Here is a 115,343-nt window from a genome sequence, read left to right as displayed (position 1 = left end):
TGATGTAGGCGGCCTTTTTTTCCGTGGGAATAAATTCCTTCCATCCCTGCATGGCGTCGCGGGGACATTCAACCAGTTGAACGGGCGGGGCGGGTGTGGGATGCAGCATGGAACAGCGAAAGGGGTTTGGGTCTGTTCCAAATGTACCATTATTTCCGGGAAGCCCCGGACGGGCAGCGGGGCTTGACAATACGTCGGATTCGACTTATTTTACAGGAAATGAAATACCTGATCCTGCTCCTGATTTCCCTGGCAGGTACCGGGGTATGGGCCCAGGACACCAGCCTGCACTTCCGGAAAGTCACCTACCAGGTCAAGCTGATCACTACCTCGGACAGCGTTATTTCGGGCTACCTGCGCCTGGTCGGCGACAGTAGTGTCCGAATCTGCTTTATACCGGTGCGCTATGGCGCGCCCTGCGGGTATACTAAGGACATCGCTTACCAACAAATACGGAGCCTACGGATCCGGCGGGACGGAAGGATCCGCCGGGGCGCCCTGCTAGGCATTGTTGGCGGCTCCCTTCTTGGCGCCCTGATCGGGTGGATCGCTTATCAACCCCCGGATTGCAACGGGAGCTATTTCTGCATCGATTTCGGCCCCGGCCTCTCCGCACTGGCGGGTTTGGCAACGGGCACCCTGGCCGGGGCGGGCCTGGGAGTCGCCCTCGGAGCGGCTTCGGGAATGGAGTTCCTGACCGCCGGAACCTACGAAGGTTTTTCCCAAATGAAAGCCGCGATCACCAAAAGAGTCAGCACAGGAGCAACGAAAACGCCCGAATGACCGGCCCGTAACTCCTGCGCCTCCCTGTTTTATACATGATTCTTTATTCCGCCGTAAACATCCGCTGCTTCATCGCCTCGTACAGGATCATGCCGGTGGCCACCGACACGTTCAGCGATTCGAAGCTGCCGGCCATGGGGATCTTAAATACTTCATCGCAGGTTTTCATCAGCGCAGGGTAAACGCCTTTGTCCTCGCTGCCCATCACCACGGCCACGGGCTCGCGGAAGTCGGCTTCATGCAGCACTTTTTGCGCCTTCATTTCGGAGGCCAGCACGCGGATGCCGTTGAGGTGCAGGTCGTCCACGGCCTTCATCAGGCTGTTCACCCGGCACACGTGGAGTTTTTCCAGGGCGCCGGCCGAGGATTTCAGCGCCTCTTCATTCAAGGCGCCTACGCCCTTGTCGGGGATGATCAGCGCCTGGGCACCGCAGCAGACCGCCGTGCGGGCAATGCCGCCGATGTTGCGCACGTCGGTCACCCCGTCAAGGATCACGAACAGCGGTGTTTCTCCGTTGCCCACCACGTGGTCGATCACCTGCTGCAGGTCGAGGTACTGGACGAGCGCGGCAAAGGCGATCACGCCTTGGTGGTTGGCCCGGCTAATGGAATTGAGCTTTTCAATGGGCACTACCTGCACCGGGATATTGTACTTGCGGGCCAGCTCGCGGATGCCGGCAACGGCTTCGCCCCCGGCATTTTTCTGCAGCAATATTTTGTCGATGGCCCTGCCAGCGTTGATCGATTCGATCAGGGGCTGACGGCCGATGATGATGTTTGATTTTTTCAAGAGCGGTTATTTTATTTTGCCTTCCAGCAGTAAGATCTTCACTTTCAAAATGGCGGCCACGGCCAGCGCGTCGGTGATCACGCCTTCTTCCACCATGCGGTACGCTTCCGCAAAGGGCAGTTTCCGCACCTGCAGCTGCTCCGTTTCCTCGGGCATCGCTTCTTCCTGCCGTAACCGACGCGCCAGGAACAGGTGGCAGTGCTCGTCGGTAACGGAGTTGGACAAGTGCAGTTGCTGCAGCGGGATCCATTCTTCGGCCACCAGCCCGGTTTCTTCCTTCAGCTCGCGCCGGGCCGAATGCAGGATGTCGTCCACCAACGGCCCGCCGCCTTCGGGAATTTCCCAGCTGTACTGGTCCAGCGTAAAGCGGTATTGTCCCACCAGGTAGGTATTGAGGTCTTCGTCCAGGGGAAGGATGCCGATAGCGAGGTTCTTAAAATGCACTTTCCCGTAAATGCCTTTCCCGCCCGAGGGGTTGAGCACATCGTACTCTGTTACCTTGATCCACGGATTGTCGTACACTTCCGTTGCTCCCAGGACCGTCCAGGGATTATGTTGTTCGTCCATTGTCCAAAAATAAAAAACCTCCCGGAGGGAGGATTAGTTCCTGAGTTTCTTAGTTCCTAAGTTCCTGAGTTTCGTGTTGTTTAAAGGCAACTTTTTAAAAGCATCAACCAAAAACAACGTAGGAACCCAGGAACTCAGAAACTTAGGAACTTATAAATTAAATGCCTCTTTCACGCGTTCCACGTAATCCAGCTTTTCCCAGGTGAACAGCTCCACTTCGCGTTGGAAGGTGGTGCCGCCGGGGGCGAAGAATTCCTTGGTCACCACTTCCGGCTTGCGGCCCATGTGGCCATAGGCGGCCGTTTCGCTGTAAATGGGGTTGCGCAGCTTCAGGCGCTGTTCGATGAAGTAGGGACGCATGTCGAAGATGCCTTCCACTTTTTTGGCGATCTCGCCGTCGGTCAGCTGTACCTTGGCGGTGCCGTAGGTATTGACGTAGATGCCCATGGGCTCGGCCACGCCGATGGCGTAGGAAACCTGCACCAGCACTTCGTCGCAGACGCCGGCGGCTACCAGGTTCTTGGCAATGTGGCGGGTGGCGTACGCAGCCGAACGGTCTACCTTGGAAGGATCTTTACCGCTGAAGGCGCCGCCGCCATGGGCTCCCTTGCCGCCGTAGGTATCCACGATGATCTTGCGGCCGGTGAGGCCGGTATCGCCGTGGGGACCGCCGATTACGAACTTGCCCGTGGGGTTGATATGGTATTTGATGTGGTCGTTGAACAGGCCGGCATAGGTCTGGTATTTGGCCTTGATGCGCGGGATGAGGATGTTGATGATGTCGGTCTTGATCTTTTCCTGCATGGCCGCTTCGGTATCGAAATCGTCGTGCTGGGTGGAGACTACGATGGCATCGATGCGCACGGGACGGTTGTTATCGTCGTACTCCAGGGTCACCTGGCTCTTGGCATCGGGACGCAGGTACTTGATCTCGTTGTTCTCGCGGCGCAGCTGGGCCAGCTCCTGCAGCAGCTTGTGTGCCAGGTCGAGCGCCAGCGGCATGTAATCCTCCGTTTCGTTGGTGGCATAGCCGAACATCATGCCCTGGTCGCCGGCACCCTGCAGTTCCTTTTCCTTCCGGTCCACGCCCTGGTTGATATCGGAAGACTGCTCGTGGATGGCCGATAAAACGCCGCAGGAGTTGGCCTCGAACATATACTCGCTCTTGGTATAGCCGATCTTGCGGATCACCTGGCGGGCGATATCCTGCACGTCCAGGTAGGCTTTGGATTTCACCTCTCCGGCCAGCACTACCTGTCCAGTGGTCACTAGCGTTTCGCAGGCTACCTTGGATTCGGGATCAAAGGCAAGGAAGTTATCGATCAGGGCATCAGATATCTGGTCCGCGACTTTATCGGGGTGTCCTTCCGATACGCTTTCCGATGTAAATAAATAAGGCATGACTCGGGTATTTAGAATAGAGTGAAAAATTGTAGTTACACGCCCTTCAGGACCGGCAAATATACAGCCCGTCAGGGAACAACGAGATTTAAAGTTTTGAGTATACGACACGGAGCCGCAGTTGCAGCCTGGGGTCGGCGTAATTGCCGCCGGCCAGGGTCACCCGGCCCCTGGCGGGCTGGTCGATCACATAATACGACACTTTATTTCCCTGCACCTTGTCAAAAAGGGTGGTATAATAAGGAGCCGACAGCCGCAGGATGTTCGTCCGGGGCAGCTTGCCGGAAACCACGTCCTGTACGTACTTCGTGATATTGAACCGGTAGGTGCTGTCGGAGCGCAGGGTGCCGCCGAAGGAGGTAAAGTTGAGCGTTCCTCCCGAGATCAGCGGAAAGTCCCGTTCCATATTGAACAGGGTATCGCCGGCCGTATTCACCCGGTCGAGGAACAGGCGCGAAGGCGGCGCGAACAGGGCGTCGGCAGCCGAGGGTACCCGGTGGATGATCAGTTCGGCCAGGTGTATGAGCCTGGAGGAGTTGGCGAGGGTGTCCAGGCCGGGTACTTTTACCGTGGCATAGGAACCGGGCTGGCTCTGGATATATACTTTGCTGTCCTGGGCGGTGCCGTTCTGCAGCAGGCGGTCCCATTCGCCTCCGGGCGTGCGGCGGATGATATTGGCCTGGCCGCCGAAGGCAAACGGGGCATTGGTACTATCCCCACGCAGGCGGGTATTATGGGTAAAACTGACGGCCGTGGTATCGATGGCGCCGCTGCGCTTGACGCGGAAATAAAAGGTCAGGAAGGTTTTAGAGCTGTTGGCCAGGTCGAAGAGCCCGAGGCCGTTGCCCGTGTTGTCGGCCTTTACGGCCAGCCCGCGGAAAGCGGTCTTGAAGTTCAGGTCGCTGGCATAGGGTCCGGAGGCATTGAAACCGGCAAAGCGGTCGGCCAGTGTGTTGTTGAGGCGGATCCGCAGCACGTTGGCCACCTGTTGGGTGTCACTCTTCCGTACCAGCAGGATCGAGTCCTTCAGCGACTGGAAGGCGAAGGTGCGGGAACCCAGTTCGGAAGTGGTAGCAATATCGGCTTCGTTATAGGTATAAAGCGTGGTATCGTTGAAGTTGGAGGACGGGGCGATCTCGTACACCCGCAGGGTCTGGGGCGTAGCGGTGTCGCCGTGGGCGCCGCTAAAGGCCAGGGACAGCACCACCGAGTCCATGCCCACGATCGAATCGCGGGAAACAAAGGGGTTGCTGCCGTAGGTAGCCAGGCCCAGGTTAAAATAAGCCGCGGCATTGGTGGTGCCGAACTCGGGATCGTTGCCGATGTTGCCGATGGCTACCGCCAGCGGGTTGGCATACAGCAGCTTCGTGGTATCGTTCAGCCGGAAGTTGTCGGTTTCCGTGGAAAGGGAAGATTCGAAAGTAGTGATATTGTCCACCGCGGGGATCAGGTCACCGCCCAGTTCGGTAGCTTCGTTTATTTTTTTGCAGGAAGGAAAAAAGATCAGCGAGCAGGAGATCAGCGCCAGTAAGAAAATGCCCAGGCTTTGTTTCTTCACAAATAAGTATTGATCTGTTAAAAAAAATAGGAAAAATTTATGGTTTTCAGCGGGTGGTCCGAAGCCCCGCGAAACCGGAAAACCGGGGTTCCACCTGCTCCAAAGCTACCATCCGCCAAAAACCATAAACAAAAAATAAGGAACCACTTACTTCCCGGCAAGGTCGGTATACAACTGTAAATAGTCTGTTAAATCAGACTCGAGGTTGAACGGGAGGGTCTTTTTGCCCCGCACTTTCGAGAATTCTTCCACCAGTTTGGCCTCCACCTCTTCGGATCCGAAGGTGATGGCATCGGCAAAGGTAGCCCCGCCGCGCAGCAGTGCCGTGTTGTCGGCCGGCTTGAACACTTCCAAGTCCTTTTCCTTCAGGGAGGCGTGGATCATGGCTTTTTCAATGAAATCGGCGCCCAGGTTGTCGGGGAAAGTATGCTGCCCGATCGTGTAAATGACCTTGCTGTGCGAGAACACCGGCTCGCGCTTGTACACGCTCTTTAAATAAAAGGGGATCAGGCCGGTCATCCAGCCGCTGCAATGGATGAGGTCGGGCGGCCATCCGAATTTTTTCACCGTTTCCAGGGCACCCTTACAAAAGAAGACGGTGCGTAAGCCGTTGTCATCAAACCATTTATCATTGTCGTCGGTAAAAACGTGCTTCCGTTTGAACAGGTCTTCGTTGTCCAGGAAATACACCTGCAGGCGGGCATTGGGCAGGGAAGCTACCTTGATCTGCAGGGGAAAATCTTCATTATCTATGGAAACATTGATTCCGGACAGGCGTACAACTTCGTGAAGGCGGTGGCGACGTTCGTTGATGGTACCAAAACGGGGCATAATGCAGCGCACTTCAAATCCATTATCGTTTGCTTTTATTGCCAGTTTGTTAACAATTTCTGAAAATTCTGTCAACTCCAGGTACGGGGACATTTCATTGGCAATAAATAAAATTCTTTTCTTTGCTGACATTGTTACCGTTTTAAACTTTTTCCAAAAGGTTTGCAAAGGTAACCAATTATTGGAAATAGGCGTTAACACTACCACCTTCTATCTGTTAAAGGATGATCATATATAAAAAAGCATCAGATGTCACTTTGTTCCTGGAGCGGGCAAAGAACCAGGGAAAAACCACCGGCTTTGTACCTACCATGGGCGCCCTGCACCATGGCCACCTCTCCCTGATCGGGCTTTCGCAGGAACAAAACGACCTGACCTGCTGCAGTATTTTCGTCAATCCCACCCAGTTCAACAACCCCGAGGATTTTACCCACTACCCTATCACCATTGAAAAAGATATCGAACAGCTGGCGGCTGCCGGCTGCGACCTGCTGTTTCTGCCTGCGGTAAAAGAAATTTATCCACAGGGCTTTCCGCAACAACAGTATGACCTCGGCCCTATTGAAACGGTGCTGGAAGGCCATTACCGGCCGGGCCACTTCCAGGGCGTGTGCCAGGTGGTGGACCGCCTGCTGCGGATCGTGCAGCCCGACCGCCTGTACCTGGGCCAAAAAGACTACCAGCAGAGCATGGTGGTGAAAAAGCTCATCCAGCTTATGGGAAAGGAGCACCAGATCGAGCTGGTGGTCTGCCCCACCATCCGCGAGGCCGACGGCCTGGCCATGAGCAGCCGCAACCTCCGCCTCGACCCCGAAGAGCGCCGGCTGGCCCTGGGCATTTATAAGACCCTGTCGTACCTGAAGGAGCAATTGGGCAGCCACCCGCTGGCCGGCCTGAAACAGGAAGGGAAAAAACGCCTGGAAAGCGAGGGCTTTGCCGTGGATTACGTGGAGATCGCCGATGCCGACACCCTGCAGGCAGCTACGGCCTTCGACGGGCAAAAGCTGGTGGCCCTGGTGGCCGCCACCCTGCACCGGGTACGCCTGATCGATAATATGACCCTGAATTAAACCGCTCATCGCTTTCAAGCCTTACCTTTGCGCCGCTATGACTATCTCCGTGCTTAAATCAAAAGTGCACCGTGCCGTTATTACGGAAGCCAACCTGAATTATGTGGGCAGCCTGACGCTGGACGAAGACCTGATGGATGCGGCCAACATGATCGAGAACGAAAAAGTGCAGATCGTAAACGTCAACAACGGCGAGCGCATAGAAACCTACCTCATCAAGGGTAAGCGCGGCTCGGGCGTCTGCTGCATGAACGGCCCCGCCGCCCGCAAGGGCATGGTGGGCGACGTGGTGGTGATCATCTCCTATGCCAGCATGCCGTTCGAAGAAGCCAAAACCTTCAAACCCTGGATCGTTTTTCCCAGAGAAGGCAACCTGCTGTAAGCTGTTTACGCGTTTACTTGTTTACTGGCTTACGACTTACAGGTCCGGACCAATGACCATTGTCTATTGACCATTGACGATTCACCAAACAATGGTTATTTTCGGCGGGCATGAAGAAATCGATTCTGACCATACTTCAATACCTGTTTTTCCTGGGGCTGGGCATTTTGTTCGTCTGGCTGACGGTGAAAAACATCGATGCGGAGCAGTGGGAACACATCAAGTCTTCTATCCGGAATGCCCGGTTGTGGCTGATCCTGCCCGTAGCGGCCCTGCTGCTGCTGAGTCACTACAGCAGGGCCCTGCGCTGGAAGATCCTCATGGAGCCGCTGGGCTATAACCCTTCCACCTTCAATACCTTCGCCGCCGTGATGATCGGATACCTCGTCAATGCCGGCGTACCCCGCCTGGGCGAGGTGGTGAAGTGCACCCTCCTCTCCCGCTACGAAAAGGTGCGGGCCGACAAGCTGGTGGGCACCATCGTGGTGGAACGGGCGGTGGACGTGGTGGGCCTGGTGGTGATCTTTTTCCTGGCCCTTATCCTGCAGGGCCACGTGATCGGGGAATTTACGTCCAACCTCTTCGGCAACTTTTTCCGCGACCAGTCCGGCCACTTCTCCCCCGTCCGCATCAGCATCGCCGTAGCGGTGGTGGTGGGCGTTGGCTTGCTGGTGTATTTCCTGCTCAAACGCTTCGGGCATATCGATGCCGTTTCGCGGGTGAAAAACGTGCTTTCGGGCATTGCCCACGGCCTGGGCAGCATCCGGCTGATCAAACACAAAAAACTCTTTCTGTTTCATACCGTCCTCATCTGGGTACTGTATCTTTCAAGTACCACCCTGGGCCTGATGGCCCTGCGGGAAACCGCCCATCTGGGCGTGCTGGGCGGGCTGACGACCCTGGCCATCGGCAGCGTGGGCATGATCATCACCCCCGGTGGCATCGGCGCCTATCCCCTGCTGGTGGCCACGCTGATGGGCCTGTACGGGCTGGACGAAAACACCATCGGCAACGCCCTGGGGTGGCTGCTGTGGTCGGTACAGACCCTTATCATCATCCTGGGCGGGGTCGCATTTGCAGCCTTATTTTCTTATTACAATAAAAAACGAAAAGAACGTGAAAACGGGGAATAGCATTGACGAAAAGATCGTAACGCCGGAAGAATTACAACGCAGACTGGCACGCTGGCGCGTGCTGGGCAAAAAGATCGCCTTTACCAACGGCTGCTTCGACCTGCTGCATGCCGGCCACATCGCCTCGCTGCGCCAGGCGGCCCAAACTGCCGATGTGCTTATCGTGGGACTCAACGCCGACGTATCGGTCAAAAAACTGAAGGGCGACAGCCGGCCCCTGAACAGTGAGCACGCCCGGGCCCTGGTGCTGGCGGCGCTGAGCATGGTGGATGCCGTGGTGCTCTTTTCCGAAGACACCCCCCGCGAGCTGATCAAATCCATCCTGCCCGACTTTTTGGTAAAAGGCGGCGACTACAAGGTAGAGGACATTGCCGGGGCCGAAGAGGTGATCGCCGCCGGCGGCCAGGTAATCATCAATCCCATCCTGGAAGGGTTTTCCACCACTTCCCTGGTGGACCGGATGAAAAACGGGGTATAGATGTTGTATTTTGTTCCAACAAAATGATTTCGTCTCGCCTCAGGCGAGACGAAATCCCCAATACCGACCTCCTCAATCTTAAACGGTACTATGGCCCATTCCAAAAGCAAGACCATTCCGAGAGACATCAGCTGGCTGGCGTTCAATGGCCGGGTATTGCAGGAAGCGGCGGACCCCTCCGTGCCCCTGCGGCAACGCATCCGCTTCCTGGGAATCTTTTCCAACAACCTGGATGAGTTTTTCCGGGTGCGGGTAGCCGCCCTCAAGCGCATGATCCATTACGGCCACAAGGCCAAGATGCACCTGGAAGAAAATCCCGAACAGATCCTGCAGTCCATCCAGATGATCGTGCTGAACCAGCAAAGCGAATTCAACCGCATCTGGGAAAATATCCTGGAAGAGCTGAAAAAGGAAAAAATCTTCCTGGTCACCGAAAAGGACCTGACGCCCGAGCAGGCCGTCTTCGTGCGCAATTATTACGACGGGGAAGTCAGCTCCAACGTCATCCCCCTGATGATCGAAAGCATTCCCGACTTTCCCAACCTGCGCGACAAATCACTCTACCTGGGCGTGGTGATGTCGATGCAGGACAGCGCCCTGAAAAAGAAATACGCCCTCATCGAAGTGCCCTCAAGGGTGCTGGGACGCTTCGTGATCCTGCCCGCCCCCGCCGGCGAGCACCATATCATCCTGCTGGAAGACATCATCCGCTTCAACCTGCCGGAGATCTTTTCCTACTTCGGCTACAACCGCTACGTGGCCCACGTGTTCAAGGTGACCCGCGACGCGGAGCTCGACCTCGACACCGACCTGTCCACCACCCTCATCCAAAAACTCCAGAAGGGACTCAAAAACCGGCGCAAGGGCAAGCCCGTGCGCTTCGTGTACGACCGGGAAATGGACCCCGGCCTGCTGGAATACCTCTTCCAGCGGCTGAACCTCACCAAGCGCGACAACCTCATCCCCGGCGGCCGCATCCACAACTTCCGCCACTTTATGGACTTCCCCCAGCAGGTATTCAACAGTGAAAGCCACCGCCGCAAGCCCTTCGACCACCCCCTGCTGCTCGAACGCCGGGTGACCGACGTGGTGATGGAACGCGACATCATGCTGCACTTCCCCTACCACGACTTCTACCCCGTGATCGACCTGCTGCGCGAAGCCGCCATCGACCCCGAGGTGACATCCATCAAGGTGACCTGCTACCGCCTGGCCACCCAGTCGAAGGTGGTCAACGCCCTGGTCAATGCCGTGCGCAACGGCAAGCAGGTAACGGTGATGCTGGAGCTGCGGGCCCGCTTCGACGAGGAAGCCAACCTGGCCTGGAAGGAACGGCTGGAAGACGAAGGCGTAAAAGTGTTCATCGGCATTCCCAACATGAAGGTGCATGCGAAGATCTGCGTGATCCGCAAGCGCTTCCAGGACCGCATCCTGCATTACGGTTTTGTAAGCACCGGCAACCTCAACGAGAGTACGTCAAGGGTATATGCCGACCACTGCCTGCTGACCTCCAACGGGGCCATCATGGCCGATGTGAACCGCATTTTCAACTACATCGAACACTACAAGACCGGCACCCATTTCCTAAAGGCCTGCAGCACCATCATTCCCAGCCCCGAGTTTACCCGCCGCGAGCTGATGAAACTGATCCGCATCGAAACCCGCAATGCCCTCAAGGGCCGGGAGGCCCGCATCATCGCCAAGATGAACTCCCTGTCGGACGACCAGCTGATCGAAGCCCTGTACGATGCCGCCCGGGCCGGCGTGGAAATAAAGCTGATCATCCGCGGCATTTTCTGCATGTATTCGCAGGACCAGAAGTTTGCCCGCCCGGTAACGGCCATCAGCATCGTGGACGAATACCTGGAACATGCCCGGGTTTGGTTTTTCCACAGCTGCGGCAAAGAAAAAGTGTATATTTCCTCGGCCGACTGGATGGTGCGCAACCTCGACCACCGCGTGGAAGCTACCTGCCCGATCCTGGACCCGGACATCCGCGAGGAACTGAAGCAGATCCTCGACATCCAGTTGCAGGACAATGTGAAGGCCCGTTGGCTGGACAATGACCTGAACAATGAGTACGTGCGGACAAATGACGAAAAACCGGTACGTTCGCAGGTGGAGACATACAAATACTTATACCAAAAAACCCTTTCAGCCATTGAGACTGTCAGCGATTGATATCGGCAGCAATGCCTGCAGGCTGTTGATCAGCGATGTGATCAAGGACCCTATGGGTCGCCCGGAATTTTTAAAGGAAGCCCTGGTGCGGGTGCCCCTGCGACTGGGCTTCGACGTGTTCGAGCGGGGCGAGATCTCGCCCCGGAAACGCGACCAGGTCATCAAAACCATCCAATCGTACAAGCTGCTGCTCGACGTATACGATGTCAAACACCTGAAGGCCTGCGCCACTTCGGCCATGCGGGATGCCGCCAATGCGGCGGAGATCCTGCAGCAGGTGAAGGAGGAAACGGGCATCACCATCCGCGTGATCAGCGGACAGGAAGAGGCCACCTACATTTACGAGAACCACATTGCCGAAAACCTCAGTTCCGAAGAATCGTACCTGTACATCGACGTGGGCGGCGGCAGCACCGAGCTGACGTTCTTCAGCGACGGCCGCCTGGTAGCCAAGGAGTCGTTCAATATCGGCACCATCCGCCTGCTGAAAAACCAGGTCGGCGACAAGGAGTGGAACAGCATGAAAGAGTTCATCAAGGCCAAAACCAGCGGCTACCACCATATTACGGCCATCGGCTCGGGCGGCAACATCAACAAGGTGTTTTCGCTGTCGAAGCGAAAGGAAGGCAAGCCCCTGAGCCTGGAGCTGCTGCGCAGCTACCACAAGGACTTCAGCAACCTCACCGTGCCGCAACGCATCCTGCAGTACAAAATGCGCGAAGACCGGGCCGACGTGATCGTGCCGGCCCTGCAAATTTATATCAACGTCATGCGCTGGTCCGATGCCGAAGACATCTTCGTGCCCAAGATCGGCCTGGCCGACGGCCTTATCCACACGCTTTACGAAGAAGTGATGGCCAGCGGCATCGTGCATTAGTTCATTGGTTCATTGGTTCATTGGGAATTAGGCGGGAATGCCGGTATCGTTAAATACAGTCCCGGGTAGTAAATGATCCCTGCAAATAATGAACTTACAGTCATTAAGGTTCCCTTGAAAAAGACACTTCAACCTTATTCCTAATATCCCAATGAACCAATTAACCAATTAACCCAAATTCCTTTGTATTTTGCCCCCCCAAATTTGTGCAAATGAGTGTTTCCAAGGAAGTAAAACGGATAACGACCAACACCCTGCAGAAAATGAAAGCTGCAGGAAAAAAGATATCGATGCTCACCGCCTATGATTACTCCTTTGCGCGGCTCTTCGACGAAGCCGGGATGGATGTGATTTTGGTAGGCGACTCCGCTTCCAACGTGATGGCCGGCCACGAAACCACCCTGCCCATTACCCTCGACCAGATGATCTACCATGCCTCCTCGGTGATCCGCGGGGTCAAAAGGTGCCTGGTGGTGGTGGACATCCCCTTTGGCTTTTACCAGTCCAACGGCGACATTGCCCTGGCCTCCGCCATCCGCATCATGAAGGAAACGGGCGCCCACGCCATTAAGATCGAAGGCGGCGAAGAGATCATCGATTCGGTCAAACGGATCCTGTCGGCCGGCATCCCGGTAATGGCCCACCTGGGCCTGACGCCCCAGTCGATCTACAAGTTCGGCACCTACAGCGTACGGGCCCGCGAAGAGGACGAAGCCAATAAACTGAAGCGCGACGCCAAGCTGCTGGAAGAAGCCGGCTGCTTTGCCGTGGTGCTGGAAAAGATCCCCGCCGCCCTGGCCAAGGAAGTAACCGAAAGCCTGGAAATCCCCACCATCGGCATCGGCGCCGGCAAGCACTGCGACGGGCAGGTGCTGGTAATGCACGACATGCTGGGCATCAACGTCGAATTCAAACCGAGGTTCCTGCGCCAATACCTCAACCTCCACGAACTCATCACCGGCGCGGTTCAGCAATACATTTCGGATGTCCGGGAGAATACCTTTCCTACGGACGAGGAATCGTACTGAGTACAGGGCATTGGTTCATTGGGAATTAGGACGTTAGACAGAAACAGCTTTCCAGCAGGGAATAAACCTGCAACATATAGGGTTCGGAACTTTTTAATAGTTCCGAACCCTTTTTTATAATACTGCCCCCCTCCCTAATTCCCAATGAACCAATGAACCAATGAACCAATTCCCCCGCCGCAGGCCTACTTTTGCGGCCTTAAATTGAAATAACATGCTGCGTTTACGAAACGTACTTTTAAGTGCGTCCGCCTGTGCCGCCCTTTCTGCAGGGGCACAGGATGCCCCGGTGGAACTGGACCCGGTGACGGTTTCCTCTTCCCTGAGCCCGGTGGCCGCCTCCAAAACCGGCCGGAATATCCTGGTGATCCGGGGCGAGGAAATCTCCAAGCTGCCCGTTCATTCCCTCGACGAACTGCTGCGGTACGTACCCGGCCTGGAAGTGCAGGCCCGCGGGCCCATGGGCGCCCAGAGCGACCTGGTGCTGCGGGGCAGCACCTTTCAGCAGGTACTGGTGGTGCTCGACGGCCTGCGGCTGAACGATCCCAATACCGGCCACTTCAGCTCCTATATCCCCGTGGCCCCTTCCGAGATCGAGCGCATCGAAGTGCTGAAGGGCGCCTCCTCGGCCATTTACGGGTCCGATGCGGTGGGCGGCGTCATCCACATCATCACCAAAACCTTTGCCCGGAAAACCGCCCGTAAAGAGCTGTCGATTCAGCAAACAACCGGAGAATACGGCCTGCAGAATATTTCGGCCGGCGGCTTTTACAGCAACGGCAAAACGGCCGTCAGCGCGGGCGTGCTGAGCAACAACACCAATGGGCAGCCCCAGCGCGGTACCCGGGGATTTCTGAACAACCATACGGCTTCCGTCGCTGCCAGCCACCAGCTCAGCGACAGCTGGCAACTGGCCTGGCGCAGCGCGTACGACCACCGGAACTTCAGCGCCCAGAACTTTTATACCCTTTCCGCAGCGGATACGGCCACCGAAAAAGTGCAGTCGCTCTGGAACCAGCTGCGGGCCGCCTACCAGAAGGGCCGCAACAGCTTTTCGCTCCAGGCCGGCTACAAAAAAGTGGACGACCGCTACCAGTTCAACCGGGTGACCGCTGCCAACCGGAACCGCTCGGAACTCTGGCAGGCCCTGGCGGTGTATAGCCACCAGTTTGGCGAGCAAACGACCCTGACGGGTGGCGCCCAGTTCCTCGACCGGGCGATCCGCTCCAACGACCGGGGCGACCACAGCGATCAAACCGCCGGCGCCTTTGTCCAACTGCACCAGCGCATCGGCAGCGCGCTGAACATCAGCCCGGCCCTGCGGCTCGACGGCCACGAAGGCACCGGCGCCCAGCTGGTGCCCCAGCTGAACGCCTCCTACCAGCTGGCAAAAGTGCTGTTCCGCGCCAGCGCCGGCCGGACCATCCGGTATGCCGACTTCACCGAACAGTATAACAACTACAACAAGCCGCCCTACCTGGCCCCCGGCACCCGCGTCGGCAACCCCGGCCTGGAAGCGGAACGCTCCACCAGCTACGAGGCCGGGGCCGACTGGACGCCCCTGGAGGGCCTGAAGGTGGCCACTACGGTTTTCCGCAGGGAGAATGACGGGCTGATCGACTACGTACTGACGCGCTATGCCCAGATGCCCCGCAAGGAGAACCTTCGGGATACCACCTACCTGCTGGCCAAAAACGTGTACGAGCTGACCGTAACCGGCTGGGAAACGGACGTGCACTACCACCGGAACTATGCCAACGGCCGGCAGTTGTTTGCCTCCTGTGGGTTGGTATGGATGGATGCCCAAACCACCGAAACCAACCCCTCGCTCTATATCCTGTCCGCGGCAAAGTTCCTGACCAATTTTACCGTGCGTTATTCCCTGCCTTGCGGCAGCCTGAGCGTGAACGGACTGTACAAGAAACGAGCCCGGATAGCCGGCGCAACGTTCCTGACGCCGCTTTCGGGCGACTATTTTGTCCTGAACCTGAAGGCCGAAACCTTTTTGCTGAAAGACAAGGTGAGCCTGTTCGGCGAGGCCGACAACCTGCTGGACCGCCACTATACCGACCTGCTGGGCGCCCGTATGCCCGGCCGTTGGCTGATGGGCGGACTAAAGGTATCGCTCTGATTTATTGCCCCCTTACCGCTTATCCGCAAACAAGAGCACCCGTACGGTAAGGGGTGCTTTTCTTTTGCAGGAAACCGTTACCTTTCAAGAGGAACCCTTTCACCTTCTAACCCTAAACGCTTCATCCCTATGCACGATGTGTTGAAAGAACTGCGGATACCGGCCAACAGCCACGGCGCCTCCACCGGCTTCGTTTGGCTGCCCACGAAGGGCCGGCAGCTCGCCTCCCGCTCTCCCGTCGACGGGCAGACCATCGCCACGGCCTCGCTCTGCGACGAAGAAAGTTATGATACCATCATCTCCTCGGCCCAGCAGGGCTTTCTCGAGTGGCGCACCTGGCCCTCGCCCAAACGCGGCGACGTGGTGCGGCAGATCGGCGACGCGCTGCGGCGGCACAAGGCGGCCCTGGGCCGGCTGGTGTCGTACGAAATGGGCAAAAGCCTGCAGGAAGGCCTGGGCGAGGTGCAGGAAATGATCGACATCAGCGACTTTGCCGTAGGGCTTTCACGGCAGCTGCACGGCCTTACCATGCACAGCGAGCGGCCGGGCCACCGCATGTACGAGCAGTGGCACCCGCTGGGCGTCGTGGGCATTATTTCGGCCTTCAACTTCCCCGTGGCGGTATGGAGCTGGAACGCCCTGCTGGCCCTGGTGTGCGGCGACGTCTGCGTCTGGAAGCCCTCGGAAAAAACGCCCCTCAGCGCCATCGCCTGCCAGAACCTGGTATCAGAAGTATTTCGAAAGAACGACGTGCCCGAAGGCGTCTGCAGCCTGGTGGTCGGCGAACGCGACCTGGGCGAGCGCATCGCCCACGACCGCCGCATTCCCCTGGTGTCGGCCACGGGTTCCACCCGTATGGGCAAAGCCGTAGGAGCCGCCGTGGGCGCCCGCCTCGGCCGCTCGCTGCTGGAGCTGGGCGGCAACAACGCCATCATCATCACGCCCGAGGCCGACCTGGACATTGCCGTCATCGGCTCGGTATTCGGGGCGGTAGGCACCGCCGGCCAGCGCTGCACCACCACCCGCCGCCTGATCGTTCACGAAAGCATTTACGACACCCTAAAAGAGCGGCTGGTAGCGGCCTACGGCCAGCTGCGCATCGGCAACCCGCTGGACGAAGCCAACCACGTGGGCCCGCTGATCGACAAGGAGGCCGTGGAGCACTACCTGCAGGCCCTGGACAAGTGCCGGGAAGAAGGCGGCCGCTTTGCCGTGGAAGGCGGACGGCTGCAGGGCGCCGGCTTTGACAGCGGCTGCTACGTGAAGCCGTGTATTGTAGAGGTTGAACCCCATTTGGGCATCGTGCAGCAGGAAACCTTTGCCCCTATCCTGTACCTGCTGAAATACAAAACCCTCGACGAGGCCATTGCCATCCAGAACAACGTGCCCCAGGGCCTTTCCTCCGCCATCATGACGCTGAACCTGCGGGAAGCGGAGCAGTTCCTGTCCGTGGCGGGATCCGACTGCGGCATTGCCAACGTAAACATCGGAACATCAGGGGCCGAGATCGGCGGCGCCTTCGGCGGCGAGAAGGAATCCGGCGGCGGCAGGGAAAGCGGCAGCGACGCCTGGAAGGTGTACATGCGCCGCCAGACCAACACCCTGAACTACAGCACCAAACTGCCGCTGGCACAAGGCATCAGGTTCGACCTGTAAGCCGGCCCTGGCCCGCTTTTTTTCACAAAACCCTATGATGGGTTTCGACTACTTTTACAAGAATCGGGATATCTTATTAACATAACCCAGCAATTACTCTTAACCAAATGAAGAATATGAAGCCTGCACTGAAATCCTCCCTGCTCACCCTGGCCCTTGGTTTTACCCTGGCCGCATCGGCCCAGGACGCCCAGGACGACGTACCCCGGGGATGGCACCTGAAAGACTTCCAGAAGGATGGCTACTACGGCATCAGCCTGGATAAAGCCTACGAGTTCCTGAAAAATAAGAAGAACAATACGGTGATCGTGGCGGTGATCGATTCCGGCATCGACACGACGCATGAAGACCTGAAAACCGTTCTGTGGACCAACGCCAAAGAAATCCCCGGCAACGGCGTGGACGACGACAAGAACGGCTACATCGACGACGTGCACGGCTGGAACTTCCTGGGCGGCAAGGACGGCCGCAACGTGGAAGAGGATTCGTACGAAGCGGCAAGGGTGTACCACCAGTACAAGCTGCGCTTTGGAAAAATCACCGACCCCACCGCCCTGAGCGCCGAGGACCGCAAGTCCTATAACATGTGGAAAAAGGCCGAACAGCAGGTAGTGGGCGAAGGCAAGACCAACGGCCTCGAGCTGCTGGTGATGCGCCGCAGCTACATGGCCATGACTGCCAGCGACAGCCTCCTGCGCAAGGCCATCGGCAAGGAAACCTTTACCGGCAAAGAGCTGGAAGCCTACACCCCTGCCACCGAAGAGCTGAAGCGGGCCAAATCCACCTTCCTCTACTTCTTTACGGTCAACAACATCATGGATGTAACCAACACTTCCTTCCTGGGCGACTTCAAAACCTACCTGGACAGCGAAGAGAAAAAGGCCGAGGCCGCCGAAAAGGCGCCCCGCGACTACCGTGGCGAGATCGTGAAGGACAACTACCATGACCTGAACGACCGCTACTACGGAAACAACGATATCATGGCGGGTACGCCCCTGCACGGCACCCATGTGTCGGGCATCATTGCGGCCGTTCGCAACAACGGCAAGGGCGTGGACGGCATTGCCAACAACGTCCGCATCATGTCGCTGCGGGCCGTTCCCGACGGCGATGAGCACGACAAGGACATTGCCCTGGCCATCCGCTATGCCGTGGACAACGGCGCCAAGGTAATCAACATGAGCTTTGGCAAGGGCTTTTCACCCGAGAAGAACTGGGTGGACGATGCGGTACAGTATGCCGAGGAAAAAGGCGTGCTGCTGGTGCATGCCGCCGGCAACAATTCCGACAACAGCGACAGCACCGATAACTTCCCCAACCCGAGCAATATCAATAACGGTAAACGAGCCTCCAACTGGCTGACCGTAGGCGCCAGCGGCGATCCGAAAGCCGGGGGCCTGGTGGCGTATTTCTCCAACTTCGGCAAGAACGAAGTGGATGTGTTTGCTCCCGGCGTGAAGATCTATTCAACCGTGCCCACGAAGAACCAGTACCTCAACGAGGACGGCACGTCCATGGCCTCTCCCGTGGTAGCCGGCGTAGCGGCGCTGATCCTCTCCTACTACCCCGACCTGACCCCTCACCAGGTGAAGACCATTATCGAGAACAGCTCGGTAAAGCCTACGGTGCAATTTAAAGGTCCGGGCGAAGAAGGCACCAACGTAAAGCTGTCCGATATCAGCCGGTCCGGCGGTATTGTGAACGCGTTTGAAGCCATCAAGCTGGCCGATTCCATCAGTAAGGCCAACGGCAAAAAACCCCAAAAGCGATAATCTTTTAAACAACCAGTTTTCAACAATTTTCACTAGCAAACCCCGGTTACCAGCCGGGGTTTTTTGTTAGACCTTACCCCGGCCGCGCCAAGGCGCGTCCCACCTTCTCCAAATGGATAGGGAATGCGCAGCTCCGCGGAAGCACCTGCTTTAATAAGCCAGGTGACGGCCAATTGAGCTGTCATGCCGAACGCAGTGAGGCATCCCGTCGGTAACGCAAGGCTGATTCAGTATAAGGAGTTGTGTCCTTTTCTTGCAGAAGGCTTTTCAGGCATCCACGGGATGCCTCACTGCGTTCGGCATGACCGCTTGAAAATCGCAGGTTTCCCTATGGTCATGGATAACAGAATAACTTATTGAATACATTTCCGATCATTTGGAGAGGGGTGGTTTCGTCTCGCCCCAGGCGAGACGAAACCGGGGTGAGGTCTTCCGTCAACTCATAAAAAAACCAGGCGTAGCGCCTGGTCTTTTTGTATGAAAATATCCTTTGCAATTATTAATAACCCTGGACGGCGGTTGCCTCTTTCTTGGGCTGGCCCTTGGCCAGGGCGATCTGGGTTTCGATATCGCTGACCACTTTTACGGCCTGGTCGAGGTAGATATCGGTGCTCAGGTTCTTCAGCCACTGGTTGTAGCGCTCGGCCTTGTCCTTGTCGGCGGTATACCGCTCTTTATCGGTTTCCATGAACGACACGGACAACGGGCTCTTCAGCTTCATCAGGGTGTCGAGCTGTTTTACGGTATTCCGCAGCACCACCTGCTCCTTGCGGAACTTGTCGATCTGCAGGGAATATTCCTTGTCGTTCAGCTTCGACAGGGCTTCGGTGCTCTGCCGGATAGACTGGAAGATCGGGTTGGTGGCGATCCGCTTGGTGCTGATGTTCTTGACTGTCTGCATGTCGTAGCCACCGTTCCAGGTTTTGTAGGGAGCCTTGGAGATCTCATCCCAGGGCAGTGCCGCCGGGTTATCCTTCTCGCGGAACTTCAGGTACTCGTACTGGTCGGGGATCACTACGTCGGGGATTACGCCCTTCAGCTGGGTGGAACCGCCGTTGATGCGATAGAATTTTTGAAGGGTCAGCTTCAGCGAGCCCATTTCCGAGTTGGTCGACATAAAATTCTCGGGATCCAGGCCGATGCTGCGCTGCACGGTACCCTTGCCGTAGGTGCTGGTGCTGCCGATGACCACGCCCCTGCCATAATCCTGGATGGCGGCGGCAAAGATCTCGGAGGCGGAGGCGCTGAACTCGTTGACCATAACGGCCAGCGGTCCGTCGTAGAGCACGCTTCCGTCTTTATCCCGCATCACGGTGGGTTTGCCCTGGCGGTCTTTTACCTGTACGATCGGGCCTTCGTCAATGAACAGGCCGGCAATCTGCACTACGTCGTAGAGCGAGCCGCCGCCGTTGTTGCGCAGGTCGATCACGATGCCGTCTACTTTTTCCTGTTTCAGCTTGATCACTTCCTTGGCCACATCCACGCCGCTGCGGCTGCCGGAGGGGTCGTCGAAGTTGGCGTAGAACTCGGGCAGGAAGATATAGCCAATACGGCTGTTGCCCTGCTGCACTACGGCGCTGCGGGCAAAGGTTTCGTCCTGCACGATCTTATCGCGGATGAGCGAAATGGTCTTCAGCGTACCGTCTTTCTTTTTCAGCGTCAGGCGCACTTCGGTGCCTTTTTTACCACGGATCAGTTTTACGGCATCCTCCACGGTATAGCCGGTCAGCTCCACGGGAGTTTCGGCGCCCTGGGCCACTTTCATGATGAGGTCGCCTACTTCCAGCTGGCCGGACTTCCAGGCCGGGCTGCCGGTGAGCAGGGTATTGATCTTGATGTTGCCGTCGTCATTGGTCAGCGAAGCGCCGATACCATAGAACTGGCCGCTCAGCTGCTCGTCGAAATAACGCTTATCTGCCGGCGGGAAGAATTCGGTATACGGGTCCATCAGGTTGGTAATGGTATTGACAAAAACCGCGAACTTCTCGTCGTCGTTGAATTTAAAGCGGTAGCGGTCGAAGGTGCGGTTCATAATTTTGAGCACCTTGTCGCGGGCTTCCTTTTCCAGGGCCGCGTCGGTCTTAACCACGAAGCTGTCCTTGCCCTTGTTCTTTTCGCGGATATCCTGCAGCTCCACGTAGCGGTCCAGCGTCAGGTATTTCAGGCGCTTGCGCCAGGTTTCGCGGTATTGCTGCTGGTTGGAAGCAAAATCCTGTTTCTTGGAATCGGCGGCGAAGGATTCGTCCACCGTAAAGTCGAAGGGTTTGGCCAGGATGTCTTTGTAAATAAGGCTGGCGTCTTCCACTCTTTTATTAAACAGCTTCCCGGCTTCCATGAAGAATTCCACGGGTGCCCCTTTGATCTCGTCGTCGATCTTCGTCTCGAATTTTTTCAGCGCCTGCACATCCTGTTGCATCAGGATATCCTTATCGGGATTGAGTTCTTCAAGATATTTCGAAAAAACGGTCTTGGAGAAATTGTCGTTGAAATCTTTGGGACTGTAGTGGCCCTGCATCAACATTTCGCCGACACTTTGCAGGATGCGCTCGTATTTGGTGGGGGGTGGAACTTTGCCGGTAGTGCCCAGGGTACGGAACGTCACAAAAATTCCGGCCGTGAGCATTAACAGCAACAAGGGAAGTCTTTTCATACTAAACAGGTATTTAATAATTGCCATAGGCTTATCTATCAAAAATAGGGCAAAAAAAGGGGGATTTCCGTCATGAAGGTCATTATAACAAACGTTTTTGTGCAGCGGCAGAAGGAAAGGGATAACCGGCAGGATACAAGGAGCGATGCCGGGGCAGGCAGCACCCAAACTGCGGCTGTCCAAACAATGTTGGTGGCCGGGCGAAACCGGCGCCCTGAAATGCAAAATTGCGTGCGTAAAAAAAAATAAAAAAGTTTTTGGAGGTTTCAACCCTGCCCCCTACTTTTGCATCCTGTTCGACACACAGTAAGAATAACACGGTGATTGTAGCTCAGCTGGTTAGAGCACCAGATTGTGGTTCTGGGGGTCGCCGGTTCGAACCCGGTCAGTCACCCGAAAAAGCCTGGAGAAATCCAGGCTTTTTCTTTTACCCCCCTCCTAGTCAAATCTACCTAACTGCCTGTTATTCATTGTTAATTATGGTTAACGGTCCCCAACCAAGCAGGGCAATGTGCGTACCTTGCACCGGTACTTATTTCTAATTGGAAATAAACCTGTCAGACAAACATTGTGTATGAGAAAATTCTTCGCTTTTTGTGTTCTTTTTTTGCTGTGTACGGCTTCCTTTGCCCAGCAGCCCGGTGGTAACCGCGGCGGGCGGGCCGGCGGACAAATGCCCCAGGGGCGCTTGTATGGAAAAGTAGTGGATGCCTCCAATAAAGGTATCGAAGCCGTTTCGGTCACCCTGGTCCGCAAGCAAATGGATTCGGTTACCAAGCAAACCAAGGATGCAGTGGTCGGCGGCATGCTCACCACCTCGAAAGGCGATTTCAGCGTGGAAAACGTTCCGGTGATGGGCAGGTACTTCCTAAAAATTTCCGGTATCGGCTATAAAACATACGAACAGCCCGTAGGCTTCCAGCTGCCCAACCGCAACGGCGGCGGCGACCCTGGCGCCCTGATGGGTGCCCTGGACAAAGACCTGGGCAACATCAAACTCGAAATCGACGGCAAGCTCCTGGGCAACGTTACCGTTACCGCCTCCAAGCCGAGTATGACCATGGGCATCGACCGCAAAGTGTTTAACGTAGAGCAGAACCTGGTTTCGGCCGGCGGCTCCGCCGTGGACGTGCTGAAGAACGTGCCCTCCGTAGCCGTGGACATCGACGGCAACGTGAGCCTGCGCAACTCCTCGCCTACGGTGTTCGTAGACGGTCGCCCCACCAACCTCACCCTCGACCAGATCCCCTCCGACGCCATCGAAAGCATCGAAGTGATCACCAACCCCTCGGCCAAGTACGACGCCAGCGGCGGCACTGCCGGCATCCTCAATATCGTGCTGAAGAAGAACAAGCGCGTGGGCTATAGCGGCAACCTCCGCACCAACCTCGACTCCCGCGGACGCGTGGGCGGCGGCATCAACCTGAACGTGCGCCAGAACAAGGTGAACTTCTTTGCCATGGGCAACTACAACCAGCGCAAGTCGAAAGGCTCCGGCACCACCGACCGTACCACCATCTTCAATGATACCACCACGAAGATCAACCAGCAGGACCGCAGCACCATGACCGGCGGCTTCGGCTTCGGCCGGGCAGGCTTCGACTATTTCATCGACAACCGCAATACCCTGACCATCAGCGGATCGATGATGCGCGGCGAAATGAAACCCGAGAACAGCAGCGACATTTACACCGATGCCTTCAAGACGTTCTCCACGAAAGACGACTCCCTGCTGTGGCAGCAGACCGACAACCGCCTCACCAACGGGCATAACATCTTCCGCAACATGGGCGCACAGGCAGGCTTCAAGCACAACTTCCCGAAAACCGGCCACGAGTGGACGGCGGACCTTACCTACCAAAAAGGGAAAAACGAAAACAACAGCCTGATTAGGACCCTCACCAATAATACCAACGGCAAGAACGGCCTCTCCTCCCTGCAACAGGAAGGCGCCGGCGACAACGACAACATCATCGTTCAAACCGACTACACCAACCCCCTGACCGAGAATGCAAAACTGGAAATGGGCGCCCGCGCTTCGGTGCGTACCGTCAACAGCGCCACCAATTATTTCAACGTAGATCAGGCGGGCAACCGGTTTCCCCGGGCGAATCAGAATATCGACTACAACAGCCGTGACCGCGTGTATGCGGCCTATGCCAACTTTGCCAACCGCATCAAGAACTTCGGCTACCAGTTAGGCCTGCGGGCGGAAAGCTCGAACTACGAAGGCGAAGTGGTGAGCCGGAAAAGCGAGTTCAAGATCGACTTCCCCCTCAGCCTCTTCCCCAGCCTGTTCCTGTCGCAAAAGCTGAATGAAAGCGGCGACGAGATGCAGTTCAACTACAGCCGGCGCATCAACCGCCCGGGTTTTTGGCAACTGTTTCCCTTTTATGACCTGACCGACTCGCTGAACATCAGCCGCGGTAACGAGGCCCTGCGTCCCGAATTCACCAACTCCTTCGAATTGTCGTATGCCAAGACCTTCAAGAACCGCGACAACCTGCTGGCATCGCTTTACTTCAAGAACACTACCGACCTGATCACCCGCATCCAGACCAAGGAGTTCGTGGAAGCGATCGATACCTCGGCTTACGTGCTGACCTACACCAACGCCAACAGCAGCTATGTGACCGGCCTGGAACTGACCTCCCGCAACAAGGTGACCAAGTGGTGGGAAGTGACCACCAACGCCAACTTCTTCACCTCGAAGATCGACCTGGAAGAAGAACAGGACCCCGACCAGTTCCTGAGCTACTTCGTGCGCCTGAACAACAACATCAAGCTGCCCAAGAATTTTTCCGTACAGCTCTCCGGCAACTACAACTCGAAAAGACAGGTAGTGGGCGGCAGCAACTTCGGCGGCGGCGGCGGTGGCCGTATGGGCGGCGGCGGCTTCGGCGGCGGTTCTTCCGCCCGTGGCTTTATCCGTCCGCAGTACGACGTGGATGCAGCCCTTCGCTTCGACTTCCTGAAAGAAAAGGCCGCATCCATCACCTTAAGCGTGAACGACCTGTTCAAGACCCGCAAGTTCGACTCCTTCTCCGAAGGCATCGGCTTCACCCAGAACTCCCTGCGCATCCGCGACCAGCAGATCTTCCGACTGAACTTCAACTGGCGCTTCGGCAAGTTCGACGCCAGCCTGTTCAAACGCAAGAACAACAAGGCCGACAACGGCGACGGCGGCATGGAAGGCGCAGGATTCTAACAGACAATAAACAATAGGCAAAGAAGGAAGAGGAGCCTGTTGTTTTAATAGAAGTTCCACCAGAGCTTCACCCCACCAACCAGAAAACCCGAAACCAGGGTATTACCAAAGGAAGTCAATTGAAAAAATTGGCTTCCTTTTTTTATGACCTTTCCCTTGCTTATTGCCTATTGCCCATTGCCAATTGCTGATTGCCTATTGCCAATTGCCGTACTTTTGGCGCCGCTATGTATACGTTTGCGCTTATTGGCTGTGGCAGGATTGCCCGAAGACATGCGGAGAACATCCGGAAGGTGGGAAAGCTGCAGGCGGTCTGTGATACCGACCCGCAAAAGGCCGGTGAATTCGCCCGCCTGTACGGCGCCAACGCCTACAGCTCTTTAGAAGATCTATTAAGCCATGAAACGACCATTGACATCGTCAGCATCTGCACGCCCAACGGCCTGCATGCCGAACACAGCATAGCCGCACTGCGCGCCGGCAGGCACGTGCTCTGCGAAAAGCCGCTTTGCCTGTCCACCGCCTCGGCCCGGCAAATGATCGATGCGGCGGCAGCAGCGGACTGCAAGCTTTATGTGGTGAAACAAAACCGCTACAACCCCGCCGTTCGCTACGTAAAAGAACTGCTGGAGCAAAATGGGCTGGGCACTATCCTGAGCTTTGAAGTGAACTGCTTCTGGAACCGCCCGCAGGCCTATTACCCCGGCGACTGGCGCGGCACCAGGGACCTCGACGGCGGCCTGCTGTTTACCCAGTTCAGCCACTTCATCGACATCCTGTACTGGTTCCTGGGCGACGTGGCCGCCGCCACGGGTTACCGCAAGAACTTCCACCTGCGCCAGCACCTGCAGTTTGAAGACACGGGCGTGGCCCTGCTGCACCTGGAAAACGGCGCCATCGGCACGCTCCACTACACCATCAACGCCTTTGAAAAAAACCTGGAAGGTTCCCTCACCCTCATCGGTGAAAAAGGCTCCGTCAAGATCGGCGGCCAGTACCTGAACACCCTCGAATGGGACACTACCGGCAGGGGCGGATCGATCCTGGAAGGACAGCCCTCCAAAGCCGCCAACGACTACGGCTTTTATACCGGCTCCATGAGCAACCACGACAAGGTGTACGAAGACCTGGTGCGGGCACTGAACCACCACGACCATAACCTGCTGGAAGCCACCGAAGGGGCTAAAACGGTAGAAATCATCGAAAAGATCTATGGCGCCACCCTTGAATGCTCCTGACATGAAACGCATCGTCTGTACCGTTACCAACGACCTCCATTACGACCAGCGCATGATCCGCATCTGCAGCTCGCTGGCCGTCGCCGGCTACGACGTGCTGCTGGTGGGCCGCAAGCTGAAAAGCTCTCCCCCGCTTTCCAATAAGCCGTTCCGGCAAAAACGGTTGTCGTGCTTTTTTGAAAAGGGCTTTCTCTTTTATGCCGAATACAACCTTCGGTTGTTGGTTTACCTGTTGTTCCGCAAATGGGATCTTATTTGCGCCATCGACCTCGATACCATCACCCCCTGCCTGCTGGCTTCCGCCCTCAAGGGTACGCGCCGCCTGTACGACGCCCACGAACTTTTTTGTGAGATGAAGGAAGTGGTGAGCCGCCCCCTGGTGCACCGGTTCTGGAAGGCTATCGAACGGAAGACCGTTCCGCGCTTCCGCAACGGCTATACGGTGAACACGCCCATCCGCGACATTTTTCAAAAAGATTACGGCGTGCGGTACGAAGTGATCCGCAACATCCCGCCGCTCCGCCCCGGCCCGCAGGCAATGACGGAACCGGAAAACTTTATCATCTACCAGGGAGCCGTAAACGAAGGCCGCAGCTTTGAAACGCTGATACCGGCCTTTCAATGGATCGACGTGCCCCTGCACATTTACGGCGACGGCAATTTTATGGAAGAAGCAAGGCGGCTGGTAGCCCTCCACGGCCTGCAGCAGAAAGTAATTTTTAAAGGAAAAAGAAGCCCGGACGAACTCAGGACCATCACGCCCAAAGCGCTGATGGGCGTGACGCTGTTTGAGAACCGGGGTCTGAATAATTACCTGTCGCTGGGCAACCGTTTTTTCGACTACCTGCATGCCGGCATTCCCCAAATTTGCGTGGATTACCCCGCCTACCGGGAGCTCAACCAAACCTACCGCATGGCCGTGCTGGTCCACGACCTTTCGCCCCGGGCGCTGGCCGGCAGCATCAACGCCCTCCTGGGCGACAAAGCCCTCCAAAAAGAAATCCGGCAAAACTGCATCGCCGCCCGGAAAGAGCTGAACTGGCAGGCCGAGGAAAAAAGGCTGCTGGCCCTGTACGCCCAAATCTTTGCGTCATGAGCCGGACCGTGCACGTGGTCTGCCTCGATGCCCCCGCCCCGCCCGACTACGGCGGCGCCCAAGACATGTACCACAAGGTAGTGGCACTGGCAGAAGCGGGCTGCGCCGTGCACCTGCACTATTTTGCCTACCGGCCCGGCCGGGATGCCGCCCCCCTGGCACCTTATTGCCGGCAAATCACCGCCTACCCGCGCCGTACCGGTCCCGGCGGCCTTTCGCCCCGCCTGCCCTATATCGTTTCCTCCCGCATCAACGCCCAGCTGGTCCAAAACCTGAACCGTGACGACCATCCCCTCCTGCTCGAAGGGCTGCACTGCACCGGCCTCCTGCCCTTCCTGGAAAACCGGCAGCGCCCCATCGTGGTACGGATGCACAACGACGAGGAACGGTACTACCATTTCCTGGCAAAAGCCGAACAAAACCCGTTGAAAAAGTTGTACTACAGTTGGGAAAGCCGGCGGCTGAAAGCGTACCAGCAGCGGCTGGACCCGGCGCTGACCTATGCCTGCCTGTCGCAGCGGGATGTTCAGACCTTCCGTGAAACATATGGATTGCCGCATACGGTGTTCCTTCCGAGCTTCCTGCCCTGGCAAACCGTCAGCGGTCCCGAAGGCCGGGGCGCCTACTGCCTGTACCACGGCAACCTGGAGGTGGCCGAAAACGAAAAGGCCGCGGCCTGGCTGGTGGAAGAAGTATTTTCGAAGATGGAGCTGCCCCTGGTCATCGCCGGCAAAGGGGCAGGCCATCGCCTGCAGCGGCTGGTGCGGCCGCACCGCCACCTCCGCCTGGTGCGGGATCCTTCGGACAGCGAGCTGGAAACGCTGCTTCGCGACGCCCACCTCCACGTGCTGCCCTCGTTCAACGAAACGGGAGTAAAGCTAAAGCTGCTGCACGCCCTGTATTCGGGAAAGTTCTGCCTGACCAACGAGGCCGGGGCCGCCGGCAGCGGGCTGGAGGGCGGCCTGGACATTTTCCGGGACGCCCCCTCCTGCATCGAACAGGTGCAGCAGTTGTGGGCCCGTCCCTTTACGGGCACGGAAAAAGCCCAAAGGGCCACCTTGCTGGCCCTGTACCACAACGGGACAAATGCCGGAAAGCTTATTGGATTATGGTAGCGTTGTCGAGCAGGCGGCCTCTTTCGGTCCGCACCATGCGGGCGGGGAATTTCTGGATCACGATATAGTCGTGGGTGGCCATGACCACGGTGGTGCCGTAGTCGCGGGAGATCTGGAACAGCAGCTGCATGATCTCGTCGGAGGTTTCGGGGTCGAGGTTGCCGGTAGGTTCGTCGGCAAGGATCAGCTTGGGAGAGTTCAGCAGGGCGCGGGCAATGTCCACCCGCTGTTGTTCGCCGCCGCTCAGCTCGAAGGGCATTTTAAAGCCTTTGGACTTGAGGCCCACCTTATCCAGCACGTCGGCGATCTTTTCGTTCATCAGCTTTTCGTCCTTCCAGCCGGTGGCCTTCAGCACGAACTTGAGGTTGTTGTTCACATTGCGGTCGGTCAGCAATTGGAAATCCTGGAACACCACGCCCAGCGTGCGGCGCAGGTAAGGAACGGTTTTCCAGGTCAGTTTCTTCAGGTCAAAGCCGGCAACGGTGGCCTCGCCATCCTTCAGGGGCAGCTCGCCGTACAGGGTTTTCAGCAGGCTGGATTTGCCGGTACCGGTTTTTCCCACCAGGTAAACAAATTCGCCCCTGTTCACCGTCAGCTCCACATCCTGCAACACGAGGTTGTCGCCCTGGTAAATATTCGCTTGCTTAATATCAATGATTGCTTCAGCCATGCCCTGTAACATTTTGTGCAAAATAAAACAAGAAACGAAAAGCCGGCCGTTTTATTTGCCGAAAACGAAAAGCCAACTGCCGATTAATGAATACTTTTAACCCCTCGTTCCGGCTGCCCGCAAACAAAAGCGGCCGGAACCCGAATGAAAATGAAACAGCCGCCGCTCCCCTTTTTCCAGGGGTTTTCCAATAAAGCTCCTATGTGTAAACAACCCACCAGACGTTCCCCTGTTTTCCGGGGCCTTTCCGCCCTGCTGCTCCCCGCCCTTTCCGCCCTGGCGCTGACCGCCCGGGCAGCCGGCCCTGCACCGGCCCCCGCCCTGCCCCTGCATCAAATGCACCAGGCAGCGCCCGATACGTCGGGCAAAAACTTTTTGCTGGTGATCGACGGGGTGGTCAAGGGAAGGCAGCAGGACCTGAAAGCGGTGGACAGCCTGGTCAAGCCCGAAGAGATCAAGGCCATTAACGTGCTGAAGGGAGCGGCCGCCCTGGAAAAATACGGCGAGCAGGGCCGAGAGGGTGTTTTGGAGATCACCACCAAACATGCCCCCCCGACGGCAGCTGCCGATGCGGGCGGTGAGGCCCCGGATCCCCTCATTTTTGAAAAGGTGGAACAGCAGGCCCAGTTCCCCGGCGGACAGAAAGCCTGGTCCTCCTTTTTACAAAATCACCTGAAGGCCGCCACCCCGGCGCTGCAGGGAGCCCCTGCCGGCATTTATACCGTAGCGGTCCGCTTCGTGGTGCACCGCGACGGCGCCCTGTCGGGCTTCGAAACCCTTACAAAGCCCGGCTTTGGCGCCGAAGAAGAGGCGCTGCGGGTGATGAAGCTCTCCCCCTCCTGGCGGCCCGCCGTCCAGAACGGCCGCCGGGTATCCTCCTTCCAGACCCAGTCCATCACCTTCGTGGTCGGCAGCAAGAAGCCTGTAAAAAAGACGGCACGGCATTAAGGCGGGCAAAAAAATGGCCTCCAGTTTCCTGAAGGCCATTTGCTGTTTAAATCCTATTCGTATTTTATTTCCGCGCCATTTACTTTCAGCACCAGCTCCTGGCGGTCGCTTTCCTCCACCCTTCCGATCACCTGGGCGTCGATGCCGAAATTTTTGGCAATGCTTACCAGGCTGTCGGCAGCCTTTTCATGGGTATACAGCTCCAGGCGGCAGCCCATGTTGAACACCTGGTACATTTCGCGGTCGTCGGCGCCGCTGTTCCGCTGCATCAGGTGGAAGATCTCGGGGGCGGCAAAGAGGTTGTCCTTCACGATCCGTACATTCTCCGGCACGTACTTCATGCACTTGGTCTGGCCGCCGCCGCTGCAGTGGATCATGCCGTAGATATCGTCGAAATGTTCGGTCAGCACCTTTTTGGCCACCGGCAGGAAGGTGCGGGTGGGCGACAGCAGCAGCTTGCCCACGGTGGTCTGGAACGACTGGTTGCGGAAATTCACCGCTATCGGGTCGGTCAGGTCGTTTTTGCCAATGTACACCACTTCGTCCGCCAGCGAGGGGTCGAAGGACTCGGGAAATTCGTTCTTGTATTTCTTTGCCAGGGAGTCGTGGCGGGCGCTGGTCAGGCCGTTGGAGGCGATACCGCTGTTGTATTCGCTTTCATAGATGGACTGCCCGAAGGAGGCCAGTCCCACGATCACGTTGCCGGCTTTGATCTTTTCGTTGGTAATGAGCTTTTCTTTTGGCCAGCGGGCGGTCATGGTGCCGTTCACCGCCACGGTGCGTACCACGTCGCCCACGTCGGCGGTCTCGCCGCCCATGAAGGTGAGCTGCACGCCTTGCTGCGCCACGTTATCGAAAAACTCCTGGGTGCCTTCGATCAGGGCCTGCAGCACCTCGCCGGGGATCAGGCTTTTGTTGCGGTCGATGGAGGAGGAAAACAGCAGCTTGTCGTGGATGCCCACGCAGATCATATCATCCGTATTCATGACGATGGCGTCCTGGGCAATGCCCTTCCAGACCGAAACGTCGCCGGTCTGCTTCCAGTACAGGTAGGCCAGGATGCTCTTGGTGCCGGCGCCATCGGCATGCATTACGTTCACCCATGCCTCGTCCTCGCCCAGCACATCTGGATAAATCTTACAAAATGCTTTTGGATACAAGCCTTTGTCAATGTTTTTGGTGGCGGCATGCACTTCTTCCTTCTGAGCCGACACTCCCCGTTTTGCATAAAGAGACATGAGTGTAACGATTTTAAGGCTGCAAAGCTAAGTTTTAGTTTGTAGTTTCAAACTACAAACCATAAACTACAAACTCCCTTATCTTAGCGGCAGTATGCAAGTCCATCGCAGTTTAGCGTCGTTACCTTCTTTCCGGAACGCGGTCATTACCATCGGCACCTTCGACGGGGTCCACCTGGGCCACCAGAAGATCATTGCGGCCCTCCTGGAGGAGGCCCGCCGGGTACAGGGCGAATCGGTGATCATTACCTTTCATCCCCACCCCCGCAAAGTAGTGCACCCCGACCAGAGCCTGCAACTGATCAATTCTCTGGAGGAGCGGATCGAGCTGCTGCAGCAAAAGGGCCTCGACCACCTGGTGATCGTTCCCTTTACCAAGGAATATTCGGAGCAGAGTGCTGAAACCTATATTGAAAAGTTCCTGATCGCCCATTTCCGCCCCCATACCATCATCATCGGCTACGACCACCACTTCGGAAAAAACCGGACGGGGAACTTCCGGCTGCTGGAAGAAAAGGCGCCCACCTTCGGCTACCACCTCCAGGAAGTGCCCAAGCACATCCTGGACGAGATCGGCATCAGCTCCACCAAGATCCGGGCGGCCCTGCACCACAGCCAGGTGGAAACGGCCGGCAAGCTGCTGGGCTACGACTTTTTCTTTGAAGGCCGCGTCGTACCCGGCGACAAGCTGGGCCGCCAGCTGGGCTACCCCACCGCCAACCTCGAATATACCGATGCCGATAAGATCCGCCTGGGCGAAGGGGTTTATGCCGTTTACGTCACCCTTGGAGGCACCCAATACAAGGGCATGATGAGCATTGGCAAACGCCCCACGCTGAATGATACGGTGGAAAAAGTGGAAGTCAACCTCTTCGACTTCGAAGGCGACCTCTACGGCCAAATCCTCCGGGTAACGGTAAAAAAATACCTCCGCGGCCAGGAAAAATACCACTCCCTCGAAGCCCTTACCGCGCAAATTTCTCAGGACAAGCTTGATAGTCTGGCTGTGCTTTAAAAAGTTTACGAGTTTACGGGTTTACGAGTTCCTGACGGGCGCCAGCAACTCGTAAACTTGTAGACTCGTAAACTCTAAATCCCGCTCATCATCTTCACCACCATCTCCTTCAACAGTAAGTGATCGTCCGTGCCGGCGTCGTTGATGCCGAGGCTTTTCAGGTTGTACTGGTGTAAGAGCAGCAGGTTGCGCTCCACGCCCTGGGGGCCGTAGCGCTGTGCTGCCTGCAGGTAATCTTTCATAAAGAAGGGATGTACACCGATGGCCTGGGCAATGCTCTTTTCGTCGCGGGCCGGAACGCCAAACGTCATCAGTACTTTACTGAAATACGTATACAGGGAAGGAAAGATCAGTTGCAAGGGACCCGCCTTGGGATTGCTGCCGAAATACTGCACGATGCGCATGGCCTTGTACAGGTCGCGGGCGCCCATGGCCTGCTGCAGTTCAAAAACGTTAAATTCCTTGCTGATGCCCACGTAGCGCTCGATATCATCTTCGGTAATGTTCTTGCGGTCGGCCAGGTTCAGGGCCAGCTTATCGATCTCGTTGTTCAGGCGGCTCAGGTCGTTGCCGATATGGTCGATCAGCAGGAAGAGGGCCTTGCTGGTGAGGGTAAAGCCTTTGGAGGCCGCCAGCTGCTGGGTGAAGTCGGGCAACTCGTTCTCGTACAGCTTTTTGGTGGTCAGCACCACGCCTTTTTCTTTCAGGTACTTGCCCAGCTTGGTGCGGCCGTCCAGCTTCTTGCCCTTGTAGGCGATAAACAGCAGGGTCGAGGAAAGGGGTTTATCCACATACACCTCCAGCTTTTCAATATTCCGCATGGCCTGGGCTTCCTTCAGGATCACCACCTGGCGTTCGGAAAACATAGGGTAGCGCCGGCAGGCATTGACCACTTCGGTCCATTCGGCATCCTTCCCGTAAAAGACGGTCAGGTTAAAGCCGGCTTCCGCTTCGCTCAGAATTTCGTTCTCGGCATACTGCACCACCTTATCGATGTAGTACTCCTCCTCTCCTTCCAGCAAATACACCGGTTTGTATATTTTCTTCTTTAACTCGGCGAGAATTTTTTCTGCAGACATAGATTTTTATAAAATTGACGAAATAGACGATTACCTTTCTGGCACGGTTTTCGGTTAACGTAGCGCGAATTCAGCAAGGAAAGAAAAAAAATTTACTCTAACTAACTAAATCATCTGATAATGGCAAACACAAACTACCCGTCTGCAAATCCGCAGAGCTCTGAACCCCGGAACAACAACACCAAAAATATCCTCATTGGTGTTTTAGCGGCAGGTCTTTTAGGTACATGGGGCTATGTTCTGTATGACAAAAACCAGACTGGCGAACAGATCCAGCTGTCGCAGACACAGGCCAACACTGCCATGTCCTCCCGTGACTCCGTACAATTACTGTACAACGACGCCCTTACCCGCCTGGATTCCATCACCGGCAACAACAACAACCTGCAGGGACAGTTAAGCGACCGGCAATCAGAAATCGGAAAACTGAAAAGCGAAATTAACAGCATTCTCCGGAAGAAAAACGCCTCCCAGGCCGAACTGGCAAGAGCCAAATCGCTGATCGCCGAAATGAACGGCAAGATCGAAAACCTGGAAATGGAAGTTGCCCGCCTGACCGGTGAAAACCAGCAGCTGGCCAGCGCCAACACCCAGCTTGCCTCCGAGAAAACCGTGCTCGAATCGAACCTCCAAACCACTACTTCTGAAAAAGAAGAACTGGCTTCCACCGTGGACGTAGCCTCCACCTTCTCCGCTTCCAACTTCGCCATCAAACCGATCGACGAAAGAAGAAGAGGCAAGGAAAGAGAAACCACCAAGGCCAAACGTGTGGACAAGCTGCTGATCTCTTTTGACGTGGAAAACCGTATTGCCCGCAGCGGTCCCGCCGACATGTACGTGATCGTAACCGCTCCCAACGGACAGGTGATCTCCGACCCCTCCCTGGGTTCCGGCACCCTGACCACCCGCCAGGAAGGCGACAAGCCCTTTACTTTTAAAACTACCCTGAACTACGAACAAGGTACCCGCAAAACCGTGCAGGTTCCCCTGAAACAGGATGACTTCCAGACCGGCGACTACAAGATCGAAATCTATCAAAACGGTTTCAAGATCGGTGAAGGCGTTCGCGCTCTGAGAAAAGGCGGCATCTTCGGCTAATAGCTTTTAACGCAGAGTACCCAATAAAAAAAAGTCCCGGTTCTGATGAACCGGGACTTTTTTTTGTTTACGAGTTTACAAGTTTACGAGTTGGCGTAACTCCGGAGGGGAAAGCCTGAAGGAGGGCCAAACTACAAAAGTCTTGAAGACTTTTGTAGTTTCTTCGATCTTCCATGGAACTCGCAAACCCGTAAACTTCTTCAAAAAACATTATAACCTACAGAGGCATAATACAACCCTCCGACATAGGGCGAGCCGAAGCCGGTGCGCTGGTAGTTGTTCAGGAGGTTGGTGCCGCCCAGGCGGAAGAGGACTTTGGATTGGGGCAGCTTGAAGGATACCTGGGCGTCCAGCCAGCCGAAGGAGGGCAGGGTGCCGGAAACGAAGGTGCCTTCATACTGGTTTTCATCCTGCCATTTGTACACCAGGTTCACGCCAATGTTTTTATAAATGTTCTCGTTGCGCAGGCCCGCGTTGAAGCGGTATTTGGGCGCATTGAAGAAGGTGGCGTAGCCGGCCGGCACATCGCGCAGCCTGTCGGAGTAGACGTTGCCCGACAGGATAAATTGCTGCGGCAGCTGGTACTCGAGGCTGGCGCCCCAGCCATAGGTTTTCACATTCTGCTCGCTGTTTTGCGGATAGGCAAAGTTGTTGGTGGTGGCCGGGTTGAGCAGGGCGGCAGGCTGGCCGGTCTGGGCCTGGCCTACGGCGATCACGCCGATAAAGTCCACGTTCACGCTGTAATAACCATAAGCGTCCAGCAGCAGCTTGTCGCCGATCAGGCCCTTGTAACCGGCTTCATAGGTGGTCACGGTTTCGGGCTTCATCTCCTTATAGGTATACTGCTTCAGGGCGGCGGCGTTGCCAGTGCGGCGGAAGGTATCGATGCTTTCCGCGGTGTAGCCCTTGTTGGTGTTCAGGTTGTAGTAGTCCTGGAATTCGGGCAGCCCGCCGATCAGCGTTACCGAGCTGGTGGCCAGGTTGATGTACTGGTCGCGGTTGGTGGGGAAGCGGTAGCCTACCTGGTAGGAGAAGCGGAGGTTGTTGTCCTTCGCCACCTTCACCACGGCGGTCAGGCGGGGGGTAAAGCGGCCCTTGAAATTGGTATGCTTGTCGTAGCGGCCGGCGGCGGTCAGGGTCAGCACGTCGCTGAACAGCTTTTTGCGCAGCTGCAGGTAGCCGCCGTATTCGTGGATACCGATCTTGCCGGCGGTATCGGCGAACAGGGTGCCTTGCGAATTCAGCACGTAGTTCTTCCATTGCACGCCCCCCAGCACATCGAGGAGGGACGAAAAGTTAAAGGCTTCCGAAAAGTTCAGCTGCGCCTCGGCGGCCCACAGGTCCGACTTGTCCAGGAAGCGGGCGCCATTGGGAATGGGCACTTTTTTCAGGGAGTCGGCGATCTGGTTGAAGCGGTCGGTTCCCGGCGTTACCCGGCCCTGGTCGGCATAGGTGCGGGCGGCGGCATGGGCCTGCGCCTCGGTCTGGCCGGCAGCACGGGCGGCAACGAAAGCGCCTGTGTATTGCGGGTACCAGGCGGTGCTTCCCTTCCAGGCTTCATTGACCAGGCGGCCCAGGGCGGTGGCGTTGTACGAGTCGCCGGCATTTTCCTGGGTGGTGTAGCCGCGGACAAACCAGTTGGTCGCCTTCAGCTCCAGCTTGTGCTGGGATATTCTGAAATTATTCAGCGAATAGCGGTCGGTACCGGTATACACGGTGGTGCCGGTGCCCAGGTAGGAGTTGAAGGAAGCTTCGAGGTTGGGATTGATCTTGTAAAAGATGCCGGCGGTGCCCTTGACGTTCAGGGTGCCGTAGTCCACCAGGTCCCTTTCGGCATAGCCGGTGCGGGAAACGTTCTGGTTGGGAATGATGCCGTTGCGCAGCCCGAAATAAAAAGGAACCAGGTTGGTGACGGCGGGGCGCAGCGGGGCCGGCAGCGAGTTGATGAACGCGCCTACCTGGGCCGGGGTGGCGTTGGCGGGCAGCTGGCCGTTCATCAGGGCCACGATGTCGGGACCGCCCTGGGCCAGGATCCCCTGCCTCGTCTGCTCCCGTACCGCCATGGCTACGGCGGACATGTTGGCGGAGGTTTCATCGCCGTAGATATTCACGCCATCGAAGTTGGGGTCGGTCTGGCGGTTGCCGTCCTTGATGTTGCTGATGATGTTGGCGCGGCGTACGTTGCTGCTGTCGTAGGCCTGCCAGTCGTCGGCCTTGACGAATTCACCGGCGATCTTGAAGGCGAACTTGTCCTTGAAGGCCCGGGCGTAGCGGATGGAGGCGTTATAAAAAGGCGTGGCGCCCTTGCCCGAGGGGTCGTTCAGGTGCATGACGCCCTGTTTCACCTGGGCGCTCAGGCCCTGGTATTTAAAGGGGTTTTTACTGTTGATAAGCAGGGTGCCGTTCATGCCGCCCGACCCGTAGAGGGCGGAGGAGGCGCCTGCCAGCAGTTCCACGTTGTCGGCGTCCAGCTCGGTCAGGCCGGCAATGTTGCCTACGGCAAAGTTCAGCCCCGGCGCCTGGTTGTCCATGCCGTCCACCAGTTGGTTCAGGCGGTTGTTGCCGCTGACGATAAAGCCGCGGGTGGTAACGGTGCGGAAGGTAAGGCTGGCGGTATGCATGTCCACCCCTTTGAGGTTGGCGATGCCTTCGTAATAGGTGGGGGCCGGCAGGTTGCGCAGGGCGGGACCGCTCATGCGTTCCACCGTTACCGGCGATTCCAGGGCCCGCTCCATGCTGCGGCTGGCGGCCACGATCACTTCCTGGCCCAGCGAAAAGCCCGGCTCCAGCTCCACGGACAGGGAGGCGTCGGAAGTCACCACCACTTCCTTGGTTTCGTAGCCCACGGAGGAAAACACCAGCGTTACCGGCAGGGCGGACGCCTGAACGGAGAAGGCGCCTTTTTCATTGGAAAAGGTGCCGTTGCTGCCGCCTTTGACGACAATGGAAATGGCCGGAACGGATTCATGCGTGGAACGGTTGGTGACCGTGCCGGTTATGCGGACCGCCTGTGCATGCGCGCTAACAGAAATAAGCGAGCCGACAAGCAGGGTCGCCAGGGTGCGTAGATTTTTTCCCATGGAATTCGGTTTAATGAATAAGTCGATTAATGTAAAAGTTAATTCCAAAAGCAATGTTAAAATAATTGAATAAATCCAACAGAAAAATTTCACCTGTTCGCTATGACGCCCAAATCCCCCATGAACCCATGCACCAATTGCCGAATTGCCGGTTCCTCCCCACGGTTTTCTTATTTTATCCTACTTTCGGGCATGTCTTCATTTCAATTTCCCGGTCAACTCAATTTTTACCAGGGTAAGGTACGCGACGTGTACACCCTGCCCAACGACCTGTTGGTGATGGTTGCCTCCAACCGCATTTCCGCTTTCGACGTGATCCTTCCGCGGCCGATCCCCTACAAGGGACAGGTGCTGAACCAGATCGCCGCCTACATGCTGCACCACACCCGGGACATTTGTCCCAACTGGCTGCTCGACGTGCCGGCGCCCAATGCCTCCATCGGCTACAGGTGCGAACCCTTCAAAGTGGAAGTGGTGGTACGCGGCAGCCTCTGCGGCCATGCCTGGCGTACCTACAGCAGCGGCCAGCGCTTCCTTTGCGGCGAGCTGATGCCCGACGGCCTGAAAGAAAACGACTTCTTCCCCCAGCCCATCATCACCCCTACCACCAAAGCCTCTGAAGGCCACGACGAAGACATCAGCGTGGCGCAGATCCTCGAACAGGGACTGGTGAGCGAAGCCGAATGGAAGCAGATCGAAAGCTATGCCCTGGCCCTGTTTGCCAAAGGGCGCGAAATGGCGGCCCGCCAGGGCCTGATCCTCGCCGATACCAAGTACGAATTCGGCAAGCGCTACGACGCCATCGTGCTGATGGACGAGATCCATACCCCCGACTCCTCGCGTTATTTCTATGCCGACGGCTTCGAAGAGCGCCAGCAAACGGGCGAAAAGCAAAAGCAGCTGAGCAAGGAGTTCGTACGGGAATGGCTGATCGAAAATGAATTCATGGGCAAGGAAGGACAAGTCGTTCCGGAAATGACCGACGAATGGGTGAACACCATTTCGAAACGCTACATCGAGCTGTACGAGCGCGTAGTGGGCGAACCGTTCCGCCCCGAAGACCTGGACGACCAGGAAACCGTGGCACGGATCAATGCCGCAGTTGATAAATATTTAAAGTGAGGATTTAACACATATGTGCGATCTTCGCCGGCCTGACTGATGACCTCAACCAAATGGATGATCATGAACCAACAGACCGGCGTACTGCTTCTTCTCTCCTTCTTATTATTTTTTAGTAACCGCTCCCTGCAGGCACAGCAAAGCCAGACCGTAAAAGGGCTGGTGCTGGACCGGGCTTCCGAAAAGCCCCTGCAGGGAGCTACTGTTTCCCTGCAGGGAACCGCTCTTGCCACCCTTACCAATGCCGAAGGCCGCTTTGCCCTGGCGGGCGTGCCCCTGGGCCGCCAGCGCCTGGCCGTGAACTTTTCGGGCTACCGCGAAGCCGTGATCCCCGAGATCCTCGTAACGGCAGGCAAGGAAGTCGTCCTCGAGATCGGCCTGGACCAGAAAGTCACCGGCCTGCAGGAAGTGACCATTACGGCTGCCCGTCCCCGTAAGGGTGCCGCCGCAAATGAATATGCCGTGGCCAGCAGCCGCTCCTTCAACATGGACGAAGTGCTGCGCTTCTCCGGCGGCCGCAACGATCCCAGCAAGATGGTGAGCAACTTTGCCGGCGTCGTTTCCAGCGACGACTCGCGCAACGATATCGTGGTGCGGGGCAACTCTCCCTCCGGCGTGCTGTGGCGGGTGGAAGGTATCCCTTCGGCTAACCCCAACCACTATGCGCTGCTGGGCACCACCGGCGGCCCCGTCACCGCCCTGAACACCAACGCCCTGAAGACCTCCGACTTCCTGACCGGCGCCTTCCCCGCCGAATTCGGCAACGCCACCGCCGCCGTCTTCGACATCCAGTTCCGCAACGGCAACAGCGACCGCCACGAACGCACCCTGCAGCTGCAGGCCTTCAGCGGCCTGGAAGCCCTGCTGGAAGGCCCCCTGCCGGGCAAAAAGAAAGGCGGCAGCTACCTCGCGGGCTACCGCTACTCCTTTGCCCAGCTGGCCCAGAAGGCCGGCATCAACATCGGCACCAAGGCCGTTCCCAAATACCAGGACTGGGTGTACAACCTGTCCTTTGCCAAAGGCGGCTGGGGCAAATGGAACCTCTACGGCATGGGCGGGTTCAGCACCGTCAACTTTATCGGCAGCGAGCTGGACTCCACCGACTTCTACTCCCGTCCCGACCAGGATGCCTACAACCGCAACAACTTTTCGGTGTTCGGCGCCAAACATATCCTGGACATCAGCGGCAAGGCCTATGTGAAGACGGTGGCTTCGTACAGCCAGGAAAACAGCCGCTACAATGCCTACCAGTACCCCCTGCCGGTGCCGCCCTACCACGACCGCTGGGAAATGATCACGGCAGATAACAGCACCCGCACCCTGCGCCTGGCGTCCTATATCAATTCGAAGGAAAGCGCCCGGCTGTCGTGGCGGGCCGGCGGTACGGCCGAACGCTACGGCCTGGCCAGCACGGTGCGCGACCGCGAAGGCCAGACCGCTGCCGCCCCTTTCCGCACCCTCCGCGACTACGACAACGGCTTTACCCTGCTGCAGGGCTTCGGCCAGGCCAAATACAACCACAGCGACCGGCTGTCGCTGACCGCCGGCCTGCACGGCATGTGGCTGACCTTCAACGGGTCCACCTCCGTGGAGCCCCGGGCCTCGGCCGCCTACCAGCTCAACCCCCGCAACAGCCTTTATGCCAGCTACGGCCTCCACGCCCAGATGCAGCCGATACCGGTGTACCTGTACCAGCAAACCGACGCCTGGGGCGCCGTCAACCGCTCCAACCGCGACCTGGGCTTTACCCGGGCCCACCACTTCGTGCTGGGCTATGAAAAACGGTTCGGCACCGACTGGCGGCTGAAGACCGAAGCCTACCACCAGCAGCTCTTCCGCGTGCCGGTGGAACGGACGCCCAGCGGCTTCAGTATGCTCAACGCCGGCAACAACTTTACCTTCCCCGACAAGACGAACCTGGTCAACAGCGGCACGGGCACCAATACCGGCCTGGAGTTCACGCTGGAGAAATTCCTGAGCCGCGGCTACTACCTGCTGGTGACGGCCTCGCTGTTCGACTCGCGCTACAAGGGCAGCGACGGGGTGGAGCGCAACACGGCCTTCAACTACGGCCGCGTGCTGAACGTGCTGGCGGGCAAGGAATGGAAGATCGGGCAGAACAACGCCCTCACCTTCGACACCCGCCTGAGCACCGTGGGCGGCCGCTACGAAACGCCGGTGGATGCCGCCGCCTCCCGCGCCGCCGGCAAGGAGATCTTTGACGAAAGCCGCTACAACAGCCAGCAGCTGGAAGGCTACTTCCGCTGGGACACAAAGGCCGGCTGGCGCACCAACAGCAAAAAGCGCCGCCTCACCCAAACCTTCTACCTCGACATCCAGAACGTAACCAACCGCAAGAACATCTTCCTGCGCCGCTACAACGCCGCCAAGGGAACGGTGGGCAATGTGTACCAGCTGGGCTTTTTCCCCGATGTCCTGTACCGGGTGCAGTGGTGATGGGGAATTGGTTAATTTGTTAATTGGTTAATTGGGAATTAGGGGGACCGCCCTTCAAAAACAAAGGCGCCTAATCGGCGCCTTTGTTCAGTTCGGTCAGTTTGGGCCGCAGGCGGGCCCGGGATTTATTGAAGATATTGCGTTCTTTCTCCACTCCTTTTCGCCGCTCTTTCTGCTCGTCCTCGGGCAGGTGGATAAAGTCCTGGCACGCCTTGCTGCAGCAGTTTTCATGCTTTTCGCGGCAGGCGTCGCACTGGATAAACAGCAGGTGGCAGGCCTCGTTGATGCAGTTCACATGCGTATCGGCAGGCTGGCCGCACTGGTGGCATTTGGAAATGATCTCATCGGTAATGCGCTCGCCCAGGCGGTTGTCAAAGACGAAGTTCTTGCCCCGGAATTTATTGGGCAGGCCCTTTTCCCTTGCCTGGTTGGCGTAATGGATGATGCCGCCTTCCAGGTGGTATACGTTCTTAAAGCCCTGGTGCAGCATGTAGGCGCTGGCCTTTTCGCAGCGGATGCCGCCGGTGCAATACATAATAATGTTCTTGTCCTTGTCGCCCTCCAGCATGCCGGCGGCCATGGGCAGCTGGTCGCGGAAGGTATCGGACGGCACTTCAATGGCCTTATCAAAATGCCCTACCTCGAACTCATAATGGTTGCGCATGTCCACCACGATGGTCTCGGGGTCTTCGGTCAGCTGGTTGAACTGCTCGGCGGAGACATACTTGCCCTTGCGGCTCATGTCAAAGGAAGGGTCGTCGATGCCGTCGGCAACGATCTTATCCCGCACCTTGATCTTCAGCACCCAGAAGGATTTGCCGTCGTCGTCCACCGCCACATTCAGGCGCAGGCCATTCAGCGGCTCCACAGAATACAGGAAGCTTTTCAGGGCCTCGAAATTCCCCGAGGGCACGCTTACCTGGGCATTGATGCCTTCCGCCGCCACGTAGATGCGGCCGAATACCTTCAGCTCGAATAAGTGTTGAAATAAAAAGTCCCGGAAAGCTTTCGGGTCATTGATGGGAAAATACTGGTAAAAAGAGATCGTTGTGCGGGGCTCGGTTTCCTCCAGCAAACGCTGTTTCAGCTCCTTTTGAGAGATACGGTTGTGTAATAATGCCATAATTGAAATTTTAAGATCGCCGCGCCCCCGGCGCGACGGCTGTGCAATTTGCCCGGCCACTTACAGTGTGAACAAAATTTCGAACGGCAAAGGTAAGCTGAGTTGGGGAAAGGAATTGTGAATGTTGGGAATTGGTCAATTGGTTAATTGGTTAATTGGGACAGGCAGAACACCCTAAATAAGCGGAAACAATCCGCTGGGGAAGCCCAATTAACCAATTAACCAATTAACTACTTTCTATAGGTTACCGGTCAGCAGCAGCACCAGGGCTACGATGGCCAGGATCAGGGCGGCAATGGGATAATAAATGACCAGGATCAGCAGGGCGATGCCCAGCAGGATATAGATCAGCACCTTGCGTTCGGAAGCCCGCGCGGCGCCGGAAAAGGCGGAACGGACTTTCTCTTTGACCAGCATCCAGGTCATTTTGCGCTGGAGCTGGCGCAGTTGGCGGCGGCTGGCGGTGCCGGCCATCATCGATAACATCAGGAGACCTAAAATGGAAGCGGCCAGGCCGTTGCCGCCGGAGGCGGCGGGTTGCGACGCTGGTGCGGGCGCCACGGGCTGAAGGGTTGAAGCACTCAAAGCCATACAATAATATTTGGTTAGGGAACCACGAAGATAACGAGTTTGACCTTTTCGTTTACCCTTACCTGTTATGCATCAGCTTTTTGGGCGGTGCGCAGCCTCAGGCGTTTCTTTTCCCGGGCGGGCGCCGGCGGGCGGGGCAACAGCAGGCTGCCCGTAAGGGCGGCAAAGCCGCCGACCAGTCCGCCCACCAGGGCGGTGACCAGGATCAGCAGGAGGGACGAAGGCCCGAGTGAAAACAGCTGGGCCACCTTCCGCGACAACAGGCTGTCGTTCTGGGCGTCGATCCACCCCGCCAGGATGCTCCACAGCAGGAACACGCCGGCAAAGCCCGAAACAAAGGCCCACAGGGGCGCAGGCCGCAGCAGCAGGGCCACCGCAAAGGCTACCGGCGCCAGGCTCCACCAGGGAAAGTACAGGCCGGCAAAAAAGCTGAGCAAGGCGATCAGCAGGATGGCAGGAATAATTTTGATCATTTTCAATGATTTTATTGTTTTAAACTTTAGGAGGCCCGGAGGGCCAGTTTCCATTTTACCCGCTGGTCCGCCGCCTCGCTTTCTTTCATCAGCCAGAGCGGGTAGTACTTGCCCGAGGCCCATTGGTCCACGAACGAATCGTAGAACCGGCTGCCGGGGTTGCCGCTCTGCCCGCCGGGATACACGCCATAGGCTTCGGTAGGCGTGGTCAGGTGCACGATCATGCGCCAGCTGGGGCCATGGCTGACCTTCATGGCATTAATCGCCTGCGATGCCCCGCCCACCTTCAGGTCCGTACGGGCAAAGGGCAGCACGGAGGTACGCAGCAGGTGGTAGATCGTGGGGTTCTTGTGTTTCCACCACCGCCGGTCCTTTTCGCCCTGCAGGGCGCCCACCGCCTTGCGGAACGAGCGGGACACCAACTGCTCCAGCGTTTCCTTGCCGGGCGTATTACGGTCGTCGATGTATTCCAGGGCGGAATCCTTCAGCAGCAGCTCCACCGTGGTATTGTCGTCGGGGAAAACGGTGGGCTTATGGCCCTCCCGGCTGAAGTCGTCCTGCCACAGGCCCACCATCAGGCTGTCCATCCAGGTTTGGTAGGTGGTCATGGCCGGCGATTCCCGGGCGGCCAGGAAGTTCCATTTTTTGACTTCCGACAGGAAGGATTGCTCGGTAGCGTTGAGGCTTTTTTCGTTTACATATTTCAGCAGCAGGGGCACGGCCTCGGCCGCCAGGCGGTTGTAGTAATCGTTCTGGAGGGCCATCATGGCCGAAGGGGTGATGTCCTGCATTTGTTGCAGGCGGCGGTGGAGGGTAAAGCCGCGGGGGTTGAGGTAGTTGCCCGGGATAAAGTAGGGATAGGTAGTGTCCACGGGGCGCTGGTTGGCGCTCTGGATAAAGCCTTCGGCGGGGTTGATCACGTGGGGGTTTTCGGTCCAGGGGATATAGCCCTGCCACATGTAGCTGCTGTCCTCGCCCGGCATCACGTACAGCCCCTGCCCCTTCCAGCGGGCGGGGAACTTGGCCTGCTGCCAGAGGGCGATATCGCCCGACTTGGTGGCCACCAGCATGTTCTGCCCCGGGGCGGCGAAGCGGCGGATGGCATTGAGGTAGTTTGCATAATTCTTTGCCCGGTTGAGGCGGAACCACATGGCCGCGTCGTTGGCCGTGTCGTGAGCCACCCACCGCAGGGCGATGGCGCCGTCGTAGGCGCTGTCCTTCCGGAAGCTGGCGTCCTGGATCACCGGGCCGAAGAGGGTGTAGGCGACGGTGTCTTTTACCGGCAGGGCGTTGCGCACCCTGATTTCCTCCACCCGCAGTTGGGCCGGGCGCCACTGGCCGTCGAACCAGTATTCCTTGCGGGAGGCGTCCTTAAAGCGGACGGCATAGTAGTCCTTTACGTCGCGCTGGGCGTTGGTAAAGCCGAAGGCCAGGCTGTCGTTGAAGCCGATGATGATGGAGGGCGCGCCCGGGAAGGAGGCGCCGTAGGCGTTCATGGTGGGCGTGCTCAGCTGCATTTCGTACCAGATGGAGGGCAGGGACAGCTCCAGGTGGGGGTCGTTGCAGAGGATGGGCGCGCCGCTGCGGGTCTTTTTCCCACTGACCGCCCAGTTGTTGCTGCCGTTGCTGCGGTCGGGCTTATGCAGGGGCACGGCCTTCACCGCCGTAGTATCTTTTTTGATTTTAAAATAGAGCGAATCGGCCGTGGCGGGCTTTACCGGGTGCAGGGAGGGCGGGGCAAAGGCGGTGCCTTTGGGCACGATGGGGGCCAGCGAATCGGGGGCCTGCGGGAACAGCAGGTTCATTTCCTTTTCCGAAAAAAGGGATTTCAGGCCGGTGAATTCCAGGTCGCGGTCGAAGCCGGCCAGCACCTTGGTCATCTGCATCTGGAAAAGGGCAATTTTGAGGTTGTTCCATTTTTCGGGCTGGTAGTCGAGCAGCTTGTATTCCAGGGGCAGGGTGCTTTCGGTAAGGGTGGCGATGTAGGCGTTGACGCCGGCGGAGTAGGCATCGAAATACGGTTTGGAGCTGCTGTCGGCTTCCATGGCCCCCAGGGAGTTTTCGGCCCCGAACACCATGCCCATGCGGCGCTGCTCGCGGTCGAAGCGCAGGAAGCGTTCGTCGGCTCCCAGCACCTCGCTCACCCGGCCGGCGGCGGCGCGGGTCTGGAACTCCATCTGCCAGAGGCGGAATTTGGCGTGCAGGTAGCCCTGGACGAAATAGGCGTCGGCTTCCTCACGGGCAAACACATGCGGCACCAGGCGGTCGTCGAAGTACACGTTCACGGGACCTTTCAGTCCCGGCAGCGACAGGTCGCCGCCGAAGTCGGCGTCCAGGGGTTCGGCATTCTGCCAAAAGCCCTGCTGGGGGCTGAGGAACTTGCCCAGCGGTGGCGTCTTGCCCCATTTGAAGTTGAGGGCGATGATCAGCCCGGAAGTGACCAGGGCGGAAAGGATAAAGAAGATGATGCGCATAAAGGGCCTCCCCAACCCCTCCGCGGGCGGGACTCCGGGAGCCCCCTGGCCGGCAGGGACTGGTTTTTAATGGTTTACGAAACTGATCTGCGGCTAAAGATAGGCACCAGAAATTATATCCCCTTTAGGCACGGAAATCTCCAAAAACAATTTCCTGCTGCCCGGGCCGAAAAGGAATGCCGCCATAAAATAAGAAGGCTTTCTGAAAATCCAGAAAGCCTTCTTAGAATAATTTTGCTTTGGTTGGGCTTATTCGTGCCGGCCGCCCAGCATGGGTACGAAGCTGAACTGGTCGTATTTTTCGGCAACGAGGCTGCCGTCGTAGAGCTTGGTGATGCGCTTCATGGTCTGGGTGGCGCCGGAGCCGTAGGGGATGACCATCATGCCGCCGGGTTTCAGCTGGTCCAGCAGCTTCTGCGGTACAAAGGGGGCGGCGGCAGTGATCAGCACCTTGTCGAAAGGACCATAGGCAGGCAGGCCCATGTAGCCGTCGCCGTAAAAGAATTTAATGTTGGGATACTTGCGCAGGAACAGGAATTTGCGGATGTTGTCAAACAGCATTCTTTGCCGTTCGATGGTGTAGACGCGGGCGCCCATCTCGGCCAGCACGGTGGCCTGGTAGGCGCTGCCGGTACCGATCTCGAGCACCTTTTCGTAGGGCTTCACTTCCAGCAGCTGGGTCTGGTACGCCACCGTGTAGGGCTGTGAAATGGTCTGTTCCTGTGCTATTGGAAAAGCACGGTCTTCATAAGCTAATTCATCAAATGCCGAGTCCAGAAAAAAATGACGGGGTACGGCTTCCATCGCCGCCAGAACCCGTAGATCGTAAATGCCTTTCTCGCGGATGGCCCCTACCAGTTTTCTTCTCATACCCTTGTGCCGGTAGCTGTCGTCGTACGTTCTCATGCCACAAATATAAAGGGCCAATTTGCTCGCTTTAAGCATTTGAGAATCGCTATTTTTAAACAACGATGAAACCCCACACCCTACTTGCATTTGCGTGGATTTGCTACTGTTTTTTCCACAGTCTGCTTGCCAGCCACCCGGTGAAGCGGCAAATGCACCGTTTTTTGAAGGGACATTTCCCCTACTACCGGCTCTACTACACGCTTTTCGCGGCCCTGACGCTGGTGCCGCTGGTGGTTTTCCAGGCCCGATTGCCTTCTCCCCGGCTCTACCAGCCCACTACGCTCCTCACGCTGGCCGGCGGCCTCGTGCTGCTGGGGGGATTGGTCTTAATGGGCGTTTGCATCCGCAAATATTTCGGGCAGCTGAGCGGCCTGCGCACCCTGTTCATCGACGAGCGGCAAACGGGCAACCACCTGCTGCTGACAGGGGTGCACCGCTACGTCCGGCACCCCCTTTACCTGGGTACCTTCCTGGCCCTCTGGGGCGCCTTTCTCCTGCTGCCCTACGCCTCCCTGCTGCTCTCCAATACCGTTATCACCGTCTACACCCTCATCGGTATCCGCCTGGAGGAAGCCAAGCTGCTAAAAGAGTTCGGCGAGCCCTACCGCCGCTACCGGCAGCAGGTGCCGATGATCCTGCCGGTAAAAGGGAAGCAGGATATTGGTTAATGGGTTCATTCGTTCATTGGGAATTGGGAAGCGACCTTTCAAATGTCAAGGCCCAATATCCCAATGAACCAATGAACCAATTCCTTAAACCCTGTTTTCACCGCCGGAAAATACCGGTTCGGCGACTGACAACCGTTCCGCTGCGGAATTCATCTTTTCTTTGTGCCAGCAAACAACGCTGATCGAACTGATATCCCTGATACATTATCATAAATCATTAAGACCATCCGCCTAAGTAAAGGGTACCATAAAAGGTGCCCTTTTTTATTTGCCCTGAACACCTGAACCGTGAATTAGCTAATTTGCTCCCGGAATGGGTGCCTGCCATAGACCATAAACCCGTACCGCCCCCTCATCAGAAAAAATACCCATTTAACCCCATGCGTCCTCATTTCCCCGGCTTCTTATTTTTGGCGACGACTCTTACGCTCATTAGTGCTTCCTGTAATACGTCTAAAAAAGTAGGAAAAGTGAATGCATCCAACGTTTCATTAGCCATTCCCGACAGCCTGTACCCTCCGGCCGGACAGGTCGTTGCCACGCATAACGAATGGACCCGGGGCAACTATCCCAAAATGATCGCTTCCTTTAAAGCAGCCCCCCTCCAAATGCACGATATCGTGTTTTTAGGCAACAGCATCACCCGGCAGGGAGGCGACTGGGGACAGCGGCTGAACCGGCCTGCCATCAGGAACCGGGGCATTGCCGGCGATGTTACCGACGGCGTGCTGCAACGCCTCGAAGAGATCGTTTATGTGCAGCCTACCGCCGTCTTTTTGGAGATCGGCATCAACGACCTGTTCAACGATACCTTGTCGCCGGCAAGAACGGCCGATAACATTATCAAAATCGTCCACACCCTGCACCAGCGGTCGCCCCGTACAAAAATCTTTGTGCAAACCATTTTCCCTACCGATAAGCCGGGCATGGTCAGCCGGATCCAGGAAACCAACGACCGGGTACGCCACCATCCCTACCGCCAGCTATTCACGCTGATCGACACCCATGCCTTGTTTGCGGATGAACAGGACCTGATGAAAAAAGAATTCACCAGGGACGGGGTGCACCTGACGGAAAAAGGCTACCAGGTATGGGTGGACTGCCTGAAAAAATATTTCCGCTGAAGAAAATGCCCGAAAGCAAAAAGCACGCAACCGGTAAAAGTTGCGTGCTTTTCTTATGAAGAACCTGTACGAACTACAGGGCCATATCCTTGATGATGGTCTCGATCTTCTGTTTCAGCTCCTGCTCCACCTTTTCAAAGTTTTCCACCTTGTCCAGCGGGGCGTTCACGCTGAAGTAGAACTTGATCTTCGGCTCGGTACCCGAGGGGCGGGCGCTGATCTTGCTGCCGTCTTCGGTAATGAACTGCAGCACGTTCGACTTGGGCAGGTTGATGGGCGACTGCTCGGAGGTCAGCAGGTTGGTCTGTACCTTTTTCTCGTAATCCAGCAGGGTCACCACCTTGCTGCCGGCCAGGGTCGAGGGCGGGTTGTTGCGGAAGCGCTCCATCATGGCGGCGATCTGCTGCTGGCCGTCCATGCCTTTCTTGGTAATGGAGATCAGGTGCTCCTTGTAAAAACCGTAATCCACGTACAGCTGCAGCAGTTTCTGGAACAGGCTGCGGCCTTTGGATTTTTCGTAGGCCGCCATTTCGCAGAGGATGGCCACGGCGGAGATAGCGTCCTTGTCGCGCAGCTTGTCGCCTACCAGCAGGCCGTAGCTTTCTTCGCCGCCGACGATATAGTTTTCCTTGCCTTCTTTTTCCTTGATCAGCTCAGCGATCCACTTAAAGCCGGTCAGCACGTTGTAGCAGGCCACGCCGTTGCGGGAAGCGAACACATCGATCATGTCGGTGGTCACGATGGTCTTCACCACCATGTCGTTGGGCTGGGCGATGCCTTTTTCGCGGCGGCTTTCGATGAGGTAGTTAAAGGCCAGCACAGCGGTCTGGTTGCCGTTCAGCAGCACAAACTTGCCGTGGTTGTCTTTTACGCCAATGCCTACGCGGTCGGCGTCGGGGTCGGTACCCAGCAGGATGTCGGCATCCAACTGCTCGGCCTGGCGCAGGGCAAAGCTCATGGCTTCGCTTTCCTCGGGGTTGGGGTACACCACCGTGGGAAAGTTGCCGTCGGGAATGCTTTGCTCTTCCACCACGTGTACGTTGGTAAAGCCGTAGTCCTTCAGTATCTGGGGAACCAGCTTGATGCCTGTACCGTGGATAGGGGTATAAACGATCTTCAGGTCGTGCTCCTTCTGGATCACGTCGGGATAAACGCTGAGGCTTTTTACCATCTGGATGTAGGCTTCGTCCACTTCCTTGCCCACGATGGTAATGTTCTCTTCGCCGCCGCTCCACTTCACTTCGTCCACGCTGTGAATCTTTTCCACTTCGCCGATCACGGCCTTGTCGTGCGGGGGCACCAGCTGGCCGCCATCGTCCCAGTAGGCTTTATAGCCGTTGTATTCCTTGGGGTTGTGCGAGGCGGTGCACACCACGCCGCCCTGGCAGCCCAGGTGGCGGATAGAGAAAGAAAGCTCGGGAGTAGGACGCAGGTCTTCGAACAAGAACACCTTGATGCCGTTGGCGGCAAATACCTTGGCGGTGGTTTCGGCAAAAAAGCGGCTGTTGTTGCGGCTGTCGTGCGCAATGGCCACCTTTACCTGGCCGGGAAAGCTTTTCTTCAGGTAGTTGGCATACCCCTGGGTGGCCATGCCGACGGTGTATTTGTTCATGCGGTTGGTACCAGGGCCCATGAGGCCGCGGAGGCCGCCGGTTCCAAACTCGAGATTCCGGTAGAACGCATCAGCCAGCTCGGTGGGGTTCGCCGTCTGCAGCTGCTTGATCTCTGATTTTATGTCTTCATCGAACGAACCGGAAAGCCAGTTGGCTACTTTCTGTTGAATCACAGCATCCATAATATGAGATTTAGTTGTTGGTTACGGTTGGTTTAATGCGGCAAAATCCGCTGCCGCCTTACTTTTGGGAGGTGAAGATAATCCCCAACGCATTAATCCTGCTGTTTTTTTCCATGAATGTTTGGGCCCGGCCGGCTTTGCCGGTCCAAACCCAGCCCGACTCCCTTATTCAATCTGCTGGTCATACGTCCCTTCCGGACACCCTGCCTGCCCCGGTGGCGGCCAAACGGCAGTGGCTGGTAGGCGGGCTGTCGGTGGGGAGCTACGGCGGGTCGCTGCTGGCCCTGAACGCCGCCTGGTACCAGGAGTATCCCCGCACCTCCTTCCATACCTTCAACGACTGGGGCGAATGGCTGCAGACCGACAAGGTGGGCCATGCCTGGACGGCCTACCAGTGGAGCCGCGCCAGCACGGCGCTCTGGCAGTGGGCCGGCCTGCCCGGTAACAAATCGGTCTGGCTGGGCAGCCTTAGCGGGTTTGGCTACATGACGGTGATCGAGCTGCTCGACGCCCGCTCGGCCGAATGGGGCTGGAGCTGGGGCGATATGGGCGCGAACCTTACCGGCTCGGCCCTGTTTGCGGCCCAGCAGCTGGGCTGGAAGGAACAGCGCCTCCAGTTCAAGTTCTCGGCCCACCGCAACCGCTACGAGCCTTCCCTGGAAAAGCGGGCCAACCAACTCTTCGGCGCTACCCTGCCCGAGCGGCTCCTGAAGGACTACAACGCCCAGACCTACTGGCTGAGCGCCAACCTCCGTTCCTTTTTCCCCCAATCACCCCTCCCCCGCTGGCTGAACCTGGCGGCCGGCTACGGCGCGGAAAACATGTTCGGCGGCTACCAGAACCGCGCCATCGACAAAAACGGAACGGTGATCTTCGACCGGCCCGACCTGCGCCGCTACCGCCAATGGTACCTGGCGCCCGACCTGGACCTGACCCAAATCAAAACCCGCAGCAAAGTGCTGAAAACGGCCTTCTTTATGCTCAATTGTATAAAAGTACCCGCACCCGCATTAGAGTTTTCCAAGGGGAAATTGCGGGGAAGGTTGGTGCAGTTCTAAAGAAAAAGTTCCTGAGTTGGCGTAACTCCAAACTGTCGAACTCCCAACTCAGGAACTCAGGAACTCAGAAACTTAAAAGAGCATTGCCCCCGTAATCGCCTCTCCCTCCGTCTGCACGCGGATGTGCTCCTGGAGCGTGGTGGCGAGGGACAGGCCTACGTAGTCGGTTTGGACGGGAAATACTTTGTGGCTGCGCTCCACCAGCACCAGGGTCTGGATGCTTTTGGGCACGTAGTTGAGGAACGGTTTGACGCAATACATCAGGGTGCGGCCCGTGTCGGCCACGTCGTCCACCACGATGATGGTCTGGTTGTTGAAATCCAGGGAAGAATTGATAGAGGCTTCCAGGGGTTGCTGCTTGTCGATGAGGATGGTGACAAAGTGGATCTGGAAGGAAGCGATCTTCTGCAGGGCGCGGATAACGTTCTGCGCCACCACCACGCCATGGCCCTCCACGCCGGCGATGATCAGCGAGGGGCAGTCGGCATTGCGCTCGGCCACTTCCAGGGCCATGCGGTAAATCTTGCGTTGGATGTCGGCTGCTTGAAGGATCACGTTCGTATCTACGGTATTCATATCACTGGTTAATAAGGTGTTCCCGGAGGAAAGGACAGGCCGAAATTAAGGAAAACCCCAATTGAACGGACGAGGCGGGTCACACAATCTATTCCACCCATATGTAGACGACTGGCAGTTACACCCTTCCGGGAGCTTTCCTTCCGCCATTTTACATTTTTAATTCTATATTTTACAGTTTACATTTATAGCTATGCAGCTACTCCAACAACTCCTGTTCATCCTGCTGGCGGCGCTGGCCATCTTCCTGTTTGCCCGCCAGGTGGCGCTGATCCGGCGCAACATCCAACTGGGGCGCGACGAGACCTTTGAACCCGACCCGCGGCGCTGGCGCAACCTGCTGCGGATGGCCCTGGGGCAACAGCGCATGTTCGACAAGCCGCTGGTGGCCCTGCTGCACTTTGCCGTGTATGCCGGCTTTATCATTATCAACATCGAAATACTCGAGATCATCCTCGACGGCATTTTCGGCACCCACCGCCTCTTCGCTCCTGCGCTGGGCCCGTTTTATTCTTTTGTCATCAATTTTTTTGAAGTGCTGGCGTTCCTGGTGCTGACGGCCTGCGTCATTTTTCTCATCCGGCGCAACGCGGTGAAAGTGCCGCGGCTGAACCGGAAAGAGCTGGACGGCTGGCCGCGCAGCGACGCCAACTACATCCTGATTTTCGAGATCGCCCTGATGACCCTGTTCCTGACGATGAACGCCGCCGACAAGGCCCTGCAATTGCAGCAGTACGGCCATTATGCCGAAGTGCCCACCGACTTCTTTATATCCGGGCTGCTCACGCCGCTGTTTACTAACTTCAGTACCGGCAGCCTGGTGGCCATCGAGCGCACCGCCTGGTGGCTGCACATCGCCGGCATCTTTTTTTTCCTGAACTATATCCCGTATTCGAAGCACCTGCACATCATCCTGGCCTTTCCCAACAGCTACTATGCCCGGCTGGCGCCGCAGGCGAAGATGAAGAACATGCCCGAGATCCAGCAGGAGGTGCTCTACGCCCTGCAGCCCGAGACCGTTTCGGCCGAAGCCGCGCCGACCGAACCCAAACGCTTCGGCGCCAAGGACGTGCCCGACCTGAGCTGGAAGGCCCTGCTCGACGCCTACACCTGCACCGAGTGCGGGCGCTGCACCGAGGCCTGCCCCGCCAATGCCACGGGCAAAAAGCTGTCGCCCCGCAAGATCATGATGGATACCCGCGACCGCATGGAGGCCATCGGCCGCCAGAAGGACGGCGCCGCCGACGGCAAGACCCTGCTGCACGACTACATCACCGCCGAGGAACTGCGGGCCTGCACCAGTTGCCAGGCCTGCGTGCAGGTATGCCCGGTGCTGATCAACCCGCTCTTTATCATCAACGAGCTCAAACGTTATTTGGTGATGGAGGAAAGCAACGCCCCCCAGGAATGGAACGGCATGTTCGCCAACGTGGAAAACAACTTCGCCCCGTGGAAGTTCTCGCCGGACGAAAGGGATCAGTGGGCGGAGGGGCTCTAAGGAGTTCCAGATTTCACAAGTTCCAAAGTTCCTGAGTTCCTGAGTTAGGAGTTCACGGGTTCACGGGTTCACGGGTTTATGTTTTACATTCCCTATTTTACATTCACTATTTTATATTTTACATTTTACATTTCCCGGTTACCTTTCCGTTTTACATTATCTATTTTACATTCCATATTTTCTCCTTTTCATGAACTACAATTCCTTAGGCACTTCTTCCCTGCGGATCAGCGAGATCGGTTTCGGCTGCATGTCGCTGACCGGCGACGCAGCCGAAAGCACCCGCATCCTGCACGAGGCCCTGGCGGGGGGCATTAACTTTTTCGATACCGCCGACCTCTACCAGAAAGGGGCGAACGAAGAACTGGTGGGCCGGGCCTTCCAGGGCCGCCGCGACCAGGTGGTGCTGGCCTCCAAGGTGGGCAACCAGTGGCGGGCCGACGGCAGCGGCTGGGACTGGAATCCCCGCAAGGACTACATCCTTTCCAGCATCGAGGGCAGCCTGAAGCGCCTGCAAACCGACTATATCGACCTGTACCAGCTGCACGGTGGCACCCTCGAAGACCCCATCGACGAAGCCATCGAAGCCTTCGAGCTCCTGAAGCAGCAGGGCAAGATCCGCTACTACGGCATTTCGTCCATCCGCCCCAGTGTCATCCAGGAATGGATCAAACGTTCCGGCATCGTCAGCGTGATGACGCAATACAGCCTGCTGGACCGGCGGCCGGAAGAACAAACCCTGGCGCTGCTGCAGCAACACAACATCGGCGTGCTGGCCCGCGGCGCGGTGGCCCAGGGCCTGCTGATCAACAAACCGCCGAAGCCGTACCTGAACTACAGCGAGGCCGAGGTGCAACAGGCGGCTGCCGCCGTGCAGGCGGTATCGGGCGAACAGCGCAATGCCACCCAAACCGCCCTGCGCTTCGTGGTGCAGCATCCTGCCGTCACGTCGGCCGTGGCCGGCATCCGCACCCTGGAGCAGCTGGAGGAAGCCCTCCGCACTCCTGCCACGCCCCCGCTGTCCGATAAGGAAATGGACAGCTTACGGGCATCTATAACCGCCAATGCGTACGAACAGCACCGGATAGCGGATTGAGCCCCTGAAAAACGTTGAATATATACCCAGTAGAACATGAGAAAACCCATTGCACTGGCACTGATCGCCACCGTACTGGCCGTGGTGGCCTACGTCACCAAGCCCTCGGAGGAAAAGTGCCGCGAAGAAGCCGCAAAGGACTTTGCACAGAAAGCGGCCACCACGGCCGATGCCCTGCCCCCAAACATCAATCCCGGGGTATGGCAGCAGGCGGCGGAAAAGGCATTTATGGAAAGCGTCCAGGTAGAGGACCACTTCCTGTTTCGCAGCATCTACCGCCAGAGCGGCCCCGAAAAAAAACGCATCGGCTGGGCAGCTTTAGGAAAGGTTCAGGTGGACAGCGAGTAGTATCTATTAAAGAGACAAAAACAAGCGCATGAAAATAGGTGTTCCCAAGGAAGTCAAAAACAACGAGAACCGGGTGGCCATGACGCCGGCGGGCGTATACCACCTGGAGCGCCACGGGCACGACGTGTTTATCGAAGAGGGCGCGGGCCTGGGCTCGGGCTTTACCGACGAAGCCTACAGCAATGCCGGCGCCACCATCGTATCCACGGCAGGCGAAGCCTGGTCGCAGGACATGGTGATGAAGGTGAAGGAACCGCTGGAAAGCGAGTACCGCTATTTCCGCGAAGGCCTCCTGCTGTTTACCTACCTGCACCTGGCGCCGGAGCCGGCGCTGACCCGGGCGCTACTGGAGAAAAAGGTCACCGGCCTCGCCTACGAGACCGTACAGCTGCCCGACGGATCGCTGCCGCTGCTGACGCCTATGAGCGAGGTGGCCGGCCGCATGTCGGCCCAGCTCGGCGCCCAGTTCCTGCAAAAGACCGAGGGCGGTAAGGGCATCCTGCTGGGCGGCGTTCCCGGCGTGCGCCGCGGCCGGGTGACCATCATCGGCGGCGGCGTGGCCGGCACCAATGCCGCCAAGGTGGCCGTGGGCTTTGGCGCCGACGTCACCATCATCGACCTCAACCCCGAACGCCTCCGCCAGCTGGACGACATTTTCGGCACCTCCATCAACACCCTGATCTCCAACCCCTACAACATCGCCCAGACCGTCAAGGAGTCCGACCTGGTGATCAGCGCCGTGCTCATCCCCGGCGCACGGGCGCCCAAGCTGGTGTCGGAAGACATGGTGCGGTCCATGGAAGCGGGCTCGGTAGTGGTGGACATCGCCATCGACCAGGGCGGCTCCTTTGAAACCATCGACCGCATCACCACCCATTCCGAACCCACCTACGTGAAGCACGGCGTGGTGCATTATGCCGTGGCCAACATGCCGGGAGCCGTGCCGCGGACCTCCACCCTGGCGCTGACCAACGTGACCGTGCCCTACGCCGTGCAGATCGCCAACAAAGGGTTCCGCCAGGCCTGCCTCGACAACCCGGCCCTGAGCAAAGGCATCAACACGCTGAACGGCTTTGTCACGTACAAGGCAGTGGCCGAGGCCCAGCACCTCCCCTTCACCACCGCGGCCGGACTGCTGTCCTGATCGTTATTTTTGTTGTATGCAAAAACGCAAACAATGGGTACTGCTTACGCTACTGCTGCTGGCAACCCTGGCAGCAGGTGCGATCTTCTGGTGCGACCGGGCGATTGACCGGGCGGCCCGGGGCCGCCTGTATTCCCGGCCAGACCAGGTGCCTTACAACAAAACAGGGCTGCTGCTGGGGACCGCCAAATACCTGGCCAACGGCCATGTAAATCCTTACTACCGCTACCGGATAGAGGCGGCGGTGCAGCTGGCAAAGGCGGAAAAAATTAAACACCTGGTCATCAGCGGCGACAACAGCCGCCACGACTACAACGAACCGGAACTGATGCGGGCCGACCTGGTAGCGGCCGGTGTGGACTCCGCCCATATTTTCCTGGACTATGCCGGCTTCCGCACCTTCGACTCCATCGTGCGCCTGCGTGAAATCTTCGGCCAGCGCTCGGCCACCATCATCTCGCAGCCGTTTCACAACGAGCGGGCCATTTACCTGGCCACCCGCGAAGGCATTGCGGCTGTCGGCTTCAATGCCCGCGACGTGGGTGCCCGCAGCGGCATCCGCATAAAAGCCCGTGAAAAGCTGGCGCGGGTGAAAGTGTTCGTCGATTACCTTACCGGCACGGAGCCCCGCTTCCTGGGCGAGAAAATCGTGCTGCCCTGACGGGCGGCCGGTGACAGAAAACTTAATTTTCGCCTATTGCCTGCCGTTGCATTTTTCCGGCTTAGTGTTGTAACTTCCAAACAAAATTTACCTCATTATGTCCAAAAAGATCATTGCGGTATTCGGAGCAACCGGCGCCCAGGGAGGCAGCCTTGCCCACGCCATCCTCCAGGATAAGAACAGCGAGTTTGCCGTACGCGCCATTACCAGGGATCCCCAGTCCGCCAAGGCACAGGAACTGGCCCGCCTGGGAGCGGAAGTGGTGGCGGCGGATATCGACGATAAGCAAAGCATTCAAAAGGCCCTGGAAGGTGCCTATGGCGCCTACTTCGTTACGTTTTTCTGGGCCCACTTCTCGCCGGAAAAGGAATACGAAGAAGCCCGCAGCATGGCCGAAGCCGCCAAAGCCGCCGGCCTGCAGCACGTGATCTGGTCCACCCTGGAAGATACCCGTAAGTGGGTGCCGCTCGACGACGACCGCATGCCTACCCTCCAGGGCAAATACAAAGTGCCGCACTTCGACGCCAAGGGCGAAGCCGACCAGATCTTCCTCGACCTGGGCGTTCCCACCACCTTTTTGCGGGCATCGTTTTACTGGGACAACTTTATCCACTTCGGCAGCGGCCCGAAAAAAGGACCGGACGGCAAACTGTACCTGACCTTCCCCCTCGACGACAAAAAGATGGCAGGCATCGCCGCCGAAGATATCGGCAAGGCGGCCTACGGTATTTTCAAGAAAGGAACAGGGCTGGTGGGCAAAACCATCGGCGTTGCCGGCGAACACCTGTCCGGCCAGGAGATGGCTTCCGCCCTCACCAAAGTCCTGGGCCAGGAAGTGACCTTCAACAACGTGACACCGGAAACCTACCGGGGCTTCGGCTTCCCCGGCGCCGACGACCTGGGAAATATGTTCCAGTTTTACCGCGACTTTGAAGAGGACTGCAACCGGGTACGCAACGTAGACTACACCAAAGAGCTCAATCCCGAGCTGAAGTCGTTTGACAAATGGCTGTCGGAAAACGGCAAGCGCATCCCCATTGAATAAAGGCCGTTAGTCCGCAATGGTTGCCTGCGGGCATATTTTATACACAACAAACACCCGTTACCCGGTTTTCCTGCAGGGTTTACTGCAGACATCCGGTAACGGGTGCTTTTTTTAGCCTGCCCTTTCCCAATTTAAAATGACGGCAATGATAAAGGGTTTGCGTCCCGTCAGGGACGCCTGGTGGGTAGAAAGGTTCAATTTGAAGATTTCCGTTCCGTTAGGAACGGCTGGTATTTGCAACCTACCAACCGTTCCTGAACGGAACGGAAATCCTCTGTCCGGACTTTCTACCCACCAACTGTGCCTAGCGGCACAGAGCGTCACCGGCTGACAATCAGAAATCGATTTTCTTTACCGGGGTGCGGCGGCCGGCGGCAGCGGGGGCGGAACGATATTGCGAACAGGCCTAGTAGATTTCAGGTAAGCGAAGATGGCTTTCAGCTCGTCGTCGGTCATGTGCCGGTACATCTGCCAGGGCATGGGCGGCAACAGGGGACGGCCGTTCTCCATTCCCTTGTACTTGCCGTTCCGGATGGCGTAAAGGAACTGGCCTTCGTTCCAGCCCCCGATACCCGTACTGTCGGAGGTGAGGTTGGCCGTATACGAAACACCCCAGGGCCCGGCCCAGGCGGTAAGCGAACCATCGGTGACCACCAGTCCCTTGCTTTCGGCTTCCTTGCGATTGATGTCCGGACCCGGGGCTTTGGCCGGGTGGCCGGAGAGCAACAGGGCAGTGTCCACTTCCGGGCCCAGGGCCGTCATTTTTTTGGGGGAATGGCAATCGTGGCAGGCGCTGACCGTCACCAGGTGCTCGCCCCAGCTTACGGGGCTGTCAAAGCCGCCATATTCCGTTCTGGGCGCTTCCGGTTGAGGAGCCGGGTCCTTTGCCTTATTCTGGGTGCAGTAGCTTAATACCAGCATGCTAGCGATCAGCGCACTTCCGGCGAGGAGCCGCCGGGAAACAGCAATTGTGGGGGGAACCTTTGCCATGGCAGTTGATTTCTGTAGATAAAGAAATATCCATAGCGGTAACGGCAGTGCAGTCTTCCGGGAAGGAACAATCGTACGTCCTGCTAAATTACAAAATGGCCCCGGCCTGTAAAAATCACAAAAAGAGGAAATAGGTAAAGTTTTTTTACAGAGAAAGCCCTATGCCAATGGCGGGCAGCAGGAAGGAGCGTGATGGCCGGACCATGGTTGTCGCTTCGTTTTTGAGCAACAGCCGGGCCTTTTTACGGTTCTGGACCGAAGATATATAGAGGGGAACGCTGCTGATGGTGGTCACCAGGCCGGCACTGGCGGCTATGAAGAAAAAGTTCTGCCCGCTTTTACTCAGCTCCTGGTTTTTCAGGATCACCGCCAGCCCCGTGGCGGTGATGGCAGGCCCGCTGACCAGGGCGACCCATGCCTTCGTTCGCTGCTGCCGGCTCTTGTAGTGGAGGTAATGCGCCAGCTCCTCGTTGGTAAAGGCGAACCCTTTCACTTTTCGAAGGTCCTGGGCAAAAGAAGGAGATGAAAGGACCAGGACGCATAGCGGGAACAAAAGAACTTTCTTCATAGCAGGGTATTAGGTATTATTGGATTCAGTTCTGAATAACAGGATTTTATACAAAGCGATATCAAAAATACGATATCAAACTCAACCATTATCAGATAAACGATCCATCCCCCTAAAAATTGCAGGAAAGCCTTATTCGGACGTAAGCCTCCTCCCTAATTCCCAATGAACCAATAGCCTAATTACCAAACTCAGCATTGGCTCAGGCTCAGCGGAATATTCACCGCCAGGCCGCCCTCGGCGGTTTCCTTGTACTTGGAGCTCATGTCCTGGGCGGTTTCCCACATGGTTTCGATAACGGCGTCGAGCGACACCTTGGCGAAGTCGGGCGTGCTTTGCAGCGCCAGCTGAGCCGCCGTGATGGCCTTGATGGCACCCATGGTATTGCGTTCGATGCAGGGCACCTGCACCAGCCCGGCTATGGGGTCGCAGGTCATGCCCAGGTGGTGCTCCATAGCGATCTCGGCCGCCATCAGGCACTGCCGCTGGGTGCCGCCCAGCACTTCGGTAAGGGCCGCCGCCGCCATGGAAGAGGAAACGCCGATCTCGGCCTGGCAGCCGCCCATGGCCGCCGATATGGTAGCGCCCTTTTTAAAGATGGAGCCGATCTCCGAAGCAGTCAGCAGGAACTGGAAGATGCGGTCTTCCGTCACCCGTTCGTGAAAAATGAGGTAATACAGCAGCACGGCCGGCACCACGCCGGCGGAGCCGTTGGTGGGGGCCGTCACCACCCGGCCGAAGGAAGCGTTCTCCTCGTTCACGGCCAGGGCAAAGCAGCTCACCCAGTCGAGGATGTACTGGAACGACTGGCCGCCCTGCCGGATGGCTTCAATCCAGCCGTCGGGGCCCTCGTAGGTTCGGCCGTTCAGCAGCCGCTTGTTCAGGTGGGCCGCCCGCCGCTTCACGTTCAGGCCGCCGGGCAACACCCCTTCGGTATGGCAGCCCCGGTAGGCACATTCCTTCATGACCTTCCAGATGTGCCCCAGGCCGTAGAGCGTTTCCTCCTCGGGCCGCCAGGCCGCCTCATTTTCCAGCACCACCTCCGAAATGCTCAGCCCGGTTTTCATGCACCAGCGCATCAGGTCGTCGGCGGTATTGATGGGGAAGGGCAGGTCCACCTGGCTGCGGCCGGCCTCCTCTCCTTCCTTCACGACGAAGCCCCCGCCGATGGAGTAATAGGTTTCGCAAATGGAGGCGCCGTCTTCAAACGTAGCCAGGAAGCTCAACCCGTTGGGATGGTACGGCAGGGTTTCGGAAAACAGGAATTCGATGTCCTCTGCCGGCTGGAATGGAATCGACTGCCCCCCTCCCAGTTCCAGGCGGCCGGTAGCCGCAATGCTTTCGATCCGGGAGGCAATGGCATCCACGTCGAAGGTGACGGGGTCTTCGCCGCACAGGCCCAGCTGCACCGCCACGTCGGTACCGTGGCCCTTGCCGGTCTTGGCCAGGGAGCCGTAGAGCAAAACTTTCAGGCTGCTGACCGGGCGGTTGCCGGCCGTTTGCAAAAAACGCAGCGCCGCCCGCCAGGGGCCCAGGGTATGGGAGGAGGAAGGGCCGACGCCGATTTTGAACATATCAAATACTGAGATCGCTTCGTGTGCCAAGAGGAGCCTTTTGACAAAGGTATATTCAAGCCAAGTGCCGGAATGAAAAAGCCCGGAAGAAACAATCGAAGGCATCACCTCCAACGCTCTCTTCCGGGCTCTTCCCTTAAGAATTTAAAGCCTCACGGCTGACTTCCATCAAGCCCGTAAACCCGTAAACCCGTAAACTTGTAAACTATTGTACGGCAAGGATCTCCACATCAAAGATGAGGATGGAGTTAGCGGGAATCACCACGTTGCCGTTGGCATCGGTACGGGCTGTGCTGCCATACGCCAGCGAAGGCGGGATGTACAGCCGGATTTTGCCGCCGTTCTTCACCAGGGGCAGGCCGATGGTCCAGCCGCGGATCACATAGCCGAGGTTAAATTCCACCCCTTCGCCGGTGCTCTGGTCTTCGAATACTGTTCCGTTGGTCAGGCTGCCCTTGTAGCGGGCAATCACGCCCAGGCAGGTTTGGGGTGTTTTGCCGGATCCTTCACTCAACACCGTATAATAAAGGCCGCTGCAATGTTGCGTGGCCACGATGCCATTGGTATCGATATAAGTTTTTACCTGTTGAATTTCGGCATCGGGGGCTTTTACCGCACAGGGATCGAAGGTGCAGGTTACCGAGTTGTCGGACTTCTTCAAACAGCCGGCAAGCGAAAAAATGACCGCCACCGCCAAGATTAGTTTTCTCATCATATTTGTTACTTTATTCGTTTGCATGAATCGATAGCGCAAGGGACCCCTAGGGGCGGGTTAAGAAGCAAACTGAGCGCTAGAGTTTAACGGACCGTTCCCATATTTTTTAACCTAATACAAAACGCTTACCGAAAACCTCACCACTCCTCAGGTCCCGTCTCTTCTGCGGGCGCTTTGTACCCCTCTTTACCGGCCTCGCGGGCTTTCAGTTCGTGGTAGCGCTGCTCGTTTTGCTCCCACTTATGGCGGCTGGAAAAGATGGTAACGAAGGTGGCGATGCCCACCCCGGCAATAAGTACGACAATAATGACGGAGGAATGCGTTTGCAGCACCATATCGGCCTTTTTGTACCAGCCCGAAAGCAGGTTGACGAGGATGACCAATACAATGCCCACGCCCAGGGGAAAACCAAGGCTGAACTGGCGGAGAAAACGTTTTTTGTTGAGCCGGTTGGCTTCCCAGTAACGGATAAAATCTTGTTCCTGCTGCGTTAACATGAACGGTTGGTTATACTGATATTACAGAAGTGAACGACCAATGTCCCATGACTATTGACCCATGTCTATTGACGAAAAAAGCCTCCCATTTGCAGGAGGCTTTTTCTCGAGGTACCAAGCAGATTCGAACTGCTGTAGGAGGTTTTGCAGACCTCTGCCTAGCCACTCGGCCATGGTACCAATTTTACGTTTCAATTAAACTTTTAAGATTCGCTTAAACCGGTTTTTTTGAACGCGGTGCGAAAATAGGATATTTTTACCGAGATTTCCAACAATCTCATCAATGTTTTTATTTTAAATTTTTTCATGCAGCGCATAGCCGAATCCGAACTGATCATAAATGCCCGTGGAGCCGTGTATCACCTCGACCTTCGTCCCGAAGAAATGGCCGATACCATCATCCTCGTCGGCGACCCCTTCCGCGTTAAAGAAGTCAGCAAGCACTTCGACCGGATCGAACACGAAGGGCACCACCGCGAATTCGTTTCCCACACCGGCCGGATCGGCGGCAAACGCCTGACCGTAGTCTCCTCCGGCATCGGTCCCGATAATATAGATATCGTGGTGAACGAGCTGGACGCCCTGGCCAACATCGACTTCACCACCCGCACCATCCGGCCGCAGCTGCGGTCGCTGAACCTCATCCGCATTGGCACCTGCGGCTCCCTGCAGGCCGACATCCCCGTGGACGGCTTCGTTGCCGGCACCCACGGCCTGGGACTGGACAACCTGCTGCATTTTTACCGCCCCGAACCCAACGAGGAGGAAAAACAGCTGCTGCAGGCCTTTGTCACCGCCACCCGGGCACAGGCCTCCCCCCCCTACATCAGCAGCGCCTCCGCTTCGCTGTTAAAAAAATTTGTAACGGGCTTTCATCACGGCATTACCCTAACTTGCCCCGGATTTTACGGACCGCAGGGAAGAGTGCTCCGCCTGGGCCTGAAAGACCCCGGGCTGGTACAGCGTTTCACGGAATTTTCGTACGGTCCGCACCGCATCGCTAATTTTGAGATGGAAACCTCGGCAATTTATGGACTGGGCGCCCTGCTGGGGCACCACTGCCTGTCGCTGAACGCCGTGGTGGCCAACCGGGTGCGGAAGGAATTTTCAAAAGACAGCCGCGTGCCGGTGGAAAACCTGATCCGACACGCATTAGAAATTATTGGCACTTTATAAAACCATCATGCAAGCTAAATTTTACAAATACCAGGGCACGGGCAACGATTTTGTGATCCTGGATAACCGGACCGGACAATACAGCGGATTAACCTCCGAACAGGTATACAGCCTCTGCCACCGGCGCTTCGGCATCGGCGCCGACGGCCTCATGCTCCTCAATACCCGCCCCGGCTATGATTTCGAAATGAAGTATTACAATTCCGATGGCCGCGAAGGCTCCATGTGCGGCAACGGCGGCCGCTGCCTGGTAAAGTTTGCCTTCGATATGGGCATCATCCGCACCACCTATAAATTCATTGCCAGCGACGGCGACCACGAGGCTTCCGTGAACATCGACGGCACCGTGGCCCTGAAAATGAACGACGTGGCCACCATCCAGTACAACCACGGCAGCTACGTGCTCAATACCGGCTCGCCCCACTACGTAGCCCTGTCCAACGACGTGATGCACGTGAACGTAAAACAAAAAGGCCGCGAGATCCGTTACAGCAAAGAATTCGAAAAAGAGGGCATCAACGTGAACTTCGTCGAGCAGCTCAACGATGCCGACCGCATCATCGTCCGCACCTACGAGCGGGGCGTGGAGGACGAGACCTTCTCCTGCGGCACCGGCGTTACCGCCGCCGCCCTGGTATGCTACCACAACGACAACGGCTTCAACCGAGTGGAAGTGCAGACCCTCGGCGGCCGCCTGAGCGTGGAATACGACAAGATCGGCGACGCCTACGAAAACATCTGGCTGAACGGCCCCGCCCAACGGGTGTTCGAAGGCACGGTCGAGGTGTAACGGGGTACAGGAATTGGTTAATTGGTTAATTGGGAATTCGGCCGGGAACACTCATCACTCATTATTCATCACTCATCAGTTGATCCAGTATTACAAAAATATCGACCACAAAACGGTGCAGGTGGAACAGCCCGAAAACGGCACCTGGGTAAACGTGCTGCCCCCGCTGAAACAGGAGGAGTTCACCCACCTGTCCGAATCGCTGGATATTCCCATCGACTTTTTAACCGACTCGCTGGATATCGACGAACGTACCCGCTTCGAGGAAGAGGACAACGTGCGGCTGATCGTGATCAAGACACCCACGGAAAACCTTTCCTTCAACGAAAGCGACGCCCACTACATCACCATTCCTATTTGTATCATCCTGACGCACAACCAGGTGGTTACGGTGAACTCGTTCGAGAACCCCGCCATGAAAAAGTTCCTCAACACCTTCCGCAACCGTCATCCCGACAAAAAGAGCATGATGGTGCTGAAGGTGTTTGAAAAAGTGGTGCAGAACTTCATGGAATACCTCAAGGAGATCAACCAGCGCCGCAACATGCTGGAACAGCAACTCTACGACGCCAACCGCAACGAACAGCTGCTGGAACTGATGCGGGTGCAGAAAAGCCTCGTGTACTTCGTCACCGCCCTCCGTTCCAACGAGCTGCTGTTTCTGAAGCTGGAACGCACCAACTTCCTCGGCCTGAACGAAGAGGAAAAGGAATACCTCAACGACCTGATCGTCGACAACTCGCAGGCCCTGGAGATGGCCAACATTTACACCAACATCCTGAGCAGCACCCTCGACGCCTTCGCCTCCATCATCGCCAACAACCAGAACGAAGTGCTGAAGCGGCTGTCGGTGATCACCATCGTGCTCACCTTCCCCGTACTGGTATCGAGCCTGTTCGGCATGAACGTGCCCAGCGGCTTCGAGCATTCGCGCTACGCTTTCTACGTGGTGGCCCTGCTGTCGCTGGCCATCTCGGTGATCATCGGGTGGTTCTTTTTACGCAACAAAATATTTCGCTGATGAACAAACTTACTGTCCGGGTTTACGGCATCCTGGTCAACGATAAAAAACAGCTGCTGGTCAGCGATGAATTTATCCGCGGCAACTACTACACGAAATTTCCCGGCGGCGGCCTGGAGCTGGGTGAAGGCACCCGCGACTGCCTGAAACGTGAATTCATGGAAGAACTGGGCCTGAAGGTGGAAGTGCTCGACCACATCTACACCACCGACTACTTCCAGGAATCGGCCTTCCGCGCCGGCGACCAGATCCTTTCCATTTACTACTATGTACGCCCCCTCGAACCGATCAACGTGCGCCTGAGCGACCTGGAATTCGACTTCGATGAAAACCAGCTCCTCAAATACAAGGAAAACAACGAGATCGAAACCTTCCGCTTCATCGATTGGGAACACCTCTCCCCGGAAAGTGTCACACTTCCGATAGATAAGATCGTGGTGGGGATGATCAAACAAGATTGAGTTTACGAGTTTACAAGTTTACGAGTTGCTGGCGCCCGTCAGGAACTCGTAAACTCGTAAACTCGTAAACTCGTAAACTTGTAGCTATCCCGCCGCCGGAATGGCGGGCACCTCCTCCCCCATCGCGGCCCGTTTCATCTGGCGGGCGGTGGAGGCGCCGAGGTAATTTACGATCCAGCGTTCGGCCAGCAGGATAACGGGGGTGAGCAGGAGGGCCATGGTAAACTTATAGGCATAGTTCATAAGGCCGATGGCCAGGATCTGCTGCCAGGGGAAGATGCCGCCGAAGGCGATGAACAGCACGATATAGCTGTCGATAAACTGCGACACGACGGTACTGCCCGTGGCCCGCAGCCACACATGGCGCTCGCCGGTGGCTTTCTTGATCTTATGAAAGATGGCCACATCCACCAGCTGGCTCACCAGGAAGGCCACCAGGCTGCCCACGATGATGCGCATGCCCTGGCCGAAGATGGCGCTGAAGGCCGTTTGCATATTGGGCAAAGCGGGGTTGCTGCCGATCCAGAAGTCGGCCGGCGGCACGCCGATGGCTAGGAAATACATCAGGAAGGCGTAGCCGATCAATGCCACTGCGGTAAAGGAGATGCGCCGTACCGCCTTGGGCCCGTAATATTCATTGACGATATCGGTCATGACGAACTCCAGCGGCCACAACAGCACCCCACAGGTAAGGTTGAACGACAGGCCGCTTTGCCCGAACAGCGTGAAGGAGGCCGGCGGCAGGCCGAAGAGCTTTTCGAGCGAAAAGATCTTGCCCCCGATGGATTCGGCGATCAGGGCGTTGGCCACGAAGAAAGCGCTAAACGCCAGGAACAGCCGCGTGGGTTTGTCTTTAAGAATAGAATGTATCATTATTTAAAAACAGGATGATATAGATGATTTGCAGCAGCAGGAACAGGAAGTTCGCCGCCACCAGCCATTTCGGCACCCAGTCGAACAGGCGCCTGCGAAAGCTGAAAACCGCCAGGTACAGCAGGTGCACCAGCGGGTTAAAGACAAAAACGGCCAGGAAGTAGCCGATGATCACGATGGTGGATACCACCTTCTCCTCTCCGATAAAGTTTTTGTACTGCAGCAGCACCGCCAGCAGAAAAAACAGATTGCAGATCAAAGCCACCCGTGACAAAAATAATAGCGCCCGCATGTAGTTCACTTCCGTTTTAGCTCCGTTTGTTTCGGGGTACAAGATAACTCAGAAGTTCCTGAGTTTCTGAGTTTCTGAGTTTCTGAGTTGGCGTAACTCTGGAAAGAGCAGCCTGAAAGAACGCCAAACTACAAAAGTCTTAAAGACTTTTGTAGTTTCTTCAGGACAGGCGAAACTCCAACTTGTGAACTCCCAACTCAGGAACTCAGGAACTTAGGAACTCAGGAACTATTATACGGAAAATACTTTTATTTTGCCGGTGTATGAAAAAAGGGTTTTTCCAGAAAGCGCTCCCCCATATAGTAGCGGTCGTTATATTTTTAATTGTAGCGGTTCTTTATTGCAAACCGGTGCTCGAAGGCAAAGTGGTGAACCAACACGATGTCCTGGGCTGGAAGGGCATGGCCCAGCAATCGATCGAGTACAAGGAACGGACGGGTCATTTTCCCCTGTGGACTAACAGCCTGTTTAGCGGCATGCCGGCGTATACGGTGGCCTTCGAGCCGGCCATGAACCCGCCCACCCTGTACCTGACCTACCTGCTGAATTTCGGCCTGCCCAAGCCGATCAGCTTTTTCCTGCTTTCCTGCATCTGTTTTTACTTCCTCAGCCAGATCTTGCGGGTCAATCCGTGGATCGGCATTTTGTCGGCCCTGGCCTATACCTATGCCACCTACGACCCCATCATCGTGGCGGTGGGCCACGATACCAAGATGCAGGCCATGGGCCTGATGCCCGCCGTTATCGGCAGCCTGCTGCTCCTGTTCCAGCGGCGGTATTGGTGGGGACTGGCCCTGTTGTCTATCTTCTTTAGTTTCCAGGTAGCTACCCAGCACCTTCAAATCATTTATTATACCGGCATCATCATGGGCTTTATGGTGCTGGCCTTCGCGGTGTACAGCTCCAAAAAAGGCGAACTGGCTCATGTGGGTAAAGCCGTGGCCGGTGCTGCCCTCGCCTGCGCCCTGGGCTTCTTCATGTTTGCCTCCAACATGCTGCCCCTGCGCGAATACGCCCAGGAAACCATGCGCGGCGGCCGCTCCGAACTGACGGCCGGCGGCGATGCGCAAAACAAGACCAAGGGCGGCCTCGACAAGGACTATGCTTTTAACTGGAGCTACGGCATCAGCGAAACCTTTACCCTGGTCGTCCCCGGTATCTACGGCGGCAGCAACGGTGGCGACGAGCACAAAGGCGCCACCAAATTCAGTGAAAAGCTCGGCGAGGTGGGCGTTCCCGAAGACCAGGCCGTGCAGATGGCCAATTCCTACTCCTACTGGGGCGACCAGCCCAGCACCTCCGGCCCCGTGTACCTGGGCGCCGTGATCTGTTTCCTCTTTATCCTGGGCATGGTGTACCTTAAAAGCTGGCACAAATGGTGGATCATTGCCGCCACGGTTTTTGGCATCCTGCTCTCCTGGGGTAAGAACTTTGCCGCCTTCAACTACTTTTTGTTCGACTACCTGCCCCTGTACAATAAATTCCGGGCGCCCTCCATGGCCCTGGTGATCCCGCAGTTCACCTTTGCCGTTACCGCGGCCCTGGCGCTGCAGCAGGTGCTGTTCGGCGGAGAAAAGCGCGAAGCCCTCTGGAAGCAATTTAAAGTATCCCTGTATATCACCGGCGGACTGGTGGCCCTGTTGGGCGTGCTGTACATTTCCTTTAATTATAAAAGCGCTAATGACAGCCAGATCCAGGACTATTTTACCAGCGCCATGACACAGGGAGCCCAGCAGCCCTCCCCCCAGGCGTTGCAGCAGGCCCAGACCTTTAGCCAGGGACTGATGACGGCCCTGCACGAGGACCGGCAATCGCTGTTCGGTTCCGACCTGCTGCGCTCGGTACTCTTCATTGCCCTGGCGGCGCTGCTGGTGGCCGGCTTCCTGAAAGACCGCCTCAAGGCGCTGCACGTCCTCATCGGCCTGACCCTGTTGACCCTCATCGACCTGATGCCCGTAGGCCGCCGCTACCTGAACGAGGACAAGTACGTGGAAAAGGAGCAGTTTGAAGCCTCCTTCACCCCCACCCAGGCCGACCAGCAAATTATGGCCGACGCGGCCAAACCCTTCCGCGTCTTCGACCAGACCGACCCGCAGGGCCCCTTCAACGGCTCCCGCGCCTCCTACTTCCACAACAGCGTGGGCGGCTACCACCCCGCCAAGCTGGGACTGTACCAGGACCTGATCGAACACCAGATCAGCAAAGGCAACATGAAGGTGTTCAACATGCTGAACACGAAATACTTCATTACCCCCGGCGGCCAGGGCGGACAAGCCCAGGCGCAGCTTAACCCCGAAGCCTTCGGACCGGCCTGGCTGGTAAAAGCCGTGCGCACCGTTGCCAACGCCGACGCCGAAATGGCGGCCCTGGCCAACGTGTCGAAGGATACCGCCATCGTACAACAGAAGTTTGCCGGACAGCTGAAGCCCCTGAGCGGCTTCGACTCCACCGCCAGCCTGGTAGTAGCCCGGCATTCCAACGATACCGTCTCCTACCGGTTCACCGGCAAGCAGGACGCCTTCGCCGTATTCAGCGAGATCTATTACCCCCTGGGCTGGAATGCCTATATCGACGGCAAAAAGGCGGAGTACGTGAAAACCGATTACGTGCTGCGGGGCATGAACCTGCCGGCCGGCACCCATACGGTCGACTTCATCTTCGAACCGGCCTCGTATAAAACCGGCAACACCCTGTCCCTGATCGCCTCGGTGATCACCCTTCTTTTACTGGCGGCAGCGATCTTTTTTGAAGTGAAGCGGTCCCGCCGCACAACCGTACTCAGTTAAGCATGGTGCGTGTACTCAGCCTTGTTTCCTATACCTTTTTGCCCGCCAAGGTGGGCGGGCAAAAAGGTATCGCCCTCTTTAACAAGTATTTCAGCCGGCATACCGACCTGCACGTAGTCACCACGAAGACCAACGACAACGGCCGGGCCGAAGGTTATGCTACCATCCCGCTGTTTTCCGGCTCGCCCCTGCGCTATGTGAATCCGCTGCAGTATTTCCGAATAAGGAAGATCATCCGCGGGCTGCGCCCCTCTCACCTGCTGATCGAACACCCCTACCTGGGATGGCTGGCGGTGCTGCTGAAAAAAACCATGGGACTGAAGCTGGTAGTGCACTCCCACAACATCGAGTCGCTGCGGTTCAAAACCCTGGGCAAATGGTGGTGGGGCATCCTGTGGCATTACGAAAAATGGACGCACCAAAACGCGGATTACAACCTCTTTATCACCGAAGAAGACCGGCAGACGGCGCTGCGCGATTATGCACTGGATGCAGAAAAGTGCACGTTGCTGACCTACGGCATCGAGCGGGCCGGCAGGCCTTCGGAAGAAGAGCAGGCCCAGGCCCGGACGACGGTGCGCCGGCAGCATGGCCTGAAAGCGGAGGAGCGCCTCCTGCTCTTTGCCGGCGCCTTTAATTATGGCCCGAACCTCGCGGCACTGCAGATCATCGAACACGAAATTGCGCCCCGCCTGCAGCAACAGGGCTTTCCCTTCCGGGTGCTGGTCTGCGGTCCCGGCCTGGACGGCAAAAGCCCTGGCCACCCAAAGGTGGCCTATGCCGGTTTCGTGGACGATATCTACCAGTATTTTATGGCCACGGACGTTTTTTTAAATCCCCTTACCGAGGGTGGCGGTATCAAAACCAAGCTGGTGGAATCCCTGGGGATGAATGCCAATGCCGTATCTACGAACAACGGCGCCATAGGTGTGGATCCGGCCCTCTGTAACGGCAAGTTGCAGGTAGCAGGCGATGGCGACTGGCAGGCCTTTGCCGAAGCGGTGGTTGCCATGGCTTCCGTTCAAAAGGATATCGGCCCGGAATACTACGGGCATTTTTATTGGGGCTACAGCACCCAAAAAGCCGCGGAGTTTATCTGCAGGTAATATCCTTTATCCCTTAGCCTTCAATTTTATCCATTTGCCGGAGTAGATCAGGGCCTGCTTGAAGGAAAAGATGGCGGCAAAGCAGTAATAATACAGCCCCTTCCCTTTCCGGGCCTCCATGATCACCAGCTCGTTGCGCTCCATCACCTTGCGCAGGCCGATCTGTTTTTTCACATTGGTGCTGCCGCTGTGGATATGGACGATGCAGGCGCCGGCGAAGAACAGGATCTCATAGCCCAGGTTCTTGATCTGCTCGCACCACAGCTGGTCCTCGCCGTACATAAAGAATCGTTCGTCCAGCTTTCCTTCCGGCAGTCGTTGCAGCACCTCTTTGGGAAACAGGAAAAAGGCGCCGTTCACCCAGTCGGCGGTGGTGGTGAAGTCCAGTTTAAAATATTTTCCCAGCATCAGGCGGGCCCGCTGCCGGTAGGGCAGCAGGTAGGGCAAAAAGCGAAACAGGTCGAGCAGTTCCCATTGAAGGCTGCGGAAGCGGCGGGCCGAATACTGCAGCCCCCCGTCGGGGTACACCATCTTGCAGCCCAGCACCCCGGTTCCCGGGTGGTCTTTCCAGGCTTGGGCGCTTTTGCTGATGGCGTCTTCGGTCAGGTAGGTGTCGCTGTTCAACAACAAGACCAGGTCGCCTTTGGCAAACGAAATACCGAGGTTGTTGCCCTTGGCAAATCCCGAATTGTGCGGATTGATCACCAGGATGATGCCGGGGAACTTTTCCTTGAACAGCGAAGGATCGCATTCCGTGGAGGCATTGTCCACCAGGATGATCTCGTAAGGAACCCCTTTGGTAAAGTCCAGCACGGACTGGATGCACTGGCAGGTGAGCGCGAAGGTGTTGTAGTTAATGATGACGATAGAGACCAGCAAAGTGTACGACCGGGTTTAGTGGGATAATGATCATCTTTGTTTGGAGCAAAAGCAATAATTATTTCAGCACCGGCTTTGCATATACTTTTTTAAAGCCAAGGAATAAGGACCGCGTGATAAAGTTGCTGTCGATTTGCCGGGCCAGCTTCATGCTGAGGATTTTTTCCGGGTCGAACGCATTTCCGGGGACCAGTTCGTCGGCGAATTGCTTGCATTCGGAAAGAAAGGCGGCGACGGTCAGCCCCTTTCTTTTTCCTTTCGGCGTTCGCAGTAAGCGGTGGGCCAGCCCCTTGGAGTAAAAGGAGATAAAGTGGAGGGCATACCGCTGGATGGCCTCCCGTAACAGGGGATCGTCCTGCTGCGACTTTAAAAAGCGGACGAATTCTTTGAAGGCCTCCTGGAACTTGACGTCCGGGGAAGTGGTGGTGGTGCTTTGGTGGATGCGGAAGGAAAAGGTTTCTTCAAAGGCTACTGCCAGATAGGATTTTTTGATCAGCCGGATCCAGATGTCGAAATCGGCGAACAACAGGTTCGGGTAGGCAGGGATGCCGCCGGCGGCATCATAATCGGCCGCCCGCATCATAAAGCCGGTGCCCATGCTGTCCATCATGTTGCACAGGAAGAAGGAAAGGAATTCCGCTGCCGACTGCCGTTCGGCCATGGGCTTGCATTTGCGAATCGTCTTTCCCTGGGCATCGATGTACAGGAAATGCGCCTGATACAGGCTGGCATCGGGATACTTGCCAATCAGGTCGTCCATCACCTGCAAATAGTGCGGGTGCAGGATATCGTCGTGCCCGATCAGTGTAATGAACTCATTCTTCGGAATGGAGGTGATGCGGGCCCAGTTCTCCTCGATCGTCAGCGATTTACCGGAAGGATACACCACAATGCGGCTATCGGAAAGCGACTGTACCCACTCCAGGGTGCCATCCGTACTATTGTTGTCTAAAACATGCAGGTTCAGGTCGCCCAAAGATTGGGACAGAATGCTGTGAATGCATTCTTTTATATACTCCCCGCCGTTGCGCACCGGTAAAACAATACTGTATTTAGCCATAAAATAGTATTAAATGAATGTTGCCAGCTGCCGGAAACGAAGGACCGGTACCGGCAAAGACAAGGTTACGCCATCGAAGCAATTGTTCCCGGACACGGGATCCTTAAAGCTTTTTCTTCAGCCACACCAGGGAATTGTGCAGTGCCGGCATGTGAATCTTCAGCCAGTACTTCTTCCGGTAAGGCTTCATCAGTTCCGTTGAAAAAATAGCCTTCTCCACCGGCACCAGGTCTTCCGTTCCCGGCTGGTTGAACAGCGCATAATAATTCCGCAGGAAAGAAAGATGCGACACGATCCACATGGCCACAAAATGCTTCATGCTTTTTTCAACCGCGGGCCAGTCCGGTACATGGCGGATCCGGGCGGAAACATAGTCAATGAAATTTTTCCCGATCCGGACCAGCTGCTCATTCTGGGCGCGCCCGAAGTTTTGCTCGTGCACCGTCTGGTGCCCCAGCGCCTTGTTGATGACCACGCAGCCCGAACGCGAGCCCATAATGCTCAGGTAGGCATAATCGCCTAAGAACGGCGTATCATAATCCGGTACGCCGCCCATCTCTACCAGGGTTTCCCGCTTCACCATGCAGCACGACCAAAGGTAGGCCGGGTAAATCTTGAGGTCGAAAAAGTTCTTCAGGAATTCGTTGGGGGAATACAGGCGCACCGTATCCACCGGCTCATTGACCAGGCAGGAGTTGATGCCGACCTTCATCCCGTATAATTGGGCAATGCCCGGGTGGGTACACAGGTAATTGGAACCTCCCAGGTACATGCCGTACTCCGGGTACTGGTCCTTCAGCCCAACCAGGGTTTCCAGCATATCGGGATAAACCGGGTCGTCGTCGGCGATCATCACTATGTAGGAGCCGGAGGAACGTTCCAGGCTTTTGTTAAAGCTTTTCTTCATTCCCAGGTTCTGCTCGTTCGGGAAGTATTTGAACCGCGGATCCCGGAATCCTTCTACTACCTCTTTACCGCTTCTTTCCGGGTCATTATCCGAAACAATGACCTCGTAATCCTGGAAGGATTGCAAACGGATGCTCTCCAGGGTCTTTTTCAGGTAATACTGCCGCTTGAAGGTGGTAAAGCAGAAACTTACTAAAGGAGTGTGTTGCATGGGGGAACGTTACTTGATTCGTTTAAGATAACCATCAGGCGCTACGCTGATCAGCAGCTTATTGTCCACAGCCTGGTCAATGATAAAATCCGGGTGCTGTTTCAAAAATTCGTGTACGGCTGATTTCGGGTTATTGCCCTTACCCCAGGGGCGGCCCGGTAAATATCCATCCGGCATATCCTCCACGATCGTATCGAACACTACGATATAAGAATTCAGGGAAACGAAAGGAGCATACAGTTCCAGTTCCCGCAACACATGCTCATGGGTATGGTTGGAGTCCAGGCAAACGAGGATCTTTTCCTTTCCGGCCGCCTGCTGCCGCACCTGGTCCACAATTTCCTGGCTAATGGAGGAGCCCTGGATCATCTTGATCCGTTTGGCCATAGGATGCGCCTCGATGGCGGCCCTATTATGCTCCCGGATATCCACATCAATGCCCAGAATCTCCCCTTTGCCGATCAATTCCAGCAAAGACGCATAAAAGATCAGGGAACCGCCATGGGCGATACCGGTCTCAATGATCAGGTCGGGCTGAACCTCCCAGATGATTTCCTGCATGGCAATCATATCCTGCGGGTACTGGATAATGGGACGGCCCATCCAGGAAAAATTGTAGGAATACTGGGCCTTGTTCGACTCCAGGTTAAACGCCCGGGCGGCTTCCTGCAAGGCCGGGTTGGAACCGTTACCGGCGATCCGGTTTACTCGTTGGTCTATAAACTCTTTAACGGGATTGTTCATTTTCTAAAATGGTTTGCAACCTGGAATTATCACCCCAAAAGCGCATAGGCTCATAATCCAGGTAGGGATAATATCCGAGATTCAGTGAAATGTCAGATTTTTTTTCTTGTAAATAAAGGGCGACCAGGTCTTTCAGCTGCACCGGCTGGCCGCTGCAGCAATTGATCAAACCGGTAACCTGGTCCTGCAGGGCAATGGCCCTGATGTACGCCGCAACATCGGCTACAGGCAGGTAGTCCCGGACCTGCTCGCCGCCGCTCATGTTGAACGCCGGCTCGTTCCGTTCAATGGCCCTGTCCAGTTGGGAAAACAGGGAATTGGGATTCTGACCTTTGCCGAACATGTAAAACAGCCGTATCCACTTCAGGGAAAAAGGCTGTACTTTCTGCAACTGCTGCAGGAACTTCCGCAGCGTATCCTTTGCCAGGGCATAAGCATTTCCCGGGTCGGTCATCATTTCCTCCTGCAGGCAGCCTTCGTGAAAGCCGTATTCCAGGCAGGTACCCGTTACCGAAAGATCGGTAAGGCCGTTGGTGACCATATTTTTCAAAAACGCATAATGCCGGGGCAGGTTCTCTTCGAAATGGAAAAGCGATTTATACTGGGGCAACCCTTCCCAGGCCAGGTGGATCATATGATCCGGCCGCTGGAAATATTCATAGTAGTTCACTTCCGGCGCAAAGTTCCCCAAATCAAAGGGAAGGTACCGCACCTGCCTAAACCAGGGCTGGACCGCCGCCCGGGCTTCGGACGAAGAGGTAGCGATCACAGCGTAACCTTCTTTCAATAAGTCCGTTATGACATGCTGGCCAATAAAACCGGAAGCCCCCGTTACCAGAACCGTTGCCTTTTTCATCAGATCACTTCCAGGTGAGGAATAGGAATCACAAATTTACCGCCCCACTCCCGGATATATTCCAGCTGCTTCATGATTTCCTCCTTGATATTCCAGGGAAAGATCACCACGAAGTCGGGTTTGTCCTGCCTTAATTGTTCTTCGTTGACGACAGGAATATGGCTAGCGGGGAGCCACTTGTTCTGCTTGTAGGGGTTTGCATCCACCACAAAGCGCACCAGGTCGTTCTTTATACCGCAGTAATTCAGCAGAGTGTTGCCCTTGGCCGCGGCGCCATAGCCCGCCACTTGTTTGCCTTCCTTCTTTTGGCGGATGAGGAAATCCATGAACGCCAGCTTCACGCCAAAGGCCTTTTGCTGGAAATCATCGTAATAGCCCAAAGAGGTCAGACCCTTTGCCTGTTCTTTGTGGAGCAGCGCGCCCACATTTGCGGAAACCGCCTTGCTGCCATCCTCCTGGTGCTTCGCATAGATCCGCAGCGATCCGCCATGCGTGGGGATCTCCTCCACGTCGAACAACTCCAATCCCTGCGATTCAAAAATTTGCTTTACGGTATAGAAGGATAAGTACGAGAAGTGCTCATGGTAAATGGTATCGAACTGGTTGTTCTCCACCAGCTGCATCAGGTGGGGGAACTCCATGGTGATCACGCCTTCCGGCTGCAGCACCTGCTTCATGCCGCCTACGAAGTCCACGATGTCGGGCACATGGGCCAGCACGTTATTTCCCAGCAGCAGGTCGGCCTTCCGCTCCTGGAGGTTTTTCGCCAGCGCCGTGCCGAAAAACTCCGTGATCGTTTCAATGCCTTTGCCGCGGGCCACTTCCGCCGTATTGGCGGTGGGCTCGATGCCCAGCACGGGAATGTTCTTTTCCTTAAAGTATTGCAACAGGTAACCGTCGTTGGAGGCGATCTCGATGACCTGCGACCGGGGGGAAAAGCCGAAGCGGTCGATCATCTTTTCGGTATATTTCCGGGCATGCTCCAGCCAGCTTTTGGAAAAGGAGGAAAAGTAAACATACTGATCGTTGAAGATGCTGTCCGACTTCTTGTACTCCTCGATCTGCACCAGGAAGCAGGAAGAACAGGTATACACCTTTAAGGGATAAAAAACCTCCGGTTCGTTCAATTGATCCTTTGTCAGGAAGGAGTTGGAAGCCGGAGAATTCACCAGGTCAATAAAAATATTGGTCAGCTCCGATTTACAAAATCTACATTGCATAGCTATAAGCCCTTAAAGTTTTTGTCGATAAAAGAATGTTTTTTATCCCGCTCTGAAAGCTCCGCCACGGGCAGCGGCCATTGGATATTCAGCGCGGGGTCGTCGTACCGGATGCCTCCTTCCGCCTTTGGCTGGTAGAGCGCGGTATGCAGGTATATGAGTTCGCAATTTTCGGTCAGGGTCTGGAAGCCATGGGCAAAACCTTCCGGAATGTACAGCATGTTCCGGCGTTCGGCGGAAAGCTCGGCGCCATACCACTGCAAATAGCTGGGCGAGTCCTGGCGGAGGTCCACCATGACGTCGAAAACGGCGCCCGAAATACAGCGCACCAGTTTGACCTCCCGAAAGGGCGGGTACTGGAAATGCATGCCCCGCACGGCGCCGCGGGCACTGGTAAAGGAATGATTCATTTGCATCCATTCCTTTGAATGGCCGATCTGTTCAAACTCCTGCCGGCAGAAAAAGCGGGCGAACCAGCCCCTGCTGTCGGAAAAGGGCGTTAAGGTTATTTCGTAGCCGCCGGCTAAGGGCGTGGGTGTAAAGATCATAATGCAAGGTACTCCCGGATTTGCCGGAACGTATAATCGGACAACTGGCCGGCCGGCTGCCGGTACCAGTTAATGGTCCATGCGATGGATTGCTTGGCATTCAGCCGCGGATGCCAGTTCAATGCCTTTTCCGCCTTGCTGATGTCCAGCTTTAGCAGGGTGGCTTCGTGCGGCTGCCCTGGATCGGAGGTATCCTTCCAGGCGCCTCCCTGCCAGTTTTCAATGGCGGTTTTCACCAGGTCTTCCACCGTCAGGTGGTCCTCCGGCCGGGGCCCGAAGTTGTAGGCATCCGAAAATGCTGCGGGTGTGTTCTCCAGCAAGGCGCCCAACAACAAATACCCGCACAAAGGTTCGAGCACATGTTGCCAGGGACGAACGGCGCGGGGATTGCGCACTTCTATGGTGCGTTGCTGCTGCAACGAACGGACGATATCCGGCACCAGGCGGTCTTTGCTCCAGTCACCGCCGCCGATCACGTTGCCGGCACGGGCGCTGGCGATCGCCTTTTGATGGATGTGGTATTCCGCCGGGTTAAAAAAAGAATTCCGGAAGCTGTCCACCACCAGCTCCGTACAGGCCTTGCTGGCACTGTAAGGATCGTATCCTCCCAGGCGGTCTTCCTCTTTGTACAATATATCCTGCTCTTTATTGAAATACACCTTATCGGTGGTAATAATAACAGCCGTACACTTATGCTGCAGTGACCTCATGGCCTCCAGCAGGTTGGCCGTGCCCACGACATTGACATCAAAAGTTTCGGCCGGTATTTCATAGGAACGCCGTACCAGGGGCTGGGCGGCCAGGTGAAAAATAAAATCCGGTTCAAAGGAAACGATCTCGGAACGGAGCCGTTCCCGGTCGCGGATATCGGCCAGCACGCTTTCGGTCTTTTCCTCTTTCCGGAGAAAGTCGAACAACCCGCCTTCCTGTTCCGGGGGCAGGGCATACCCTTTTATCCGGGCACCCATCTCCTGCAACAGGGCCATCAGCCAGGAACCTTTAAAGCCGGTATGCCCGGTAATAAATACCTTCTTATTCCGAAAAAAGCGCTGCAGCTGTGTTGTGCTTACCAGATTTTCCATTTAGCCTGATTGTTTTCCCATAAATGCTCCAATTCGATCTTGTCGCGTAAAGCGTCCATGCATTTCCAAAAACCACGGTGCTTATACGCCATGAGTTCGCCATCGGTGGTCAACCGCTCCATGGGATCGTCTTCCCACATGGTTTGATCGGCATGGTCATCCAGGTAATTGAATACCTTGGGCGACAACACAAAAAAGCCCCCGTTGATCCAGTTGCCGTCGCCTTTGGGTTTTTCCTTGAACATCTTTACCGATCCGCCGTCTTCTATTTCCATGCCGCCAAAGCGAGCTTCGGGCTGCACCGCGGTCACGGTAGCCATTTTGCCATGATCTTTATGAAAGCGTACCAGGGCGTCCAGGTCAATATCGGCAACGCCATCACCATAAGTAAGCATAAAATCCTCTTCGCCTATATACTTCTGAATGCGCTTTAACCTGCCGGCGGTTTTCGTGGAAAGACCGGTATCCACCAGGGTGACGTTGAACGATTCGGTAGCGGTATAGTGTATTTCCACTTTATTGCTGTTCAGCTCAATGGAAATATCCGAGTTATGCAGGTAATAATGCATAAAGTATTCTTTTATCAGGTAGCCTTTATAGCCAAGACATATGATAAAATCATTATAGCCGTATTGACTGTAGATCTTCATGATATGCCACAGAATAGGCTTCCCTCCTATTTCCACCATAGGTTTGGGCCGGGTGTCTGTTTCCTCACTGATCCGGGTCCCTAGCCCTCCTGCAAAAATGACAACTTTCATAATTTTTGGAATTGTGCAAATGTAATGTTTTACTTATTTGGTGATAAGGATAATAAAGGCCGGCAAAAAAGGAAAAAGTAAAGTCACAAAAAAGGGAATGAATCTGGATTCATCCCCTTTTTTGTGCCGGGCAGAACCGGCTTCAGGCATCGACTACCTGCTTAAAAAACTGATTTCGTCCTGGTTCAAAAGCCGGTTGTAGATCCGGACATTGTCAATTTTGCCATTCAGCCCTGCAGGGTCTCCGCTCCACCAGGCGCCAATAACCAACTGCGAATTCGGACAATAATTCATTTTGTCAACCGAGCCGGTAACCTGGCTGACCAGGATTCCGTTTATGTACATCTTCATTAAACCGGCTTTAACGGTAACGACAATTGTATACCAGGATTCCGGCGCCGGTTCGATACCATATACCCTGCCCACTACTTCCGCATCGGTATGCGCCCGGTCACAGGGGATGCCTGCTTTAACCGGTGAAAAGAGAATCCTTTTGTCGCCCGGGAAGCTGGGCCCAAGTCCAAATATGGCGCCGGAACCCGTAGAATAGTTCACTTTTGAAATAAAAACCTGCCTGCCGGCTATCGCCCTCATCATGACATCCAAACTGATGGACATGCTGTCCGTCGGATTGAGCCTTCCACCATCATTCACCAAAACTCCATTGAAACCGTTCACACTCAACGCACTGGAGGGGTTACCTCTTTTATCCGAAGCAATAACGGCCCCATTGAAAAGAGTGCCATTGTTTCCATTTCCGCTGGCATCATTCGTATTCCCCGAAAACGGGTAATAGGCCAACAGGCCGTTTGACAACCGGATGTTGGGATTATTGGCCGGGTCCTGATATATGGTGTCTTTCCGGATGACGGTATCTTTTTGAATAATGGTATCACGAACCGTCTTAGTTGTTTCTTTCTTGCAGGAGCTTAATCCCGCACTTAAGGGAAGGAAATAAGCAAAAAGAAGAATAGAAGAAACCGGAATCAGAAGCTTTTTCATAATGCATTCATTTTGGGAAAATAAAGATTACAAAACGTTTTTTTCTATGAAATATTATTATTTCCCGCCGCAGCGGCCATCAGAAAATAAACCTCTGGTTCGAATCCAAAGCATAGGATAGCTCAAATTAATTAAGCAAAACATAAAACATACTTTCTACCCGCATATCCGCTTTTAGCGGATCAGGACCACGGTTCCTTTTTTATTAACGCTGCCGCACAGGGTTTGCGCCCTTATGAGATATACAAATACACCCGAAGGCTGCTCCATTCCTTTAAAGGTACCGTCCCAGCATTGCCGGGGATCGTTGGTGGAAAAGACCAGCTGTCCCCACCGGTTGTACAGGCTCATAGAGAATTCCTGCACGCCGGCCCAGGGCCGCACACCGAAGCAGTCGTTCTTACCATCGTGGTTGGGCGTGAACGCATTAGGCAGGTAATAGGCATAGTCCGGTTTGGAAACCACGTCTACCGTAACGCTGGCCGTGTCCGAGCAGCCCGCAGCAGTAGCCTTTACCCGGTAGGTGGTCGTTTGCAGCGGGGTGGCCACCGGGTTTGCAATACGGGTATCAGACAGGCTGGCCGCCGGCATCCACTCGTACGTTTCCCCTCCCACAACCGCCAGGTGCGCCTCGCCGTTGGAGCAATCAATATCGTTTGATTTGGTGATCCGGAGCTCGGGGCGGGGGCGCACCATAACATTGGTAAACAGCGTTTCCTCCTTTTTGCACGCCAGGTGGGTGATCACCACCTGGTACCGTGTGCTGGTTTCCGGAAATACCGAAACCGTGGAGACAGACGGTGCCGCCGGGCTTTCCAGCGGGCTCCATTCGTAACGATCGCCGCCGCTGGCACGGAGGATCATCGTATCGCCCTGGCACAAATAGGGCTTTTGCTGTTGCAGGCTAAAGACGGGCGGACGCGCCACGGTCACCTGCACCGAATCCACCTGCTCGCAGCCGTTGGCGCCGGTGGCCGTTACGAAGTAGCGGGTGTCGGCCAGGGGCGCAGCCACGGGGTTGGAGATGTCGCCGGCCGACAAGCCCGTAAGCGGCTGCCAGCGGTAGTGCAGGGCGCCACTGGCCAGCAGCGGCAATTGCATCCCTTCGCAAATGGCGGTATCCGGGGAAATATCCAGCACCGGCAGGGGTTTTACCTGCACGGTGGTTTGTCCGGTGGCGCTGCACTTGCCGTTGCGGGCCGTAAGGGTGTACACCATGGTTGTTTGCGGCCGGGCCTCCGGACGGGGCGCCAACGGATCGGACAAGCCGTCGGCAGGAACCCACTGGTAGCTGCCGGCATGCTGCACCTGCGGGGTCAGCGCCGTCGAAGCGCCCTGGCAAATGCTGTTATCCGCCGGAAATACAATCACCGGTGTTTGCAACACGGTTACCGCTGTGGAATCCACGGCACGGCAGCCCGCGGCATTGGTCACCTCGGCCCGGTAGATGATGGTTTGGCCAGGGGTGGCCACGGGGTCCGGACGGCCCGGATCGTCCAGGTAGGTTTGCGGCTGCCACGACAGGCTGCCACCGGAAACAGTGGCCTGCAGCCGGACACTCTGCCCGCTGCAGAGGGTGGTATCCGCGCCCAGGCTGACCACCGGCCGCTCTTTCACACTAATGTTCACAGCCTCCCTCGATACGTCCACCGGCCCAAAGAACAGGTCATCCAGGGCAAACCCGCTCGCGGAGCGGTCCGGGTTGGCGTTGACCAGCGACAGGGCGGCAAGGAGGGTATCGCCCGAATTCCATAGAATCTGGTAGCGACTCCAGTTGCAACTGGTCCTGCCGGCCGAAAATACCGTATCGAGCGACCTGCCGTTAATGGAAAACTGCAGCTTGGCAGGAGCCGCCGCATTCAGCGTTTGCACCCAAACGGAAAATAAATAGTTGGTATGGGGCTGCAACGAAACGGTTTGCGACCAAAGGTTTATTCCCTGGCTGTTGTCGCCGTTCACCAGCAGCATGTTGCCATTGCCGGTAGTATGATCGGTACAGGCCGACAGGCCGGGGCGCCAGCCCTGGGTGGCAGCGGCCACGTGGAACACACCGGCGCTCGTACCCGTGGCCGGCGCATTCTGGTAGGAAGAGGTAAAGCCGGTATATCCGCTGCTGAAATCGCCATTCGCTACCAGGTTGGCACCTACCGTTAGGGAGGTAAAGGTATAGGTGGTATTTGCCAGCGGCCTGGCAAAAGGCTGGCCGGCATTACTGCTGCTCAGCGCTGCCGCAGGTGTCCAGCAAAAGCCCAAATCCGTGGGCTGGGTGCGCAGCTGCACACTGTCGCCGGCGCAAATAGCCGTATCCTTGTTCGCAATAAGGTCTTTGGACTCCACGAGCACCGGAACTTTTTTGGAGATACTGTCCCAGCAGTTGTTGGTCGACTGCACCCGGAGCGTTACCCTTTGCAGGCCCGCACTGCCAAAGGTCACCTTCGGGCTGGCCTGGGTGCTTTGCGCACCGCCGCTAAACGTCCATTGATAGGTCTGCATGCCGCTTAAGGAGGGGGTAAACTGCACCGTAAGCGGCGAGCAGGCATCCCGGGAAAAGGTAAAATCGGGCGATGCGGCCGAAAACTTCGCCTCCACGGTCAAGCTGTCCAGCACCATCGAGCATGCATTGGTAAGGGAGATCCGCACCTTGGCCGTTCCCTCCTGTTTGAAGAGCAGGCGGAAGACAGTATCGTTCTGCGCCACGATATCAAAAAGGATGTTGTCCGAAGTGATGGTATAGGGCTGGGTGCAGTTTTTCGCCCGGTTTAGCGAGAAGGTCAGGGTGTCCTTCAGGCTGCAGGCCTTTGCAGGCCCGGTTAGCCGGACCGTATCGCAGGCATCGGCACAGAGGTCCTTGCGGTCAAGGGTAACCGTCCTGGCGGTCAGGCTGATAACCGTATTGCCGAAGGAAACGCTGCGGATGGTAGGCCAGGTGAAATTGCTGACGGAAACAGGCGCCGCTGCTGCCGAAGCCGCCCCATTTTCCACGCCGCAGTCACGGGACGTGCTGCCATCCGTATTCAGGGCAGCCACGAAAAAATCCTCCTGCCCGCTGGCGCCGGTGCTGCCCACCGCTACCACATGGCCGCCCGCAACGGTCAGGCGGTTCAGGCGCTTATCGCCGGTTCCGCCAAAATGTTTGGCAAACTGCAGCGCGTTGTTGTCCACTGCCCGGTACAGGAAACCGCCGGTAGCCTGGCGGGAACTGCCGCTGCTGATAAAGCTTCCGTCGGGCAGGGGGAAGAAGCCGGTATAAAAGTCGTTGTTCAGGGGCGACACCTGGAGGGTCTGGGTGCGGGTGACCCCGAAGCTTTCGTCGAGGGCAATGATCGTGTGGCGCATATCTGCATAACTACTGCCGGTAATGGAGTGTGCGCTGACCAGGTAGCCCGCCCGGGCCGGGTCAAAGTGGAGATAGGGCTGGAACAGTCCCCGGACCGAAGGGGTCAGCTTTTTCGCCTGCAACACGCTGCCGTCCGACAGCTTCAGCTTCATCACCGCCGCTTCATAGTTGGCCGTAGTGTTTTGCAGGTCCACGGCCATCACCAGGGTGTCGGATTTCTGGAGCAGGCCTACGCCATCTTCCCCATCCCCCCTGTCGAAGCGCTTGCTCCAGGAAACCTGCGCATTCTTATCCAGCTTGATCAGCACGGCATCGGCAATGCCGCCTGCTGCGTTCAGCACACCGGACAGGGCATACCCGCCATCCGAAGTTTCAATGATATCCATCCCCAGGTCGCCCGCAGCCGAACTGGTGCCCAGCTTCCGGGACCAAAGCACCGTACCGCCGTTATCGATTTTAAAGCAGAGAATATCGCCGGAGCTGTTTCCAAAAGAGGTGCTCTGCCCGGTCACCAGCAGGCCGCCATCCCCTGCCGCCGTGATCTTGCGCACCGATTCGCCGGCGGTGCCACCATAAGCTTTCGACCACAGGACCTTGCCGGTGGCGCTGAACTTCGTAATCAGGATATCGGCGGCATTGCCAAAGCTGGTGGTGGTGCCGGCCACAAAATAGTCGCCACCGGTGCTTACCGCCACATCGTAGGCCTTGTCCGAACCGGTGCCGCCGGCCTCCAGCTGGAAATTGGTACAGGGAGCAACAACGCTTTTGGGCAGCACCGTAATTTTTACCTCGTCGATCGAACAGTTGCCGCTGCCGTTGGACAAGCGGTAGGTGGTGGTAGTGGCCGGGTAAGCCACGGGGCTGCTGCAGTTCGAGCAGGAAAGCCCGGCAGCAGGCGTCCACTGGTAAATGCCGTTGGAGCTGGTGCTGTTCAGGAAAACGCCATTGCCTTCAACTATGGTGGTATCCCTGTTGAAGATCTGCACCGAAGGCGTCGTCGTAAGGATAAAGGTGTCGATATTGGGACAGGGCCCGTTGCTGGTTTGCACCCAGTAGGTGCCGGGAGTGCTGACATCAATGAAATTGGCCGTACTGCCGGTACTCCAGTAGTTTTTGGAAGCAGCGGCGGACTGTAGCCGGACCGTTTCCCCGGCACAGAGGGTGAGCGTACGGGGAGGGTTATGCGGCAGCCGGGGCAACACCACGACATTGCGGCAAAAGGACGCTTGCGTGGAAAGTCCGTCGTCTATGGTCAGGTTGATATTGTAGGTGCCCGGCGTATTATAATCAATTGCGGGTGGGTGCTGCAGGGTGGAGCTGGGCAAACTGCTGTTGGCGCAGCCCGTGAACCGTATCCGCGACAGCGTTCTGTTGCTGACGTTGGGCACGAAGGTGTACAGGTCCGGGCCTTCCCGGAAAAACTTGGAAAGACAGTGCGGAAAATTCAGGTTTCCCACGTTGCCATAACTGGTAATGGCCGGCACGTTTTTCAGGCTTCCCTTGAAATCCAGCTTCAGCAGGTCGTTATAGGAGGTGTTGGCATTGATGACGAATCCCATATAGCTGCCGCAGTATTTCATAATATAAATATCCCAGCAGGTTTGAAAAGCCCCGCCGATATTGCCCATGTTGACGCCGGTAGGTGTGTTCAGCAGCGAGGTGCCGAAATCGAGCCGGGTAAGGGAGGAGCTGATGGCATTGGTAACGAAAACATGCCATTCCGATCCGTCCTTCAGGGCATTGACGCCGGTAGGTCCGGACAAATTGCCGATGTTCCCCAGGTTCCGTGCATTGGGGCTGTTGGAAAAGCTGGTGGAAAAGTCGAATCGGGTGAGGGTATTGCTGGCCGTGTTGACGGTAAAACCATACCAGTGGCCGTTTTCCTCGAACATGTACAGGTCGTGCGGGTATGCCAGGTCGCCGATATTGCCCCAATCGACACCCACCGGCGCATTGTTGGCGATATTGGTGCCAAACTCGATTTTTACGATCTTCGAAACGGAGCCATCCGCCGGGTCGCCGCCGACGATGAAGGCATACCATTTTCCCTCGTTCTTCACTACCTGTATGCCTTCGGTTTCTTCCGGTATCACGTTGCCCACGTTTCCCAGGTCCCGGACAGTGGGCGTATTCAGCAGGCTGTTGCCAAAATCCAGGCGGTAAAGCTTCTCGGTATAATTGTCCGTGACAAAGCCGTAATACCTGCCATTTTCCAGAACATAATCGATATACACGATGCCGCTGAACGCCCCGCCGATATTGCCCATATTCACGCCCTGGGGGGGCGTATTGGGATTGGCCACGCAAAAATTCCAGAAATAGGAACTGGCGCCCGTGGTAAAATTGGTGATGGGCACCGGGTCGTTGACACAAACCGTATCGGGGGTGAAAAAGGTCGCCTGGGTCTGGACGGCGCAGGAATCAGGAATAAACGTGCAATTGGGATTGGTGCGGTTAATGGCGGCATCGGCGCTCAGGGTGCCGTTCCAGGCCGTATTTCCCTGTTTATTCAGCAGGTTGTCAAAGGTATAATAGGCCTGTAATCCCGCCAGGGTCTGCGGCGAAGGCAGGCTCCGGTTCATATAGGACCGAATCTCGCTTTGGGTCCGGGCCACCTTCCAGATCCGCACCTCGTTGATGTAGCCGATAAAATTTTCTTGGACTACCTGGTTAAAATACAAGCCGATCTGCGTTTGCCAGTCGTTCTGTACCAGGTTACCAGTGGCTGCCACCTGGCTCATCAAAAAGCCGTTTCGGTAAAACTTCAGGGTGGTGCCGTCATACACCATGGCGACATGGTAGGTCTTGTTCAGGGTGATCGGGCAAATGGCAGGCGTCTTGAAATACCCGTTGGACGTGGTAATTTCCGCAGATCCGGGGCGTAACAGGTAATTGCAATCACTGGGGCCTTCATGCTTCGACACCAGGTCGCCCTGGTACAAATCGCTCCCGCTCCAGGAGGCTGTCCGGTTGAACTGGGCCTCCACCGTCAATTGGTTCCCGGAAATATCAAGGTCGCCGATGCGCATATAGGAAGGGTGCTTCGGCAGCGACAGCCATTGACTGCAGGACTGAGCCCCGGCCGAGACGGAAATCACCAACGATCCTATCAGGAAAACAACAGCAAAAAAAAGGTATCTCATAAACATGCAGAACGTTAAACTACCATGAAGCAATAAAAATAACGCTCCCGCAACACGCAGGGAGCAGGCGTACCGCAGTCTTTCAAAGGCAAATAGGGAGGGCAACCCGTATACGGGCAGTCAGGAAATTTAAAACAATTTCTTTTTTTTCACAACCCTTCAGCTGCAGGCTTTTTCGAAAAAACGGCACAAAGCGGCGGAAGCCTTTGATTATGAAAAACTTAAAATTTGGTTGAAATTCTGCGAAGAAAGGTAGCGATCGCGGCATGCTTTATCTCGGGCCTCACGGCAAAGCCGGGCAGAAAGGGAGACAGGGGAAAGAGTATTGATTTGCTTGCTCATAGGAACAGAAGTTTGGTACCGGCAAAGATAAGCGGTTGCACGTCTCCTTTATCCGAAAGGGCCGTTCAACCGCAAATTTATCAACCCCTACCTCCCTGTCCGTCAGCAGGTTTTACCCCGGAACAATCTATAATATATATGCGGGATTGTGCTGGTGTTGTTTCAGCTTCTCCAGGAACAACTTCAGCCCCTGGCGCTTTTCCGGGGAAAGGTGGTAACTGATACATTCGGTATAATATTTTTTCAGGTCGTAGACCGGGAAAGGATGCTCGGCAATGATCGCGTCGAGGTGCTGAAAGCCAATGGCATTGGCCTCGTTGAAGGCGGCCACAAAGTCTTCGGGCAGCTCCTTGTTGGCGATCCAGGCAGCAAACACGAAGGGCAGCCCGGTAAACTCCCTCCAGGCAGCCGCCAGGTCGTAGCAGTAGGCCGACTCCAGCCGTTGCTCCAGCGCACGGTCGCCGATGACCACGCCGGCGGTGGTGCCTTTGATCTGGTGGCGGTATTCCTCACCGTTGGCATCCAAAAACAGCACGTCCTTTTTCCAAAATTCCCGCAGCAGCACCCGGGCCAGGTTTACCGAGGTACGCGACTGGTAATCCAGATAAACCGTCCGGATCTCCTCCATCGGCACCTGGCTGAAGATGCAGACCGAGGCCACATCGGCTTCCGCCCCGATGCAGTAATCGGTAATGATATGGTGCTGCTCCAGCAGCGGAATAGCTGCCACCGGGATCAGTCCCACATCCACCCTTCCGTCCACCAGCATGCGGGCAATTTTGGCCGGGTAGTCCTCCACCAGTTCCATCTGCTGCAACACGGGATGCCGCCGGATGCCGTAGAGTAAAGGCCTGGTGTTCAAATAACTGACAGCCGCAACTTTAATCTTCTTCAAATGGTTTATTTTTGGCCGCAAAGGTAACCCTCTGATGAGAATGATGTACATGATTATCAGCAGCCTTAACGTTTTCAAACATTTACAGCAGGGATACCCCGGGGTATCGTTTGCAACATTTTAAACAGTGGTATGAAATTAACTTCCTTAACTGCCTTATCGGCTATCGACGGCCGCTACCGCGGCCAGGTACAGCACCTGGACGAGTATTTTTCCGAATACGCCCTCATCAAATACCGCGTGGTCGTGGAAATCGAATACCTGCTAGCCCTTGCCGGCAAAAAGTTCTTCACCCTTTCGGATGAAGCCCTCAAGCACCTCAACGAGCTGAAAAACGGGTTCACCCCCGAACAGGCCGCCGAAGTAAAGGAAATTGAAAAAACCACCAACCACGACGTAAAAGCCGTTGAATATTTTCTGAAAAACGAGCTGGAAAAGATCGGCGAACAGGCGGCAAAGGAATGGGTGCACTTCGGCCTTACCTCGCAGGACGTGAACAACACCGCCATCCCGCTGCTGTGGAAGCATGCCCTGGAATACGAATACCTGCCCGCCCTGCTGAACCTGAACAAACAACTGAAGCTGCTGGCCAAGGACTGGCAGGCGGTATCCATGCTGGCCCGTACCCACGGACAGCCCGCCTCTCCCACCCGCCTCGGCAAAGAGATCATGGTGTTTGTCGAGCGCCTCGAGAACGGCGTGGAGCTGCTGCTCAACATCCCCTTCTCCGCCAAGTTCGGCGGCGCCACCGGCAACTTTAACGCCCACCACGTGGCTTTCCCGGATACCGACTGGATTGCCTTCGCCAACGAATTCACCGACGACGTGCTGGGCCTGCAGCGCTCGCAGTTCACCACCCAGATCGAACACTACGACAACCTGGCCGCCCACTTCGACGCCCTGAAACGGATCAACACCATCCTGATCGACTTCTGCCGCGACGTGTGGACCTATATCTCGATGGACTACTTCAAGCAAAAGATCAAGGCGGGCGAGGTCGGCTCCTCGGCCATGCCCCACAAGGTCAACCCCATCGACTTCGAAAACGCCGAAGGCAACCTGGGACTGGCCAGCTCGCTGTTCGAGCACCTGGCGGCAAAGCTGCCCGTTTCGCGCCTGCAACGCGACCTTACCGACTCCACCGTGCTGCGCAACATCGGCCTGCCCCTGGCGCACACCATCCTGTCGCTCAAGTCCATTGAACGCGGCCTGCACAAGCTGGTGCTGAATAGCGACAAGATCCAGGAAGACCTGGAAAACAACTGGGCGGTGGTGGCCGAGGCCATTCAAACCATCCTGCGCCGCGAACAGTACCCCAACCCCTACGAGGCGCTGAAGGAACTGACCCGCGGAAAGGCAAAGATCGACAAGGCCTCCATCCACGAATTCATCGAAAAGCTGGACGTGAACGACGGCCTCAAAGCCCAACTGAAAAAGATCACGCCCCACAACTATACCGGCATCGAGCCCGCCTTCTAAGCCAACAGGCAATTGGCAATAAGCAGTTGGCAACAGCCAAAAACAAAAAAGGGAAAGACGTTCTTTCCCTTTTTTGTTGCCCCAGCTCCAAAGCGGACAGCTCAATATTCATTTTAACATTTATACAGACAAACCTATCAACCAATTACTTACGCACAATATTTTTACAGACAGCCACTCCCATAACACTTTTTTAGCATGTTATTTGCCTTCTCAGGGCCAACAGAAGCTGATTTATGAAAACTATCTTATATATCCTGGTTTGCCTGCTGTTTACACATTGTTTCCAGGTGGAGCACCCTGAAAATAACCTCAGCGGTTCCTATATAGGCTACTTTCACCGCAACCATTCCGATACGGCCCAGGTTACACTTTGTTTCGGGGATGGGCAGTACCACGGCAAAAGCCACCAGCAAAATTATCCGCTCATGGGCGCAGGCTCTTTTGAGCAACAGGAAAACTACATCATCTTCCGGGATTCCGGCAATTGGGCCGGCCCCGCCGACAACAGCCTTATTCTCAACGGAAGCTACCACCTCCAGGAAAATGACGACGGCTCCATCCGCATCTGGCGCGAAATCCCCGGCGGCATCGACGAATACATCTTCGCCCGCCAGTCGCCGGAGGAAAATGCGACCGTTCACGCGCCGTGAGAGCGTTTACGAGTTTACGGATTTACAAGTTTACGAGCTCCTGACGGGCGCCACCAACCCGTAAACCCGTAAACTATTTGTGAATCTCACTGGTAAAATGAAACTCGATATCCGGGTTGTTAATGCGTTCGGTGTTGAGGAACCATTCGCTTTGGGCCAGGTACACAATGTGGTCGTCCTTGTCGTTGGCGATATTGGCCTGCTTGAAGCGGGTGAATTCTTCCAGCTTTTTGGGGTCCTTGCTGGTCAGCCAGCAGGCTTTGTAGAAGGGCAGTGAATTGAACTGCACCGAAGCGCCGTACTCCTGCAACAGGCGGTACTGGATCACTTCAAACTGCAGCTCGCCCACGCAGCCGATGATCTTTTTGTTGCCGCCAAACTGGGTAAACAGCTGCGCCACGCCTTCGTCGGTCAGCTGCATCAGGCCTTTTTCCAGCTGTTTGGTTTTCATGGGATCCTTGTTCACCACCTCTTTGAACAATTCGGGCGAGAAGGCCGGGATGCCGGTAAAGAAAAAGTCTTCGCCCTCGGTGAGGGTATCGCCGATTTTAAAGTTGCCGGTATCGAACAGGCCCACTACGTCGCCGGGATAAGCATCTTCCACGACGCTTTTTTCGCGGGCCAGGAAGGAATAAGGGTTGCTGAAGCGCACGTCCCGGTCCAGCCGCACGTGGTGGAAATACTTGTTGCGCTCAAACTTGCCCGAGCAGACGCGCAGGAACGCAATGCGGTCGCGGTGCTTCGGATCGAGGTTGGCATGGATCTTAAAAATAAAGCCGCTAAATTTTTCTTCGCCCACGCTGATGGGGCGCTTGTTGGTTTCCCGCGAACGGGGAATGGGGGCGATGCGGATAAAGGTATCCAGCATTTCCTTGACGCCGAAGTTGTTGATGGCGCTGCCAAAGAACACGGGCGCCACGTCGCCGCTCAGGTAGGTTTCGGTCGCCAGCTCGCCGTACACGCCTTCGATCAGTTCCACGTCTTCGCGCAGGGTGGCGGCGTCTTTGTCTCCCAGCTTGTCATCCAGCACCGCGGAGGAGAGGTCGGAGATGGAGAGGGTATCATCATCCTGGGCTTTGGTGTTGGCGGTAAACAGGCGCAGGCTGCGGTTGTGCAGGTCGTACACGCCTTTGAAGTCCTTGCCGCTGTTAATGGGCCAGGTCATGGGGTGGAGCGAAATGGAAAGTTCCTTTTCAATTTCTTCCAGCAGGTCGAACCGGTTCTTGCCGTCGCGGTCCATTTTATTGATAAAAACGATCACGGGGGTTTTTCGCATGCGGCACACCTGCATCAGGCGGCGGGTTTGCTCCTCCACGCCATTGACGCTGTCCACCACCAGGATCACGCTGTCCACGGCGGTGAGGGTGCGGTAGGTGTCCTCGGCAAAGTCCTTGTGGCCCGGGGTATCCAGCAGGTTGATCAGGGCGCCGTCATACTCGAAGCTCATTACCGAAGTGGCCACCGAGATACCGCGCTGCCGCTCGATCTCCATAAAGTCGGAGGTAGCGTGTTTTTTGATCTTATTGCTTTTCACCGCTCCGGCCACCTGGATGGCGCCGCCGAAAAGCAGGAACTTTTCGGTAAGGGTGGTTTTACCGGCATCGGGGTGCGATATGATGGCGAAGGTTCTGCGCTTTTGTATTTCGTTCTGATATTTCATGATAAGGAAGCAAAAGGGTCCAGCCGTTGAGGGGCATTGATTTTTGCGGGGGCAAAGGTAAGCCCTAAGTGCGTTAAAGAATCTTTGAAATTACCGGGAAGGCAAAGAAGAAAAAACAGGCATTTGGGCGGCAGTTGGGGCGGATTGTTCCGTTTTTTTCCCGGCACGGATGAAAAAGCTTATACAAAACAGCGAACGCCGAAGCCACTTGGTGCCATTTTTTCCCAATTTGGAAGACAGCGACGGTAAATCCATAGGAAAAGGGAAACGGCACTATTTTTCCTTCTTCTTATAAAAAATACTTATGGAAACGATGAGGAGTCACGAGTTTGGCAACGGTGCTCCGAAAATCCCTCCGGGGGACAGGAGCGGCAGAAACCAGCCGCCCTCAGGCTTTGAAGGGATGAATTACGAGCAGAAGAGAAAGCCATACAAGAAAGGTGCTGAGCGGGAAAATGAGGCAGATACGGAACCTATGGCAAATAAAATGGCTAATAAAAAGGATAAACATAACGACCCGGAAGCGTTCCCAGCCTGAGCGGCTTCACTATCTTTTTTACATCAATCGGTAAATCAGACTATATTCTTTTTTTGACCGGATACAGCCGTTTTTTTAAAAGGACCTCATTTTAATAGCGATGCAACTGATGCAACGCCCCCGGCGACGGGGGCGTTTTCCATTTTCCGCCCTGAATTCTTTTGCCGGCTGCGGATTGCCTGTTGCCCATTGCTTATTTTTGCCCCCATGCGCCGATTCCTGGAAATGATCAGCAACAGCTTTAAAATGGCCCTGCAGGAGCTGTGGAAAAACAAGCTGCGCACCTTTCTTTCCCTCTTCGGCGTGACCATCGGCATCTTCTGCATCATCGGCGTGCTGGCCACCGTCAACAGCCTGGAACACAATATTCAAAACGAGATCCGGGCGCTGGGCACCAATACCCTTTACCTCGACAAATGGGAATACGGCAAGATGAGCGGGACCGAATACCCCTGGTGGAAGTACCAGAACCGGCCGGCACCCCGCTTCGACGACGTCCGCCAGATCAAGGAACGGGCCTCCACCGTCCAGTACGCCGCCCTGGAGATCAACGTGATCGACGACATCGAAGCGGGCGGCAGCGTGCTGAGCGGAGCCGTGATCTATGGCGTCACCCGGGAGTTTGCCTCCATCCAGCCGGTGGTGATCGAAGCGGGCCGCTATTTTACCGAGGCCGAGTTCGACCGACCCACCAATACCCTGATCATGGGCAGCCAGATCGCCCAGGAACTCTTCGGCTCTGCGGAGCGGGCCCTGGGCCGGACCGTACTGATCCGCAACAAAAAAAATATCGTGGCCGGCATCATCAAAAAGCAGGGCACCCAGATCCTCGGCGGCTGGCAGTTTGACAAGAGCGTGCTGATGGTGTACCCCTTTGCCCGGACCATCATGGACGAGCGCAAGGCCGACCCTATCGTGCTGATCAAAGGAAAGGAAACCGTCAGCAGCAAGATGCTGGCCGACGAGCTGACCGGGGTGATGCGGGCGGTCCGCAAGCTCAGCCCCACGGAAGAAAACAACTTTTCCCTCAACGACATCAACGACTTCAGCAGCGCCATGAGCCAGGCCTTCGTCAGCATCAACATCGGCGGCTGGGCCATCGCCATCCTTTCGCTGATCGTCGGCATGTTCGGCGTGGCCAATATCATGTTCGTATCGGTGAAGGAACGCACTTCCCAGATCGGCCTAAAGAAGGCCATCGGGGCCAAAAACCGGCTCATCCTGATGGAGTTCCTGCTGGAATCGGCCTTCCTGTGCATCATCGGCGGCGCCATCGGCCTGCTGCTGGTGTTCATCCTCACCAAGGTGGTCAGCCAGGTGTTCCACTTCCCCGTCTTCATTTCCACCGGCAACATCCTGCTGGCCATCGGGGTGTGCATCCTTACCGGCATCCTGGCCGGCATCATCCCGGCCACCCAGGCGGCCCGCCTCAACCCCGTCACCGCCATCAGAAGTTAAAGCCCTTAACCGGGAACACGCTTTATTACGGAGAAAAGCCCAATTTTGCAGCCGGATAATTTTCAAATAAAGACCTTGATGAACCTGAATAAAATGTACGACCCGGGAACCGCCGCCTCCGGCGGCGACCTGGGGGCCAGCACGACCACTATCCTGGCCATTGAATCGTCCTGCGACGAAACCTCGGCCGCCGTTTGCCGCGGGGGACAGATTCTTTCCAACTTTATCGCCAACCAGAAAGTGCACGAAAAATACGGAGGCGTGGTGCCCGAGCTGGCCAGCCGCGCCCATATGCAGAATATCGTTCCCGTAGTGGACGTGGCCCTGAAGCAGGCCGGCACTACCCTGGACGAGCTCGATGCCATCGCCTTCACCCAGGCGCCCGGCCTGATCGGCTCGCTGCTGGTGGGCAGCCAGTTTGCCAAATCATTGGCCCTGGCCCTGGACAAGCCCCTGATTGCCGTGCACCATATGCAGGCCCACGTGCTGGCTAACCTCATCCCCGACCGCCGGCCCTCCTTCCCCTTCCTCTGCCTGACGGTCAGCGGCGGCCACACCCAGATCGTGCTGGCCCGCAGCCCCTCCGACCTGGAAGTGATCGGGCAAACCCGCGACGATGCCGCCGGCGAAGCGTTTGACAAATCGGCCAAGCTGCTGGGCCTTCCCTACCCCGGCGGCCCCCTGATCGACCGCTACGCCAAGGAAGGCGACGGCTCCCGCTTCCCCTTCCCCGAGCCCCAGATCGACGGCCTCGACTTCAGCTTCAGCGGCCTGAAAACCTCCATCCTCTACTTCCTGCAGCAGCAAACCAAGGCTTCGCCTGGCTTTGTGCAGGAAAACCTGGCCGACATCTGCGCCTCCATCCAGCACCGGATCGTGAGCATCCTGCTGAAAAAGCTGAAACGGGCGGCGCTGCAAACTGGCATCAAAGACCTGTGCATCGCCGGCGGCGTATCGGCCAACAGTGGCCTGCGCACCGCCTTCACCCAAATGGGCGAACACATGGGCTGGAACACCTTCATTCCCGCCTTCGAATACTGCACCGACAACGCCGCCATGATCGCCATCACCGCCTACTACAAGCACCTCGCCGGCGACTATGCCGATCTTTCGGTTAGCGCCTCCGCTCGGGCGGACTGGCGCTAACCGAAGTTTACGAGTTTACGGGTTTACGAGTTCTTTAGGGGGAACAGGCATTATCCATCCAAACAACTTGTAAACTCGTAAACTCAAAAAACCTTTTCCCTCCTAAAAGTCAGTTCATGCCGAACCCCTTTTTCCGTTTCAAGCAGTTCACCGTTTACCACCACCGCAGCGCCATGAAGGTGACTACCGACGGGTGTTTGTTCGGGGCGTGGTGTGCGGCCGAGCTGGCGGAGGGGAAGGAAGGTGCAGGCGGGGAACAGACGGTGCTGGATATTGGTGCCGGCACCGGCCTGCTGTCGCTGATGGTGGCGCAGAAGGCCGCGGCAAGGGTGGACGCGGTGGAGCTCGACGCCTCCGCCGCCGGGCAGGCGGAAGAGAACGTGGCCGCCTCGCCCTGGAAGGACCGCATCGCCGTGCACCAGGGCGACATCCTGGAATTTTCCTTTCCGCATGCCTACGACTGCATTATCAGCAACCCGCCCTTTTACGAAAAGGAGATCGAGTCGGCCAGCGCCGGCCGCAACCTGGCGCACCATGGCCATGGCCTGCAGTTGCGGCCGCTGCTGCAGCTGATGGGGCAGCACCTGCTGGAAGACGGCAGCTTTTTCCTGCTGCTGCCCTACAAGCGGCTGGCGGAGATTGAAAGGGAAGTGAAAAAGGCCGGGCTGTTTCTGGAAAAGAAGGTCGTGGTGCGGCAGTCGGTCCGGCACGATCCCTTCCGCCTGCTGCTGAAGGGCGGGCGCAGGGAAACGCCGCTAAAAAGTTCAGAATTGTCCATTTGGGACGGGCAGCAGCAATACACACCGGAATTTGTGGCCCTGCTGAAAGATTATTATTTATACCTGTAGCCTTACAAGCCGGCGTATTCCCGTAAATATTCAAAGGGCGGGGTCAGCTTTCCGTTTTGGACTATGGTGGCCTTTTCCAGGAGGGGCGACGAATCCGCCAGCAGGTCGGGCAGCACGAACTTGATGAGCTGCTCGCCGAAATAGCGCGAAGCGTCGCGGGGCAGCTCATTGGGCAGGTTGCCCACGGCCATGAGGTCCACCGAGCCGGGAAGGTAGGCTGGGGTGCGCTGAAAGCTGTGCCGGTCCACCCCGTAAACGGGGTCCTCGATGGGCTGGTCGCCCAGGTTGATGGGCACCGACCCGTTCACATCGTCGGTGATATCGGCAATCACCTGGATGCCGAAGGTTTCCCTGGCTATATCTTCCTTTTCAAACAGGCGGGGCACGCCGCTATCCCAGTAAACGCCGTTCATCAGGATGTCGGTCTGGCCCGTATAGGGGGCAAATTTGCTGCGGTATTCGGAGGGGCGTTCGTGAAAATGTTCGCGGTTGTAGTGACCCGTTGCCCGGTGCTCGTACAGGTCGGCCCCTTTCAGCTGCACATAAACGGGGTACGAAAACCGGCGGGCCAGGTACGCGTCCTTTTCCACTTCGATGATCCCCATCAGGTTCATGATCTCGGTAATGCCGTGGGCCACCCGGCCGGAGCCGGTAACGGCCACCTTGATCTGGGGGATCTTCAGGCCGAAATAGCTGTGGATGAGCGACTGGAAGCTTTTTTGCCGGTACACCCGCTCCAGGGCATAGGCGCCCGTGCGGTTGCCGTAAGCCATCATCCCATTATGGGCGCCTACCACGCCGGCAAAGAAGCCAAAGCCGATGATGCGCTGGCCGTCCTCGTGCTCGAGGCATTCGTAATCGATCAGGGTAATGCCTTTGTTGACGATTTCCTGCAGCATGTGGCGGTTGTGGGGCTGCTTTTTCTTGGTATGGGAAAAGAACAGGTAGGTCTTTTGGGCCAGCAGCTGGGCCGGGGGCACTTCCTTGATGCCCAGCAGGATGTCGCAGTTGCCGAGGTCGTCGACCACCTCGGTGCCCGCCCGCCGGAATTCGCTGTCCGAAAAACAGCGGTCGGGACTGCTTTGCACCAGCACCCGCACGTTCGGGTAGTGCTTGGTCAGCCACCGGCATTGCGCCGGCGTGAGGGCCACCCGGTTGTCGGGGGGCGTTTTGCCTTCTTTGATCAATCCGATTTGTATCATCCGCGCGGTACGTTTTGCTGCCAGGGAATTGCCCTGTTTAAGTTAACATTCCCTTGCCAGATTTTACGCTTCCGCCCCCGGATTCCGGGTAATTTTGTCCCGAATTAAAGAAGTGTTCATGAAAAATTTCCTGAAAGCCTTTTTGAAGATACTGGGCAGGGTGCTGCTGCCCCGGAAAAGCTGTTGTAAATAGCAGGTATAAAAAGCAAAAAGCCTTAAAAGTGAAACACTTCTAAGGCTTTTTTCGTGCCCAGGATCGGAGTCGAACCGATACACCATTGCTGGCGGCAGATTTTGAGTCTGCTGCGTCTACCAATTCCGCCACCTGGGCAACAATTAGGGTCGCAATATTACGACTTGATTCGGAATTGTCAACTTCTTGCCGAAGTTTTTTTCAAAAAAGCTGATGAGCCTTCTCTTAATGGCGCTCCTTTTTAAACGGCACCACGATTACCGGTTTTACCGAATGCTGCACCACGTAGGAAGACGTGCCGCCCATGACCAGCTGGTCCCAGCCGGTACGGCCGTATTTTCCCAGGACCACAAAAGCTACCTCCGGCTCGAAGACCACTTCCACAATGTCCTCTTTGGGGTTGCCGATAAAGGAAAGGATGCGGGTTTCCACATCGGGATGGCGCTCTTTTACCTCGTCCAGCTTTTGATTCGCCAGGTACAGCCGCTCTTCCCACTGGTTGGGAAAGGTAAGGCCGGTAAAGGCAGCGGTATAATCCAATGCCTTGTTGATAACGGTGATGAGCGTGACCGATGTCCCCAGCTTCCGGGCCAGGTCGTATCCCACCTTTTCCACCTCCCCTGCATGCTCGCTGAAATCCAGGGCGATGAGTATTGTTTTCATATTGTAACGTATTATCGTAATTCAACTAAACCCGGCAGGTCTTAAAAACCTGCCAGGTTTGGAAACGAACTCGTGAACTTGTAAACTTTGTAGTTAGTGCATGGCTTCGGAAAGATCCAGCTTGCCTTCGGCTTTTTTGGAGCGCACCAGCAGCACAAAGGGGATGCAGATCAGGAACATGACGCCCAGGAGCAGGAAGGCATCCATGTACGACAGCACCGTTGCCTGTTTCATGACGCTGAAGTCCAGCATCCGCTGGGCCTTTTGCAGGGCCACGTCGGCGGTACTGCCCTTGGACATGAAGAGTTGCTGCATGCCTGCCAGGCGGCGCTGCACATCGGGGTCATTGGCATCGAGGTGGCCCACCAGGTTGCTGCGGTGCTGCATCGTCTGCCGCGACAGATAAGTGGTAATGGCGGCAATGCCGAAGGATCCACCCAGCTGGCGCATCATGCCGGTAAAGGCGGCACCCTGACCGATCTGCTGCCCTTTCAGCGAAGACAACGACAGGGTGGTAACGGGAATGAACAGCATGCCCATACCCACACCCCGGACGATCAGCATCCAGAAAAAGGCTTCCTTGCCGGTATCGGGCGAAATGATCTTGTAGCCCCAGAAGCTGTACGCAAAGAACAGCAGCATGCCCAGGGCAATGAGGAGTTGCTGCTTCACCCCTCTTTGCAGCATCTGCCCGATCAGCGGCATCATAAAGGCCGTGGCCAGGGCAGCCGGCATCATCAGCATGCCCGACTGCTGCGCCGTCCATCCCAGGGTGGCCTGGGTGTAGAGCGGCACGATAAAGGTGGAGCCATAAAGACCGAATCCCATGATAAAGGAAAGGATGGTGCCCACCCTCAGGTTGCCGTTCTTCAGCACCCGCAGCTCCACGATCGGGTTGCGGAAGGTAAGCTCCCGCCAGATAAAGAAGAAAAAGCCGAAGACCGCCACCAGGGTGGTAATGATGATCAGGCCACTGTTGAACCAGTCCTCTTCCTGTCCCCGCTCCAGCAGGAACTGCAGCGAGCCCACGGAAATGGCCAGCAGCGCGATCCCCCACCAGTCCACGTCCTTGGCTTCGCTTTTCTGGGCGTAGCGGGGACTGCGGACGTATTGCAGCGTCAGCAGGGTGGCAATGATGCCGATAGGAATGTTGATGTAAAAGATATAGGGCCAGGAATAGTTGTCCACGATATAGCCGCCCAGCGGGGGACCCAGGGTGGGACCGATGATCACCCCAAGCCCGTAAATGGCCTGGGCCATGCCCCGCTTTTCGGGAGGATAGCTTTCGGTAATAATGGTCTGGGAAGTCACCAGCAGGGCGCCGCCGCCCAGGCCTTGCAAAAAGCGGAACAGCACCAGTTCCCAGATGCCGGCCGCGTTGCCGCAAAGAAAGGAGCAAAGGGTAAAGATCATGATGGAGGCCGCGAAATAGTTGCGGCGGCCAAACTGCTGCGATAGCCAGCTTGTCATGGGCACGATGATCACGTTGCCGATGGCATAGGCGGTGATCACCCATCCTACCTCGGCCATGGTAGCGCCCAGGTTCCCCTTCATCTCGTTCAGCGCCACGTTGACGATGGTGCTGTCCACGATCTCCAGCAGGGCGCAGATGATGGCCGTTAGGGTAATGACCACCCTGCGGGCCCCGTATTCTACTAATGAGCCTTGTTGTTGCATTTACTTGAATTACGAATGAGTGTAAAAGGTCCTAGTCCAGGTGCACGTCCACCGTAACGTTCATGCCGGCCCGTAGTTGTTGCAACAGGGGATCGGAAGGATGGACGAACTCGATGCGGACGGGCACACGCTGCACCACTTTTACGAAGTTGCCCGAAGCGTTATCGGGAGGCAGCACGGCAAAGGAGGAGCCGGTAGCGGCCGAGAAAGAAGCCAGTTTCGCTTCGAACTGGTGGTCGGGATACGCATCCACGTGCACCAGCACTTTTTGTCCTTCTTTCATCTTTTGCAGCTGGGTTTCCTTGAAGTTGGCGGTCACCCATTTCTGGTCGTTGAGCACGATGCTGAACAGCGACTGGCCGGCCTGCAGGAACTGGCCCGGCTGGATGTTCACTTTGGACACCAGGCCATCCGCCGGGGCGGTGATCACCGCATACGACAGGTGGAGGCGGGCGTCGTCCACATCGGCCTGGCGCTGCTTGATGACGGCGCTGGCCACGTTGATCTGCTGGGCGGTAGCGCCGCTTTGCGAGGCCACGGCAGCGGTCTGCTGGCCGGCCTGGGCCTTTTGGCTCTGCAACACCTGCAGCTGGCTTTCGGCCGTTTCCTTCGCGGCCTTGGCCTGCTCGAACTGCTGCTGGGTAATGGAGTGGTCCTTGATCAGGTTGGCGTAGCGGTCGTAATCCTGGCGGGCACGCCAAACGGCCACTTTCGCGGTTTCAATCTGGGCGTCGATGGTGGAGATGGAAGCCCGGGAGGTAGCGATATTGGCGCTGGCGGCAGAGCTGGTGGCCCTGGCGGCGCCCAGGCTGCTTTGCGCGGTGGCCAGGGCGGCCTCGGCCTGCTCGAGCCGGATCACCATATCGCGGTCATCAAGCACCAGCAGGGTATCGCCTTTCTTCACGCGCTGGTTATCCTTCACCCGCACGTCGGCCACGTAGCCGGCGATGCGCGGGATCACCGGGCTGATGTTGGCGGATACCTGGGCGTCGTCGGTTTCTTCGTGGTGCTGGGCATGGGTGTATTTCGAAATACCAAACCAGGCCCCGCCGCCTACCAGTAATAACAATATGAGGGGAAACACTTTGCTGCTCTTTTTCGGTGCGGCAGCTTCCCGCTGTACAGTTGCTGTTGTATTTGTTTGAGTTTCCATGAACGATAACTACTTATGAATATGATTGAACGGATGCGTAATGAGTGATGAGTAATGAATGGGACCTACCCAATTCCCAATGAACCAATGAACGAATTCCTGCTTGCCTATTGCTTATTGTCGATTAATCCCGCGGCCTGCAGCAGCTTCTGGTAGGCCACCGTGGCGTCGGAGGCGGCGAAAGCCTGGTTGAGCTTTGCCTGCAGTTGGGCCACATCGGCGTCGAGCAGGTCGGTGACGGTAGCCAGGCCGTTTTCGTGCTTGTTGCGGACGATCTTGTAGTTTTCAGCCGCATGGGCTACCGCTGTCGCATGCACTTCGATCTTTTTGCGGCTGAGCAGGTAATGCTGGTACGCCTGGTTTACCTGCAGGCGGATGGCATCGGTGAGCAGCTCTTCGCCGGCTTCCACCTGCTTTTCGCGGGCCCGGGCCTGCTGCACCTTCGCCGCATTCTTCCAGAGCGCGGAAATGCTGTACTGCACACCCACGCCCAGGTTCAGGGCATTGGTCACCACCAGGCCATGCGGCACGTCCAGGGCCACATAACCGCCGGTAAGGGCAATGCTGGGGTATTTTTCGCCTTCAGCGGCCTTGATGCCGGTATGGGCGGCTTTCTTGCGCAGGGCCACGGCCGAGAGGTCCTTGCGGTTCTGCAGGCCCAGCTGCTGGTATTCTTCCAGGGTCTTTACCGTGGCGGCCGACTGCAGACTGGCGGAATCGGGAACGATCTCGGTGCCGTCGGGCAGGCCCAGCATCAGGTCCATGTTGACGTTGGCCAGCTTCCAGTTGTTTTCCGCGTCCAGCAGCGCCAGCTCGGTATTGGAGGCCTGGAGCTCGGCTTTCAGATAGTCGTTGCGGGCCAGCAGGCCGTTTTTCTCCAGGCTGGCAAAATCCTTTACCCGCTGGCGGGCCTGGGCCAGGTTTTCCTTTACCAGGGCCACGGCTGCTTTTGCTTTATACAGGTTATTATAGGCGTCGATGGTATTCAGAATAATCTCTTCGCGGTCGCTGCCGGCATCCAGCCGGGCGGCCTGCTCGAGGTATTTGGCCGACTCGATGCCGTAGCGGATGCGCCCGCCGGCGTACAGGGGCAGGCTGGCATTGACCATGCCATAGGCCAGCTGTGAGATCCTGGCCGCATCATCGGAAGAAGAGCCGCCGCTGCCGCCACTGCTGCCGCTGCTGCTGTTGCCGGTCTTCAGCTTTACATCGACGTTGGGCGAGTTCAGCCGCATGTAGGAGGCCGAGGCGCTGGCGTCGGGCAGCTTCCGCTCCACCGCTTCCTTCAGGGCCGCCGTGGCTTCTTCAATGCGGGCCTGGCTGCCTTTCAGCTGCTTGCTGTTCCTGACCCCCAGCTCCACCGCTTCGTTCAGGGTCAAGCTCTTTTTTTCCTGTGCCCCGGCCGTAAGGGCGCTGCACAACAACACCAGCACGGCCAGCACTCCTGTTCCAGAGATTCTATGCTTCATAAACTACTATTGCTTTTACAAATTTTTTGAGGAAATCCAAAAGGTTTGCTTTCAACTGCCCGGTAAAGGCTTCGGGCGACAGCTCGCCCAGCTGGTGGAAGTTTTTATAAAACTCCTGGCCTACGATCGACTGTACGACGGTGCCGGTAATGGCATTCATCATCATGGGTACGTCGATGCCCGGCCGGAAGGCGCCCTGGTCCTGGCCGTGACGGATCAGCCGGTCGATGGCCTCGATGGTGCGCTGCTTGATGGAAGACACATGACAGCGTATCAGTTCCGACTTGTCGAGGAGCTGCTCGCTGAGCATGATCTTAAAAAACGACTGGCGGGAAAAAATCCGGTCCACATGGCTCTCGATCATGACGAACAGCTTTTCCTCCGGACTCAGCTGGTCGTTTTTGAGGAGGCTCTCGATCTGCAGCACCATCGTATTGGCCCGGTGCTCGAAGAGCGCCTGCATCAGCTTTTCCTTGGAGCCGAAATAGTACGAGATCATAGCAATGTTGATCCCCGCCGCTTCGGCTATGTCCCGGACCGAGGTGCCGTCAAAACCCTTGCAGGCGAAGAGCTTTTCCGCCGTGTTGAGGATCTGAACCTGCTTTTCACTATAACTCATAAATGGAATTGAGACGCAAAGTTAAACAAACGTTTGATTTTATCAAACGTTTGTTTAACTCGTTGGCAATTTCTTAACACTTACCAAAAGAAAAGGGAAGCCGAAGCTTCCCCATCCTATACAACCATGAAAAGATTTAGTTCACTTTGATCAGGGCACTGAGGGGATGTTTGAGGTTCTGGTACTTCATCATGTCCACCTTGACGCTGCCTACCGACAGGTCGCTTTCGATGCGCACCGGCACATGGTTGGGGTCGTCGCTGATCCAGACGGTCATCTGCTCGCCTCCCTGGAACACGTTGCCCTTCAGCAGCAGGGGCTTCAGCACGATGGTACGGAAGGTGCCGTACTTGGTGGAAATGGTTTGCTTGCCGGCATAGCGGATGTACATGCTGTACACCTCGTCGTCGAGGAACATGGAAAACGGGATCTTATCGCCTTCCTTGTATTGCGCGTAATTGATGTTGCGGGCAAAGTAGAGGCAGTTGATCACGTCCAGCACTTTTTCGGGCACTTTGAACACGCCCTTGGAGGTGACCGCGGTATTTTCCTTGGCGTTGAAATGCACTTCCTCGTGCTTTTTGTACTTGCCCTCGTTGACGTGGCGGATAAAGCGGACGGACTCCAGGTCATCGGTATTGAAAAAGCTTTCGTAGCGGTCCCGCACCTTGAAGATCCAGTCGTAGCGGGGATTGGTGGCGCCCTCTCCCACTACGTGGTACACGTCGCGGTTGTTGTACTTGGCCACCTGGGTGTGGAAGGAGGCGGTGCCGGCGTGGAGGTACATGCCGATGACGTTATAAAAAACGGAGAAGGTAATTTTTTCGCCCGCCTGGAAAGCCTGCTGCTGGGCATGGGCTCCCCCGAAAAGAGCGAGGAAGCATACCAGCAAAAATGTAAATTTTTTCATGTGCAAGTTGTTTGTGTTGATACGGTTCGCCGGGAACGACCCGGCACTGCCCGTAATAAACTCAATCGTCCGGCCTGGTGGCCCTGGTTGTTAAGGTATCGCAAAAACCTGGAATCCAGCCATTCTTTTGAGCCTGCCTTGAATATTTACTGGTTCTTTAACCAGGGCTTTCCTGAAAAGTTTAATGGCCGGGGCTGCCCGGAGGGTTACGGGTGGAAAGCATGGAACGAAGTACGCACATATTTCCGGGTAAAGGGGGGCAGAATAGCCGAAGCGGGCGATCCCGGGGGTTGACCGGGAGGGGAAAACGGCGAATGCCGCAGAGGTTGGAGGGAGAAAAAAGCAAAAAGGCGGGAAGCCCGGAGGTAGGGCTTCCCGCCTTTTTGGCTATTTAAGGACGCTTCGAATGATCCGCAGCGGGACGAGCACCATGTGGTGACGGTTGTTCAGCTCATAGTTCAGGTGTATGAGCGCTTTTTCCAGCAGGTTGGTCTGCAGCAGCACTTCCAGCTCGCCCCGGTCGCGGGGGATAAAGGAGCTGCCTTCCACGGTTTCGAGGTACGCCTTTACAAAGAAGCCGCTCATGTAGTGCGTCCACAGGCTCGCAAAGGGCAGCATAGCCTGCAGGTCGCCCTTCTGGATCTGGTTGTTCAGCAGGAAGCCTTCGAAGGCCGTATAGCCAAACGAGCAGATCATGGAGGCCACATCCTTCAGGGGCGAACGCTTCAGCCGCCGCTCGCTGTAGGTGCGGGCGGGGTCGCCGCTAAAATCCTGGATGGCCAGGTCCTTGCCGGTCAGCAGCACCTGCCCCAGGTGGTAGTTGCCATGAATACGGGTCTTGACCACGTCGAACTTTTTGGCATAAATCCGCTTGAGGATGGTTAGAAGCTCGGCCTTCCGCCCGGCCAGCGCTTCCACGTCCGGCTTGAACTCGTCGCCCATTTTTTTGAGGTTGCGGTTCAGGCTCTGGAAGGTTTCCCGCACCAGCGACTGCAGGGAGGCAAAAAGGGAGCGCTGGTAGTGCAGCGAAAACTCCTCGGGCTTGAAATCGCGGTGGGCGGTATCGGAGGCCAAAGCCAGGTGCATTTCGGCGGTGCGGATGCCCAGCAGCCGCGCCTGGTCGGCAGCCATGGGGCCTAAAAATTCCTTCTGGTTGTCGGGCAGCTCGTCGAAGCCCGCCGGGTTGACCAGGGTGCCTTTACGGTCGACGGGCAGGGTGGCCCGGTCGCGGGCCAGGATGCGCTCGATAAAATTATTGATCCGCTCGGTCATAAAGCTGCGGCAGTCGCCGTGGTTTTCCACCAGTTCCTGCATCATGCCCAGCACCACGGAATCCTTCGGTCCTTTCCATTCGATGTAGCCGGCGAAGGTGGGCGTATGGCGGAAGTTGGCGCCGTTGGCCAGGTAGCGGCTGATCTCCAGGTCGGGGTTGACCGCCCGGTCCACCTTGCGGTACAGTTTCAGGAAAAACTGGTTGTCGTAGGTGATGGAGGTATTGGCCGGGTCGGCGCTGATCAGGCGGGGCTTCACCTCGGCCTGCTTGCCGTGGTGCTGCACGTCCTTGTTGCCAAAGAATTCGATCTCGGTTTCGCCCACGGACAGGGCCTTGTGGTGCGCCATGCGCGAAAAGAGCAGCTGTTGCAGCTCGGTGGTGTAGAGGGCGTCGCAAAGCACGCCTTCCTGCTCCAGGGTGGCCAGGCCGGCGATGATAGACTGCGGGCAGGTGTCCATCAGCTTTTTGGCCGCGTCGCTGGTGGCAAAGGTCACCGGCAGCTGGTAGGTTTCGGGCAGGCCGCTTTCGTAATTGACTTCCAGCAGCAGCAGGTAGACGCTTTTTTCGGGCAGGGGCACTACCGCGCTGTGGCTGATGGCCACGCTGTAGATGTTGCGGTCCTTACCGGTAAACCATTTCGTTTTCTGCAGGTAGGAAGGCAGGATGCTGTTTTCCAGCTCGGTCCGCACCTCGCCGGTCAGCAGGGTGTCCCAGTGGTCGGCCTGCAGGCGGGGCAGGGTGCTGGCGTTCACCTCGGCCTGGCCTTTCTGCAGCAGGAACCATTGGAAGGAGTACGCCGCCAGGGTAAAGAAGTAAGGAGCGTCCTCGCGTACGGCCGGGAAGCGGTTGCGGCTGGACACCTCCACGGGGATGTGGCCCTTGAATTCCGACAGGTCGATCTCGGCGGGTTGGGGAAATTTCGAGAGATTGACGACGATCAGCAGGGTTTCGGCCTTGTAGGTGCGGGTAAAGGCCAGTATTTTGGGGTTGTCGACATTGAGGAACTTGATGTCGCCGCGGCTAAAGGCCTTGTAACGCCGGCGCATGGCGATGATGCGCTTCATGTACCAGAAGAGCGAGGAGGTATTGCGGCGCTGGGTTTCCACGTTCACCGACTCGTAGCTGTATTCGGGATCGAGGATCACCGGCAGGTACAGCCGCTGCGGGTTGGCATCGGAAAAGCCGGCATTGCGGTCGGGCGACCACTGCATGGGGGTGCGTACGCCGTCGCGGTCGCCGAGGTAGAAGTTGTCGCCCATGCCGATCTCGTCGCCGTAATAGATCACCGGGGTGCCGGGCAGGGCGAAGAGCAGGGAGTTCATCAGCTCGATCTTGCGGCGGTTGTTTTCCATCAGGGGGGCCAGGCGGTGGCGGATACCCAGGTTGATGCGGGCCTTGGGGTCCTTGGCGTACACCTTATACATATAGTCGCGCTCTTCGTCGGTGACCATTTCCAGGGTCAGCTCGTCGTGGTTGCGCAGGAACATGGCCCACTGGCATACCTCGGGGATGTCGGGGGTCTGGTCGAAAATGTCGGTGATCGGGTAGCGGTCTTCGCGCTGCAGGGCCATGAACATGCGGGGCATGACCGGGAAGTGGTAGTTCATGTGGCATTCGTCGCCATCGCCGAAGTAGGAAGCCGAATCCTCGGGCCACATGTTGGCTTCGGCCAGGAAGGCCACGCCGGGGTATTTTTCATCGATATGGGCCCGCAGCTTTTTGAGGAAGGCGTGGGTCTCGGGCAGGTTCTCGCCGTTGGTGCCCTCGCGCTCGTACAGGTAGGGCACGGCATCCAGGCGGAAGCCGTCCACGCCCATATCGCACCAGTAGTCGATGATTTTAAAAATCTCTTCCTGCACTTTGGGGTTGTCGTAGTTCAGGTCGGGCTGGTGGTAGAAAAAGCGGTGCCAGTAGTATTGCTGGGCCACCGGGTCCCAGGTCCAGTTGGACGCTTCGTAGTCGGTAAAGATGATGCGCACGTCCTTGTATTGGTTGGGATCATCGGTCCACACATAGTAGTCGCGTTCGGGCGAGCCTTTGCGGGCCGCGCGGGCCCGCTGGAACCAGGGGTGCTGGTCGGAGGTATGGTTGATGACCAGCTCGGTGATCACCTTGAGCTGGCGTTTGTGGGCTTCTTTCATCAACTGCTTGAACTGGCGGATGTTGCCGTACGAGGGGTTTATACTGTAGTAGTCGGCGATATCGTAGCCATCATCGCGCAGGGGCGAGGGGTAAAAGGGCAGCAGCCAGATGGCGGTCACGCCCAGGTCCTGCAGGTAGTCGAGCTTTTCCAGCAATCCCTGGAAGTCGCCAATACCGTCGTTGTTGCCGTCAAAAAAGGCCTTGATGTGCAATTCGTAGATAATGGCATCCTTGTACCAATGGAGCTTGTCGTCAAGAATAGTTTTGTTTTTTGCCATAGTTCTTCATTTCATCAATAATGCAATAAATGACCGGACAGAAAGGTGGCTAGGGGCAAGGAAAAGCAATAACCCTGCCCGTCTTTTTCAAGTTCACGGGTTGAGAAAGAACGTTGGAGAAATATCCCAAAAAAATACCCTGGCGCCAAAGGGGCACCAGGGTATTTCTCCGCATCGGCTTACCACCGGCCTACCGGCGGCCGATCAGCGGGGTAAGCACCAGGGCCGCCAGCAAGCCGGCCACCAGGGCATAGAAGAGGAAGGTATTGTAGGCGTAATAAGCTTCGGCCTTCGTAGCCATGAAGGGAACCACCACTTCAATATCATCCCGGAGGCTTAATTGCTCCTGCACCTCCAGCTGCTGCCGGAGGAAAGCCCTTTGCAGCTGGTACACCTGCACGAGGCTGGAGGGCCCGTTCCCCTGTAGCGCCGGGCCCGGGCTGCGGTAGGCGATCGGCTTTAGGCTGTCGAGGCTCCGGCTCCACCCTTCCAGGCCGCTTTTCAGGAACCCGAGCTTTTGCCGGCGGGCGGTTTTCAGCCGCCGGGCATACTCATTGTTTTCCAGCAGGCGCTGGATACCCGCCTGGATCTGCGGCAGGCGGGCGGGATGGCCGACGACCAGGTTTACCCGGAACAACAGGTCGAACGATTCGGCCGGCAGGCGGGCGGCGGTATCCGCGAGGGTTCCCTGCAAGGAGGCAATAGGTTCCGCCGAAGCCGAGGTGATGTCGGTCACGACGTCCACGGGTAGGTTCATTTGAGCGGCTACGAAGGGCGCATTGCTCTTCGGATCGAGCGGCCAGCCCAGGCTTTCCAGGATGCCGGTACACAGCTGCGGCGGCAACTGGTGCGTTAAAAACAGGGCGGTGGTCCGGTAGCGTTGAGGCAGCAAATACCGCAGGCTGTAACCGGCCAGCCCCGAAAGCACCAGGATGCCGACAAACAAAACGGCATTGCGCCACAGCCGGCGCAGGTACACGGCCAGCAAGCCGCGAACCACTTTCGCGCCGCGGACCAGGGTGTTAAAAACATACAGCAGATCTATCTCTTCCGAAGAGGGGTTACGTTGTGCTTCCATTCTATTTATATAAGAGCCTTGGAATTGCGGAAAAAGAGCAGGGCATTAAAAAAAGAATACCACATGACGCCCTTATGGAGTTCCAGCATGGACTCGGTGATGCAAAAAAAAGCAAAACAAAGCAGGTACAAGGTATAGAGTGTGTCTTTTTCCCTTATACCCACCAAAAGCGGCCACAGGATACAGGCCAGGAATACCAGCAACCCGGCAATGCCGCGGGTGAGGAATTCCTCCAGGTACTGGTTGTGTGCATTGTAGCTGTTGTAGCGCGATGCGAAATAGAATTTTCTCTTTTCGTAGGCGCGTTGCAGCGTATCCTGCAAATCACCCGTGCCAACGCCGGCGGCCCAGTGCTGCTCCAGCACATCCATGCTGCACTTCCATATGGTCAGGCGGATGGCCTTGCCCCCCCACCCGCGGCCCAGCGAGGCATCCTGGTCCAGCTGAATGGTATTTTCCTTGGAAAAATCCACCAGGTCATACCATTGCCGGCGAAAGGAGGGGTTGAAAAGAACGGCCGCCGTTACCACCAGGACAAACGATCCCAGGAACAGCAGGCGGGTGCCTATGCGGGGGATCAGGCGGAAGCCAAAGAACAGCAGCACGCCACCCAGGAAAATCAGGGTGTTGCGGTTGCCCAGTAACAAAAGAAACAGGAACAGAAAGGCTGCCGCCGCCATTTCGGCCGCAGGCACCGAGAGGCGGCCCTCCTGCCGGAAGCGTTCGAGATGGCGCACCAGGAGGTACAACAGCGACAACAGGCCGCACAGGCCCAGCACAAAGGGATGCATGTCCTTGACCACCACCAGCTCGTAGCCGTACAGCTGGTGGACCGACCCGGTGGTCACCCATACATACAGGCCGCTGGCCAGGCAAAAAAGGCAGCCGAGCAGCGTAGCGCCGATAAACGCCCCGAAAATGCGGCGGAAAACCCCGGCGGACAACCCCTCCGTGGTGCCGAACACCAGCGGAAAGACCAGGAAGGCCGACTTCAGTTGCAGCTTGAACAGGGCTTCCTTCATATTGGCCGAATACAGCACGCCCACCAGCACCATCACATACAGCAGGCAAAACAACAGGACGTAGCGGGCCCGGGGGGTGGAAAAATTCTTCCGGGCAAACAGCAGCCAGTAGGCCGCCAGCCCGATACTGAAAAGGGAATCCAGCAGGGGCCAGAAGATCAGCCCCACCACCAGCCCGATGCCAAAGATGCTGTACACCAGTTCCAGGTTGCGGTACCAGGCTTTAGGGGGAAAAGGGGCCTTATTTTCCATACACTTTTTTCTTTAAAAGCTGTTTGCCCAGCAGCCAGACAAAAAGCAGGTTGGTGACAAAATAGCGTTTAAACAGCCGCCGGGGTTCCTGCGCCAGGCGGAACACCCATTCCAGCCCGGCCTCCTGCATCCATTGCGGCGCCCGCTTCTGCAGGCCGGCCATGACGCTGAAGGCGCCGCCCACGCCCAGCAGCACGGCCTTGATCCGGCCGTGGTGCCGGTGCATCCAGCGCTCCTGCTTGGGACAGCCCAGGGCCACGAACACCACATGGGCCCCCGACTCGTTGATCTGCCGGATATAGTCCTCCTGCTCCGCGGAGGATAAGTCCCGGAAGGGCGGCGAAACCGCACCGGCAATTTCCACCCGGGGATAGTGGCGCCGGATCACCTGCTCCAGGGCCGCGAGCACCTTGGGGCTGCCTCCGTATAAAAAGATCCGGTAGCCGCCCGTATTCAGGAAGGCGATCAGCCGGGGCAGGAAGCCCATGCCGTCGATACGCTCCTGCACCTGGCCGTACAACAGGCGGCAGGCTTTCGCCAGCGGAAAGCCATCCGCCACCACCAGGCTGGCCCCGTTCACCTGGCGGGCAAACTCGGGGTCTTTATGCCCTTCAATGGTCATGTGCACATTGGCAAAGCACACATAGGACGGCGTATGGCTGCGGCCCCATGCCGCCACCTGTTCCAAGGCCCCGGCATAGCTGATCCTGCTGATGTGCAGGCCCAGAATATTCAATCGTTCTGTGTTCATGTTGCGGTTTTCTCCATTGCTTGGTGGTAAACGGCCATCAGAGAGCGGTAATGGCTATCGGGATGATAGTGTTCTTCGTAGGTGTGCCGCGCCTGCCGGTACCACCCGGGGTTGTCCGCGGCTTCGGCGGCAAACCGCAGCAGCACGGCTTTCATGTCCGCCACGTCGCCGGCGGTAAAATGAAAGCCGTTGTAGCCGTCGCGGACGATCTCGGCCATGGCGCCCAGCCGGGAAGCGATCACGGGCGTGCCGGCAGAAAAGGCCTCGATGATGGTAAACGGCAGCCCTTCGTACCAGACGGAGGGAAACACCAGCGCCCGGCACTGCTTCAATAATGCGGCTACTTGCGCCGGGGAGCAGCGGCCCTGAAAAGAAATGTTGGCGCAGGAGCCGTATTGCTGCTGCAAGCGCTCCAGCTCGGGACCGTCGCCGGCCAGCACCAGCCGGAGCCCCGGCAGGGACGAAAAACATTCCAGCAGGGCGTCCACGCCTTTTTCAGGGGAAATACGCCCGACAAACAAAAAGAAGTCACTCCGCGGAAAGGCCCCTGCCCCGCCGTCGGGAACGAAGTTGGGCACGACGGTCACCTGGCCCGGGGGCAAGCCGAGCGACGAATCCAGGATCTTCTGCCGGCCGAAGCCGGTAAGGGCGATATAGGTATGCACTTTGTCCTTCCAGGTTCCCAGCAGCTTATTCACCCCGGTGATGCCCGTGACCAGGGCCGATTCCAGGGCCGAGGAGCGGTAGCATTTGTAGCGGATGCCGGCCAGCGGAAAGGACTGGTGCACGCACCGTTCGCAAATCTTGCCGTCGCGCAGCAGCAGGGCATTGGCACAAATGAGCCGGTAGTTGTGCAGGGTGGCCACCACCGGGATGCGCAGCCGGTGCAGGGCAAAGAGCACCGAGGGCGACGCCACGAAAAACAGGTTGTGCACATGCGCCACGTCCGGGCGGAAGGTGGCGACGGCCTCCTCCACCTGGCGGGCGGAGTCGGTGTTGTAAAACGCCTGGACCAGGCCCTTTACCTTTTCGGCAGGCCCGGAAAAGGCGGGATTGCGGAAAACAAGGGTTTTCACCTGGTGCCCCTTTTGTTCCAGCAAAGCCGTTTCCAGCTCCAGGGCAACGTCCTCGCCTCCGCGCTGTTGATATGCGTTATGTATGAAAAGTATGTTCAAAATGTAATGAATCGGATCCCAAAGGTTATTCAATCAACTGCCGGCACGCGCTAGTCCCGGTAAAAGAAAATCGAAAAGAACAGCAGGACCAGGCGCGCCGTCCGCCCGGCAACTGCCCGCTTGCCGGCACGGCCTCGGAAGTAAAGCGGCAGCAGCTTCAGTCCCATGCTCCTGCAGGCGAGGCAACGCTCGAACCAGTTGGTTTCAATGGCTTTCTGCAGGCCGCGGCTGTCGAAAAGCTGCGCCTGTCGGTTCTTTTCCTCGATCGTCCGGTACCACTCCAGACTTTTCTGGAGGTAATCAACGCTGGGCCGGAAACCTTGCAGGTCGTTAAAAAACCCATTGTGCAGGAACAGGTTAGCGGGGCTGGGCTCAATGCCCAGCTGGCGCAGGTAGCGGCCCTGCACCTCGTTCACATCCCGCTCCCGCTCCTTGAAGCGTTGCGAGGAGGTGTTCCGGCGGTGCACCCGGTACTGCAGCACCGGCCGCGGATCAATCGCCACGGGACTGACGGCCGCTACGCGGCACAGGATATCGTAGTCGTCGCAGATGGCGAATTGCGGCTGGTAGCGGATGTCCCCCAGGTTCTTCTTGTTGTACATGAGGGTGGAGTGACAGAAAATGTTCTTAAAAAACATAAAGGGAAACACCTCGGTGCTGTCGGCGCCGGCATTGTTCAACTTCAGGATCCGCAGCAGCTTGCGCAGCGCGGGCTGGAAAATAGGCCGGCCCTCCTCGTCGATATAGTTGGGATAGGAAGCGGTAGCCAGCGCTGCGGGATGTTGCCGCAGGTACTGGTATTGCCGCTCCAGCCGGTCGGGATACGACAGGTCGTCATGGTCCTGGACGGCGATGTAATCGGTGGTGCACAGTTCGATCAGCCGGTTGTGCGTATAAGGAATGCCCCGGTTCTGCTCATTGACATAAATGCGGATACGCGGATCGTTCAGCCCCCGGATAAGGTCCAGCGTATTGTCGGAGGAACAGTCATCCACCACCACAATTTCAAAGTCCTGGAGGGTCTGGCTCCGGATCGCATGGAGCGTTTCCAGAATGTATTTGGAGGAATTATAGGTGGGAACAATGACAGAAACTAAAGGCATCATGAATGAAGACAGACGTTTTAGGAATTAGGAGAGAAATTTTCCGGAAAAAGCCGGGCGCACATGGGCATGAAGGTCGATGCCGTTTTTCCGGAGCTGCAGGTACGTCACCACCAGGACGACGACCTCCACGATGATGACGGAAACCGAAACGCCGTACATATGGAACCAGTACGCCAGGGGCACGGACAAGACCAGGCTGAACAGCCCGGTAACCCAGTAGATGCGGGCATACACTTTCTGAAACCCGAAAGGCAGCAGGCCGAGGATGCCGAACACATAGCTCAGGCCCACCAGCAGGGGCGTCACCGACAGGATCTGCAACACGGCCACCGAGGGGGCGTACTGCTCCAGGCCAAACACCAGGCGCACCACCGGGCCGGCAAACAGCAACAGGAACATCGAGGCCGCCAGGCCGGCGGCGCCCATCCACTTCAGGCAGGTCCATAGAAAAGCCACCGCCTTTTCCCGTGATTGCCGCAGGTATTCATTGATGCGCGGGTAGGCCGCATGCCCCAGGGTAAACACCAGCGATTGCACGCCTTTGACCAGCTTGTCCGCCGCCACAAAGTACCCCACCACCTGCGCATTGGCCACGATCCCCAGCAATACCGTATTGCTGGTGGTGTACAGGCTGATGGCGGCGGTGGAAATAAACAGGTACCACCCTTTCTGCAACGCCTCCTTCACCTCCGCCCAGGAAGGAACATACCAGTGCACGAGCCGGCGGCGGTAAAAGATCCAGGCACAAACCGCCAAACTCGCCAGCATGGAAACCAGGCACTGCGCCACCAGGGCAAACAGGTAATCCTCCCGGCTGCGGACCAGGAAAAAAACCAGCGCCAGCGAAACCATCTTGGGCAGGACCGAAAGCGGGATGATCAGTTCTGATTTTTCCAGGCCCTGGAAAAACCATACCGGTGTAAACAGGCTTTGAATGACCAGGGAAAAAGCAAGGAGGTACAGGAAGGCGTCCCGCTGAAGGGAAGGAACCACTGCCAGCAGCAGCAACAGCAACAGGAAGCAGCCGGCAGCAATCAGCACCTTGGAAAACGTGGTGGTCCAAAAGATCTTGTTCAATGCCGCGGGATCGTCGCGATGCACCGCCACTTCCTGGGTGGCGGACATGTTGAAGCCGTATTCGGTCACCAGCAGGAAATAATTGACCACCGCCTGAACAAAACTGATTTTACCAAAATTTTCCGGACCCAATACTCTTGTTAAATAAGGCACAATGATGAAGGGAAGAAGGTAATTTGCTTTTTGCAGCACCAAAAGTGAAAAAACGTTCTTTCTTAATTTCTTATCCATTATCTGTTTTTTCTAATCCATTATCTGCTTTCTGGTTTTTCAGGAATCCTGGAACCCCCTGCCGGAAACGGAAAAACGGCGGACAGCATCACTTTTCTTCATCGCTAAGGAACGAGGGGCTCAAAATGGTTAAGAAAGTAGATGTACCTTGACATTCAACGAAATACAATCGCAATGATTGCTTCAATCGGCCCTTATTACTGTACCTGGTCATCTGAAACGCCGCTGCAAATTTAGGGGTAGAAAATGAATACTCTTTAGCGAATTAGCTAAAGTTGTCCGGAGCAGGACCGCGGCCAAGCCACCCTTGAGAAAAAACCAGCCCCTATTTCTACATGACAATCAGTATATTATAAACCAAACCCTGCTGCAAAACCGGCAGACTCCGCCCCCTTTCCGACTTCCTGGCCGGAGCAGCGCCGCAGGAGCTGAGGCCAACATATTAAAATTTTAAATCAGGCAACTTTTGCTTTTTGACAGAATATAGTAACCTTTGCGCCATTCTTCATCAATGGCGCCGCCCGATCCCGTATGTATACCAAAAATGAGCATCTTTCCTACCCGGCTTCCTTCCCCGTGAAAAAGGGCCTTCTGGCCGGCCTGCTGTTCACGGTGGCGCTTTGCTATATCATTTCGCCACGGATCCTGGAAAAAGCACTGCTGCTGAACGAGTTGCTTTCCGTTGCGGGCCTGGGACTGCTGGCGTACCATTCCTTTAAAATAAAGAACACGGCCATTACCCTCGGGGTCCTCGGTTTTATTTGCCTGTGCCTGTTCCATGCCGTCACTTCGCTGTTCCGCATGGACTCGATCTATTTTTACCTGCGCAATTTGGTGATCTTTTACTCGGTGTTTGCTTATTTCGCGGGCTATTACCTTCACGAATACTTAACAAAATATATCAGCAGGATTTTTTTCTTTCTGTCGCTGTATATCCTGACGTTCCTGCTGATACCGGCACCTTCCCTATACGAACGCTTCGGCATGGCCGTGCTGTTCCCGGTGCTGCTGCTGAACCTGAAATCACGCTGGGTGCCTTACCTGCTGGTGCCCATCAACTTCATATATGCCGTCACCTACCAGTCGTCCACGGCCGGCGTTATCGGCATGTTTTACCTGTTCGTGCTGCTGGTGCCCGGCTACCGGTTTTTCAAGCAAACCATGCTGTGCGGCTTCGCCGCCTTCACCCTGCTGTTCATGTACCTCTCGCCGGCCCTGTCGGTCATGTACGATCTGACCATGCAGGACGACGTGATCCGCGCCGTAAGGGCGGCCCATCCCCTGCTGGACAAGGACCCCAATAACACCTGGCGGCTGATGCTCTGGCACCAGATCCTCGTCGATAAGTTTCCCATGAACCTTATCGGGATGGGATTCGGCACGCCCCTGTTGCAGTATTATCCCATCGAAGATATCAGCAAAGCAGCCTCCCTGCCCTACGTAGTGGGCGGCCACAACTCCTTTGTTTACCTGTACGGGCGGCTGGGGCTACTGGTCCTGGTGCCGCTGGCGCTGATTTACAGGGACGTTTTACGGGAATACTTTTACTACAAAAGGGTTTACCGGGCCAACCAGGGACAACTTTTGTTTTTCAGTTTTTTTGCCATCACCGTGGTGGCCGTCTTTAATCCCACCCTGGAGACGCCCATTTTCGCCGGCAGCTACTGGCTGATCCTGGGCCTGCTGGCAAAAACCATTGAGCAACGAAAAATAGCGGCCGCAGCCGTTTTTGCCGCTTAAAGAAGAAAAACGCTGCATTTTTTAGGAGTTGATTAATCTTTTTGCCCGTCGGCCGTCTAACGAAGGCATGGATTTTGAAAAAAAATAAATCCAAAAAAATATGAAGCCGGGTGCAACGTTTCCAAAATCAGGATTGTCAACCACCCGAACAGCTTGATATCAGTTTTCGAAAAATATCATTTGTTTGTTTTCTGAAACAGGATTAAATGGTCTTTCTTTGCAGAATTTTTCCCGAAAGACCCTACTACAGGCTCTAAACTTTTATAATGTATTATCACAACGCAGACAATTTACCGCTTACGAACGAAAAGTTCCGGATGACCCTGAAAAGTTTTTCGCGGAACAACCGAATGTACCTGGGATCCAAACGCGTATTTGATATAGTGGTTTCGCTGCTGGTCATTCTTTTTCTGCTTTCCTGGCTGATTCCCGTGCTGGCCCTGCTGATCCGGCTGGATTCGAAAGGCCCGGTATTTTTCA

95 protein-coding genes and 3 tRNA genes (2 of these 98 running past the window's edge) are annotated in these 115,343 nt (G+C 56.6%); 44 read left to right on the top strand and 54 right to left on the bottom strand.

Annotation, left to right across the window (positions count from 1 at the left end; all coding sequences use genetic code 11):
• On the bottom strand, positions 1-109 hold the start of the coding sequence (locus tag V9K67_RS11275; RefSeq protein ID WP_336722439.1) for a hydroxymethylglutaryl-CoA lyase. The gene continues 767 nt to the left of window position 1, outside the view; only the first 109 of its 876 coding nucleotides appear in the window; the start codon lies at positions 107-109; its stop codon lies off the left edge, out of view.
• Positions 110-219: 110 nt separating this feature from the next.
• Between V9K67_RS11275 and V9K67_RS11270 the strand changes: the two genes are divergently transcribed.
• Entirely contained in the window at positions 220-783 is a 564-nt protein-coding gene (locus tag V9K67_RS11270) for a hypothetical protein (protein WP_336722438.1), read from the top strand.
• Between the two features lie 43 nt (positions 784-826).
• On the opposite strand, the gene rlmB is transcribed toward V9K67_RS11270, so the two are convergent.
• From rlmB to V9K67_RS11245, 5 genes are all read right to left on the bottom strand, one after another.
• Positions 827-1,573, bottom strand: a complete 747-nt coding sequence (rlmB, locus tag V9K67_RS11265) for a 23S rRNA (guanosine(2251)-2'-O)-methyltransferase RlmB (protein WP_336722437.1) — start codon at positions 1,571-1,573, stop codon at positions 827-829.
• A 6-nt stretch (positions 1,574-1,579) separates the two neighbouring features.
• Entirely contained in the window at positions 1,580-2,140 is a 561-nt protein-coding gene (locus V9K67_RS11260; protein ID WP_336722436.1) for an NUDIX domain-containing protein, read from the bottom strand.
• A gap of 150 nt (positions 2,141-2,290) precedes the next feature.
• A complete protein-coding gene (gene metK, locus V9K67_RS11255; protein WP_336722434.1) occupies positions 2,291-3,541 on the bottom strand; it encodes a methionine adenosyltransferase in 1,251 nt (416 codons plus the stop codon).
• Positions 3,542-3,629: 88 nt separating this feature from the next.
• Positions 3,630-5,099, bottom strand: a complete 1,470-nt coding sequence (locus tag V9K67_RS11250) for a DUF4270 family protein (RefSeq protein ID WP_336722432.1) — start codon at positions 5,097-5,099, stop codon at positions 3,630-3,632.
• Between the two features lie 147 nt (positions 5,100-5,246).
• The gene (locus tag V9K67_RS11245; RefSeq protein WP_336722430.1) at positions 5,247-6,062 is read right to left on the bottom strand and encodes a glycogen/starch synthase; all 816 of its coding nucleotides are present in this window, start codon (positions 6,060-6,062) and stop codon (positions 5,247-5,249) included.
• Positions 6,063-6,154: 92 nt separating this feature from the next.
• Between V9K67_RS11245 and panC the strand changes: the two genes are divergently transcribed.
• The 10 genes from panC (at position 6,155) to V9K67_RS11195 (ending at position 18,638) form a co-directional block, all read left to right on the top strand.
• Positions 6,155-7,000, top strand: a complete 846-nt coding sequence (gene panC, locus V9K67_RS11240) for a pantoate--beta-alanine ligase (protein ID WP_336722429.1) — start codon at positions 6,155-6,157, stop codon at positions 6,998-7,000.
• A 37-nt stretch (positions 7,001-7,037) separates the two neighbouring features.
• On the top strand, positions 7,038-7,382 hold the full coding sequence (panD, locus tag V9K67_RS11235; RefSeq protein ID WP_336722428.1) for an aspartate 1-decarboxylase: 345 nt from the start codon (positions 7,038-7,040) through the stop codon (positions 7,380-7,382).
• A 110-nt stretch (positions 7,383-7,492) separates the two neighbouring features.
• Positions 7,493-8,515, top strand: coding sequence for a lysylphosphatidylglycerol synthase transmembrane domain-containing protein (locus V9K67_RS11230; RefSeq protein ID WP_336722425.1), 1,023 nt, complete (start codon positions 7,493-7,495; stop codon positions 8,513-8,515).
• On the top strand, positions 8,499-8,993 hold the full coding sequence (rfaE2, locus tag V9K67_RS11225) for a D-glycero-beta-D-manno-heptose 1-phosphate adenylyltransferase (RefSeq protein WP_336722423.1): 495 nt from the start codon (positions 8,499-8,501) through the stop codon (positions 8,991-8,993). The genes V9K67_RS11230 and rfaE2 overlap by 17 nt, the downstream gene beginning before the upstream one ends.
• 90 nt (positions 8,994-9,083) lie before the next feature.
• Positions 9,084-11,174 carry a polyphosphate kinase 1 gene (gene ppk1, locus V9K67_RS11220; protein ID WP_336722421.1) on the top strand — a complete coding sequence of 697 codons (2,091 nt, stop codon included), beginning with the start codon at positions 9,084-9,086 and terminating at the stop codon, positions 11,172-11,174.
• Positions 11,155-12,051: a Ppx/GppA phosphatase family protein gene (locus V9K67_RS11215; RefSeq protein ID WP_336722418.1), complete on the top strand. Its 897-nt coding sequence runs from the start codon at positions 11,155-11,157 to the stop codon at positions 12,049-12,051. Before ppk1 ends, V9K67_RS11215 begins: the two co-directional genes overlap by 20 nt.
• A 212-nt stretch (positions 12,052-12,263) precedes the next feature.
• Positions 12,264-13,079 carry a 3-methyl-2-oxobutanoate hydroxymethyltransferase gene (panB, locus tag V9K67_RS11210; RefSeq protein WP_336722416.1) on the top strand — a complete coding sequence of 272 codons (816 nt, stop codon included), beginning with the start codon at positions 12,264-12,266 and terminating at the stop codon, positions 13,077-13,079.
• A gap of 214 nt (positions 13,080-13,293) precedes the next feature.
• Entirely contained in the window at positions 13,294-15,210 is a 1,917-nt protein-coding gene (locus V9K67_RS11205) for a TonB-dependent receptor plug domain-containing protein (RefSeq protein WP_336722413.1), read from the top strand.
• A 129-nt stretch (positions 15,211-15,339) separates the two neighbouring features.
• Positions 15,340-16,866, top strand: coding sequence for an L-piperidine-6-carboxylate dehydrogenase (gene amaB / locus V9K67_RS11200; RefSeq protein WP_336722411.1), 1,527 nt, complete (start codon positions 15,340-15,342; stop codon positions 16,864-16,866).
• A 116-nt stretch (positions 16,867-16,982) separates the two neighbouring features.
• Entirely contained in the window at positions 16,983-18,638 is a 1,656-nt protein-coding gene (locus V9K67_RS11195; protein WP_336722410.1) for a S8 family peptidase, read from the top strand.
• A gap of 499 nt (positions 18,639-19,137) precedes the next feature.
• On the opposite strand, the gene V9K67_RS11190 is transcribed toward V9K67_RS11195, so the two are convergent.
• Positions 19,138-21,288 (bottom strand): carboxy terminal-processing peptidase, encoded by a 2,151-nt coding sequence (locus V9K67_RS11190; RefSeq protein WP_336722408.1) that lies wholly within the window; start codon positions 21,286-21,288, stop codon positions 19,138-19,140.
• Positions 21,289-21,608: 320 nt separating this feature from the next.
• Here V9K67_RS11190 and V9K67_RS11185 point away from each other — a divergent pair.
• The 5 genes from V9K67_RS11185 (at position 21,609) to V9K67_RS11165 (ending at position 27,945) form a co-directional block, all read left to right on the top strand.
• Positions 21,609-21,682: transfer RNA gene (locus V9K67_RS11185), tRNA-His, on the top strand.
• 180 nt (positions 21,683-21,862) lie between these two features.
• Positions 21,863-24,496 (top strand): outer membrane beta-barrel protein, encoded by a 2,634-nt coding sequence (locus V9K67_RS11180; RefSeq protein WP_336722405.1) that lies wholly within the window; start codon positions 21,863-21,865, stop codon positions 24,494-24,496.
• A 227-nt stretch (positions 24,497-24,723) separates the two neighbouring features.
• The gene (locus V9K67_RS11175; protein ID WP_336722402.1) at positions 24,724-25,734 is read left to right on the top strand and encodes a Gfo/Idh/MocA family protein; all 1,011 of its coding nucleotides are present in this window, start codon (positions 24,724-24,726) and stop codon (positions 25,732-25,734) included.
• Between the two features lies 1 nt (position 25,735).
• Positions 25,736-26,830: a glycosyltransferase family 4 protein gene (locus tag V9K67_RS11170; protein ID WP_336722400.1), complete on the top strand. Its 1,095-nt coding sequence runs from the start codon at positions 25,736-25,738 to the stop codon at positions 26,828-26,830.
• Positions 26,827-27,945 carry a glycosyltransferase gene (locus V9K67_RS11165; protein WP_336722399.1) on the top strand — a complete coding sequence of 373 codons (1,119 nt, stop codon included), beginning with the start codon at positions 26,827-26,829 and terminating at the stop codon, positions 27,943-27,945. Before V9K67_RS11170 ends, V9K67_RS11165 begins: the two co-directional genes overlap by 4 nt.
• Here V9K67_RS11165 and V9K67_RS11160 read toward each other — a convergent pair.
• Positions 27,929-28,615, bottom strand: coding sequence for a cell division ATP-binding protein FtsE (locus V9K67_RS11160; RefSeq protein WP_336722396.1), 687 nt, complete (start codon positions 28,613-28,615; stop codon positions 27,929-27,931). The two genes, V9K67_RS11165 and V9K67_RS11160, sit on opposite strands and share 17 nt — an antisense overlap.
• Before the next feature lie 201 nt (positions 28,616-28,816).
• Here V9K67_RS11160 and V9K67_RS11155 point away from each other — a divergent pair, with 201 nt between their 5' ends.
• The gene (locus V9K67_RS11155) at positions 28,817-29,563 is read left to right on the top strand and encodes an energy transducer TonB (protein WP_336722394.1); all 747 of its coding nucleotides are present in this window, start codon (positions 28,817-28,819) and stop codon (positions 29,561-29,563) included.
• A gap of 53 nt (positions 29,564-29,616) precedes the next feature.
• On the opposite strand, the gene V9K67_RS11150 is transcribed toward V9K67_RS11155, so the two are convergent.
• Positions 29,617-30,801 carry an AIR synthase related protein gene (locus V9K67_RS11150; RefSeq protein WP_336722391.1) on the bottom strand — a complete coding sequence of 395 codons (1,185 nt, stop codon included), beginning with the start codon at positions 30,799-30,801 and terminating at the stop codon, positions 29,617-29,619.
• Positions 30,802-30,895: 94 nt separating this feature from the next.
• Here V9K67_RS11150 and V9K67_RS11145 point away from each other — a divergent pair, with 94 nt between their 5' ends.
• On the top strand, positions 30,896-31,816 hold the full coding sequence (locus tag V9K67_RS11145) for a bifunctional riboflavin kinase/FAD synthetase (RefSeq protein WP_336722389.1): 921 nt from the start codon (positions 30,896-30,898) through the stop codon (positions 31,814-31,816).
• A gap of 74 nt (positions 31,817-31,890) precedes the next feature.
• On the opposite strand, the gene holA is transcribed toward V9K67_RS11145, so the two are convergent.
• Positions 31,891-32,895: a DNA polymerase III subunit delta gene (holA, locus tag V9K67_RS11140; protein WP_336722387.1), complete on the bottom strand. Its 1,005-nt coding sequence runs from the start codon at positions 32,893-32,895 to the stop codon at positions 31,891-31,893.
• A gap of 120 nt (positions 32,896-33,015) precedes the next feature.
• On the opposite strand from holA, the gene V9K67_RS11135 reads away from it, so the two are divergent.
• Positions 33,016-33,993, top strand: a complete 978-nt coding sequence (locus tag V9K67_RS11135; protein WP_336722385.1) for a DUF8428 domain-containing protein — start codon at positions 33,016-33,018, stop codon at positions 33,991-33,993.
• Between the two features lie 200 nt (positions 33,994-34,193).
• On the opposite strand, the gene V9K67_RS11130 is transcribed toward V9K67_RS11135, so the two are convergent.
• Positions 34,194-37,073: a TonB-dependent receptor gene (locus tag V9K67_RS11130; RefSeq protein ID WP_336722382.1), complete on the bottom strand. Its 2,880-nt coding sequence runs from the start codon at positions 37,071-37,073 to the stop codon at positions 34,194-34,196.
• Positions 37,074-37,265: 192 nt separating this feature from the next.
• Between V9K67_RS11130 and V9K67_RS11125 the strand changes: the two genes are divergently transcribed.
• Positions 37,266-38,195, top strand: coding sequence for a phosphoribosylaminoimidazolesuccinocarboxamide synthase (locus V9K67_RS11125; RefSeq protein WP_336722379.1), 930 nt, complete (start codon positions 37,266-37,268; stop codon positions 38,193-38,195).
• A 63-nt stretch (positions 38,196-38,258) separates the two neighbouring features.
• Complete coding sequence (locus V9K67_RS11120) at positions 38,259-40,652, top strand: carboxypeptidase regulatory-like domain-containing protein (RefSeq protein WP_336722377.1); 2,394 nt, start codon at positions 38,259-38,261, stop codon at positions 40,650-40,652.
• Between the two features lie 70 nt (positions 40,653-40,722).
• On the opposite strand, the gene trhO is transcribed toward V9K67_RS11120, so the two are convergent.
• The 5 genes from trhO to V9K67_RS11095 all read right to left on the bottom strand — a co-directional run bounded on the left by trhO (position 40,723) and on the right by V9K67_RS11095 (position 46,219).
• Positions 40,723-41,775 carry an oxygen-dependent tRNA uridine(34) hydroxylase TrhO gene (gene trhO, locus V9K67_RS11115; protein WP_336722374.1) on the bottom strand — a complete coding sequence of 351 codons (1,053 nt, stop codon included), beginning with the start codon at positions 41,773-41,775 and terminating at the stop codon, positions 40,723-40,725.
• 237 nt (positions 41,776-42,012) lie between these two features.
• On the bottom strand, positions 42,013-42,366 hold the full coding sequence (locus V9K67_RS11110) for a hypothetical protein (protein ID WP_336722372.1): 354 nt from the start codon (positions 42,364-42,366) through the stop codon (positions 42,013-42,015).
• A gap of 65 nt (positions 42,367-42,431) precedes the next feature.
• A complete protein-coding gene (locus V9K67_RS11105) occupies positions 42,432-42,839 on the bottom strand; it encodes a hypothetical protein (protein ID WP_336722371.1) in 408 nt (135 codons plus the stop codon).
• Positions 42,840-42,865: 26 nt separating this feature from the next.
• On the bottom strand, positions 42,866-45,313 hold the full coding sequence (locus V9K67_RS11100) for a penicillin acylase family protein (RefSeq protein WP_336722369.1): 2,448 nt from the start codon (positions 45,311-45,313) through the stop codon (positions 42,866-42,868).
• A gap of 249 nt (positions 45,314-45,562) precedes the next feature.
• Complete coding sequence (locus tag V9K67_RS11095; RefSeq protein ID WP_336722366.1) at positions 45,563-46,219, bottom strand: protein-L-isoaspartate(D-aspartate) O-methyltransferase; 657 nt, start codon at positions 46,217-46,219, stop codon at positions 45,563-45,565.
• Positions 46,220-46,383: 164 nt separating this feature from the next.
• On the opposite strand from V9K67_RS11095, the gene V9K67_RS11090 reads away from it, so the two are divergent.
• Together V9K67_RS11090 and V9K67_RS11085 are read left to right on the top strand one after the other, a co-directional pair.
• Entirely contained in the window at positions 46,384-46,890 is a 507-nt protein-coding gene (locus V9K67_RS11090) for a methyltransferase family protein (RefSeq protein WP_336722364.1), read from the top strand.
• A gap of 470 nt (positions 46,891-47,360) precedes the next feature.
• A complete protein-coding gene (locus V9K67_RS11085; protein ID WP_336722362.1) occupies positions 47,361-48,014 on the top strand; it encodes a GDSL-type esterase/lipase family protein in 654 nt (217 codons plus the stop codon).
• Positions 48,015-48,087: 73 nt separating this feature from the next.
• On the opposite strand, the gene V9K67_RS11080 is transcribed toward V9K67_RS11085, so the two are convergent.
• Positions 48,088-49,809: a phospho-sugar mutase gene (locus V9K67_RS11080; RefSeq protein ID WP_336722361.1), complete on the bottom strand. Its 1,722-nt coding sequence runs from the start codon at positions 49,807-49,809 to the stop codon at positions 48,088-48,090.
• 113 nt (positions 49,810-49,922) lie between these two features.
• Here V9K67_RS11080 and V9K67_RS11075 point away from each other — a divergent pair, with 113 nt between their 5' ends.
• Positions 49,923-50,867: a DUF2279 domain-containing protein gene (locus tag V9K67_RS11075; protein ID WP_336722360.1), complete on the top strand. Its 945-nt coding sequence runs from the start codon at positions 49,923-49,925 to the stop codon at positions 50,865-50,867.
• Positions 50,868-50,939: 72 nt separating this feature from the next.
• Here V9K67_RS11075 and V9K67_RS11070 read toward each other — a convergent pair whose 3' ends face one another.
• On the bottom strand, positions 50,940-51,443 hold the full coding sequence (locus V9K67_RS11070; protein WP_336722357.1) for a phosphoribosyltransferase family protein: 504 nt from the start codon (positions 51,441-51,443) through the stop codon (positions 50,940-50,942).
• 193 nt (positions 51,444-51,636) lie between these two features.
• Here V9K67_RS11070 and V9K67_RS11065 point away from each other — a divergent pair, with 193 nt between their 5' ends.
• From V9K67_RS11065 to V9K67_RS11040, 6 genes are all read left to right on the top strand, one after another.
• Entirely contained in the window at positions 51,637-52,941 is a 1,305-nt protein-coding gene (locus V9K67_RS11065) for a 4Fe-4S dicluster domain-containing protein (RefSeq protein WP_336722356.1), read from the top strand.
• Positions 52,942-53,131: 190 nt separating this feature from the next.
• On the top strand, positions 53,132-54,037 hold the full coding sequence (locus V9K67_RS11060) for an aldo/keto reductase (protein WP_336722353.1): 906 nt from the start codon (positions 53,132-53,134) through the stop codon (positions 54,035-54,037).
• Positions 54,038-54,073: 36 nt separating this feature from the next.
• Positions 54,074-54,385: a hypothetical protein gene (locus tag V9K67_RS11055; protein WP_336722351.1), complete on the top strand. Its 312-nt coding sequence runs from the start codon at positions 54,074-54,076 to the stop codon at positions 54,383-54,385.
• A gap of 28 nt (positions 54,386-54,413) precedes the next feature.
• Positions 54,414-55,529 carry an alanine dehydrogenase gene (gene ald, locus V9K67_RS11050; protein ID WP_336722350.1) on the top strand — a complete coding sequence of 372 codons (1,116 nt, stop codon included), beginning with the start codon at positions 54,414-54,416 and terminating at the stop codon, positions 55,527-55,529.
• A gap of 16 nt (positions 55,530-55,545) precedes the next feature.
• Entirely contained in the window at positions 55,546-56,190 is a 645-nt protein-coding gene (locus V9K67_RS11045; RefSeq protein WP_336722348.1) for a SanA/YdcF family protein, read from the top strand.
• Positions 56,191-56,287: 97 nt separating this feature from the next.
• Positions 56,288-57,235 carry an NmrA/HSCARG family protein gene (locus V9K67_RS11040; RefSeq protein ID WP_336722346.1) on the top strand — a complete coding sequence of 316 codons (948 nt, stop codon included), beginning with the start codon at positions 56,288-56,290 and terminating at the stop codon, positions 57,233-57,235.
• Between the two features lie 351 nt (positions 57,236-57,586).
• Here V9K67_RS11040 and V9K67_RS11035 read toward each other — a convergent pair whose 3' ends face one another.
• The 6 genes from V9K67_RS11035 to V9K67_RS11010 form a co-directional block, all read right to left on the bottom strand.
• The gene (locus V9K67_RS11035) at positions 57,587-58,225 is read right to left on the bottom strand and encodes a c-type cytochrome (RefSeq protein ID WP_336722345.1); all 639 of its coding nucleotides are present in this window, start codon (positions 58,223-58,225) and stop codon (positions 57,587-57,589) included.
• A gap of 145 nt (positions 58,226-58,370) precedes the next feature.
• On the bottom strand, positions 58,371-58,793 hold the full coding sequence (locus V9K67_RS11030; protein WP_336722344.1) for a hypothetical protein: 423 nt from the start codon (positions 58,791-58,793) through the stop codon (positions 58,371-58,373).
• 191 nt (positions 58,794-58,984) lie between these two features.
• Positions 58,985-60,397 (bottom strand): L-serine ammonia-lyase, encoded by a 1,413-nt coding sequence (locus tag V9K67_RS11025; RefSeq protein ID WP_336722342.1) that lies wholly within the window; start codon positions 60,395-60,397, stop codon positions 58,985-58,987.
• Between the two features lie 175 nt (positions 60,398-60,572).
• Positions 60,573-61,082, bottom strand: coding sequence for an FKBP-type peptidyl-prolyl cis-trans isomerase (locus V9K67_RS11020; RefSeq protein ID WP_336722340.1), 510 nt, complete (start codon positions 61,080-61,082; stop codon positions 60,573-60,575).
• Positions 61,083-61,219: 137 nt separating this feature from the next.
• Positions 61,220-61,579 (bottom strand): hypothetical protein, encoded by a 360-nt coding sequence (locus V9K67_RS11015; protein WP_336722337.1) that lies wholly within the window; start codon positions 61,577-61,579, stop codon positions 61,220-61,222.
• Between the two features lie 109 nt (positions 61,580-61,688).
• A tRNA-Cys gene (locus tag V9K67_RS11010) sits at positions 61,689-61,759 on the bottom strand.
• A 126-nt stretch (positions 61,760-61,885) separates the two neighbouring features.
• On the opposite strand from V9K67_RS11010, the gene V9K67_RS11005 reads away from it, so the two are divergent.
• The 4 genes from V9K67_RS11005 to V9K67_RS10990 all read left to right on the top strand — a co-directional run bounded on the left by V9K67_RS11005 (position 61,886) and on the right by V9K67_RS10990 (position 65,027).
• Positions 61,886-62,755, top strand: a complete 870-nt coding sequence (locus tag V9K67_RS11005; protein WP_336722335.1) for a nucleoside phosphorylase — start codon at positions 61,886-61,888, stop codon at positions 62,753-62,755.
• A 7-nt stretch (positions 62,756-62,762) separates the two neighbouring features.
• The gene (dapF, locus tag V9K67_RS11000; protein WP_336722333.1) at positions 62,763-63,545 is read left to right on the top strand and encodes a diaminopimelate epimerase; all 783 of its coding nucleotides are present in this window, start codon (positions 62,763-62,765) and stop codon (positions 63,543-63,545) included.
• A gap of 79 nt (positions 63,546-63,624) precedes the next feature.
• Positions 63,625-64,566 carry a magnesium transporter CorA family protein gene (locus V9K67_RS10995; protein WP_336722331.1) on the top strand — a complete coding sequence of 314 codons (942 nt, stop codon included), beginning with the start codon at positions 63,625-63,627 and terminating at the stop codon, positions 64,564-64,566.
• A complete protein-coding gene (locus tag V9K67_RS10990) occupies positions 64,566-65,027 on the top strand; it encodes an NUDIX domain-containing protein (RefSeq protein WP_336722330.1) in 462 nt (153 codons plus the stop codon). The genes V9K67_RS10995 and V9K67_RS10990 overlap by 1 nt, the downstream gene beginning before the upstream one ends.
• 84 nt (positions 65,028-65,111) lie before the next feature.
• Here the strand turns inward: V9K67_RS10990 and V9K67_RS10985 are convergent, their stop codons facing one another.
• Positions 65,112-65,900 carry a queuosine precursor transporter gene (locus V9K67_RS10985; protein WP_336722329.1) on the bottom strand — a complete coding sequence of 263 codons (789 nt, stop codon included), beginning with the start codon at positions 65,898-65,900 and terminating at the stop codon, positions 65,112-65,114.
• Positions 65,881-66,192 (bottom strand): hypothetical protein, encoded by a 312-nt coding sequence (locus V9K67_RS10980; RefSeq protein WP_336722327.1) that lies wholly within the window; start codon positions 66,190-66,192, stop codon positions 65,881-65,883. Before V9K67_RS10980 ends, V9K67_RS10985 begins: the two co-directional genes overlap by 20 nt.
• Positions 66,193-66,455: 263 nt before the next feature.
• On the opposite strand from V9K67_RS10980, the gene V9K67_RS10975 reads away from it, so the two are divergent.
• Both V9K67_RS10975 and V9K67_RS10970 read left to right on the top strand, forming a co-directional pair.
• Entirely contained in the window at positions 66,456-68,978 is a 2,523-nt protein-coding gene (locus V9K67_RS10975; RefSeq protein ID WP_336722324.1) for a YfhO family protein, read from the top strand.
• A 2-nt stretch (positions 68,979-68,980) separates the two neighbouring features.
• Complete coding sequence (locus V9K67_RS10970) at positions 68,981-70,084, top strand: glycosyltransferase (protein ID WP_336722322.1); 1,104 nt, start codon at positions 68,981-68,983, stop codon at positions 70,082-70,084.
• A 6-nt stretch (positions 70,085-70,090) separates the two neighbouring features.
• On the opposite strand, the gene V9K67_RS10965 is transcribed toward V9K67_RS10970, so the two are convergent.
• The 12 genes from V9K67_RS10965 to V9K67_RS10910 form a co-directional block, all read right to left on the bottom strand.
• On the bottom strand, positions 70,091-70,963 hold the full coding sequence (locus V9K67_RS10965; RefSeq protein ID WP_336722321.1) for a glycosyltransferase family 2 protein: 873 nt from the start codon (positions 70,961-70,963) through the stop codon (positions 70,091-70,093).
• Positions 70,964-71,021: 58 nt separating this feature from the next.
• On the bottom strand, positions 71,022-72,023 hold the full coding sequence (locus V9K67_RS10960) for a glycosyltransferase (RefSeq protein ID WP_336722320.1): 1,002 nt from the start codon (positions 72,021-72,023) through the stop codon (positions 71,022-71,024).
• A gap of 103 nt (positions 72,024-72,126) precedes the next feature.
• Positions 72,127-73,140: a glycosyltransferase gene (locus tag V9K67_RS10955; RefSeq protein ID WP_336722317.1), complete on the bottom strand. Its 1,014-nt coding sequence runs from the start codon at positions 73,138-73,140 to the stop codon at positions 72,127-72,129.
• A 9-nt stretch (positions 73,141-73,149) separates the two neighbouring features.
• Complete coding sequence (locus V9K67_RS10950; protein ID WP_336722316.1) at positions 73,150-73,884, bottom strand: cephalosporin hydroxylase family protein; 735 nt, start codon at positions 73,882-73,884, stop codon at positions 73,150-73,152.
• Positions 73,868-74,740 carry an NAD-dependent epimerase/dehydratase family protein gene (locus V9K67_RS10945; protein WP_336722313.1) on the bottom strand — a complete coding sequence of 291 codons (873 nt, stop codon included), beginning with the start codon at positions 74,738-74,740 and terminating at the stop codon, positions 73,868-73,870. Before V9K67_RS10945 ends, V9K67_RS10950 begins: the two co-directional genes overlap by 17 nt.
• A complete protein-coding gene (locus tag V9K67_RS10940; protein WP_336722311.1) occupies positions 74,740-75,960 on the bottom strand; it encodes a methyltransferase domain-containing protein in 1,221 nt (406 codons plus the stop codon). The genes V9K67_RS10945 and V9K67_RS10940 overlap by 1 nt, the downstream gene beginning before the upstream one ends.
• A 2-nt stretch (positions 75,961-75,962) precedes the next feature.
• A complete protein-coding gene (rfbC, locus tag V9K67_RS10935) occupies positions 75,963-76,508 on the bottom strand; it encodes a dTDP-4-dehydrorhamnose 3,5-epimerase (protein ID WP_336722309.1) in 546 nt (181 codons plus the stop codon).
• On the bottom strand, positions 76,505-77,590 hold the full coding sequence (rfbG, locus tag V9K67_RS10930) for a CDP-glucose 4,6-dehydratase (RefSeq protein ID WP_336722307.1): 1,086 nt from the start codon (positions 77,588-77,590) through the stop codon (positions 76,505-76,507). Before rfbG ends, rfbC begins: the two co-directional genes overlap by 4 nt.
• Positions 77,575-78,351, bottom strand: a complete 777-nt coding sequence (gene rfbF / locus V9K67_RS10925; protein WP_336722305.1) for a glucose-1-phosphate cytidylyltransferase — start codon at positions 78,349-78,351, stop codon at positions 77,575-77,577. Before rfbF ends, rfbG begins: the two co-directional genes overlap by 16 nt.
• Positions 78,352-78,504: 153 nt before the next feature.
• Positions 78,505-79,353, bottom strand: coding sequence for a LamG domain-containing protein (locus V9K67_RS10920; RefSeq protein ID WP_336722303.1), 849 nt, complete (start codon positions 79,351-79,353; stop codon positions 78,505-78,507).
• 174 nt (positions 79,354-79,527) lie between these two features.
• Positions 79,528-85,833: a T9SS type B sorting domain-containing protein gene (locus tag V9K67_RS10915; RefSeq protein ID WP_336722301.1), complete on the bottom strand. Its 6,306-nt coding sequence runs from the start codon at positions 85,831-85,833 to the stop codon at positions 79,528-79,530.
• Positions 85,834-86,302: 469 nt separating this feature from the next.
• Positions 86,303-87,070, bottom strand: coding sequence for a menaquinone biosynthetic enzyme MqnA/MqnD family protein (locus V9K67_RS10910; protein WP_336722299.1), 768 nt, complete (start codon positions 87,068-87,070; stop codon positions 86,303-86,305).
• A gap of 132 nt (positions 87,071-87,202) precedes the next feature.
• Between V9K67_RS10910 and purB the strand changes: the two genes are divergently transcribed.
• Both purB and V9K67_RS10900 read left to right on the top strand, forming a co-directional pair.
• Positions 87,203-88,549 carry an adenylosuccinate lyase gene (gene purB / locus V9K67_RS10905; protein WP_336722297.1) on the top strand — a complete coding sequence of 449 codons (1,347 nt, stop codon included), beginning with the start codon at positions 87,203-87,205 and terminating at the stop codon, positions 88,547-88,549.
• 236 nt (positions 88,550-88,785) lie between these two features.
• Entirely contained in the window at positions 88,786-89,202 is a 417-nt protein-coding gene (locus tag V9K67_RS10900; RefSeq protein ID WP_336722296.1) for a hypothetical protein, read from the top strand.
• A gap of 73 nt (positions 89,203-89,275) precedes the next feature.
• Here V9K67_RS10900 and V9K67_RS10895 read toward each other — a convergent pair whose 3' ends face one another.
• Positions 89,276-90,862: a peptide chain release factor 3 gene (locus tag V9K67_RS10895; protein ID WP_336722295.1), complete on the bottom strand. Its 1,587-nt coding sequence runs from the start codon at positions 90,860-90,862 to the stop codon at positions 89,276-89,278.
• A 304-nt stretch (positions 90,863-91,166) separates the two neighbouring features.
• Between V9K67_RS10895 and V9K67_RS10890 the strand changes: the two genes are divergently transcribed.
• The 4 genes from V9K67_RS10890 (at position 91,167) to V9K67_RS10875 (ending at position 94,852) form a co-directional block, all read left to right on the top strand.
• The gene (locus V9K67_RS10890; RefSeq protein WP_336722293.1) at positions 91,167-91,400 is read left to right on the top strand and encodes a hypothetical protein; all 234 of its coding nucleotides are present in this window, start codon (positions 91,167-91,169) and stop codon (positions 91,398-91,400) included.
• A gap of 207 nt (positions 91,401-91,607) precedes the next feature.
• Positions 91,608-92,858, top strand: coding sequence for an ABC transporter permease (locus V9K67_RS10885; RefSeq protein WP_336722292.1), 1,251 nt, complete (start codon positions 91,608-91,610; stop codon positions 92,856-92,858).
• Positions 92,859-92,951: 93 nt separating this feature from the next.
• On the top strand, positions 92,952-94,004 hold the full coding sequence (tsaD, locus tag V9K67_RS10880) for a tRNA (adenosine(37)-N6)-threonylcarbamoyltransferase complex transferase subunit TsaD (RefSeq protein ID WP_414696769.1): 1,053 nt from the start codon (positions 92,952-92,954) through the stop codon (positions 94,002-94,004).
• Positions 94,005-94,120: 116 nt separating this feature from the next.
• Positions 94,121-94,852, top strand: coding sequence for a tRNA1(Val) (adenine(37)-N6)-methyltransferase (locus V9K67_RS10875; protein ID WP_336722288.1), 732 nt, complete (start codon positions 94,121-94,123; stop codon positions 94,850-94,852).
• A 2-nt stretch (positions 94,853-94,854) separates the two neighbouring features.
• On the opposite strand, the gene V9K67_RS10870 is transcribed toward V9K67_RS10875, so the two are convergent.
• The 15 genes from V9K67_RS10870 to V9K67_RS10800 all read right to left on the bottom strand — a co-directional run bounded on the left by V9K67_RS10870 (position 94,855) and on the right by V9K67_RS10800 (position 113,123).
• Positions 94,855-96,054 carry an NAD(P)-dependent oxidoreductase gene (locus tag V9K67_RS10870; protein WP_336722286.1) on the bottom strand — a complete coding sequence of 400 codons (1,200 nt, stop codon included), beginning with the start codon at positions 96,052-96,054 and terminating at the stop codon, positions 94,855-94,857.
• Between the two features lie 247 nt (positions 96,055-96,301).
• Positions 96,302-96,385 (bottom strand) — tRNA-Leu (locus tag V9K67_RS10865).
• An 87-nt stretch (positions 96,386-96,472) separates the two neighbouring features.
• The gene (locus V9K67_RS10860; protein ID WP_336722284.1) at positions 96,473-96,910 is read right to left on the bottom strand and encodes a universal stress protein; all 438 of its coding nucleotides are present in this window, start codon (positions 96,908-96,910) and stop codon (positions 96,473-96,475) included.
• 93 nt (positions 96,911-97,003) lie between these two features.
• On the bottom strand, positions 97,004-98,587 hold the full coding sequence (locus V9K67_RS10855; RefSeq protein ID WP_336722283.1) for a DHA2 family efflux MFS transporter permease subunit: 1,584 nt from the start codon (positions 98,585-98,587) through the stop codon (positions 97,004-97,006).
• Positions 98,588-98,618: 31 nt separating this feature from the next.
• Positions 98,619-99,671, bottom strand: coding sequence for an HlyD family secretion protein (locus V9K67_RS10850; RefSeq protein ID WP_336722280.1), 1,053 nt, complete (start codon positions 99,669-99,671; stop codon positions 98,619-98,621).
• A gap of 176 nt (positions 99,672-99,847) precedes the next feature.
• Entirely contained in the window at positions 99,848-101,209 is a 1,362-nt protein-coding gene (locus tag V9K67_RS10845) for a TolC family protein (RefSeq protein ID WP_336722278.1), read from the bottom strand.
• Positions 101,199-101,828 carry a TetR/AcrR family transcriptional regulator gene (locus tag V9K67_RS10840; protein ID WP_336722276.1) on the bottom strand — a complete coding sequence of 210 codons (630 nt, stop codon included), beginning with the start codon at positions 101,826-101,828 and terminating at the stop codon, positions 101,199-101,201. The genes V9K67_RS10845 and V9K67_RS10840 overlap by 11 nt, the downstream gene beginning before the upstream one ends.
• 136 nt (positions 101,829-101,964) lie before the next feature.
• Positions 101,965-102,738 carry a DUF3108 domain-containing protein gene (locus V9K67_RS10835; protein ID WP_336722274.1) on the bottom strand — a complete coding sequence of 258 codons (774 nt, stop codon included), beginning with the start codon at positions 102,736-102,738 and terminating at the stop codon, positions 101,965-101,967.
• A gap of 387 nt (positions 102,739-103,125) precedes the next feature.
• The gene (gene treS, locus V9K67_RS10830) at positions 103,126-106,431 is read right to left on the bottom strand and encodes a maltose alpha-D-glucosyltransferase (RefSeq protein WP_336722272.1); all 3,306 of its coding nucleotides are present in this window, start codon (positions 106,429-106,431) and stop codon (positions 103,126-103,128) included.
• Between the two features lie 190 nt (positions 106,432-106,621).
• On the bottom strand, positions 106,622-107,509 hold the full coding sequence (locus tag V9K67_RS10825; protein WP_336722270.1) for a hypothetical protein: 888 nt from the start codon (positions 107,507-107,509) through the stop codon (positions 106,622-106,624).
• Between the two features lie 5 nt (positions 107,510-107,514).
• Positions 107,515-108,783 carry an O-antigen ligase family protein gene (locus V9K67_RS10820; protein ID WP_336722268.1) on the bottom strand — a complete coding sequence of 423 codons (1,269 nt, stop codon included), beginning with the start codon at positions 108,781-108,783 and terminating at the stop codon, positions 107,515-107,517.
• Positions 108,773-109,534 carry a WecB/TagA/CpsF family glycosyltransferase gene (locus V9K67_RS10815; RefSeq protein ID WP_336722266.1) on the bottom strand — a complete coding sequence of 254 codons (762 nt, stop codon included), beginning with the start codon at positions 109,532-109,534 and terminating at the stop codon, positions 108,773-108,775. Before V9K67_RS10815 ends, V9K67_RS10820 begins: the two co-directional genes overlap by 11 nt.
• Positions 109,531-110,709 carry a glycosyltransferase family 4 protein gene (locus tag V9K67_RS10810; RefSeq protein ID WP_336722264.1) on the bottom strand — a complete coding sequence of 393 codons (1,179 nt, stop codon included), beginning with the start codon at positions 110,707-110,709 and terminating at the stop codon, positions 109,531-109,533. Before V9K67_RS10810 ends, V9K67_RS10815 begins: the two co-directional genes overlap by 4 nt.
• 50 nt (positions 110,710-110,759) lie before the next feature.
• Positions 110,760-111,815, bottom strand: coding sequence for a glycosyltransferase family 2 protein (locus V9K67_RS10805; RefSeq protein WP_336722263.1), 1,056 nt, complete (start codon positions 111,813-111,815; stop codon positions 110,760-110,762).
• A 24-nt stretch (positions 111,816-111,839) separates the two neighbouring features.
• A complete protein-coding gene (locus V9K67_RS10800; protein ID WP_336722262.1) occupies positions 111,840-113,123 on the bottom strand; it encodes a flippase in 1,284 nt (427 codons plus the stop codon).
• Between the two features lie 531 nt (positions 113,124-113,654).
• On the opposite strand from V9K67_RS10800, the gene V9K67_RS10795 reads away from it, so the two are divergent.
• A complete protein-coding gene (locus tag V9K67_RS10795; protein ID WP_336722260.1) occupies positions 113,655-114,863 on the top strand; it encodes a hypothetical protein in 1,209 nt (402 codons plus the stop codon).
• 266 nt (positions 114,864-115,129) lie between these two features.
• Positions 115,130-115,343, top strand: partial view of a sugar transferase gene (locus tag V9K67_RS10790; protein WP_336722258.1) — the 5' portion only. The gene runs 590 nt beyond the window's last position; only the first 214 of its 804 coding nucleotides appear in the window; the start codon lies at positions 115,130-115,132; its stop codon lies off the right edge, out of view.

The organism is Huijunlia imazamoxiresistens (assembly GCF_037132455.1).
Taxonomy (GTDB): Bacteria; Bacteroidota; Bacteroidia; order Chitinophagales; family Chitinophagaceae; genus Flavisolibacter; species Flavisolibacter imazamoxiresistens.
This window is presented reverse-complemented; position numbering and strand designations above follow the sequence as displayed.

Excerpts from the sequence above, each read along its gene's own strand:
- V9K67_RS11100 (WP_336722369.1), bottom strand. The coding sequence starts at position 45,313 with ATGCGCATCATCTTCTTTATCCTTTCCGCCCTGGTCACTTCCGGGCTG.
- panB (WP_336722416.1), top strand. The coding sequence starts at position 12,264 with ATGAGTGTTTCCAAGGAAGTAAAACGGATAACGACCAACACCCTGCAG.
- V9K67_RS11105 (WP_336722371.1), bottom strand. The coding sequence starts at position 42,839 with ATGATCAAAATTATTCCTGCCATCCTGCTGATCGCCTTGCTCAGCTTT.
- rfbF (WP_336722305.1), bottom strand. The coding sequence starts at position 78,351 with ATGAAAGTTGTCATTTTTGCAGGAGGGCTAGGGACCCGGATCAGTGAG.
- V9K67_RS10805 (WP_336722263.1), bottom strand. The coding sequence starts at position 111,815 with ATGATGCCTTTAGTTTCTGTCATTGTTCCCACCTATAATTCCTCCAAA.
- V9K67_RS11145 (WP_336722389.1), top strand. The coding sequence starts at position 30,896 with ATGCAAGTCCATCGCAGTTTAGCGTCGTTACCTTCTTTCCGGAACGCG.
- V9K67_RS11060 (WP_336722353.1), top strand. The coding sequence starts at position 53,132 with ATGAACTACAATTCCTTAGGCACTTCTTCCCTGCGGATCAGCGAGATC.
- holA (WP_336722387.1), bottom strand. The coding sequence starts at position 32,895 with ATGTCTGCAGAAAAAATTCTCGCCGAGTTAAAGAAGAAAATATACAAA.
- V9K67_RS11170 (WP_336722400.1), top strand. The coding sequence starts at position 25,736 with ATGAAACGCATCGTCTGTACCGTTACCAACGACCTCCATTACGACCAG.
- rfbC (WP_336722309.1), bottom strand. The coding sequence starts at position 76,508 with ATGATCTTTACACCCACGCCCTTAGCCGGCGGCTACGAAATAACCTTA.
- V9K67_RS10885 (WP_336722292.1), top strand. The coding sequence starts at position 91,608 with ATGCGCCGATTCCTGGAAATGATCAGCAACAGCTTTAAAATGGCCCTG.
- V9K67_RS10870 (WP_336722286.1), bottom strand. The coding sequence starts at position 96,054 with ATGATACAAATCGGATTGATCAAAGAAGGCAAAACGCCCCCCGACAAC.
- V9K67_RS11160 (WP_336722396.1), bottom strand. The coding sequence starts at position 28,615 with ATGGCTGAAGCAATCATTGATATTAAGCAAGCGAATATTTACCAGGGC.
- V9K67_RS11125 (WP_336722379.1), top strand. The coding sequence starts at position 37,266 with ATGTCTTCATTTCAATTTCCCGGTCAACTCAATTTTTACCAGGGTAAG.
- V9K67_RS11055 (WP_336722351.1), top strand. The coding sequence starts at position 54,074 with ATGAGAAAACCCATTGCACTGGCACTGATCGCCACCGTACTGGCCGTG.
- V9K67_RS11180 (WP_336722405.1), top strand. The coding sequence starts at position 21,863 with ATGAGAAAATTCTTCGCTTTTTGTGTTCTTTTTTTGCTGTGTACGGCT.
- V9K67_RS10825 (WP_336722270.1), bottom strand. The coding sequence starts at position 107,509 with ATGGAAGCACAACGTAACCCCTCTTCGGAAGAGATAGATCTGCTGTAT.
- V9K67_RS10835 (WP_336722274.1), bottom strand. The coding sequence starts at position 102,738 with ATGAAAAAATTTACATTTTTGCTGGTATGCTTCCTCGCTCTTTTCGGG.
- V9K67_RS10975 (WP_336722324.1), top strand. The coding sequence starts at position 66,456 with ATGAAAAAAGGGTTTTTCCAGAAAGCGCTCCCCCATATAGTAGCGGTC.
- V9K67_RS11045 (WP_336722348.1), top strand. The coding sequence starts at position 55,546 with ATGCAAAAACGCAAACAATGGGTACTGCTTACGCTACTGCTGCTGGCA.
- V9K67_RS10945 (WP_336722313.1), bottom strand. The coding sequence starts at position 74,740 with ATGAAAAAGGCAACGGTTCTGGTAACGGGGGCTTCCGGTTTTATTGGC.
- V9K67_RS10955 (WP_336722317.1), bottom strand. The coding sequence starts at position 73,140 with ATGCAACACACTCCTTTAGTAAGTTTCTGCTTTACCACCTTCAAGCGG.
- ppk1 (WP_336722421.1), top strand. The coding sequence starts at position 9,084 with ATGGCCCATTCCAAAAGCAAGACCATTCCGAGAGACATCAGCTGGCTG.
- V9K67_RS11165 (WP_336722399.1), top strand. The coding sequence starts at position 26,827 with ATGAGCCGGACCGTGCACGTGGTCTGCCTCGATGCCCCCGCCCCGCCC.
- V9K67_RS11005 (WP_336722335.1), top strand. The coding sequence starts at position 61,886 with ATGCAGCGCATAGCCGAATCCGAACTGATCATAAATGCCCGTGGAGCC.
- V9K67_RS10800 (WP_336722262.1), bottom strand. The coding sequence starts at position 113,123 with ATGGATAAGAAATTAAGAAAGAACGTTTTTTCACTTTTGGTGCTGCAA.
- purB (WP_336722297.1), top strand. The coding sequence starts at position 87,203 with ATGAAATTAACTTCCTTAACTGCCTTATCGGCTATCGACGGCCGCTAC.
- V9K67_RS11120 (WP_336722377.1), top strand. The coding sequence starts at position 38,259 with ATGAACCAACAGACCGGCGTACTGCTTCTTCTCTCCTTCTTATTATTT.
- V9K67_RS11065 (WP_336722356.1), top strand. The coding sequence starts at position 51,637 with ATGCAGCTACTCCAACAACTCCTGTTCATCCTGCTGGCGGCGCTGGCC.
- V9K67_RS10980 (WP_336722327.1), bottom strand. The coding sequence starts at position 66,192 with ATGCGGGCGCTATTATTTTTGTCACGGGTGGCTTTGATCTGCAATCTG.
- V9K67_RS11070 (WP_336722357.1), bottom strand. The coding sequence starts at position 51,443 with ATGAATACCGTAGATACGAACGTGATCCTTCAAGCAGCCGACATCCAA.
- V9K67_RS10985 (WP_336722329.1), bottom strand. The coding sequence starts at position 65,900 with ATGATACATTCTATTCTTAAAGACAAACCCACGCGGCTGTTCCTGGCG.
- V9K67_RS10890 (WP_336722293.1), top strand. The coding sequence starts at position 91,167 with ATGGAAACGATGAGGAGTCACGAGTTTGGCAACGGTGCTCCGAAAATC.
- V9K67_RS10895 (WP_336722295.1), bottom strand. The coding sequence starts at position 90,862 with ATGAAATATCAGAACGAAATACAAAAGCGCAGAACCTTCGCCATCATA.
- V9K67_RS10915 (WP_336722301.1), bottom strand. The coding sequence starts at position 85,833 with ATGAGATACCTTTTTTTTGCTGTTGTTTTCCTGATAGGATCGTTGGTG.
- V9K67_RS11035 (WP_336722345.1), bottom strand. The coding sequence starts at position 58,225 with ATGGCAAAGGTTCCCCCCACAATTGCTGTTTCCCGGCGGCTCCTCGCC.
- V9K67_RS10845 (WP_336722278.1), bottom strand. The coding sequence starts at position 101,209 with ATGAAGCATAGAATCTCTGGAACAGGAGTGCTGGCCGTGCTGGTGTTG.
- V9K67_RS10840 (WP_336722276.1), bottom strand. The coding sequence starts at position 101,828 with ATGAGTTATAGTGAAAAGCAGGTTCAGATCCTCAACACGGCGGAAAAG.
- V9K67_RS10875 (WP_336722288.1), top strand. The coding sequence starts at position 94,121 with ATGCCGAACCCCTTTTTCCGTTTCAAGCAGTTCACCGTTTACCACCAC.
- amaB (WP_336722411.1), top strand. The coding sequence starts at position 15,340 with ATGCACGATGTGTTGAAAGAACTGCGGATACCGGCCAACAGCCACGGC.
- metK (WP_336722434.1), bottom strand. The coding sequence starts at position 3,541 with ATGCCTTATTTATTTACATCGGAAAGCGTATCGGAAGGACACCCCGAT.
- rfbG (WP_336722307.1), bottom strand. The coding sequence starts at position 77,590 with ATGGAAAATCTGGTAAGCACAACACAGCTGCAGCGCTTTTTTCGGAAT.
- panC (WP_336722429.1), top strand. The coding sequence starts at position 6,155 with ATGATCATATATAAAAAAGCATCAGATGTCACTTTGTTCCTGGAGCGG.
- trhO (WP_336722374.1), bottom strand. The coding sequence starts at position 41,775 with ATGGCATTATTACACAACCGTATCTCTCAAAAGGAGCTGAAACAGCGT.
- V9K67_RS11020 (WP_336722340.1), bottom strand. The coding sequence starts at position 61,082 with ATGATGAGAAAACTAATCTTGGCGGTGGCGGTCATTTTTTCGCTTGCC.
- V9K67_RS10855 (WP_336722283.1), bottom strand. The coding sequence starts at position 98,587 with ATGCAACAACAAGGCTCATTAGTAGAATACGGGGCCCGCAGGGTGGTC.
- V9K67_RS11110 (WP_336722372.1), bottom strand. The coding sequence starts at position 42,366 with ATGGCTTTGAGTGCTTCAACCCTTCAGCCCGTGGCGCCCGCACCAGCG.
- V9K67_RS11030 (WP_336722344.1), bottom strand. The coding sequence starts at position 58,793 with ATGAAGAAAGTTCTTTTGTTCCCGCTATGCGTCCTGGTCCTTTCATCT.
- V9K67_RS10950 (WP_336722316.1), bottom strand. The coding sequence starts at position 73,884 with ATGAACAATCCCGTTAAAGAGTTTATAGACCAACGAGTAAACCGGATC.
- V9K67_RS11260 (WP_336722436.1), bottom strand. The coding sequence starts at position 2,140 with ATGGACGAACAACATAATCCCTGGACGGTCCTGGGAGCAACGGAAGTG.
- dapF (WP_336722333.1), top strand. The coding sequence starts at position 62,763 with ATGCAAGCTAAATTTTACAAATACCAGGGCACGGGCAACGATTTTGTG.
- V9K67_RS11135 (WP_336722385.1), top strand. The coding sequence starts at position 33,016 with ATGGCAAACACAAACTACCCGTCTGCAAATCCGCAGAGCTCTGAACCC.
- V9K67_RS11205 (WP_336722413.1), top strand. The coding sequence starts at position 13,294 with ATGCTGCGTTTACGAAACGTACTTTTAAGTGCGTCCGCCTGTGCCGCC.
- V9K67_RS11245 (WP_336722430.1), bottom strand. The coding sequence starts at position 6,062 with ATGTCAGCAAAGAAAAGAATTTTATTTATTGCCAATGAAATGTCCCCG.
- V9K67_RS10900 (WP_336722296.1), top strand. The coding sequence starts at position 88,786 with ATGAAAACTATCTTATATATCCTGGTTTGCCTGCTGTTTACACATTGT.
- V9K67_RS11155 (WP_336722394.1), top strand. The coding sequence starts at position 28,817 with ATGTGTAAACAACCCACCAGACGTTCCCCTGTTTTCCGGGGCCTTTCC.
- V9K67_RS11150 (WP_336722391.1), bottom strand. The coding sequence starts at position 30,801 with ATGTCTCTTTATGCAAAACGGGGAGTGTCGGCTCAGAAGGAAGAAGTG.
- V9K67_RS10815 (WP_336722266.1), bottom strand. The coding sequence starts at position 109,534 with ATGAACACAGAACGATTGAATATTCTGGGCCTGCACATCAGCAGGATC.
- V9K67_RS11130 (WP_336722382.1), bottom strand. The coding sequence starts at position 37,073 with ATGGGAAAAAATCTACGCACCCTGGCGACCCTGCTTGTCGGCTCGCTT.
- V9K67_RS10920 (WP_336722303.1), bottom strand. The coding sequence starts at position 79,353 with ATGAAAAAGCTTCTGATTCCGGTTTCTTCTATTCTTCTTTTTGCTTAT.
- V9K67_RS10990 (WP_336722330.1), top strand. The coding sequence starts at position 64,566 with ATGAACAAACTTACTGTCCGGGTTTACGGCATCCTGGTCAACGATAAA.
- ald (WP_336722350.1), top strand. The coding sequence starts at position 54,414 with ATGAAAATAGGTGTTCCCAAGGAAGTCAAAAACAACGAGAACCGGGTG.
- V9K67_RS11195 (WP_336722410.1), top strand. The coding sequence starts at position 16,983 with ATGAAGCCTGCACTGAAATCCTCCCTGCTCACCCTGGCCCTTGGTTTT.
- V9K67_RS10795 (WP_336722260.1), top strand. The coding sequence starts at position 113,655 with ATGTATACCAAAAATGAGCATCTTTCCTACCCGGCTTCCTTCCCCGTG.
- panD (WP_336722428.1), top strand. The coding sequence starts at position 7,038 with ATGACTATCTCCGTGCTTAAATCAAAAGTGCACCGTGCCGTTATTACG.
- V9K67_RS10970 (WP_336722322.1), top strand. The coding sequence starts at position 68,981 with ATGGTGCGTGTACTCAGCCTTGTTTCCTATACCTTTTTGCCCGCCAAG.
- V9K67_RS11270 (WP_336722438.1), top strand. The coding sequence starts at position 220 with ATGAAATACCTGATCCTGCTCCTGATTTCCCTGGCAGGTACCGGGGTA.
- V9K67_RS11175 (WP_336722402.1), top strand. The coding sequence starts at position 24,724 with ATGTATACGTTTGCGCTTATTGGCTGTGGCAGGATTGCCCGAAGACAT.
- treS (WP_336722272.1), bottom strand. The coding sequence starts at position 106,431 with ATGGCAAAAAACAAAACTATTCTTGACGACAAGCTCCATTGGTACAAG.
- V9K67_RS10820 (WP_336722268.1), bottom strand. The coding sequence starts at position 108,783 with ATGGAAAATAAGGCCCCTTTTCCCCCTAAAGCCTGGTACCGCAACCTG.
- V9K67_RS11040 (WP_336722346.1), top strand. The coding sequence starts at position 56,288 with ATGTCCAAAAAGATCATTGCGGTATTCGGAGCAACCGGCGCCCAGGGA.
- V9K67_RS10940 (WP_336722311.1), bottom strand. The coding sequence starts at position 75,960 with ATGCAATGTAGATTTTGTAAATCGGAGCTGACCAATATTTTTATTGAC.
- V9K67_RS11075 (WP_336722360.1), top strand. The coding sequence starts at position 49,923 with ATGAATGTTTGGGCCCGGCCGGCTTTGCCGGTCCAAACCCAGCCCGAC.
- tsaD (WP_414696769.1), top strand. The coding sequence starts at position 92,952 with ATGTACGACCCGGGAACCGCCGCCTCCGGCGGCGACCTGGGGGCCAGC.
- V9K67_RS11080 (WP_336722361.1), bottom strand. The coding sequence starts at position 49,809 with ATGGATGCTGTGATTCAACAGAAAGTAGCCAACTGGCTTTCCGGTTCG.
- V9K67_RS10860 (WP_336722284.1), bottom strand. The coding sequence starts at position 96,910 with ATGAAAACAATACTCATCGCCCTGGATTTCAGCGAGCATGCAGGGGAG.
- V9K67_RS10960 (WP_336722320.1), bottom strand. The coding sequence starts at position 72,023 with ATGGCTAAATACAGTATTGTTTTACCGGTGCGCAACGGCGGGGAGTAT.
- V9K67_RS11015 (WP_336722337.1), bottom strand. The coding sequence starts at position 61,579 with ATGTTAACGCAGCAGGAACAAGATTTTATCCGTTACTGGGAAGCCAAC.
- V9K67_RS11190 (WP_336722408.1), bottom strand. The coding sequence starts at position 21,288 with ATGAAAAGACTTCCCTTGTTGCTGTTAATGCTCACGGCCGGAATTTTT.
- V9K67_RS11095 (WP_336722366.1), bottom strand. The coding sequence starts at position 46,219 with ATGAGAACGTACGACGACAGCTACCGGCACAAGGGTATGAGAAGAAAA.
- V9K67_RS11230 (WP_336722425.1), top strand. The coding sequence starts at position 7,493 with ATGAAGAAATCGATTCTGACCATACTTCAATACCTGTTTTTCCTGGGG.